Source organism: Devosia sp. ZB163 (assembly GCF_028613635.1).
In the GTDB taxonomy this organism is placed as follows: domain Bacteria; phylum Pseudomonadota; class Alphaproteobacteria; order Rhizobiales; family Devosiaceae; genus Devosia_A.
In genome coordinates this window covers 282,347-393,748 of record NZ_JAQRMY010000004.1, presented here as the reverse complement: position 1 = coordinate 393,748, position 111,402 = coordinate 282,347, and the positions used below count along the sequence as shown (strand labels likewise).

The 111,402-nt window shown below is 65.7% G+C and carries 115 protein-coding genes and 1 pseudogene (1 of these 116 running past the window's edge); 38 read left to right on the top strand and 78 right to left on the bottom strand.

The window, feature by feature from the left end; all coding sequences use genetic code 11:
- Positions 1-662: the 5' portion of a phosphotransferase gene (locus PRN20_RS20140; protein WP_273959682.1), read on the bottom strand. 91 nt of this gene lie to the left of the window's left edge; 662 of the gene's 753 nt are visible here — the first part of the coding sequence; the start codon lies at positions 660-662; the stop codon falls past the left edge of the window.
- A 244-nt stretch (positions 663-906) separates the two neighbouring features.
- On the opposite strand from PRN20_RS20140, the gene PRN20_RS20135 reads away from it, so the two are divergent.
- Positions 907-1,737, top strand: a complete 831-nt coding sequence (locus PRN20_RS20135; protein WP_273959427.1) for a sugar phosphate isomerase/epimerase family protein — start codon at positions 907-909, stop codon at positions 1,735-1,737.
- Entirely contained in the window at positions 1,734-2,492 is a 759-nt protein-coding gene (locus tag PRN20_RS20130) for an NAD-dependent epimerase/dehydratase family protein (protein ID WP_273959426.1), read from the top strand. Before PRN20_RS20135 ends, PRN20_RS20130 begins: the two co-directional genes overlap by 4 nt.
- An 87-nt stretch (positions 2,493-2,579) precedes the next feature.
- On the opposite strand, the gene PRN20_RS20125 is transcribed toward PRN20_RS20130, so the two are convergent.
- On the bottom strand, positions 2,580-3,635 hold the full coding sequence (locus PRN20_RS20125; RefSeq protein ID WP_273959425.1) for a hypothetical protein: 1,056 nt from the start codon (positions 3,633-3,635) through the stop codon (positions 2,580-2,582).
- A gap of 163 nt (positions 3,636-3,798) precedes the next feature.
- On the opposite strand from PRN20_RS20125, the gene PRN20_RS20120 reads away from it, so the two are divergent.
- Complete coding sequence (locus tag PRN20_RS20120) at positions 3,799-4,749, top strand: alpha/beta fold hydrolase (RefSeq protein WP_273959424.1); 951 nt, start codon at positions 3,799-3,801, stop codon at positions 4,747-4,749.
- On the opposite strand, the gene PRN20_RS22820 is transcribed toward PRN20_RS20120, so the two are convergent.
- From PRN20_RS22820 to PRN20_RS20070, 11 genes and pseudogenes are all read right to left on the bottom strand, one after another.
- Positions 4,746-5,177, bottom strand: coding sequence for a phosphotransferase (locus PRN20_RS22820; protein ID WP_337956269.1), 432 nt, complete (start codon positions 5,175-5,177; stop codon positions 4,746-4,748). The two genes, PRN20_RS20120 and PRN20_RS22820, sit on opposite strands and share 4 nt — an antisense overlap.
- 79 nt (positions 5,178-5,256) lie before the next feature.
- Positions 5,257-5,547, bottom strand: a pseudogene (locus PRN20_RS22910) (phosphotransferase); the annotation flags it as partial.
- Positions 5,548-5,720: 173 nt separating this feature from the next.
- On the bottom strand, positions 5,721-7,358 hold the full coding sequence (pgi, locus tag PRN20_RS20110; protein WP_273959423.1) for a glucose-6-phosphate isomerase: 1,638 nt from the start codon (positions 7,356-7,358) through the stop codon (positions 5,721-5,723).
- A 21-nt stretch (positions 7,359-7,379) separates the two neighbouring features.
- Entirely contained in the window at positions 7,380-8,507 is a 1,128-nt protein-coding gene (tgt, locus tag PRN20_RS20105; RefSeq protein ID WP_273959422.1) for a tRNA guanosine(34) transglycosylase Tgt, read from the bottom strand.
- A gap of 47 nt (positions 8,508-8,554) precedes the next feature.
- Positions 8,555-8,845 (bottom strand): GYD domain-containing protein, encoded by a 291-nt coding sequence (locus tag PRN20_RS20100; RefSeq protein ID WP_273959421.1) that lies wholly within the window; start codon positions 8,843-8,845, stop codon positions 8,555-8,557.
- A gap of 94 nt (positions 8,846-8,939) precedes the next feature.
- Positions 8,940-9,995: a tRNA preQ1(34) S-adenosylmethionine ribosyltransferase-isomerase QueA gene (gene queA / locus PRN20_RS20095; protein ID WP_273959420.1), complete on the bottom strand. Its 1,056-nt coding sequence runs from the start codon at positions 9,993-9,995 to the stop codon at positions 8,940-8,942.
- On the bottom strand, positions 9,995-10,393 hold the full coding sequence (locus tag PRN20_RS20090) for a hypothetical protein (protein ID WP_273959419.1): 399 nt from the start codon (positions 10,391-10,393) through the stop codon (positions 9,995-9,997). The genes queA and PRN20_RS20090 overlap by 1 nt, the downstream gene beginning before the upstream one ends.
- A complete protein-coding gene (locus PRN20_RS20085; protein ID WP_273959418.1) occupies positions 10,390-10,866 on the bottom strand; it encodes a peptidylprolyl isomerase in 477 nt (158 codons plus the stop codon). The genes PRN20_RS20090 and PRN20_RS20085 overlap by 4 nt, the downstream gene beginning before the upstream one ends.
- 12 nt (positions 10,867-10,878) lie before the next feature.
- On the bottom strand, positions 10,879-11,442 hold the full coding sequence (locus PRN20_RS20080) for a peptidylprolyl isomerase (RefSeq protein WP_273959417.1): 564 nt from the start codon (positions 11,440-11,442) through the stop codon (positions 10,879-10,881).
- The gene (coaD, locus tag PRN20_RS20075; RefSeq protein WP_273959416.1) at positions 11,439-11,933 is read right to left on the bottom strand and encodes a pantetheine-phosphate adenylyltransferase; all 495 of its coding nucleotides are present in this window, start codon (positions 11,931-11,933) and stop codon (positions 11,439-11,441) included. Before coaD ends, PRN20_RS20080 begins: the two co-directional genes overlap by 4 nt.
- Before the next feature lie 75 nt (positions 11,934-12,008).
- Positions 12,009-12,656: a glutathione S-transferase family protein gene (locus PRN20_RS20070; RefSeq protein ID WP_273959415.1), complete on the bottom strand. Its 648-nt coding sequence runs from the start codon at positions 12,654-12,656 to the stop codon at positions 12,009-12,011.
- A 134-nt stretch (positions 12,657-12,790) separates the two neighbouring features.
- Between PRN20_RS20070 and PRN20_RS20065 the strand changes: the two genes are divergently transcribed.
- On the top strand, positions 12,791-13,471 hold the full coding sequence (locus PRN20_RS20065; protein WP_273959414.1) for a hypothetical protein: 681 nt from the start codon (positions 12,791-12,793) through the stop codon (positions 13,469-13,471).
- Between the two features lie 47 nt (positions 13,472-13,518).
- Positions 13,519-14,904: a methylenetetrahydrofolate--tRNA-(uracil(54)-C(5))-methyltransferase (FADH(2)-oxidizing) TrmFO gene (trmFO, locus tag PRN20_RS20060; RefSeq protein WP_273959413.1), complete on the top strand. Its 1,386-nt coding sequence runs from the start codon at positions 13,519-13,521 to the stop codon at positions 14,902-14,904.
- On the opposite strand, the gene PRN20_RS20055 is transcribed toward trmFO, so the two are convergent.
- From PRN20_RS20055 to yajC, 5 genes are all read right to left on the bottom strand, one after another.
- The gene (locus tag PRN20_RS20055; protein WP_273959412.1) at positions 14,888-16,630 is read right to left on the bottom strand and encodes a DUF4153 domain-containing protein; all 1,743 of its coding nucleotides are present in this window, start codon (positions 16,628-16,630) and stop codon (positions 14,888-14,890) included. The genes trmFO and PRN20_RS20055 overlap by 17 nt on opposite strands.
- Positions 16,631-16,640: 10 nt before the next feature.
- The gene (locus tag PRN20_RS20050) at positions 16,641-17,477 is read right to left on the bottom strand and encodes a phytoene/squalene synthase family protein (RefSeq protein ID WP_273959411.1); all 837 of its coding nucleotides are present in this window, start codon (positions 17,475-17,477) and stop codon (positions 16,641-16,643) included.
- Positions 17,474-17,863 carry an Mth938-like domain-containing protein gene (locus tag PRN20_RS20045; protein WP_273959410.1) on the bottom strand — a complete coding sequence of 130 codons (390 nt, stop codon included), beginning with the start codon at positions 17,861-17,863 and terminating at the stop codon, positions 17,474-17,476. Before PRN20_RS20045 ends, PRN20_RS20050 begins: the two co-directional genes overlap by 4 nt.
- A 3-nt stretch (positions 17,864-17,866) precedes the next feature.
- Positions 17,867-20,428 (bottom strand): protein translocase subunit SecD, encoded by a 2,562-nt coding sequence (gene secD / locus PRN20_RS20040; protein ID WP_273959409.1) that lies wholly within the window; start codon positions 20,426-20,428, stop codon positions 17,867-17,869.
- Positions 20,429-20,566: 138 nt separating this feature from the next.
- Entirely contained in the window at positions 20,567-20,917 is a 351-nt protein-coding gene (gene yajC / locus PRN20_RS20035; RefSeq protein WP_273959408.1) for a preprotein translocase subunit YajC, read from the bottom strand.
- 184 nt (positions 20,918-21,101) lie between these two features.
- Here yajC and PRN20_RS20030 point away from each other — a divergent pair, with 184 nt between their 5' ends.
- Positions 21,102-22,001, top strand: coding sequence for an ATP-binding protein (locus PRN20_RS20030; protein ID WP_273959407.1), 900 nt, complete (start codon positions 21,102-21,104; stop codon positions 21,999-22,001).
- 71 nt (positions 22,002-22,072) lie between these two features.
- Positions 22,073-23,005 carry a hypothetical protein gene (locus PRN20_RS20025; protein WP_273959406.1) on the top strand — a complete coding sequence of 311 codons (933 nt, stop codon included), beginning with the start codon at positions 22,073-22,075 and terminating at the stop codon, positions 23,003-23,005.
- Positions 23,006-23,071: 66 nt separating this feature from the next.
- Here the strand turns inward: PRN20_RS20025 and PRN20_RS20020 are convergent, their stop codons facing one another.
- From PRN20_RS20020 to cls, 4 genes are all read right to left on the bottom strand, one after another.
- Positions 23,072-23,836: a M23 family metallopeptidase gene (locus PRN20_RS20020; RefSeq protein ID WP_273959405.1), complete on the bottom strand. Its 765-nt coding sequence runs from the start codon at positions 23,834-23,836 to the stop codon at positions 23,072-23,074.
- Positions 23,837-24,399: 563 nt separating this feature from the next.
- The gene (locus PRN20_RS20015) at positions 24,400-25,266 is read right to left on the bottom strand and encodes a 50S ribosomal protein L11 methyltransferase (RefSeq protein ID WP_273959404.1); all 867 of its coding nucleotides are present in this window, start codon (positions 25,264-25,266) and stop codon (positions 24,400-24,402) included.
- A 73-nt stretch (positions 25,267-25,339) separates the two neighbouring features.
- Positions 25,340-26,053: an endonuclease/exonuclease/phosphatase family protein gene (locus tag PRN20_RS20010; RefSeq protein WP_273959403.1), complete on the bottom strand. Its 714-nt coding sequence runs from the start codon at positions 26,051-26,053 to the stop codon at positions 25,340-25,342.
- Between the two features lie 6 nt (positions 26,054-26,059).
- On the bottom strand, positions 26,060-27,514 hold the full coding sequence (cls, locus tag PRN20_RS20005) for a cardiolipin synthase (protein ID WP_273959402.1): 1,455 nt from the start codon (positions 27,512-27,514) through the stop codon (positions 26,060-26,062).
- A 175-nt stretch (positions 27,515-27,689) separates the two neighbouring features.
- On the opposite strand from cls, the gene PRN20_RS20000 reads away from it, so the two are divergent.
- The gene (locus PRN20_RS20000; protein WP_273959401.1) at positions 27,690-28,619 is read left to right on the top strand and encodes a DMT family transporter; all 930 of its coding nucleotides are present in this window, start codon (positions 27,690-27,692) and stop codon (positions 28,617-28,619) included.
- A 4-nt stretch (positions 28,620-28,623) separates the two neighbouring features.
- On the opposite strand, the gene PRN20_RS19995 is transcribed toward PRN20_RS20000, so the two are convergent.
- A complete protein-coding gene (locus PRN20_RS19995) occupies positions 28,624-29,388 on the bottom strand; it encodes a hypothetical protein (RefSeq protein WP_273959400.1) in 765 nt (254 codons plus the stop codon).
- A gap of 2 nt (positions 29,389-29,390) precedes the next feature.
- Positions 29,391-31,796 carry an ATP-dependent helicase gene (locus tag PRN20_RS19990; protein WP_273959399.1) on the bottom strand — a complete coding sequence of 802 codons (2,406 nt, stop codon included), beginning with the start codon at positions 31,794-31,796 and terminating at the stop codon, positions 29,391-29,393.
- A gap of 175 nt (positions 31,797-31,971) precedes the next feature.
- Between PRN20_RS19990 and serS the strand changes: the two genes are divergently transcribed.
- A complete protein-coding gene (serS, locus tag PRN20_RS19985) occupies positions 31,972-33,297 on the top strand; it encodes a serine--tRNA ligase (RefSeq protein ID WP_273959398.1) in 1,326 nt (441 codons plus the stop codon).
- Positions 33,294-34,058, top strand: coding sequence for a 5'/3'-nucleotidase SurE (gene surE, locus PRN20_RS19980; protein ID WP_273959397.1), 765 nt, complete (start codon positions 33,294-33,296; stop codon positions 34,056-34,058). Before serS ends, surE begins: the two co-directional genes overlap by 4 nt.
- An 86-nt stretch (positions 34,059-34,144) precedes the next feature.
- Here surE and PRN20_RS19975 read toward each other — a convergent pair whose 3' ends face one another.
- Positions 34,145-34,279 (bottom strand): hypothetical protein, encoded by a 135-nt coding sequence (locus PRN20_RS19975; protein WP_273959396.1) that lies wholly within the window; start codon positions 34,277-34,279, stop codon positions 34,145-34,147.
- A gap of 310 nt (positions 34,280-34,589) precedes the next feature.
- On the opposite strand from PRN20_RS19975, the gene PRN20_RS19970 reads away from it, so the two are divergent.
- Positions 34,590-36,419 carry an aminopeptidase P family protein gene (locus tag PRN20_RS19970; RefSeq protein ID WP_273959395.1) on the top strand — a complete coding sequence of 610 codons (1,830 nt, stop codon included), beginning with the start codon at positions 34,590-34,592 and terminating at the stop codon, positions 36,417-36,419.
- Here PRN20_RS19970 and PRN20_RS19965 read toward each other — a convergent pair.
- From PRN20_RS19965 to PRN20_RS19920, 10 genes are all read right to left on the bottom strand, one after another.
- Positions 36,416-36,907, bottom strand: coding sequence for a hypothetical protein (locus PRN20_RS19965; protein WP_273959394.1), 492 nt, complete (start codon positions 36,905-36,907; stop codon positions 36,416-36,418). The genes PRN20_RS19970 and PRN20_RS19965 overlap by 4 nt on opposite strands.
- 96 nt (positions 36,908-37,003) lie before the next feature.
- On the bottom strand, positions 37,004-37,840 hold the full coding sequence (tatC, locus tag PRN20_RS19960; RefSeq protein ID WP_273959393.1) for a twin-arginine translocase subunit TatC: 837 nt from the start codon (positions 37,838-37,840) through the stop codon (positions 37,004-37,006).
- 2 nt (positions 37,841-37,842) lie between these two features.
- On the bottom strand, positions 37,843-38,574 hold the full coding sequence (tatB, locus tag PRN20_RS19955; RefSeq protein ID WP_273959392.1) for a Sec-independent protein translocase protein TatB: 732 nt from the start codon (positions 38,572-38,574) through the stop codon (positions 37,843-37,845).
- A 32-nt stretch (positions 38,575-38,606) separates the two neighbouring features.
- A complete protein-coding gene (gene tatA, locus PRN20_RS19950; RefSeq protein ID WP_273959391.1) occupies positions 38,607-38,825 on the bottom strand; it encodes a twin-arginine translocase TatA/TatE family subunit in 219 nt (72 codons plus the stop codon).
- Positions 38,826-38,882: 57 nt separating this feature from the next.
- Positions 38,883-39,983, bottom strand: coding sequence for an ABC transporter ATP-binding protein (locus PRN20_RS19945; RefSeq protein ID WP_273959390.1), 1,101 nt, complete (start codon positions 39,981-39,983; stop codon positions 38,883-38,885).
- Positions 39,980-40,654, bottom strand: a complete 675-nt coding sequence (gene scpB, locus PRN20_RS19940; protein WP_273959389.1) for an SMC-Scp complex subunit ScpB — start codon at positions 40,652-40,654, stop codon at positions 39,980-39,982. Before scpB ends, PRN20_RS19945 begins: the two co-directional genes overlap by 4 nt.
- Positions 40,651-41,448: a segregation and condensation protein A gene (locus tag PRN20_RS19935; RefSeq protein ID WP_273959388.1), complete on the bottom strand. Its 798-nt coding sequence runs from the start codon at positions 41,446-41,448 to the stop codon at positions 40,651-40,653. Before PRN20_RS19935 ends, scpB begins: the two co-directional genes overlap by 4 nt.
- Positions 41,449-41,523: 75 nt before the next feature.
- Positions 41,524-43,929 carry an SPOR domain-containing protein gene (locus PRN20_RS19930; RefSeq protein WP_273959387.1) on the bottom strand — a complete coding sequence of 802 codons (2,406 nt, stop codon included), beginning with the start codon at positions 43,927-43,929 and terminating at the stop codon, positions 41,524-41,526.
- Between the two features lie 110 nt (positions 43,930-44,039).
- Positions 44,040-45,785, bottom strand: a complete 1,746-nt coding sequence (gene argS / locus PRN20_RS19925) for an arginine--tRNA ligase (protein ID WP_273959386.1) — start codon at positions 45,783-45,785, stop codon at positions 44,040-44,042.
- 31 nt (positions 45,786-45,816) lie between these two features.
- Positions 45,817-47,043, bottom strand: a complete 1,227-nt coding sequence (locus tag PRN20_RS19920) for a deoxyguanosinetriphosphate triphosphohydrolase (protein ID WP_273959681.1) — start codon at positions 47,041-47,043, stop codon at positions 45,817-45,819.
- Between the two features lie 45 nt (positions 47,044-47,088).
- Between PRN20_RS19920 and PRN20_RS19915 the strand changes: the two genes are divergently transcribed.
- The 3 genes from PRN20_RS19915 (at position 47,089) to xth (ending at position 49,441) form a co-directional block, all read left to right on the top strand.
- Positions 47,089-47,442, top strand: coding sequence for a HesB/IscA family protein (locus tag PRN20_RS19915; protein WP_273959385.1), 354 nt, complete (start codon positions 47,089-47,091; stop codon positions 47,440-47,442).
- A gap of 70 nt (positions 47,443-47,512) precedes the next feature.
- Positions 47,513-48,634: a serine hydrolase domain-containing protein gene (locus PRN20_RS19910; protein ID WP_273959384.1), complete on the top strand. Its 1,122-nt coding sequence runs from the start codon at positions 47,513-47,515 to the stop codon at positions 48,632-48,634.
- Between the two features lie 27 nt (positions 48,635-48,661).
- Positions 48,662-49,441 (top strand): exodeoxyribonuclease III, encoded by a 780-nt coding sequence (gene xth / locus PRN20_RS19905; protein WP_273959383.1) that lies wholly within the window; start codon positions 48,662-48,664, stop codon positions 49,439-49,441.
- Positions 49,442-49,447: 6 nt separating this feature from the next.
- Here the strand turns inward: xth and PRN20_RS19900 are convergent, their stop codons facing one another.
- The 4 genes from PRN20_RS19900 to hemB all read right to left on the bottom strand — a co-directional run bounded on the left by PRN20_RS19900 (position 49,448) and on the right by hemB (position 52,117).
- Positions 49,448-49,642: a hypothetical protein gene (locus PRN20_RS19900; protein WP_273959382.1), complete on the bottom strand. Its 195-nt coding sequence runs from the start codon at positions 49,640-49,642 to the stop codon at positions 49,448-49,450.
- A 70-nt stretch (positions 49,643-49,712) separates the two neighbouring features.
- Positions 49,713-50,441 (bottom strand): arginyltransferase, encoded by a 729-nt coding sequence (locus tag PRN20_RS19895; RefSeq protein WP_273959381.1) that lies wholly within the window; start codon positions 50,439-50,441, stop codon positions 49,713-49,715.
- A gap of 75 nt (positions 50,442-50,516) precedes the next feature.
- Complete coding sequence (locus PRN20_RS19890) at positions 50,517-51,008, bottom strand: RDD family protein (RefSeq protein ID WP_273959380.1); 492 nt, start codon at positions 51,006-51,008, stop codon at positions 50,517-50,519.
- Positions 51,009-51,106: 98 nt separating this feature from the next.
- Positions 51,107-52,117 (bottom strand): porphobilinogen synthase, encoded by a 1,011-nt coding sequence (gene hemB, locus PRN20_RS19885; protein ID WP_273959379.1) that lies wholly within the window; start codon positions 52,115-52,117, stop codon positions 51,107-51,109.
- A gap of 98 nt (positions 52,118-52,215) precedes the next feature.
- Here hemB and PRN20_RS19880 point away from each other — a divergent pair, with 98 nt between their 5' ends.
- The 4 genes from PRN20_RS19880 (at position 52,216) to PRN20_RS19865 (ending at position 55,049) form a co-directional block, all read left to right on the top strand.
- On the top strand, positions 52,216-52,599 hold the full coding sequence (locus PRN20_RS19880) for a hypothetical protein (protein ID WP_273959378.1): 384 nt from the start codon (positions 52,216-52,218) through the stop codon (positions 52,597-52,599).
- Positions 52,600-52,790: 191 nt separating this feature from the next.
- A complete protein-coding gene (gene ldtR / locus PRN20_RS19875; RefSeq protein WP_273959377.1) occupies positions 52,791-53,300 on the top strand; it encodes a transcriptional regulator LdtR in 510 nt (169 codons plus the stop codon).
- 251 nt (positions 53,301-53,551) lie between these two features.
- Positions 53,552-54,814, top strand: a complete 1,263-nt coding sequence (locus tag PRN20_RS19870; RefSeq protein WP_273959376.1) for a L,D-transpeptidase family protein — start codon at positions 53,552-53,554, stop codon at positions 54,812-54,814.
- Between the two features lie 4 nt (positions 54,815-54,818).
- Complete coding sequence (locus PRN20_RS19865; RefSeq protein ID WP_273959375.1) at positions 54,819-55,049, top strand: DUF6898 family protein; 231 nt, start codon at positions 54,819-54,821, stop codon at positions 55,047-55,049.
- An 11-nt stretch (positions 55,050-55,060) separates the two neighbouring features.
- On the opposite strand, the gene PRN20_RS19860 is transcribed toward PRN20_RS19865, so the two are convergent.
- The 9 genes from PRN20_RS19860 to rpoZ all read right to left on the bottom strand — a co-directional run bounded on the left by PRN20_RS19860 (position 55,061) and on the right by rpoZ (position 62,513).
- Positions 55,061-55,525, bottom strand: a complete 465-nt coding sequence (locus PRN20_RS19860; protein ID WP_273959374.1) for an SRPBCC family protein — start codon at positions 55,523-55,525, stop codon at positions 55,061-55,063.
- A 17-nt stretch (positions 55,526-55,542) separates the two neighbouring features.
- Entirely contained in the window at positions 55,543-56,253 is a 711-nt protein-coding gene (gene recO / locus PRN20_RS19855) for a DNA repair protein RecO (protein ID WP_273959373.1), read from the bottom strand.
- A 30-nt stretch (positions 56,254-56,283) separates the two neighbouring features.
- Positions 56,284-57,234, bottom strand: a complete 951-nt coding sequence (gene era / locus PRN20_RS19850; protein ID WP_273959372.1) for a GTPase Era — start codon at positions 57,232-57,234, stop codon at positions 56,284-56,286.
- Positions 57,231-57,935 (bottom strand): ribonuclease III, encoded by a 705-nt coding sequence (rnc, locus tag PRN20_RS19845; protein WP_273959371.1) that lies wholly within the window; start codon positions 57,933-57,935, stop codon positions 57,231-57,233. The genes era and rnc overlap by 4 nt, the downstream gene beginning before the upstream one ends.
- Complete coding sequence (lepB, locus tag PRN20_RS19840) at positions 57,935-58,687, bottom strand: signal peptidase I (protein ID WP_273959370.1); 753 nt, start codon at positions 58,685-58,687, stop codon at positions 57,935-57,937. Before lepB ends, rnc begins: the two co-directional genes overlap by 1 nt.
- A gap of 42 nt (positions 58,688-58,729) precedes the next feature.
- On the bottom strand, positions 58,730-59,149 hold the full coding sequence (gene acpS, locus PRN20_RS19835) for a holo-ACP synthase (RefSeq protein ID WP_273959369.1): 420 nt from the start codon (positions 59,147-59,149) through the stop codon (positions 58,730-58,732).
- Positions 59,146-59,730, bottom strand: coding sequence for an orotate phosphoribosyltransferase (gene pyrE / locus PRN20_RS19830; RefSeq protein ID WP_273959368.1), 585 nt, complete (start codon positions 59,728-59,730; stop codon positions 59,146-59,148). Before pyrE ends, acpS begins: the two co-directional genes overlap by 4 nt.
- Positions 59,727-62,000, bottom strand: a complete 2,274-nt coding sequence (locus tag PRN20_RS19825) for a RelA/SpoT family protein (RefSeq protein ID WP_273959367.1) — start codon at positions 61,998-62,000, stop codon at positions 59,727-59,729. Before PRN20_RS19825 ends, pyrE begins: the two co-directional genes overlap by 4 nt.
- A 144-nt stretch (positions 62,001-62,144) precedes the next feature.
- The gene (gene rpoZ, locus PRN20_RS19820) at positions 62,145-62,513 is read right to left on the bottom strand and encodes a DNA-directed RNA polymerase subunit omega (RefSeq protein ID WP_273959366.1); all 369 of its coding nucleotides are present in this window, start codon (positions 62,511-62,513) and stop codon (positions 62,145-62,147) included.
- 347 nt (positions 62,514-62,860) lie between these two features.
- Between rpoZ and PRN20_RS19815 the strand changes: the two genes are divergently transcribed.
- On the top strand, positions 62,861-63,466 hold the full coding sequence (locus PRN20_RS19815; RefSeq protein ID WP_273959365.1) for a LabA-like NYN domain-containing protein: 606 nt from the start codon (positions 62,861-62,863) through the stop codon (positions 63,464-63,466).
- Positions 63,467-63,490: 24 nt separating this feature from the next.
- Positions 63,491-64,126: a uracil-DNA glycosylase gene (locus PRN20_RS19810; protein WP_273959364.1), complete on the top strand. Its 636-nt coding sequence runs from the start codon at positions 63,491-63,493 to the stop codon at positions 64,124-64,126.
- Between the two features lie 6 nt (positions 64,127-64,132).
- Here PRN20_RS19810 and msrA read toward each other — a convergent pair whose 3' ends face one another.
- The gene (msrA, locus tag PRN20_RS19805) at positions 64,133-64,780 is read right to left on the bottom strand and encodes a peptide-methionine (S)-S-oxide reductase MsrA (RefSeq protein WP_273959363.1); all 648 of its coding nucleotides are present in this window, start codon (positions 64,778-64,780) and stop codon (positions 64,133-64,135) included.
- 154 nt (positions 64,781-64,934) lie between these two features.
- On the opposite strand from msrA, the gene PRN20_RS19800 reads away from it, so the two are divergent.
- Positions 64,935-66,041, top strand: a complete 1,107-nt coding sequence (locus PRN20_RS19800) for a pyridoxal phosphate-dependent aminotransferase (RefSeq protein ID WP_273959362.1) — start codon at positions 64,935-64,937, stop codon at positions 66,039-66,041.
- 2 nt (positions 66,042-66,043) lie between these two features.
- Here PRN20_RS19800 and PRN20_RS19795 read toward each other — a convergent pair whose 3' ends face one another.
- Positions 66,044-66,493, bottom strand: coding sequence for an Lrp/AsnC family transcriptional regulator (locus tag PRN20_RS19795; RefSeq protein ID WP_273959361.1), 450 nt, complete (start codon positions 66,491-66,493; stop codon positions 66,044-66,046).
- A 109-nt stretch (positions 66,494-66,602) separates the two neighbouring features.
- Here PRN20_RS19795 and rocF point away from each other — a divergent pair, with 109 nt between their 5' ends.
- The gene (gene rocF / locus PRN20_RS19790; protein WP_273959360.1) at positions 66,603-67,553 is read left to right on the top strand and encodes an arginase; all 951 of its coding nucleotides are present in this window, start codon (positions 66,603-66,605) and stop codon (positions 67,551-67,553) included.
- A 9-nt stretch (positions 67,554-67,562) separates the two neighbouring features.
- The gene (locus tag PRN20_RS19785; RefSeq protein ID WP_273959359.1) at positions 67,563-68,615 is read left to right on the top strand and encodes an ornithine cyclodeaminase; all 1,053 of its coding nucleotides are present in this window, start codon (positions 67,563-67,565) and stop codon (positions 68,613-68,615) included.
- Here the strand turns inward: PRN20_RS19785 and PRN20_RS19780 are convergent.
- From PRN20_RS19780 to PRN20_RS19730, 11 genes are all read right to left on the bottom strand, one after another.
- The gene (locus tag PRN20_RS19780; RefSeq protein WP_273959358.1) at positions 68,612-69,556 is read right to left on the bottom strand and encodes an endonuclease/exonuclease/phosphatase family protein; all 945 of its coding nucleotides are present in this window, start codon (positions 69,554-69,556) and stop codon (positions 68,612-68,614) included. The genes PRN20_RS19785 and PRN20_RS19780 overlap by 4 nt on opposite strands.
- Positions 69,557-69,625: 69 nt before the next feature.
- Positions 69,626-70,651, bottom strand: a complete 1,026-nt coding sequence (locus tag PRN20_RS19775; RefSeq protein WP_273959357.1) for a glycosyltransferase family 61 protein — start codon at positions 70,649-70,651, stop codon at positions 69,626-69,628.
- 253 nt (positions 70,652-70,904) lie between these two features.
- Positions 70,905-71,432, bottom strand: a complete 528-nt coding sequence (locus tag PRN20_RS19770; protein ID WP_273959356.1) for an ankyrin repeat domain-containing protein — start codon at positions 71,430-71,432, stop codon at positions 70,905-70,907.
- 18 nt (positions 71,433-71,450) lie between these two features.
- Complete coding sequence (locus PRN20_RS19765) at positions 71,451-71,900, bottom strand: GNAT family N-acetyltransferase (protein ID WP_273959355.1); 450 nt, start codon at positions 71,898-71,900, stop codon at positions 71,451-71,453.
- Positions 71,901-71,965: 65 nt separating this feature from the next.
- Positions 71,966-73,537, bottom strand: coding sequence for a 2-isopropylmalate synthase (locus PRN20_RS19760; RefSeq protein WP_273959354.1), 1,572 nt, complete (start codon positions 73,535-73,537; stop codon positions 71,966-71,968).
- Positions 73,538-73,656: 119 nt separating this feature from the next.
- Positions 73,657-73,782, bottom strand: a complete 126-nt coding sequence (locus PRN20_RS19755) for a hypothetical protein (protein ID WP_273959353.1) — start codon at positions 73,780-73,782, stop codon at positions 73,657-73,659.
- A 73-nt stretch (positions 73,783-73,855) separates the two neighbouring features.
- Positions 73,856-74,215 (bottom strand): VOC family protein, encoded by a 360-nt coding sequence (locus tag PRN20_RS19750; RefSeq protein ID WP_273959352.1) that lies wholly within the window; start codon positions 74,213-74,215, stop codon positions 73,856-73,858.
- A 1-nt stretch (position 74,216) separates the two neighbouring features.
- Positions 74,217-74,642 (bottom strand): hypothetical protein, encoded by a 426-nt coding sequence (locus PRN20_RS19745; RefSeq protein WP_273959351.1) that lies wholly within the window; start codon positions 74,640-74,642, stop codon positions 74,217-74,219.
- Positions 74,643-74,696: 54 nt separating this feature from the next.
- The gene (locus PRN20_RS19740) at positions 74,697-75,584 is read right to left on the bottom strand and encodes a PhzF family phenazine biosynthesis protein (RefSeq protein WP_273959350.1); all 888 of its coding nucleotides are present in this window, start codon (positions 75,582-75,584) and stop codon (positions 74,697-74,699) included.
- A 70-nt stretch (positions 75,585-75,654) separates the two neighbouring features.
- Positions 75,655-76,158, bottom strand: coding sequence for a heme-degrading domain-containing protein (locus PRN20_RS19735; protein ID WP_273959349.1), 504 nt, complete (start codon positions 76,156-76,158; stop codon positions 75,655-75,657).
- A 52-nt stretch (positions 76,159-76,210) separates the two neighbouring features.
- The gene (locus tag PRN20_RS19730) at positions 76,211-76,684 is read right to left on the bottom strand and encodes a GFA family protein (RefSeq protein WP_273959348.1); all 474 of its coding nucleotides are present in this window, start codon (positions 76,682-76,684) and stop codon (positions 76,211-76,213) included.
- An 86-nt stretch (positions 76,685-76,770) separates the two neighbouring features.
- Here PRN20_RS19730 and PRN20_RS19725 point away from each other — a divergent pair, with 86 nt between their 5' ends.
- Both PRN20_RS19725 and PRN20_RS19720 read left to right on the top strand, forming a co-directional pair.
- Entirely contained in the window at positions 76,771-76,920 is a 150-nt protein-coding gene (locus tag PRN20_RS19725) for a DUF1127 domain-containing protein (protein WP_273959347.1), read from the top strand.
- A gap of 77 nt (positions 76,921-76,997) precedes the next feature.
- Positions 76,998-77,162 (top strand): DUF1127 domain-containing protein, encoded by a 165-nt coding sequence (locus PRN20_RS19720; RefSeq protein WP_273959346.1) that lies wholly within the window; start codon positions 76,998-77,000, stop codon positions 77,160-77,162.
- Between the two features lie 295 nt (positions 77,163-77,457).
- Here the strand turns inward: PRN20_RS19720 and PRN20_RS19715 are convergent, their stop codons facing one another.
- Positions 77,458-78,267 carry an MBL fold metallo-hydrolase gene (locus PRN20_RS19715; RefSeq protein WP_273959345.1) on the bottom strand — a complete coding sequence of 270 codons (810 nt, stop codon included), beginning with the start codon at positions 78,265-78,267 and terminating at the stop codon, positions 77,458-77,460.
- A gap of 93 nt (positions 78,268-78,360) precedes the next feature.
- Between PRN20_RS19715 and PRN20_RS19710 the strand changes: the two genes are divergently transcribed.
- Both PRN20_RS19710 and PRN20_RS19705 read left to right on the top strand, forming a co-directional pair.
- Complete coding sequence (locus PRN20_RS19710) at positions 78,361-78,954, top strand: TetR/AcrR family transcriptional regulator (RefSeq protein WP_273959344.1); 594 nt, start codon at positions 78,361-78,363, stop codon at positions 78,952-78,954.
- A gap of 119 nt (positions 78,955-79,073) precedes the next feature.
- Positions 79,074-79,556 carry a DUF1003 domain-containing protein gene (locus PRN20_RS19705; protein WP_273959343.1) on the top strand — a complete coding sequence of 161 codons (483 nt, stop codon included), beginning with the start codon at positions 79,074-79,076 and terminating at the stop codon, positions 79,554-79,556.
- 144 nt (positions 79,557-79,700) lie between these two features.
- On the opposite strand, the gene ilvC is transcribed toward PRN20_RS19705, so the two are convergent.
- Both ilvC and PRN20_RS19695 read right to left on the bottom strand, forming a co-directional pair.
- Complete coding sequence (gene ilvC / locus PRN20_RS19700) at positions 79,701-80,720, bottom strand: ketol-acid reductoisomerase (RefSeq protein WP_273959342.1); 1,020 nt, start codon at positions 80,718-80,720, stop codon at positions 79,701-79,703.
- 170 nt (positions 80,721-80,890) lie between these two features.
- On the bottom strand, positions 80,891-81,529 hold the full coding sequence (locus tag PRN20_RS19695) for a TetR/AcrR family transcriptional regulator C-terminal domain-containing protein (protein WP_273959341.1): 639 nt from the start codon (positions 81,527-81,529) through the stop codon (positions 80,891-80,893).
- A 197-nt stretch (positions 81,530-81,726) separates the two neighbouring features.
- On the opposite strand from PRN20_RS19695, the gene PRN20_RS19690 reads away from it, so the two are divergent.
- Both PRN20_RS19690 and PRN20_RS19685 read left to right on the top strand, forming a co-directional pair.
- A complete protein-coding gene (locus PRN20_RS19690; protein WP_273959340.1) occupies positions 81,727-82,332 on the top strand; it encodes a BA14K family protein in 606 nt (201 codons plus the stop codon).
- A 259-nt stretch (positions 82,333-82,591) separates the two neighbouring features.
- Complete coding sequence (locus PRN20_RS19685; RefSeq protein ID WP_273959339.1) at positions 82,592-83,587, top strand: aldo/keto reductase; 996 nt, start codon at positions 82,592-82,594, stop codon at positions 83,585-83,587.
- Positions 83,588-83,730: 143 nt separating this feature from the next.
- On the opposite strand, the gene PRN20_RS19680 is transcribed toward PRN20_RS19685, so the two are convergent.
- From PRN20_RS19680 to PRN20_RS19660, 5 genes are all read right to left on the bottom strand, one after another.
- The gene (locus tag PRN20_RS19680; protein WP_273959338.1) at positions 83,731-84,330 is read right to left on the bottom strand and encodes an HdeD family acid-resistance protein; all 600 of its coding nucleotides are present in this window, start codon (positions 84,328-84,330) and stop codon (positions 83,731-83,733) included.
- A gap of 132 nt (positions 84,331-84,462) precedes the next feature.
- The gene (gene hpt / locus PRN20_RS19675) at positions 84,463-85,002 is read right to left on the bottom strand and encodes a hypoxanthine phosphoribosyltransferase (protein WP_337956267.1); all 540 of its coding nucleotides are present in this window, start codon (positions 85,000-85,002) and stop codon (positions 84,463-84,465) included.
- Positions 85,003-85,004: 2 nt separating this feature from the next.
- On the bottom strand, positions 85,005-85,880 hold the full coding sequence (locus tag PRN20_RS19670) for a carbohydrate ABC transporter permease (protein WP_337956266.1): 876 nt from the start codon (positions 85,878-85,880) through the stop codon (positions 85,005-85,007).
- The gene (locus PRN20_RS19665) at positions 85,877-86,839 is read right to left on the bottom strand and encodes an acetylxylan esterase (protein ID WP_273959337.1); all 963 of its coding nucleotides are present in this window, start codon (positions 86,837-86,839) and stop codon (positions 85,877-85,879) included. Before PRN20_RS19665 ends, PRN20_RS19670 begins: the two co-directional genes overlap by 4 nt.
- Before the next feature lie 60 nt (positions 86,840-86,899).
- The gene (locus PRN20_RS19660; protein WP_273959336.1) at positions 86,900-87,934 is read right to left on the bottom strand and encodes a LacI family DNA-binding transcriptional regulator; all 1,035 of its coding nucleotides are present in this window, start codon (positions 87,932-87,934) and stop codon (positions 86,900-86,902) included.
- Between the two features lie 223 nt (positions 87,935-88,157).
- Between PRN20_RS19660 and PRN20_RS19655 the strand changes: the two genes are divergently transcribed.
- From PRN20_RS19655 to PRN20_RS19640, 4 genes are all read left to right on the top strand, one after another.
- Positions 88,158-90,518: a family 78 glycoside hydrolase catalytic domain gene (locus tag PRN20_RS19655; protein ID WP_443112596.1), complete on the top strand. Its 2,361-nt coding sequence runs from the start codon at positions 88,158-88,160 to the stop codon at positions 90,516-90,518.
- 63 nt (positions 90,519-90,581) lie between these two features.
- Positions 90,582-91,877 carry an ABC transporter substrate-binding protein gene (locus tag PRN20_RS19650; RefSeq protein WP_443112595.1) on the top strand — a complete coding sequence of 432 codons (1,296 nt, stop codon included), beginning with the start codon at positions 90,582-90,584 and terminating at the stop codon, positions 91,875-91,877.
- 62 nt (positions 91,878-91,939) lie between these two features.
- Entirely contained in the window at positions 91,940-92,857 is a 918-nt protein-coding gene (locus PRN20_RS19645; RefSeq protein WP_273959335.1) for a carbohydrate ABC transporter permease, read from the top strand.
- Positions 92,854-93,684: a carbohydrate ABC transporter permease gene (locus PRN20_RS19640; RefSeq protein WP_273959334.1), complete on the top strand. Its 831-nt coding sequence runs from the start codon at positions 92,854-92,856 to the stop codon at positions 93,682-93,684. The genes PRN20_RS19645 and PRN20_RS19640 overlap by 4 nt, the downstream gene beginning before the upstream one ends.
- Before the next feature lie 144 nt (positions 93,685-93,828).
- Here PRN20_RS19640 and PRN20_RS19635 read toward each other — a convergent pair whose 3' ends face one another.
- Positions 93,829-94,287 carry a VOC family protein gene (locus tag PRN20_RS19635; protein WP_273959333.1) on the bottom strand — a complete coding sequence of 153 codons (459 nt, stop codon included), beginning with the start codon at positions 94,285-94,287 and terminating at the stop codon, positions 93,829-93,831.
- A gap of 136 nt (positions 94,288-94,423) precedes the next feature.
- On the opposite strand from PRN20_RS19635, the gene PRN20_RS19630 reads away from it, so the two are divergent.
- The 4 genes from PRN20_RS19630 to PRN20_RS19615 all read left to right on the top strand — a co-directional run bounded on the left by PRN20_RS19630 (position 94,424) and on the right by PRN20_RS19615 (position 98,635).
- A complete protein-coding gene (locus tag PRN20_RS19630) occupies positions 94,424-95,842 on the top strand; it encodes an MFS transporter (RefSeq protein WP_273959332.1) in 1,419 nt (472 codons plus the stop codon).
- Between the two features lie 214 nt (positions 95,843-96,056).
- Positions 96,057-96,653, top strand: coding sequence for a hypothetical protein (locus PRN20_RS19625; protein WP_273959331.1), 597 nt, complete (start codon positions 96,057-96,059; stop codon positions 96,651-96,653).
- A 316-nt stretch (positions 96,654-96,969) separates the two neighbouring features.
- The gene (locus PRN20_RS19620) at positions 96,970-98,094 is read left to right on the top strand and encodes an NADH:flavin oxidoreductase/NADH oxidase (RefSeq protein ID WP_273959330.1); all 1,125 of its coding nucleotides are present in this window, start codon (positions 96,970-96,972) and stop codon (positions 98,092-98,094) included.
- Positions 98,095-98,206: 112 nt separating this feature from the next.
- Complete coding sequence (locus PRN20_RS19615; RefSeq protein WP_273959329.1) at positions 98,207-98,635, top strand: hypothetical protein; 429 nt, start codon at positions 98,207-98,209, stop codon at positions 98,633-98,635.
- A 65-nt stretch (positions 98,636-98,700) separates the two neighbouring features.
- On the opposite strand, the gene PRN20_RS19610 is transcribed toward PRN20_RS19615, so the two are convergent.
- Positions 98,701-99,909, bottom strand: coding sequence for a multidrug effflux MFS transporter (locus PRN20_RS19610; protein WP_273959328.1), 1,209 nt, complete (start codon positions 99,907-99,909; stop codon positions 98,701-98,703).
- A 240-nt stretch (positions 99,910-100,149) separates the two neighbouring features.
- Here PRN20_RS19610 and PRN20_RS19605 point away from each other — a divergent pair, with 240 nt between their 5' ends.
- A complete protein-coding gene (locus PRN20_RS19605; protein ID WP_273959327.1) occupies positions 100,150-100,812 on the top strand; it encodes a TetR/AcrR family transcriptional regulator in 663 nt (220 codons plus the stop codon).
- Here PRN20_RS19605 and PRN20_RS19600 read toward each other — a convergent pair.
- The 7 genes from PRN20_RS19600 to recN all read right to left on the bottom strand — a co-directional run bounded on the left by PRN20_RS19600 (position 100,809) and on the right by recN (position 111,333).
- The gene (locus PRN20_RS19600) at positions 100,809-102,461 is read right to left on the bottom strand and encodes an SDR family oxidoreductase (RefSeq protein WP_273959326.1); all 1,653 of its coding nucleotides are present in this window, start codon (positions 102,459-102,461) and stop codon (positions 100,809-100,811) included. The two genes, PRN20_RS19605 and PRN20_RS19600, sit on opposite strands and share 4 nt — an antisense overlap.
- A 93-nt stretch (positions 102,462-102,554) precedes the next feature.
- Positions 102,555-104,471 (bottom strand): potassium transporter Kup, encoded by a 1,917-nt coding sequence (locus PRN20_RS19595; RefSeq protein ID WP_273959325.1) that lies wholly within the window; start codon positions 104,469-104,471, stop codon positions 102,555-102,557.
- 214 nt (positions 104,472-104,685) lie between these two features.
- Complete coding sequence (locus PRN20_RS19590; RefSeq protein WP_273959324.1) at positions 104,686-105,291, bottom strand: NADPH-dependent FMN reductase; 606 nt, start codon at positions 105,289-105,291, stop codon at positions 104,686-104,688.
- 248 nt (positions 105,292-105,539) lie between these two features.
- The gene (locus PRN20_RS19585) at positions 105,540-105,836 is read right to left on the bottom strand and encodes a hypothetical protein (protein WP_273959323.1); all 297 of its coding nucleotides are present in this window, start codon (positions 105,834-105,836) and stop codon (positions 105,540-105,542) included.
- 335 nt (positions 105,837-106,171) lie between these two features.
- Positions 106,172-107,425, bottom strand: a complete 1,254-nt coding sequence (locus tag PRN20_RS19580; RefSeq protein WP_273959322.1) for a hypothetical protein — start codon at positions 107,423-107,425, stop codon at positions 106,172-106,174.
- Between the two features lie 24 nt (positions 107,426-107,449).
- Entirely contained in the window at positions 107,450-109,666 is a 2,217-nt protein-coding gene (ligA, locus tag PRN20_RS19575; RefSeq protein WP_273959321.1) for an NAD-dependent DNA ligase LigA, read from the bottom strand.
- Positions 109,663-111,333, bottom strand: a complete 1,671-nt coding sequence (gene recN / locus PRN20_RS19570) for a DNA repair protein RecN (protein WP_273959320.1) — start codon at positions 111,331-111,333, stop codon at positions 109,663-109,665. Before recN ends, ligA begins: the two co-directional genes overlap by 4 nt.
- Positions 111,334-111,402 lie beyond the last annotated feature (69 nt).

Genomic DNA, 111,402 nt, shown 5'->3' with positions numbered 1-111,402 from the left:
GAGGATGCCTGCGCGGCAATATCGTAGGCCTCGCCGACCAGATCGGCGCCGTTGTGAGGCAGCACCAGGTCGAGGTCCGGCACGTCGACATGCGCCTCGTCCCAGTCGATCAGGGCAACCCGCCCCGCGGTAATGCGGACATTGCCCGGGTTGTTGGGGTTGCCGTGGACGACGCATCTCTCGCGCCCGACCAGCCGCGCCCACGCCGCCCGGCATCGGGCCACGGCCTCAGGCGGCATCGCGGCGAGGTCGATCCTCGTCCCGGTCTCGGCATCGAGCAGATCGGTCGACGATCTCCAGCCAGGCCGCTGCGGCCAGCCCCGCGTCAGCCGATGCAGTTCGCGAAGCGTCTCCGCCACCCGACGCCAGTCGGCCTTCGTCCTTGGCGGTCCGCCCTCCATGTACGTGATCACCATCAGGCCGTCCGCAAACAGCCGGCCATCCGTCGTCGGGATCGGCACCGGCACGGTCAGCCCCTCCCGGTCGAGATGCTGGAGCAGCTCAGCCTCCCACGCGAGGTCAGCGTCACTCCTCTTGCCGAGCCGCCCAACCGCCAGCTTCCCGCCGACGCGCACACTCCACACATCGTTGGAACTCCCGCCGGCGAGCGGTTCGATGCGAACCGCGTCCGCCCCCCACAGCCCTAGCGCTTCCCATCCCACTGGCACACCCTCGCCTGACCCACTGGTGCTTGAGTAAGCCAAGCGCAAGCCCGGAACAACGCGGATCAGCCCGACGGCATTGGCGAGGGTCGACCGCACCCCGTGGATGGGCCCTCAGCGGAATGGCCAACTTGACACTTTCGCCCCCCACTCGATGTATGCCCGCGTCTTGAGGAGGACTACGATGCGGCTTGGAATGAGCGGGTGCTTCTTGCCCGCGAACATGAATGATATCGACGGCCCCATGTGCCAGCGTGTGCGTGATGCGGGGTTCAGCGGCATCTTCACGCGCTTTCGCGACAACGATCCACTGACCACCCCGCGCGAGGATGCACAGCGGCTGAAATCGCTGCTCGCCGACCAGGGCGTGCTGCTGTTCCAGACGACCGGCTACTGGCAGAACCTAGTGACCTCCGATGAGACGGCGCGAACCCAGTCGGTGCGCGTGCTCCAGGCCGCGCTGCGGCTGGCCGGCTGGATGGGCGCCCGTGGCATCGACACCGGCCCCGGCTCGATGAATCCGGCCGGCCCCTGGTTCCCGCATCCCGACAACTGGACGGCTGCTGCCGAGACCCAGCTCATCCGCTCCCTCAGGGAGTGCGCCAAGGCGGCCGAAGATGCGGGTGTGTTCCTGAGCCTGGAAGCCCACCAGCTGGTGACCCCGCGGACGCCCGAGATCGCAGCCCGCATCCTCGATGCGGTCAATTCCCCCTGGGTCCGCTGCGACTACGATTCCGCCAACTGGATCACCCTGGAGACCGTCTTCGACACCACGTCCGCGCTGAACGCGCATTTCGATCTGCTGGGCAAGCACATCTGCAGCGCCCATGCCAAGGACATCTGGATCGAAAACCGCCTTGCCCTGCACCTCCAGGACGGCTGCCCCGGCAAGGGGCTGATGGACTTCAAGACGCTCTTCGCCCGCCTCGAGGCGCTCGATCCGGACTATCCGATGATCGCCGAAGGCAACTCCAGCGAGGAACTTCCCGCGGTGGGCGAGTTGTTCCACCGGACGGCGGCGGAGCTGGGGATACGCATCCTCGACGCCGGCGAGCGCCCGGAGGGCACGCGATGAAGGTGCTTCTCGTCGGTGGCGCCGGCCATGTCGGCCAGCTGATCACGCCCTATCTCAAGCAGAGGCACACCCTGAGGGTACTCGACCTGTCGGCGCCCGCCGACGCTGATGTCGAGTTCATCGCGGGTTCGGTGCTCGATCCCGAAGCGATCCGGCGGGCGCTCGATGGCGTCGATGCCTTCGTCTGGCTGGCCATGCGCAGCGGCCAGGGCGGCATGGTCACAGACCAGGATGTCGAGAGCATCCTCAACAACTATGAGCTCAACACCAAGGCGCTGCACCTGTTCCTGTTTCTCGCCCAGGAAGCAGGCGTGAAGCGCGGTGTCTACACCAGCTCGATGAGCGTCCACTACCGGGCTCGCCCCAGCTATCCGGGCGAGGACGAGGTGCCCCTCGATTCCCCCTCGGTCTACGGCCTGACCAAGGGGCTCGGCGAGGAGATCTGCGCCTATTTTGCCCGCTGGTTCGACATGGACATCATCGGGCTGCGGATCAGCGGCCCCAGACGCCGTGCCGACTATCTCGAGCAGCGGCGCGATCCGAAACGTGCGGGAGACGGCAGCTTTGTCTTCCCGCTCGACGAGGAAGACATGGCCAACGCCTATCTCGGCGCCATTGACGCGCCCCCGCAGGCCGGCGGACGGTTTGAAGCGGTGTTCATCGTCGGCGACGAGACCGAACGGGAGCACAACCTCTCGAAGGCCGCACGCCTGATCGGCTGGCGACCGCAAGCGCACCAGCTACTCGAAAGCTAGCTTCGCCGGCAGCGCGCCGCCCCTGGGCTACGAGGTCAAACCGGTCGTCCGCTCCGCGCCGGAGCGGACGACCCAWGGCACCCGGTGTCACCTGACCTTGAGCAGGATGATGACGAGGAACCAGAGGCTGGCCAGGTGAATCAGCAGGAAGCGGAGCAGCACCTGCGCATTCGACCAGTTCAGGTTCTTGCGGGCATGATCGTGAAACGGAAAGCGTATCCCGCTCAGGATACGCAACCCGAACACCCGGATCAGGGCCACCTTCGCCAGCCCCGTCGCCCCGTTGAACAACATGAGCGGCGCCACGAAGAAGATCATCGCGGGGTTGCCCGACACGACGATGCAAATGCCGACGAAGAGCCCGATCGGCCGCGATCCGGCATCGCCCATCAGCGCCGCGCTGGGCGGTGCATTGTGCCAGAGGTAGCCCACGATTACGCCGCCGAAGATGGCCGCGACGACGGCCCAGGACCCGGCATCTTCGCGGAACGGTATGAGCAGGTACTTGGCATTGGGTGCATCACCCACGACCATGTAGAGGATGAACCCGAGCGCGCAGATCGTCACAGCCGACAGGGAGCCTGAGACTCCATCCACCCCGTCATTGCAGTTCACCGCGTTGATGCAGAGCCAGACCACGGGCGCGTAGATCAGCAGCCCGAGCCAGAACGGGATATCGAACACGGTTGGCGTGAAGGGCAGCCAGAGCTTGGTGTCCTGCCCCCAGAGCAGGACCACGCAGACGAAGAGCGCCACCAGCAAGTCCGTGAGGCCAAGGGTGAGTTCGCTGAGCCCCCCGGTCCGGTCGTCCACATAGCCCACGCAGGACGCGATCATGATCGCACCGATGCAGAAGTAGATCTTGGGATCGACCGGAGCGAACAGCGCCACGATGGCCACGAATATCAGGACCATGATGATCCCCACGCCAACCGGCTTGCCCACGCTGTCGGCCGCGGCCACGGCGTGGGCACGTCCCCTGTCCCGCGGCAGGCGGTCCCAGAGCATGGGCAGCAGTTTCCACGTCGCAAACGCGGAAACGAGCGAGCCGACGGTCGCGAGGACGACGAAGGAGGACAACAGCCGGGCGGGACCCCAGAATGGGGTCAGCAGGTCGGCGACATAGGTGAGCATATGAGGCATTCCGATGCATCGATGCAGCGAGCCGTAGCTGTACTGTTGTCGAAATCAAAGCCCCGACGGGTCGCGCGGCGACGCGCAGGAGCGACCTTTCGTACTCCGCCCGCGAGCTGTGCTACTGATTGAGCGGAGTTCCCCGCTCGATGTGACGGAGGCATTCACGGTTGTGGCAGCTCGGCTTACGGCGCTGGCCTCTCCAGCGATCGCGCTCATCTCGCTCGTTGTTCCCGCTCAGGCGGCCGACTTTTCTGGTCTCGTCGACATCGGTGGTGGCCGGAAGCTGTATCTCGAATGCAGCGGCATCGGAGCGCCGACCGTCGTGCTCATTTCCGGCAAGGGCAACGGTGCCGCTGACTGGAGTGAGATCCTCGATCCCACGGCCCCGGAACACAATGCAGACTACGACGCTGTCGCCTGGGGAGAGGGCAAACTGCTGAAGAGCGACTCGGCGGTGTTCCCGATGGTGTCCCGGTTCACCCGCGTGTGTGCCTACGACCGCCCCGACGTGCGGCTCGACGGCCCCGATCGGTCCAGTTCCGTCGCGCAGCCGCACCCGGTCGATCAGGCTGCCGACGATCTCCACCGGCTGCTGGCGGCTGCGGGCGAACCCGGACCCTATGTGCTCGTGCCTCATTCCTACGGAGGATTGATCGCAACGCTCTTTGCCCGCACCTGGCCGGATCAGGTAGCAGGCCTGGTCATGGTCGATGCCGCGACGCCGCTGATCCGCGACGTCGCCAGCGCGGAGGCGGTGGCAAAATGGGACGCCGCCAATCGGAAGTCCGATCCAGCTGCTCCGGAGGCGGTCATGCTCATCGACGCCTACGCCCGGATCGACGCTGCGCCCCCGCTGGGCAAACTGCCTGCCGTGGTGCTCTCGTCTGACAAGCCGTGGCAGCCGCCGTCTGCTCCCAAGCCCCCCAATCCTGCGGGAGGGGTCACGTTCGCCGACTGGCAAGCCTCGGAGAAGCTGCTCGCCACCTCCCTCAAGGCGAAGTTCGTGCCTTCGACGAACAGCGGCCACAACATCTACGCCTACTCGCCCCGGATCGTCGTCGACGCCATCCGCGAGGTGGTCGACGCCGTGCGGAAAGGCGGGACAAGCCTCGCGCCCTAAGGGCGCGCGTACGCCCCTGCTTCCGCCATCGCCTCGAGGTCAGCCATCAGGTCGGTCCGCTCGCCCTCGAGGATCACCCCGACATGCCGCAGCCACATCCACATCGTGACCCGGTGCACCAGGGTGTAGATCCACAGGGCCGCTTCAGGGTCGGGATGATCGATGGCCCCGTACCCGGCGCGGATGTGCGGCGTAGAGCCCGGCGCATCGTGTTCCGAACAGAACAGCGCCTTGGCGAGGTCGCAGATCGAGTCCGACGCCCGTGCATTGCCGAAGTCGAGCAGCCCCGTGAGCCGCAGCCGGCCATTCGCGTCGCGCTCCGCCAGCACGTTGTGGGGCTGGAAATCGTCGTGGGCGAAGACGGCGCCACGGCTCTCGGCGATCACGTCGGCATGGGCGGCAAAGATCGCCTCGAGCCGCTGCGCCAACGCCGTAGTGCCTGAACTGGCCGATGCCGTGGGCGAAGCGACGCGCGAGATATTCGCTATTGGTCGGCACCGGATCGTGAAGGCCGTCCGCATCGAAGGCGCCGTAGCCGGGCACCGGCACGGTGTGCAGCTTGCGCAGCATCTCACCCATCTGCCGGTAGAGGTCGCCGACGTCGGGCGCGTCCTTGAAGGTCATCACCTGCCTGCCGGGCAGATAGTTCGCGATGGTGTAGCGGAACGGCATCCGGGCGCGGGTTTCGTCCGAGGCGAGGAAGCGAGTCATCGGCACATCGAGGTCGCGTAGCAACTGCGACGCATATGTCTCTTTGCCGGTCGCATACGGCAGCGCGTCGTTGAATACCTTGAGCACGACCGGCTGGCCGTTCACGCGGTCGATGCGGAACGAGCGTGCGCCGCCACCAGGGAGTTCGGTGATCGCCGCGGGAACACCAAGGCCGAAATCGGCAAACGTGGCCGCGAGCCGATCGGGATCGATCGCGACCGGCGCTGCTTTGTTCACCCCTTGCTCTTCCACCGCCTCGGTCACTGCTTGAGTTTGAGGTACGCGTCCACCAGCCCCTTGGTGGAGCTGTCGTGGGCCGTTGCCTTCTCCGTCCCCTGCACCTTCGGCAGCAGCGCCTTGGCCAGTTGCTTGCCCAGCTCCACGCCCCACTGGTCGTACGAGTTCACGCCCCAGATCGTGCCCTGCACGAACACCTTGTGCTCGTAGAGCGCGACGAGGCTGCCGAGCCGCTCCGGCGTCAGCTTGGGATACATCAGCGTGTTCGACGGTCGGTTGCCCGGGAACACCTTGTGCGGCGTCAGCGCCTTGATCTTCGCCTTGTCGAGGCCCTGCGCGGTCAGCTCCGCCACCACCTCGTCCTTGGTCTTGCCTAGCATTAGCGCTTCGGACTGCGCCAGGACGTTCGCCACCAGCTTGTCGTGGTGCGGCGGTAGCTGCTCATGCGGCTGCGCGGCGATCAGGAAGTCCACCGGGATCACGTCGGTGCCCTGGTGGATCAGCTGGTAGAACGCATGCTGCCCGTTGGTGCCCGGCTCGCCCCAGATGATCGGGCCGGTATTGTAGTCGACAGGCTTGCCGTTGATGTCCACCGACTTGCCGTTGCTCTCCATGTCCTGCTGCTGCAGGTAGGCCGCGAACCGGCTGAGCCGCTGGTCGTAGGGAAGCACGGCATGGGTCGAGAAACCCCAGGCGTTGCGGTACCAGACCCCGATCAGGCCCATGATGACCGGCAGGTTCCTCTCGAGCTTGGTCTTGAGGAAGTGCTGGTCCATCTCATAGGCGCCGCGCAGGAACGCCTCGAAATTGTCGAACCCGACGGTGATCGCGACCGGCAGCCCGATTGCCGACCACACTGAGTAGCGGCCGCCGACCCAGTCCCAGAAACCGAAGATGCGGTCCGACTTGATGCCGAAGTCGGCACAGGCCTTGAGATTGGTCGAGAGCGCCGCGAAGTGATCGGCCACCGCCGCCTCGCCCAGCGCACCGGCGATCCAGGCGCGCGCCGTCGCCGCGTTGGTCATCGTCTCGTCGGTAGTGAAGGTCTTCGACGCGACGATGAAAAGCGTGCGCTTGGGGTCGAGCCCCTTCAGCGTGTCATGGATGTGAGCGCCGTCGACGTTCGAGACGTAGTGGGCGCGCAGGTCGGGCCGCGTGTAGGGTTCGAGCGCCAGCGTCACCATCGCCGGGCCAAGGTCCGAGCCGCCGATGCCAATGTTGACGATGTCGGTGAACTTCTCGCCGGTCGCGCCCTTGATCGAGCCGTCGCGCACCTGCTCGGAGAAGCCCTTCATCGCCGCGAGGACACCCCGCACCTCGGGCATCACGTCCTTGCCGTCCACCTTCACCGGCTTGTCGCCCATGTAGCGCAGCGCCATGTGCTGCACCGCGCGATCCTCGGTGACGTTGATGTGCTCGCCCTTCCACATCGCATCGCGCCGCTCCTCGACGCCGGCGGCGCGCGCGAGCTCGAACAGGGCGTCCATCGCCTTCTGGTCGATGCGGTTCTTGGAATAGTCGAGCAGCAGGTCGCCTGCCTTGACGGAGAAGTCTTTGAAGCGCCCCGGATCGGCCGCGAACAGCGCGCGCATGGTCGTCTCGTCGAGGCGCTTGCGATGCTTCATCAGCGGGTTGAGGAGGGATTTGCGGCTCGATGCCATGACGCTGTTCTCCTGCAGGCTCTAGCGCGCGGGGATATCGCCCGCAGCCCATGTCGCCCGGGTTTGTGCCGCATAATCGGCGAACGCACCAGCCTCGATCGCCTGCCGGGCACCTATGCAAAGCTGCTGGTAGTAGTGGAGGTTGATCTGGCTGAGCACCATGGCCCCCAGGATTTCCTCGGTCCTGACCAGGTGGTGCAGGTAGGCGCGGCTGAAGCGGCGGCAGTTGGGGTTCGGCGACTGCTCGTCGAGCGGCCGCGGATCGTCCTTGTGCCGGGCGTTCTTCAGGTTGATGACACCGAAGCGCGAGTACGCATGCCCATGCCGGCCCGCCCTGGTCGGATGCACACAGTCAAACATGTCGACGCCGCGCTCGATGCCCCCGAGGATGTCATCGGGCTTGCCCACCCCCATCAGGTAGCGTGGCTTGTCCGCCGGCAGCTCCGGCGTGATGTCGCCCAGCACGCGGAACATCGTTTCCTGCGGCTCGCCCACCGCGAGGCCGCCGATCGAATAGCCATTGAAGCCGATGGACTTGAGCCCGGCGGCCGACTTGGCGCGCAGCTCGGCGTCGTCGCCGCCCTGCACGATGCCGAACAGCGCCCGATGCGGCTGGTGCCCGAACGCATCCTTGCTCCGCTGCGCCCAGCGCAGCGACAGCTCCATGGCACGCAGCATCTCCTTGGGCGTCGACGGCAGCGGAATGCACTCGTCGAGCTGCATGATGATGTCGCTGTCGAGCAGCGTCTGGATCTCGATCGAGCGCTCAGGCGTCAGCTCGTAAGCCGACCCGTCAATGTGCGACCGAAATTTGACGCCTTGTTCGGTAATCTTCCGGAGTTTCGCCAGCGACATGACCTGAAATCCACCCGAGTCCGTGAGGATCGGGCGCTGCCAGTCCATGAAATCGTGCAAGCCCCCAAGCGCCGCAACGCGCTCCGCGCCCGGCCGCAGCATGAGGTGATAGGTATTGCCCAGCAGGATGTCGGCGCCCGTCTCGCGCACCTGCTCGGGGTACATCGCCTTGACGGTGCCGACGGTGCCCACCGGCATGAAAGCCGGCGTCTGCACGTCGCCGCGGGAGGTATCGATCCGCCCGCGGCGCGCCATGCCGTCGGTGGCCAGGAGGGTGAAGGAGAAATCGGTCATGCCGGGCTATTAGCGGGCCGATCGGTTCCTGTCACCCCGCCCGGGTATCAGAGAGCACCGATGATCTTGCGGTACTCGGCCTCGGGGAATGCCTTGAGCGTCGTGCCGCGCACCGCGCCGCCGGACGCCAGTCTCAGGTTGAAGGTCGCGGCCGCCTCGTCGCTGGGGGCATCGAGCATGCCGACCAGGTCATAGGCGCCGAAAGTCAGGTGGATGGATTCCAGCGTGCAGCCGAGGCTTCGCGCCACCTCCTTGGCGGCATCATAGCGGTTCGCGGATTCCTTGATCGCCTTTATCCCCTGCTCGGTCCAGTTGAGCAGCAGTATGTACTTCGACATCAGACGCTCCTACCGGTTCAGCGAAGGCATTTCCTTCGCGACCCGATATTATTCCTTTTCGGAAGGCCCGGAAACGGGAGCGCCGGTTTAGCGGTTAGTCTGCCCGGAACAGCAGGCTGGAGTCGCCGTACGAATAGAACCGGTAACCGTTGGCGATCGCATGCGCATAGGCCGCGCGCATCGTGTCGAGCCCGGCGAAGGCGCTGACCAGCATGAACAGGGTCGAGCGCGGCAGGTGGAAGTTCGTCATCAGGATGTCCACCGCATTGAAGCGGTAGCCCGGCGTGATGAAGATGTCGGTGTCGCCGACGAAGGGCTGTAGCGTGCCTGTGGCACGTGCCGCCGTCTCGAGCAGCCTGAGGCTCGTGGTCCCCACGGCCACCACCCTGCCCCCCTTGGCCTTCGCGGCGAGGATACGCTCCACGACTGCCGCGGGGATGTCGCCCCACTCCGCATGCATGACGTGGTCGTCGGTATCGTCGACCTTCACCGGCAGGAACGTCCCAGCCCCCACATGCAGCGTCACGCGCTCGACGGTGACGCCATGGTCGGCCAGCCTCTGCAGCAGGCGTTCGGTAAAATGGAGCCCTGCAGTCGGCGCGGCCACTGCACCGTCGCGAGCCGCATAAACCGTCTGGTAGTCCGATTTGTCGCGTTCTTCGGTATGGCGCTTGGCCTCGATATAGGGCGGCAGCGGCATGGCGCCGTGCGCCTTGATCGCCTCGTCCAGCTCGGCCCCACCAAGATCGAAAGCCAGCGTCACCTCGCCGGTCTCGCCTTTGCCGGCTACCGTCGCGAGGATCGAGCCATTGTCGCCCAGCTCCAGCCGGTCGAGCACATGCAGGCGTTTCGCTGGCCGGGCGAACGCCCGCCAGGTGTTGGCGTCGACCCGCTTGTGCAGGTTGAAGCTGACCGAGGCACGGTTGTCGCCGCGGATACGGGTACCTGTGAGTTCAGCCGGCAGCACGCGGGTGTCGTTCACCACGAGCACGTCGCCGGCGCGCAGCACCCGCAACAGATCGGTTACGCGAGCATCCTCCAGCGCCTCGCCGGCCCGCACGATGAGCATGCGAGCAGAATCCCGCGGCTCGGCGGGGTGGAGCGCGATGCACTCTGGCGGAAGTTCGAAATCGAAATCGTCGACGCGCATCAGGGGCCGGAACAGCTCACCGTCCAGGCACCATGGCCCGGGATACGCAGGGTACCGCCATGGACGGCCGCCTCGGCCTCGGACGCCTTGAACAGGCGCAACTCGGCAACCCGGGTGGTGACGGCAGGGTCGACCGCGTCGATGCGGAGGGTCTCGGCATCCTCGAATGCCTGGCCGACGACCACGGGATCACCCGGTCCATAGGCCGGGTCGGTGGCCCACACCTTGTCGCCGACGGTGATGGTCATGCCGGCAACCCAAATGACGTCGGTCATGCCGACGAGAATATCGAAACTGGCGCCGCCATCCGGCGACGCGCAGTTGATCCACTCCGTCGAGAAGGCCGGAGTGGCGAGGCCGCAAAGGCCGACGATGGCGATTGCGGCCTGGCGGATCATTCGGCGATGTCGGCCGCGACCTTGACCGAAACCATCGAGTCCGGGTCACGCACGGGCTCGCCGCGCTTGATCTGGTCGACGTTTTCCATGCCCTCGATCACCTTGCCCCACACCGTGTACTGACGGTCGAGGAACCGGGCGTCACCAAAGCAGATGAAGAACTGCGAGTTGGCGCTGTCCGGGTTCTGGGCACGGGCCATCGACGCGGTGCCGCGGACGTGCGGCTCGGCGCTGAACTCCTGCTTGAGGTTCGGGTACTTCGAGGAACCCGTGCCGGTGCCGGTCGGATCGCCGGTCTGGGCCATGAAGCCGTCGATCACGCGGTGAAAGACGATGCCGTCATAGAAGCCTTCGCGCGCGAGCTTCTTGATGTGGGCAACGTGGTTCGGAGCGAGGTCCGGCCGCATGGCGATGACCACCTTGCCCTTGGTGGTTTCGATGACGAGGGTATTCTCGGGATCGTCGTAAGCCATTGCTTGGGCTCCTTATTTGTATTCGATCTTGGCAGAAATGATCTTGTCGGGGTTCGCCGGAGGCTCACCGCGCGTGATCTTGTCGACCACTTCCATGCCGGACACGACACGGCCGAGCACCGTGTACTGCCCGTTCAGGAACGTGCAATCGGCAAAGCAGATGAAGAACTGCGAGTTGAACGTGTTTGGATCGTTCGTACGCGCCGCGCCGACGGCGCCACGGGTGAACGACTCGGCGTTGAACTCGGCGACGACGTCCGGCTTGTCCGAACCGCCCGTGCCGGTACCGGTCGGGTCACCCGACTGGGCCATGAAGCCCTCGATCACCCGGTGAAAGACGATGCCGTCGTAGAACTTCTCGTTGGTGAGCTCGATGATGCGCTCGACATGCTTGGGCGCGACGCCCGGCAGCAGTTCGATATCGACCGGGCCGTCCTTGAGCTCGAGGATCCAGTGGGGGGTGCCCGACTGGGCATGCGCCGCCGACGGAGCGACGACTGAGATGGCGAGGAAGCCGGCAACCACGGCTGCGATGAGGCCGAGGATAACGCCGGCGCGCTTTACAGGATCGGTCATTTTGTTTTCTTGAGTGCCTCGATTACCTGGGGCGGAACGAACTTCGAGATATCGCCGCCGAGCTGCGCGATCTGACGTACTAGCGTGGCCGAGATGTGGCGGACGGGCGGGGAGGACGGCAGGAACACCGTCTGCAGGTCCGGCGCCATCTGGGCGTTCATGCCCACCATCTGCATCTCGTAATTGTAGTCTGTGGTGTCGCGAAGTCCGCGGATAATAAGCCGCGCACCGTTCTCGCGCGCCGCATTTACCGCCAGGCCGTCGAAATCCACCACCCGGAAATCGGTGTCGGTCCGCCGGCCAACCGGTTCGAGCACCGCCTTGAGCAGTGCGACGCGATCGATGTGGCTGAAGAGCGGGTTCTTGGAGTGGTGCGTCCCAACGGCGATCACCAGCTCATCCACGATCTTGCAGGCGCGTTCGATGACATCGAGGTGCCCGTTGGTCAGCGGATCGAACGAGCCGGGATAGAAGCCCACGAGTCTCGCCATGCGGAAGCGCCCTCCCCCGTTGTCGTTGGCGCGGTTTGTGTCACGCCACGGGCACTTAGGCAAGCCGAAGCGGCGCTAGAACGCGAGCCGCCCGACCAGTTCGTCGTAAGGGACATTCACCGCCTTGCAGAAGGCCGCACGCTCGTTCAGCCGCTCGTGCCAGGCCTCGACGTGAGGCAAACTCGGGCGGTCGATTTCCATGGTCGACCAGCGGTAGAGCGAAACGCCGGCCACGATGTCGGCATAGGTGAAGTCGTGGCCACCGAGGTAGCGGGACTGCCCCAGCCTGTCCTCGAGCAGTTGGAAACACCGCACCGTCGCATCGTGGGCGCGGGCGATCGCCACGGCGTCCTGCTCCGCTTCGGGGGTGCGGACCTTTGCCCAGAACAGTCCGATCCAGGCCGGCTGGAAGGTCGTCGCCGTCCAGTCCGTCCACTGGTCGGCCGCCGCCCGGTCGCGCGCCTGCTGCGGGAACAGCAGCCCGCTGCCATACTCGGCGCCGAGGTAGCGCACCACCGCATGGCTCTCCCACACGACGAGATCGCCGTCGCGTAGTGTCGGCACCAGTCCGTTGGGGTTGAGGGCGCGGTACTCCGGTGCATCATTGCCACCGTGCCGGCCGCCGAGTGGCACGTGCCCGTATGGCAGCTCGAGCTCTTCGAGCGCCCACACGGCCTTCTGCACATTGCACGAGCTGAGCCGTCCCCAGAGCGTGATGGTCATGGTGGCGGCCTCCTGTGCTTCGCGCCATTGCTATCGATAGCAGTGGCCATACGCAACGGAGCCTGCCCGCCTTGTGGAGTTCCATCGCGCCGCGACAATGATAGTCTCCGCCCCATTCTGTGAGGGGTCACGCCATGTCCGAGCTGCCATCGCACTTCATCTCGCGCCCTGCCATGCCCGGTGCCGGAGCGGTCGCAGCATTCGATGAGTTGTTCGATCGCGCCGTGTCCGACGGCCCCAACGCCCTCATCGACTACGATCTGCCCTGGCCGCGCTGGCAGTTCGTCAGCCACGTGGTCGACTCGCGCCGGCTCATTGCCCACGGCTCGCAGAACGCCACGATCGAGCGGTTCGAACCCCGTCAGGCGCAAGACGCCCACCCCTTCGGCAACCGCAAGGCCGTGTACGGTGCTTCCGACGGGCTGTGGGCGATGTACTACGCCATCCTCGACCGGGCGACGCACCCCATGCTGCTGCTCAACTCCGCCCTCCGCGTCGAGCTGGCCGGCGATGTTCTCAGCGATCCCTGGTACTTCTTCTCGATCAGCCAACCCGCGCTCGATGCCCGCGCATTCCGACCGGGCACGCTCTACTTCCTTCCCGGCGACGGCTTCGAGCCGATGCCGCCGCTGTCGGTTGCCGGCCAGCAGGTGCATATCCCGCAATGGGCGAGCCTCGAGGCTGTAGCGCCGCTCGCCCGCATCTCCGTCGCCCCCGAGGATTTCCCGCTGCTGGACCGGATCCGCGGACATGACGATGCCACCGTCCTTGCGCGCGCCAAGGCCGATCCCGACGGGTTCCCCTGGCTCGACTGACTGACCGCGGCATTGCCGGGGCGGCGCTGACTTGCTATCTGGCGCCCATGTCGAAACAACCCATTCACGTCATCGGCGCCGGGCTCGCCGGGTCCGAAGCCGCATGGCAGGCCGCCGAGGCCGGCGCCAAGGTCATCCTCCACGAGATGCGCCCGGTCATTAAGACCGACGCGCATCAGACCGAGGGCTTCGCCGAGCTCGTCTGCTCCAACAGCTTCCGCTCCGACGATCACCAGCACAACGCCGTCGGGCTGCTGCATGAAGAGATGCGCCGCTGCAACTCGCTGATCATGCGCGCCGCCGATGCGCACAAGCTGCCGGCCGGTGGCGCGCTGGCGGTCGATCGCGACGCATTCTCGGATGCGGTGACCGCCGCCATCCACAACCATCCCAACATCTCGATCGAGCGCGGCGAGATTGCCGGCCTGCCGCCCGAGGAATGGGACAATGTCATTGTCGCCACCGGGCCGCTGACCTCCCCTGCCCTCGCGGAGGCTATCCAGAAGCTCACCGGCGAGGACGCGCTCGCATTTTTCGACGCCATCGCGCCGATCATCCATGGCGACAGTATCGACCGGGATATCGTCTGGGCCCAGTCGCGCTACGACAAGGTCGGCCCCATGGGCAACGGGCAGGATTACCTGAACTGCCCGATGGACGAGAAGCAGTACAACGCCTTCGTCGACGCGCTGATCGCCGCCCCCCTGCACGAGTTCAAGGAGTGGGAGAAGGTCCCCTACTTCGACGGCTGCCTGCCCATCGAGATCATGGCCGAGCGCGGTCGCGACACCCTGCGCTGGGGCCCGATGAAGCCGGTTGGCCTCACCAACCCGCGCAACCCCACCGTCAAGTGCCACGCCATCGTCCAGCTCCGGCAGGACAACGCGCTGGGCACGCTCTGGAACATGGTCGGCTTCCAGACCAAGGTGCGCTACGGCGTCCAGACCGAGATCTTCCGCATGATCCCGGGCCTCGAGAACGCCCAGTTCGCACGTCTCGGCGGACTGCATCGCAACACCTTCCTCAACTCGCCCAAGGTGCTGGGCGCCGACCTCAAGCTCAGGGCCATGCCCCGCCTGCGCTTTGCCGGCCAGGTCACCGGTGTCGAAGGCTATGTCGAAAGCGCCGCGGTCGGCCTCATGGCCGGCCGCCTCGCCGCTGCCGATGCGCGGGGCGAGACGCTCTCCATCCCGCCCGGGACCACGGCCATGGGCGCCCTGATCAACCACATCACCGGCGGCCACCTTGAAGCCGAAGCCTATTCCGGCGCCCGCAGCTTCCAGCCGATGAACGTCAACTTCGGCCTCTTCCCCCCGGTCTCGATCACCAAGCCCGAAGGCCATGTCGGCCGCTGGAAATCGACCGAGAAGACGATCGCCAAGAAAGAGGCGATCACCTCCCGGGCGCTCGACGACATCATGGCGTGGGCATAGGGCTCGAGGCGAACAGCGTTCCGTAGAGGTAGGTCAGCTTCGGCTGGCCACCCTCGCTCAGGTCGGCCGTCAGCGCGTCGATGGCGTAGCGGTACTTCCGCTCGCCGATGACGAAGTCGATCCACGGCTCGACCAGGTTGCCATTGGATTGCCGGGCCAGCCAGGCGGTCAGGTCGACCTCGGGCGCGGGCTGGTTGAACACCCGGAAGCTGTTGCCCTCGATCTGGAAGATCAGCCCCGCCACGGTCCCGTCGTTGGGCGGATAGAGCGCCAGCGCCCCCAGCAATACCGGCGTGGCGCTCACGTCGATCTGCTGCGTAGCACTGTCGCGCTGCGCGCTGATGCCGGTCACCGGCACGCTGTAGGCGGGGTGCGTGTAGCCCAGCTCCTCCAGCACCGATGCCGACATGACAGCGCCAAACTTCAGGCCATAGCGCGGTAGAAGTTCAGCAAGTTTGGTCTCGCCGCCCGGCGCATATTGCAGGTAGTCGAGGATCGACGCTGCCATGGCCACCTGTTCCGGCGTCCAGTCGGGCGGAAAGCTGGCGCCGCCCTTGCCCGGCTGACTCAACAAGGCATCGAGGCGCATCGCCTGCTGCACGACCGGCAGGTTGGCATAGTTCCAGGGCCCCGCCGACAGCAGCAGCAGGATGCCGCCCGCCAGCGCCGGGATCAGCCGGATGTCGCCACGCCCGATCAGGTATGCGCCGGCCAACAGGCTTGCCCAAACCCCACCGGCGAGCAGCAGCACCCGTTCATGGGTGAGTCCATAGGCATCTACCCGAACGCTCACGGCGACAAAGAACAGCGCCAGCGGAATGACTGTCAGCCAGAACCACCAGCGACGGAACAGACGCACGAGCGCCCGCTGGCGCATGAATGCGGGGTGCAGCAGCAGCCACGTGGCAGCGCCGATGGTGACAAAGCCCAGCACCATCCAGCCGATCATGCCCTCCGGCAGGCGCTGGGTGACGACGATCTGAGCCGTGTAGGCGAGCAGGATCAATCCATAGACGAGCAGCAGCGGCACGAGGATGAACTGCCCCAGGAAACCCGCTGCCCTGGAGGTGAAATCCGGCTGCACCAGCCCCTCGGACGGATAGTCCGACACCTGCGGCAGGGTCGAGAGCCAGTAGACCGGCGTCAGGAACAGCCCGGCAAAGGGCAATATCCAGTTGTAGAACACCAGCCCGGTCTCGAAGCCGAACAGGATCGCCAGCGACCGCTCGATTGCCGCCATGCCCAAGGCCACCAGCAGGAAGGCAGCAGCCCCGATGACCGCCGAGGCGACGGCCTGGTGGTTGATCCACCAGAACCGGTCCTCCAGCCCCTCGCGTTCGGCGCCGTGCCCCACGCGCGTGAACGGCGATACCGACAGCCAAAGGATCGCGACCACCGGTAGCAACCATGGTGCGAGCCAGGCGATGTCCGTACCGAGAAACGCAGCGACCACGAGAACCGGTGCGACATAGGCGAACAGCAGCACGGCCAGGCGGCTGTCTGGTCGGCTTTCGCTGAAGAACACCCCGGCAACGGCCACGACAGCACCCGTCGCAAGGCCAAGCAACGCACGCCCCCAGAGCTCATCCCGAGCCCAGGCATAGCCGTTGGAGTAGGCGATGAAGACGACCGTGGCGGTCGCCGCGAGCGTTATGGCGAAGGGAAACCGCGCAAAGGTCGAGACGAAATCCGGCGCCTGCTTCTGCAACCAGCCCCGGATGTCCATCGTTCCCTCGTCAGTTGCGCCAGGCCCACCAGCCCATCATCGCGATTCTGCGCCAGTCGGAAAGGTCCGGCGGCTGGATGAAGGGAGAACTGACCGAAGTAGCAAGATCGGCCTGTCGTCCCAGAATGGCGATGGGAGCGAAAGCCGGCCGCAACGGCTTGGGCAGTTCCGCGATTGCGGCGCCGGCCTTGTTCAGGTGCTCTACGGCCAGGTCCTGCAGTTGGCCCAGCGCAGCCATCAGCCCCTCGCTCTCCTTGCCTGCGAAAATCTCGGACTCCGTGACGCCGTTGGCGACGAAGATGCTGAGCGGCAGGAAGAGCCGTCCGGTCGAGGCATTGTAGCCGAACGAGCGCAGATGCCCGACCAGCGCATGCGCCACGCCCAGGTGCCCGGCAGCATCGCCCGTCTCCACCTCGGCTCCGCCATTCAACACCATCGCGGCGAGCTGGTAGAGAACCGACACGGTCTCGCCGGCATAGCCCTCGAAGCTCGGCACGTCCGGCATCGGATCGTGATAGAGATCGAAGCGCCGCGTAGCGACCAGCCGGAGCAGCGGGCCGGCCGGCAACTGATACTTCTCGAGCGTATCGAGCAATGCCGCCGCAAGCGGGTTCTGCCGCACGTTGCCGTGCCCCTCGCCCTTCAGCGCATCTGCCCACCATTGCAGCCGAATCTCGCCAGCGGCGGGCTCGCGGGCCCGGTCGCGAATGGAGGCGACGTCCGCCGCGAACGCGTAGATCGACTGCGCCGCCGCCCTCTCGGGCTCCTTCAGCAACAGCGAAGCATAGTAGCGGTCGCGATCGGCGTCGCGGAGGAAGCTCCCGACGTAGTCGACTTCACCGCTCATCGAGCGTTCTCGACGGCGAGGAGCGCGGCGCCTACCGCACGATCCTCAGCCAGCAGCACGTTGTAGGTCCGCACCGCCCCGCCGGTCGCGATCGCCTCGACGATCACGCCTTGCTGCTTCAGCGCGGCGCGCACCGCCGGATCGAGCCTCGCGATATCGCCGCCCAGTCCAATGAGCAGCACGTCCAGTTGCTCGGCCACCTCGAAGACCCGCGCCAGGCTGTCGATCGTCACCTGTTCGGGCAGCGTCACGTCCCATGCCTGCATGCCGCTCGGCAGGCAGAGAAGCGAACCGCGATGGCTGAGTCCCGCGAAGCGGAACCCGCCATTGCCATAGGCGTCGATGGGCACCTGCTGGGGGTAGAACCCCGCCCCCGGCTCAGCCATGGATCAGACCGCCGCGCCGTCGGCGCGCTTCTCGGCCTTGGCCTTCTTTTCCTTGGCCTCCTCGGCCTCGCTGCGCGGCTTGAGCCCGAAGTAGATCAGGATCGGGCCGCCGATGAAGACCGACGAGTACATGCCGAAGATCGAGCCGAAGGTCATCGCGATGGTGAAGCCGCGGATCGACTCTCCACCGAAGAAAACCAGCGGGAACAGCGCCAGCAAGACGGTGAACTGCGTCAGCGACGTGCGGACGATGGTCTGGTTGATCGAGAGATTGATGATCTCCGGCACCGACATCTTCTTGTATTTTCGTAAGTTCTCTCGAACGCGGTCGGAGATCACCACGGTCTCGTTCAGCGACAGGCCGACCAGTGTCAGCACCGCCGCAATCGAACTGAGGTTGAACTCCAGTCCCGTTATCGAGAAGAGCCCCACCGTCATGATCACGTCGTGCAGCGTCGTGGTGACGGCCGCGAGGCCGAACTGCCACTCGAAGCGGAACCACACGTAGATCAGGATCGCGGCCAGCGTCACCAGCACGGCTATGGTGCCGTGAATCGCCAGTTCCCCCGACACCGTGCCACTCACCGCCTCGGTGCGCCGCACTTCATAGTCTTCGGCGGCCAGCGCCTTGGTGACGTTCTGCACCGCGACCTGCTGCTCGGCGTCGCCGCCCGGCTGCAGCTGGATGCGGACCAGCAGATCCTCCGGCGTGCCAAAGCTCTGCACCTGGACTTCGCCGAGGTTCAGCGGCTCGAGCAGCTCGCGGACACGGGCCGGATCGGCATCACCGTCGGCCGTATGCTGCACTTCGATGGCGGAGCCGCCGACGAAGTCGATGCCGAGGTTGAAGCCCTTGGTGAAGGCGGTGCCGATGGCGAGCACAGTGAGGACGATCGAGACGATGATCGCTGTCCGCGACATCTTCATGAAGTCGATCCGCGTGCCATCCGGGATGAACCGGAAATGCTGGATGCGGAGCGTCTTGGGACGCCGCCAGCGGTACCACAGCGAGATGAACAGGCGGGTCACCGTATAGGCGGTGAACAACGAGGTCAGGATGCCCAGCGCCAGCGTCACGGCGAAGCCCTGGATCGGGCCCGAGCCGAGGAAGTAGAGCACGATGGCCGCAATCAGCTGCGTCAGGTGCGAGTCGATGATCGTGCCCCACGCGCGGTGGAAGCCCGCATCGAGCGAGGCAAGGATGGATTTGCCGGCCCGCTGCTCCTCTCGCATTCGCTCGTAGATCAGCACGTTGGCGTCCACGGCCACGCCGATCGTCAGCACGATACCGGCGATGCCGGGCAGCGTCAGTGTCGCGCCAATGGCCGACAGTGAGCCGAGGATCAGGATGACGTTGAGGATCAGAGCTACGTTGGCGAAGACGCCGAACATGCCGTAGGCGATCACCATGAAGGCGATAACCAGCACCGAGGCGACAGCGCCCGCGGTAATGCCGGCCCGGATCGAGTCAGCACCGAGGCTCGGGCCAACGGAGCGTTCTTCCACCACGTCCAGCGTCGCCGGCAGCGCGCCGGCGCGTAGCAGCACGGCGAGGTCGTTCGCACTCTGGGGTGTGAAGCTGCCGCTGATCTGGCCCGAGCCGCCGGTAATCGGCTGCTGGATGACCGGCGCGGTGATTACCTGGTCGTCGAGCACGATGGCGAAGCGCTTGCCGACATTGCGTGAGGTGATGTCGCCGAAGGTGATGGCGCCGCGCGTGTCGAACTGGAAGCTGACAACGGACTGGCCGGTCTGCTGATCGAACGCCGGCTGCGCGTTGGTCAGCGATTCACCGCCCAGTTCAACGGTCTCGCTGATCAGCTCGCGTCGGCCATCGGCACTGTCGAGGATCATGTAGCCCGGCGGGATGCCCTGGGCTTCGGCCTGCTCCGCCGACATCGACGGGTGGACGAGGTGGAAAGTGAGGCGCGCCGTACGTGAGATCAGGTCCTTGAGGCGGGTCGAGTCCTCGAAGCCCGGCACCTGGACCAGCACGCGGTCCTGGCCCTGCCGCTGGATCGTCGGCTCCGTCGTGCCCACTTCATCAACGCGGTTGCGGATGACTTCCATCGACTGCGCGACCAGCGCGGACATGCGCGCGGTAATACCGTCCGGCGTCAGCGCCACGACGATCTTGCCGTCGGGCGTCTCCGAGAAGGCAAGCTCAGGAACGCCGCCCACGCCGAACGTCGACGAGATATTGTTCTGCAGCTTCTGGACCGCCGTCATGGCGGCGGCCTTCTGGCTCGGATCGGTCAGCTCGACCGTGATCGACTGCGGACCAGTCGTGATCAAGTTGCCGATGCCGTTCTGGCTCGCCAGCGTCGTTCGCACGTCCCGTCGCAGCGACTTGATGCGCTCGGTGATGATCGACTCGCGGTTGACCTGAAGCAACAGGTGCGAGCCGCCCTGCAGGTCGAGGCCGAGCACGACCGTCGATTTGGGCAGGAAGCCGGGATAGCTGTTCTCGAGGAAATCCTTGGGCAGGAAACTCGGGATGGTGAACAGGATGCCGAGCACCGCAACGATGACAATGATGGCTGTGCGGAAGGGCGAGAACTGCATGGCGGACTTCGGATCCTCTGGGGTGCCGGTGGAAAAGCGCGCTGCCCACTAGGCATGCGGAGCCCCTTGAGGCTCCGCGTCTATGTCAGAAATGCGTTCAGCCGGCCCACGATCAGGTGAACCGGCTGTAGCGTGGCCTCAAGAAGCCTTGTTGTCGTTGACCGGGGTCGACTTCGACCGCACGTCGGCGACGCCGCCACGAGTGATCTTGACGCGAGTGCCCTGCGCGATCTCGACCTCGAGGTCCTCGCCGTCGACCGCCTTGGTCACCTTGCCGACCAGGCCGCCCGTGGTGACCACGGTGTCGCCGCGCGAAATGGCCGAAAGCATGGCCTGGTGCGTCTTCATGCGCTTCTGCTGCGGGCGGAAGATCAGCAGCCAGAAGATCACGACCAGCAGCAGGATCGGGGCGAACTGGATCAGAAGATCCCCGGCACCCATCGAGGGGGCGGCACCTGCGGCTTGCGCAAAGGCGGGGGTCACGAACATTGATGGGCTCCTTGGTCAGTTGCTGTCGGCACGTCGGATGGCCGCTCTGGCCCATATAGGGCGGGTTTCCGGCGATGGGCAGTCCAACCCGGGGAAAATCCGCCGGAATATAGTTGCGGCCCACAAGGATTGCAAAGCCAATCCGGCTGCGCCAAAAGGAGGCGTACCCGGGAGTACTGTACTGATGACCGACGACAATTCCGCCGCTATCGCCGCGGCCCTCACGCGCATCGCCGAGACGCTCGAGGCGCTGAAGCCGGCGGCGGGCCAGTCCGGCCCGGTTCTGACCGATGCGGACGCCTATCACTGGGACGCGACCTCGGGCCAGCTCATGCCGGTTCCCAAGGTGTCCCGGGTGCCGCTCGACATGCTCAGGGGCATCGACGACGTGCGCGAGATTCTGCTGCAGAACTCCCTGCAGTTCGCCCGTGGCTATGCCGCTAACAACGCCCTGCTCTGGGGCGCGCGTGGCATGGGCAAGAGTTCGCTGGTCAAGGCGGTGCACGCCCACATCAACGCGCTGGGAGAGTCCGGGATTGCCTCCGGCGACCCTGCCATCAAGCGGCTGGTCCTCATCGAAATCGCGCGCGAGGACATCGAGGCCCTGCCCCGGCTCATGCGCCTCGTCTCGAAGGAAGAAGGCGCGCGCTTCATCGTCTTCTGCGACGACCTGAGCTTCGACAAGGACGAGACCAGCTACAAGTCCCTGAAGACCATCCTCGACGGCGGCCTCGAAGGCCGCCCGGAGAACGTGCTCTTCTACGCCACCTCGAACCGCCGCCACCTGATGCCGCGCGACATGGTCGAGAACGAGCGTTCCACTGCGATCACGCCCGGCGAGGCCGTCGACGAGAAGGTGTCGCTCTCCGACCGCTTCGGCCTTTGGTTGGGCTTCCACAACTGCGACCAGCCGACTTACCTTGCCATGATCCGCGGCTACTGCGACGAGTACGGCCTCACCATCGACGACGAGACGTTGCGCGCCCGCGCAGTCGAGTGGTCGATGACCCGCGGAGCGCGCTCCGGTCGCGTCGCAATCCAGTTTGTCAGAGCCCTTGCCGGAGAGCAGGGCAAAGCCATCTAACGAAACATCCTCAAGGGGGGAGAATGCCAAGTTCGCATAACCTGCGATGGTCGCACGGAGAGGCGACCATCGTGACCACGTCTGCCATGTTGACGGACGCCACGTTCCGGCTGCCGAACGGCCCGTTCAAGCCGTTCGCCCGCGCGCCCTGGGTCGGCACGGTCGATGACCCGTCGATCGTCGGCCACCTGCGGGTGCTGGCCGGTGACTTCGTCGGCCTGCCGTTCGGCACCGGCGGGCGCCAGGCGCCCAACCTGCCCGAATGGTCTGCCCTCATGACCCAGTCGCCCAAGGGCACCATTCACGGCCCGGTGGCACACGAAGAATGGACGATCGTCTCCGGTGACGACCGGACAGTGACCCTGGCGCTGGACTACGAGCCTCACTCCGCCGTCCGTCGCGTCGAACGCACCATCACGGCCCGCGAAGGCGGCCCTGCCCTCGACTTCAGCATGCGCATCTTCGCCCGCCACAAGGCGACGATGTCGGCGGGCCTCCACCCGAACTTCCGGCTACCCGATAACCCCGGCCGGCTGGAGCTGAAGCTCGATTTCCAGTTCGGCCTGACGCACCCCGGCCAGACGGCTGTCGGCGACTCGCAGGAGTTCTCGAGCCTGTCGTCCGTACCCAGGAACGGCGAGCGTGTGGACATGTCCCACATCCCGCTGTCGCCGCGCACCGACAAGAACGTCCTGCTCTGCGGCGCCACCGGCCCGCTGACCGGCACATATCTCGACGAGGGCGCAGGCTTCGAACTCGACTGGGACCGCGATCTGCTGCCGTCACTGATGATCTGGCATACCGACGGCGGCATCGGCGGCGAGCCCTGGAACAACCAGTTCCGCGCCGTGGGCCTCGAGCCCCTGGCCTCGGCCTTCGACCTGCACACCGACGTGTCGTCCGGCCCCAATCCGATCAACAAGCGCGGTATCCGCACCTCGATCGACATCGACCCGGCCCAGCCGCTCGAAGTGAAGCACTCGATCCGCGCGTTCGTGGCTTAGGCAGCATGCCCAAAACGAAAGGGCCCCGGCATTGCCGGGGCCCTTTTCATTTCTGATGTCGTCGGATCAGCTGGCGAGCAGCGGGATCGGATCGACCGGCGTCGCGCCCTTGCGCAGCTCGAAGTGGAGCTGGGACTTCGCCACGCCACCCGTCTTGCCGGCCGTGCCGACATTGTCGCCGCGGTTCACCACCGTGCCCTTGGCGACGTTCATGTCCTTGAGGTGGGCATAGGCCGATACGTAGCCATTGGGGTGACGGATCAGGATCAGGTTGCCGTAGCCTTCGACGCCGGAGCCGGCATAGATCACCTGGCCATTCTCGGCGGCGCGCACGGCGGTACCCTCGGGCGCCTCGATGTTGATGCCCGTGCCCTTGGAATTGGCGAAATCGGTGATCACGCGGCCCGAAACCGGCCAGCGGAACTTGTCGCAGCCCGACAGGACCGGCTCGGTCGTGGGCTGCTCGAGCGGCTTGGCCACTGCGGCCTGCGCCGGAGCGTCGGAAGCCGGAGCAAGCGGTTTGACCGTCGCGGCCGGAGTGGTAGCGGTCTGGCCGAGCGAGGCGACCTGCGCAGGCTTCGCCACCGGTTCGGCGGCGGGCGCAACGAGCGCTCCGGGCTGGCTGGCGCCGCCCGACTTCGGCCCCATCGCAGCGAGCTGCGAGGCCTTGCCCGGGATCACGATCTTCTGGCCCACGAAAATCTTGTCCGGCGACGAGAACCCGTTGGCCTGGATGATGCCCTGCGCGGTGACGTTGTAGCGGCGCGCGATCGTATAGAGGCTCTCGCCGCTTTCGATCACGTGGACATAGGCGTCCGACGGAACGGACACGAGGGTACTGGATGGAGCCGGAGCGGACGCAACTAGTGTGGGGGCCGGAACCGGGCTCAGGGGCTGGGCAGCGGGCATCATCGAATTGCTTCCGTTGGCTGACGAGGTGAGCACAGGCAAGTCTTCAGTCGATACTGAGCCCAGCGGCTGCGTGCTGGCGGTCATGGCATTGGAACCAATGACCGTGGCACCAACGGCGCCATTGCCACCACCTATGTCTGCTGGCGGAACAAAGCGGCTCTCGGCGAGCCGGCTGGGCATCGACTGGGACGAGGCCATCGGCGCCGCGGCGTTGACCGAGCCGGTCGTCGTCCGATCAAAGCCGAAACCTCCCAGCGAGCTACACCCCGAAAGCGCTGTGGCCCCTACGAGAAGGCCCACAATCGCGGCGGTTTTGAACGCCCTTCCGATCACGCGATTACTCATCAGTCCACTCTACGCAGGTACTCAATGGACTGGAGATTAGGGCGTTAAGGTAAAGAGTGATTTAAGTGCGACGCATTTTGCATCGCAAATTCGTGAGCAGATTCAGGGCTTGGTAGGGTTAAGCGCGCGAAGGCCGCCTAGGTGCGCTCGAGCACCAGCGTCGCCCATTCCTTCTTCTCGATCCGATGGCGCAGCACGATACCCTGCAGTGCATAGGCCGAGACGACACGCGCGGCCTGCGTCAGCAGGATGCCGGAAAGGATGATGGTCGCGCCGCGCTGGGTGATCCTGCGCATGCCCGGCGCCAGCGACACCAGGGGGCCGGCGAGGATGTTGGCGGCGACAAGGTCGTACGGAGCGCCGGCGGAAATCTGTCGGTGGTCGAGCCCGGTGGCCTCGAGGGGGATGACCAAGCGCCCTACTCCGTTCTCCCTCGCATTGTCGGCGGTCGTGGTCACGGCGATCGGGTCGATGTCGGTCGCCAGCACCGGCAGGTGCGTCCGCTTGGCGAGCGCGATGGCGAGGACGCCGGTGCCCGTGCCGACATCGAGCATCGAAGTATAGCGCCGCCGCTTCAGGGCGCGGTCGATCGCCTCGAGGCAGCCAGTGGTGGTTTCGTGGTGGCCGGTGCCGAAGGCCTGCGCGGCGTCGATCCTGATGGCGGTGACGCCGGCCGGGGGCGCATCATCGTGGCTGCCATAGATATAGAAGCCGCCCGCCACCACCGGCTGCAGCCCCTCGAGCGACTTCGCCACCCAGTTGACGGACGGATCGATCGCCTCGACCGCGAAGCTGACATCGCCGCCCAGCGTCTCGCGCGCGATGGCGTTGAAGGCCTCGATATCGGGTTCGCTGTCGCAGGTCGCCTCGAACACCCACTCGCCCGTTTCGGCATCCTCGTGTGCGGAAGCAGTGATGGCGATGTCCTCGCGCGCCATGACGGCGTCGACCAGGGCGTAAGCCTGCTCCTTGGTGAGGGGGGTGGAGAGTTGCGAAAGCGTCATGGGCAGAAAATCCTGTTCGCCCGCTGTTTCGGGGCCTCGACCGGCGAAGTCAATGCCCGCCAGCCAGCGATCGTTAAGCGGCGGCTTCCGACCGCAGCAGCGAAAGCGTGGCCCAGACTGGCAGGTGGTCCGAGCCGGTCCGGGCGAGCGCCGAGTGATGCACGCCATTTGCCTCCACCCGAAAGTCACGGCTGACGATAATCCGGTCGAGCTCGAGCATGGGCCGGCGCGAGTGGAAGCTCGGGCCGGGCGTAATCACGTCGTGGTGCTTGGCGAAGGCGGCGAGGCTCTTGCCGTTCTTGGCCCACTGGTTGAGGTCGCCCATGATGACCGTAGGCATCTTGCCCTCGAGCTGCTCGAGACGGGCGACTATGGCCTCGGCCTGCTTGGTCCGCGAGTTGCCGAGCAGCCCCAGGTGCATGCCCACGACGCGTACCGCCGCATCCCCGATGAGCACGTCCGCCATAACGGCACCACGCGGCTCGAAAGCCGGCAGTTCGATCCGTTGCTCGTTCGCGACCCGGATGCCCTTCTTCACCAGCAGCACATTGCCGTGCCAGCCCAGGCTCTGCTCGCGAATGCCGAAGCGCACCGGCATGTAGTGCGTGAAATCCACCAGAAGGTCCGGCGACAGCGTCGTCGCCCGCTGCCCGAAGCGACGGTCGACTTCCTGCAGCGCCACGACGTCGGCGTCGAGCTCGGCAAGGATCTGCATGATCCGCTCGGGCTGGCGCTTTCGATCCGTGCCTATGCTCTTGCGGATGTTGTATGAGGCGAATTTGATCATCGGACCCTAGAGGATGGGAGAGAAAAGGCGCGCGGCCTGCGAGATGAAGCGGGGAATGGGGTTGCGCCCCAGCACCTCTTCCTTGGTCACCTTGCGGCAACTGGCGAAGTCGGCCACCAGCATCGCTTCCACGGCGTCGACCACAGCCTTGTTCGGCATCCAGACGGTCATCTCGAAGTTGATCGCAAAGGAGCGGTTGTCGAAGTTCACGCTGCCGACGCTGGCGATCCTGTCGTCCATCAGCAGCACCTTTTGATGCAGGAAGCCCTTTTCGTAACGGTAGATGGCGACATCGTGTTCCACCATCGAATCCGCGTGCGCATTGCTGGCGAGCCAGACCAGCATATGGTCCGGCTTGGCCGGCAGCATCACGCGCACGTCCACGCCGCGCAGCACCGCCGCGAACAGCGCCGTCCGCGTATCGGTGTCCGGCACGAAGTACGGGCTGACGATCCACAGCCGCTCCCGGGCCTGCCCGATGATGTCGGTGAAGGCGATCGCATTGGCTTCGAGCTTGTCGGCCGGCCCGGTCGCCATGACCAGCGCCGATACGTCGCCCACTCCCGCGGTGCCGGCGAGCGGAACGTCCAGCGCCTCGCCGGTAGCCCACAGCCAGTCTTCCTGGAAGATCAGCGACAGTGACGAGGCGGCCGGCCCCTCGATGCGCAGCTGCGTGTCACGCCAGTGGCCGAACCGCTTGTCCTGCCCGAGATACTCGATGCCGACATTGGCGCCGCCGGTCCACGCCACCTCGCCATCCACCACCACGTTCTTGCGGTGGTTGCGGTAGTTGATCCGCATGGGCCCGAACACCCGCAGCAACTGGTGGCGGTGGTTGAACCCGTAGATCTGGATGCCTTCGGCCCAGAGCCGGTCCTTGAACTCCTTCGACAGCCCCCCGCTGCCGACGTCGTCATAGAGCACGTAGACCGAAACCCCGGCGCGCGACCGCTCCATCAGCGCGGCCGCGAGGCGCTGGCCCAGCTCGTCGGCGCGGATGATGTAGAACTGCACGAAGACATAGCGCTTGGCCTCGGCGATGCCTTCGAGGATGGAATCGAACGTCGCCTCCCCGTCGATCAGCAGCTCGGCCTTGTTCCCGGCGAGGAACGGCATGCCGGCGGCGCGGCGCTGCACGGGCCATGCCGCCCCCATGTCGCGGTCGATGACCTGCAGGTCCTCGCTGCGGATCAGGCGCGACTGGCGCACCTGCATGCGGGTCTTGGCGTAGCTGTCAAAGTGCTTCCAGCCGAAGATCAGGTAGAAGATCGTGGTCGGGAAAGGCAGGAAGGCCAGCGACACGAGCCAGGCGATCGAGCCCTGGGATGTGCGGGACACGCTGATCTCGCGAACGGCACAGATGACCGCCAGCACATAGAATCCGGCCAGGATCATCGCGATGATCGGGATGCTCTCGACGACACCCTCGACCACGTCGGTCATATCGACAACTTCCGTCATCGTCCCTCCGGCGGTTCGCCTAAGACTAATAGCCGATGCACGGAAGCTGGCTAGTACCTGCACCAAGGCACTGAACAGTTGCGCCGGTCAGCAAACGCCGCGACAGTAGCACTCAAGCCCTTATCGCCTGCTTTCCCGCCTCTGGAAGATTTTGCCCGTGTCGCCGCAACCGCCAATGCTCCGTCAGAACGCCATGACGGGGATTGCGTTCAAGCTGAGTTCGGTCTGCGTGTTTCTGGGCATGTCCAGCCTGCTCAAGGCCTCCGAAGGCGTGCCGGCTGGCCAGTTGGTGTTCTTCCGCTCGTTCTTCGCCGTCCTGCCGATCATCGTCTATCTGATCTGGAAGGGCGAACTCGGCGTCGGCATCAAGACCAGGCACCCGCTGAGCCACCTGATGCGCGGCCTCGTCGGCACCGGCGGCATGATGACCGGCTTCTTCGCCCTGACCCAGTTGCCGCTCGCCGAGGCCATCACCATCAGCTACGCGACGCCGCTGCTGATCGTGGTGTTCAGCGCCGTCTTCTACCATGAGCAGGTCCGGCTCTATCGCTGGAGCGCGGTGCTGGTCGGCCTCGTCGGCGTCATTGTCATCATCTGGCCCCGCCTCACCGTCTTCTCGGGCGGCATCGCGGACATGAGCGGGGCGACTCTTGGCGCCATCTCGGCGCTGGTCGCGGCCGGCTTTGCCGCCACCGCCATGGTGCTCGTGCGCAAGCTCGTCGAAACCGAGCGCTCGGCCACCATCGTCCTCTACTTCTCGGTGACGTCGGCGGCTCTTGGCCTCGCAACGATCCCGTTCGGCTGGGTCATGCCGACGCCCGAGCAGTTCGCCCTGCTCATCGGCGCCGGCATCTTCGGCGGCATCGGCCAGATCCTGCTCACCGAATCCTACCGCCACGCCGACATGTCGGTGGTCGCGCCGTTCGAATACGCCTCGCTGATCCTCTCCATCGCCATCGGCTACGTGATCTTCCAGGATGTCCCGAGCGTGCAGATGCTGATCGGCGGCACCATCGTCGTCGGCTCCGGCCTCTTCATCATCTACCGCGAGCACCAGCTGGGACTGGAGCGGAAGAAGGCGAGCGAAGTCAGCCCGCCGCAGTGATGTTCTAGCCATGCATCCTAAAGTCAGCGGCGATACGATCTGACCGTTCTTTTAGGTGCTCGAATAGTTTGCGTTGCCTAAGAGCTATCGCCGCCGTCGCCATGGCCACGAGACTTCGATGAAGGTAGTTGCGGAAATCCACAAAACTGTCGTCAAGAAAGGGCGTTCCGTGCATCCCCTGAATGAGAAACCGTCCCGACGTAGCATCAAATGTATCCATGGCGTGTGCACCGGCAGAGTGGATGAAACCTGAGTATGCCCCCTCTACGAACGCAAGAACGTCAAGGATCCTCTGGGTGTTGTCGTCAGGATCAGAAAATGTGCGCACGTTGTACGCGCGAATCTTCGCTCTCGGAACGCGGTCACGAGCTAACCGCGAGACCACGGGATCTGCTCCATCGAACTCTTCTTGGAAGAACTCCTTCAGATACCTATCGTGGATCGGTTCACGTTTTCCGCCAATGAGCGGCCCGGACAAGAACGATATGTCAGAATCGAGTTGATCGAGAATACGCTGGATGGCTCCGGCCTCCTGCGAAAAGCCGCCGACAAGCAGATGCCACGTTGCCTGTACACCAGTTACCAAGCGGGCCAGCTTGACAACTATTGCCTGCTGAAGGCTTCGCTCCAAGTATCGAAAGGTTCGCTGACGCCGCAGGGTCGTCGCCCTAGGCGCGGGCACGGTAGCTTCTAGGATAGGAAAGCCAAACAGTAGCTCGGTCCGAACTTGTTCATACATGGCGCGGGAAGTCTCGAGTTCCCGCGTCATCGCTAAGCCTTCTGCACGAAGCTTTCGAGCACCTTCTTCGGACCGGCTTTCTCGAACTCGATCGAGAGCTTGTTGCCCTCGATATTGTTGACCGTGCCGTAGCCGAACTTCAGGTGGAACACCCGCTCGCCGACCGCATACTTCGAACCGCGCCCATCATCCACCGAGCGGGCGACGAGGTCGCCGTCGATCGTCACCGGCCCGTGCGACTTGCGGGTCGAAGCCTGTGCCCGCGCCCGCTGCCACCCCGGCGTCTCGTAGATCGAGTCGAACGGATCGCGCGTGTCGAAGCGGCCACCGCCGGTGCGTCCACCGTACCCATAGCCGCCATAGGACGAGCCCGTATCCTTCACCTCGACCGCCGAGGCTGGCAGCTCGTCGAGGAACCGCGACGGGATGGCCGACTGCCAGAGCCCATGGGTAAGCCTGTTCTGCGCCACCGAAACCCTGAGGCGCTTCCGTGCCCGGGTGAGCCCCACATAGGCGAGCCGCCGCTCCTCCTCGAGCCCGGCGCGGCCAAGTTCATCGAGCGTCCGCTGGCTCGGGAACAGGCCCTCCTCCCAGCCGGGGAGGAACACGGTGTCGAACTCGAGCCCCTTGGCCGAGTGAAGCGTCATGATCGAGACCGCGTCGTCGGCCTCGCCGGTATCGCGGTCCATGACCAGCGAGACGTGCTCGAGGAAGCCGCCGAGCGAGTCGAACTCCTCCATGGAGTTGACCAGTTCCTTGAGGTTCTCGAGCCGCCCCTCGGCCTCGGCCGACTTGTCGTTCTGCCACATCTCCGTGTAGCCCGACTCGTCCAGCACCTGCCGGGCCAGCTCGGCATGCGAGGCGTGCCGCCGCACGATACCCGGAGCGATCTCCTCATCTGGGTCGCCATCCTCGAGCGGAAGCGCCCTTGCCCGCTGCGCCCAGTCATCGAACTGATCCATGAGCTGGCGAAGCGTCGTTCGCTGCTTGGGCTTCAGCTCCTCGGTCTGGATGAGCATGCGCACCGTGCCGGTCAGCGACGCCCCCTGGTGCCGCGCTGCGTCGTAGAGAATCTTGAGCGTCGAATCGCCCAGCCCGCGCTTGGGCACATTGACGATGCGCTCGAAGGCGAGGTCGTCGCTGGGGTTCCACACCAGCCGCAGGTAGGCCAGCGCGTCACGGATTTCCTTGCGCTCATAGAAGCGCGGGCCGCCGATAACCCGATAGTTGAGCCCCAGCGTGATGAAACGCTCTTCGAAGGCGCGCATCTGGTGCGAAGCGCGCACGAGGATCGCCATCGAGTTCAACGCATCGCCCTGCCGCTGGCGCTGCTCGATCTCCTCGCCAACCTGCCGCGCTTCCTCGTCGCTGTCCCAGACCGAGGTCACGGCGACAAGCTCGCCCGGCTCACCGACATCCGTCTGGAGCGTCTTGCCCAGCCGGCTCTCGTTGTTGGCAATAAGGTGCGAGGCGGCCTTCAGGATGTTGGAAGTCGAGCGGTAGTTGCGCTCGAGCCGGATCACCTTGGCGCCCGGGAAGTCCTTCTCGAAGCGCAGGATGTTGTCCACCTCGGCGCCGCGCCAGCCATAGATCGATTGGTCGTCGTCACCCACGACGCAGAGATTCGCCTCCGACGCAGGCTTCCCCTGCGCGAGCAGCCGCAGCCAGAGGTACTGAGCCGTGTTGCTGTCCTGGTACTCGTCCACCAGCATGTACTTGAACTTGCGGTGGTACTCCGCCAGCACGTCCGGATGCTCCTTGAACACCTTGATGTTCAACAGCAGCAGATCGCCGAAATCGGTCGCGTTGAGCGTCGCCAGCCGCGCCTGATAGTCGCGGTAGAGGTTCGGCAGTCGCCCATTGGCGAAACCGGAGAGCTCCGCCATCGGCACGTCGTCCGGCAGCCAGCCGCGGTTCTTCCAGTTGTCGAGCATCCCGGCGAACACCCGGGCGGGCCAGCGCTTCTCGTCGATGTTCTCGGCTTCGAGCAACTGCTTGATCAGCCGGATCTGGTCGTCGGTATCGAGAATGGTGAAATCGGAGCGCAGGTTCACCAGTTCGGCGTGCCGGCGCAGGATGCGCGCGCCGATCGAGTGGAACGTGCCGAGCCACGGCATGCCTTCGACGGCCGCGCCGGCGATGGCGCCGATGCGCTCCTTCATCTCCCGCGCCGCCTTGTTGGTGAAGGTCACCGACAGGATTTCGGACGGCCACGCGAGGCGCGAGGTAAGGATATGCGCGATACGCGTCGTCAGCACGCGCGTCTTGCCCGTACCGGCGCCGGCGAGCACCAGCAGCGGCCCCTCCGTGGTCATCACGGCCTCGCGCTGCTCCTCGTTGAGCCCTCTCAGATAGTCGGGCGCACCCGATCCCCGGCCGAACTGGCTGGTGATCGAGCCTGCCTTGGGGCGGTCGAGGCGTTGCGGTTCAGCTGGCATGCGGGATTGACGAATCCTGTTTCGTTCTCATTGGCGAATATAGGCAGTGGCAGCCCGGATGTATATGCGCGGGCACGCGAAGTGACCGGAAGAGCGACGATCCGGCACTCTCGCCCCTTGATCCCGCCCCCCAATCCGGTAAACGAGATCGCTCCCCGCGACCCGCAGGTTTTCCATGCTCGACATCAACTGGATCAAAGCCAACCCCGCCGCATTCGATGCTGCGCTCAAGGAGCGCAAGAATGTGCCGTTCACGGCCTCCCAGCTCATCGAGATGGACGAGTCCCGCCGCACCGCCATTGCCGCCGTCGAGGAGGCACAGGCCAAGCGCAACGCGCTGTCCAAGCAGATCGGCCAGGCCAAGGCCCAGAAGGACGAGGCCAGGGCCCAGGCGCTGATGGATGAAGTCGCCCAGCTCAAGGACGCCATCCAGGCCGGCGAAGCCACCCGCAAGGAAGCCGAGGACAAGCTCCGCGGCGCGCTGGCCATCATCCCGAACATCCCGCTCGATGAGGTCCCTCGCGGCGCCGACGAGAGCGACAATGTCGAGTATTTCGGCCGCAACGGCTCGCCCGAGACGGCGGCGAAGAATCGCCCGGCCCGGCCGACCTTTTCCTTCAAGCCGAAGGAGCACTTCGAAACCGGCGAGGCCCTCGGCCAGATGGATTTCGAGGTCGCCGCCAAGATCTCCGGCAGCCGCTTCGTCGTGCTGAAGAGCCACCTCGCCCGCCTCGAGCGCGCCATCGGCCAGTTCATGCTCGACCTGCATGTCGACGCGCACGGCTACACGGAGGTTGAGCCGCCCTACCTCGTGAAGGACGATGCCCTCTACGGCACCAACCAGCTGCCCAAGTTCGAGGAAGACCTCTTCTTCGTGCCGCACGGCGAGGGTCGCCTCGCGCTGATCCCCACCGCCGAGGTTCCGCTGACCAACTTCGTGCGCGACAGCATCCTCTCCGAGGACGAACTGCCGCTCCGTCTCACCGCCCTCACCCCCTGCTTCCGCTCGGAAGCCGGTTCGGCCGGCCGCGATACGCGCGGCATGCTGCGCCAGCACCAGTTCAACAAGGTCGAGATGGTGGCCATCACCACCCCCGAGGCCTCGGGCGAAGAGCACGAGAAGATGCTCTCGGATGCCGAGGACGTGCTCAAGCAGTTGGGCCTCCACTACCGGGTGATGATGCTTTCGACCGGCGACATGGGCTTTGGCGCGCAGAAGACCTACGATCTCGAGGCCTGGCTGCCGGGCCAGGACACCTATCGCGAGATCAGCTCGGTCTCCGTCTGCGGCGATTTCCAGGCCCGCCGGATGGACGCCCGCTACCGCGACAAGGACGGCAAGATCCGTCACGTCCATACGCTGAACGGCTCGGGTGTTGCCGTCGGCCGCGCCCTGATCGCGGTGATGGAGAATTACCAGCAGGAAGACGGCTCCGTCCTCGTCCCCGACGCGCTGCAGTCCTACATGAAGGGTCTCAAGTCGATCGGCGCCCGCTCATGAGAATCCTCATCACCAATGACGACGGCGTGGACGCGCCCGGCATCGAGGTGATGCGCGCCATAGCGGCCGAACTCAGCGACGATGTGTGGGTGGTCGCCCCCGACGGCAACCAGTCGGGCGCCGCCCACCGCTTCACCTTCGGGCGCGAACTGGGTCTCGATCAGCGCAGCGAGCGGGTCTTTTCCGTCGTCGGCGGCTCGCCCGCCGACTGCGTCGTCGCCGGCATGACCTATGTCTGCAAGGACATCAAGCCGGACCTCGTGCTCTCCGGCGTCAACAACGGCCAGAACCTGGGCGATATCCTCAACTGTTCCGGGACCGTCGCCGGAGCCCGCGAGGGCGCCCTCCACGGCGCGCTCGGCATCGGCATCAGCCAGGGCGTCGACTACGAGCGCACCAACGAGGTGAACTGGACCAACGCGGCGACCTACAGCGCCCGCGTCGTCCGCCAGCTCCTCGCTCAGGTGCGGTCGCGCGGCGACGCCTACTTCAACGTCAACCTGCCCTTCTGCGCCCCCGAGGACGTCAGCGGCATCCGCGTCGTCCCCTTCCAGCGCTTCTCGCGCTCGCCGATGGCCTACTATCCCAGCGACAACGCCGGGAAGTTCTTCATCGCCATCCCCGAGACGCCGACGCCGCTCGATCCCGAGAACGACTTCGGCCTGCTGATGCATGAGAACGCAATCACCGTGACGCCGCTCATGCTCCAGCACACCCACCACGAGCTGGCCGGCCGCCTCGACGGCATGCTGGACCTCTAGCCATAAAAACCAAAATCCCCGGACGATGCCGGGGATTCGCTTCGGTCTTGATACTGGGACTAATCCCGCGCGTGACGCGCTGTGGCTTAGCTCGGGCGCTTGGTAAGCGCGCCGAGCAACAGGTGTTCGCGGGCGCGCGCAACGCTGCGGGTCGCCTCGCGGCCCCGCGCATCGATCACGCCGGCTAGCGCCTTGCGGAAGTCGTTCTTGCTCTCGGGCATCTCATTCTCCCGGTGTGGAATCTCGTGCGGCTCTTCTGCCGACGATGTGTATGTAGTGCGGGCGAGCCCCGCCGGTAAGTCGTTGTTGCGAAAGGCAGCCATGCCATTGGCGCAGGGCCACTTAACAGCCGGTGAATCGCGTCAGTCCCGACGCTGGCTCTCCAGCTCGGTTCGCGCCTTCAGATATTCGGTGATGTAGCGCTGCGCCTGGCGGCTGCGCACCGGCCGCTCTGAACGCGGAATGAACGCTCGCAATGGCCAACGGGCCTTGTTAGGGTCCGCGCCACCTACCTTCCCACGGCATTTCATTATGAACGACAACGCCTTCGCCCCCGCCGTTTACCAGACGTTCGATATCCGCACCGATCCCAGGACGGTGGCTCCGCGCGTCAAGGCGCTGCGGACGGCGATGAAGGAGGCCGGGGTCGACGCGTTCCTCGTTCCCCGCACCGACGCGCATCGCGGGGAATCGGTTCCGGCCAGCGAGGCGAGGCTCAGCTATGTGACAAGCTTCACCGGTTCGGCCGGCCTCGCCATCATCGGCAGCCGCAAGGCCGCGCTGTTCGTCGATGGCCGCTACACGCTGCAGGCCCCGGCGGAGACCGACACCACGGTCATCGAAGTGCTCGAGGCGGCACAGGGTGGCATGTCGCCCCGGATCGCCGAGTTCGTACCCAAGGGCGGCAAGGTCGGCTTCGACCCTTGGCTGCACACGCCCAGCGAAATCGCCGACCTCGAGAAAAAGCTCGCCGGCAAGGCCACGCTGGTCCCGGTCGCCAATCTTGTCGACACGACCTGGACCGATCGCCCTGCCCCGCCTGTCGCCCCGATCGAGTTCCTCGGCCACAACCGCGCGGGCAGGAACGCGCCGGACAAGCTCGCCGAGATCCGGGCCACCATGGCCGAGGACGACGCCGACGCGCTGGTGCTGACGGTACCGGAATCGATCAACTGGCTCTTCAACCTGCGCGGCCGCGACGTCCCGCACGTGCCCGTCGTCCTCTGCTATGCGCTCGTGCCGAAATCCGGCATGCCGACCCTGTTCTTCAACAAGGACAAGATCACGCCCGAGCTCAGGCAGGGCCTCGAAGGCCTCGCCAAGGTCGCGGACGTTGCGACGATGGTCGCGTCCCTGCGCAAGCTGGGCGCCGGCGACAAGCGCGTGATGGTCGATCCCGGGACGGTCCCCGTCGCCGTGGCCAATGCCATCAAGGGCGTCAGCGAAGCCAGGCTCATCGAGAAGCGCGATCCAGTCCTGCTGCCCAAGGCCAGGAAGAACGATGCCGAGCTCGGCGGCATGCGCGAGGCGCACCGGCTCGACGGCGCCGCCATGGCGAAGTTCCTCCACTGGTTCGACACCGAGGCCCCCAAGGGCAAGCTCGACGAGATCACCATCGCCACCGCGCTCGAAAGCTTCCGGCGCGAGGATTCGAGCCTCGTCGACATCAGCTTCGACACGATTTCCGGCGCCGGCCCAAACGGCGCCGTGATCCACTACCGCGTCGACGCCCGCACCAACCGCGGGCTGAAGCCCGGCGAGCTGATGCTGGTCGACTCCGGCGCCCAGTACCTCTCCGGCACCACCGACATCACCCGCACCCTCTTCACCGGCAAGGCGACCGCAGAGCAGAAGGACCGCTTCACCCGTGTGCTGCGCGGCATGATGGCGGTGTCGATGGTCCGCTTCCCCAGGGGAACGACCGGCGCACAGATCGACGTCCTGGCACGCCAGTTCCTGTGGGCCGACGGCATCAACTACAACCACGGCACCGGGCACGGCGTCGGCGCGTTTCTCTCCGTGCACGAGGGCCCCATCGGCATCTCGCCGCGCTATCCGACCCCGTTCGAGCCCGGCATGATCACCTCGAACGAACCGGGCTACTACAAGGAAGGCGCCTACGGCATCCGCATCGAGAACCTGCTCAACGTGATCGAGAGCGAGGTTGGCGAGGGCAAGTTCCTCGAGTTCGAGACGCTGACGCTGACCCCGATCGACCTGAGACTCATCGACGTCAGGCAGCTGAGCGAGCCGGAGCGCGAGTGGCTCAACGCCTACCACAAGCGGGTGTTCAAGGAGATCGGCCCGCTCGTGAAGGGCGAGGTGAAGGCGTGGCTCAAGGACGCCACGCGCGAGATTTAGATCAGCGCGAACGGATCGTACTGAAGCAGCCAGGACAGCAACCAGTTCTGGCTGCCGCCGAGCGATGCGACATCGTCCACCTTCCAGCCGTCGGCTTCCTTGACCATCGACACGCTGATCAGGCTCAGGTGGTCGAAGTTGTGGAACCTGACCGTTGCTACCGCGCGGTCGCCGCTCACCACCGGCTCGTTGATCACCAGATCGAACAGCAGCGTGTGGTTCGCCTCGATGAACGGGTCAAAGGCGAGCACGTCCGCTGCGTTCGACGCGGCATCCGCCCCGGCCTCCTCGCTCGCATGGCGCTCGACACTCGCCGAGTACAGGCCCTTGAGCCGCTCGGAGTAGAAGTGCTGAAGCCCGCCATCGTGGTTCTGACCACTGGTGTAGGGCTGATAGATGGCTTCGACCAGCGCCTTGGGCGTGTCGTACGCCGCCGCGCCGCCCGTGAAGCCGACAACGAGTAGAAGAGTAGAGACTATGCGCCGCATGACCGCCCCGTCGTGCCCGGTTTCGAACGGACTCCGGCTAGCAACGAGTCGCGGCGCCTTCAGGGCTGCGCCGTGCCACAATCATGGCAGGCTGGCTCAGGTGGGGGTGGTGGTCGTGTCCGTGCCTTCGCCCTCGGCGGCGGCGAGGGTCTTGGCGCGACGCTTCTCGATCCACATGACCGACCAGATCGAGAGCTCGTAGAGCAGGTACATCGGCAGCGCCAATCCGATCTGCGAGATCGGGTCGGGCGGCGTGATGAACGCGGCAAACACCAGGATGGCGACGATGGCGTAGCGGCGGCCCTTCTTGAGCGTACCGCTCGAGATGAGATCGATCTGCGCCAGGAGCGTCAGGATCACCGGCAGCTGGAAGCAGAGGCCGAACGCAATGATCAGCGTCATGGCGAGGCCAAGGTACTCGCTGACCTTGACCAGCATGCTGATCTCGCCCGTCTCCATCGAATGGAAGAACCGCATGGCGAGCGGGAGCACGGCAAAGTAGACCATGGCCGCGCCGAGCAGGAAGAAGATCGGCGTTGCGATCAGGTACGGGATGAAGGCCTTGCGTTCCTTCTTGTAGAGCCCCGGAGCGACAAAGCCGTAGATCTCGACCGCAAGATACGGGAAGCCGAGGAAGATCGCGCCGAAGAAGGCGAGGCTCAGCTGCGTGAAGAAGAATTCCTGCGGCGCGGTGTAGATCAGCTCCACCGGCTGGGGAGCCACCGCCTCGCGATAAGGCTGGACGAGGATGTCGAAGATCGGACCTGCAACGAAGAAACAGGCGATCAGCAGGCCGACGATCACCAGAAGCGATCGGATCAGCCGCTTCCTGAGTTCGATCAGGTGATCGAGCAGTGGGGCTTCGCTGCCCGCAAGCTCATCGGGGGCCTCGGTCTCAGGCTTGGGCGGTTCGAGTTTGGTCTGCTCGGCCATCGTCACGTGGTCTTCTTGGCAACGGCCGGCTTCTCGGCGGCGGGCTTCTTGGCGGCAGGTTTCTTGACCGCAGCGGGCTTCTTGGCCGGAGGCTTCGCCGCGGGCGCCGGATCAGCAACGGCAGCCTGCTTGGGCGCCGCCTTCTTCGCGGCCGGCTTCTTGGCTGGCGCGATAGCTTCGACCGGCGCCGGAGATTCGATCGGCTTCTTCGCCCTTGTCGGTTTCTTGGCGGCCGGAATGTCGGCCGTCGCAACGGTGCTCTCGCTCGGCGCCTTGATCCGTGCGGGGCGGGCAGCCTTGACCGGGGCCTTAGCGGCAGCAGGTGTACTCGCGGCCACCGGGGTCGCAGCACCCGTCGTCGTGGCAGCGGCAGCGGCCGGCGCGGTCATCCCGGCGGCGGCCTTGATCTCGTCGACCACGCTCTCGACCTTGGGATCGGCCGGCTTGATCGCACCGGAAGGCTGAACCTGCCCGGTGGACGTTGTCGTGTTGAACTCCTTGCGGATCGCATCCGCAGTCGCCTTCAGCGGCTGCGTCACGGAGTTCCTGAGATTGGTGATCTCGTTGAGCCCGGTCGTCTTGTTGAGCTCACGCTGGAAGTCCTGCCCCATCCGCCGGATGGTTCCGGCGAACTGCCCGATGCGGCGCATTACCGCCGGCAGTTCCTTGGGACCGATGACGATAAGCGCCACGATCCCAATCAACAGCATTTCCAGCCAGCCGACGCCGAGCATGTGGTGGGCTCCCGAGAGCGGCCGTCAGACGATCAGGCGTCCTTGGCCTTTTCGGTTTCGCGGGTCGGCTCGGCACTGGCCTGGGCATCGATCTGCGGGGTGGGCTTGGTTTCCTCGTCGCGCATGCCCTTCTGGAAGGACTTGATGCCCGAGGCGACTTCGCCCATGAGGCCCGCGATCTTGCCGCGTCCAAACAGCAGGATCACGACGATCGCTACAACAATGATGCCCCAAATGCCTGGCGCGTGCATACGTTGGTCTCCGATATTCGAACGCGTAGTCTACACCGTTAGCGCAGACAAATAGGTTTAATCCTTGGCGAACACAAGGACGTGTTCCGGGTTCAGGCTCAGGAAAACGTCGGAACCGACCTTGAGATTGCGATCTGACCGCCGCCGCAACTGAATAGGCCGGTCGAGCCCCGCGACGCTTACCTCGCACAGATCGATGCCGATGGCGTCCCGCTTCGCCAGAACTCGGCCGGGAACCCCGGGCCCCTCCGTCCTGACATCGAGGCTGCCGATCGGCCGGATCGCAACCGTCACAGCTGTGCCGTCGGCATAGGCCGGCGCCGGCAAGGCGCCCAGCGGTGTGTCGACGCTCCCGCCCACGACGCGGGCCTCGATCTCGCTCAGCGGCGAGAAGAAACGTGCGGCATTGAGATCGACCGGACGATTGTAGATGGCGGACGCCGTATCGATCTGCGCCAGTCTGCCGTGCCGCAGCAAGGCGATCCGGTCGCCGAGGAGCATCGCCTCTTCGGGGTCATGGGTCACGATGATCGTCGTGGCATGCGTCTCGCGCAGCACCGCCAGCGTCTCGTTGCGCACCGTCTCGCGCAGCCGCGCATCGAGGCTGGAGAACGGCTCGTCCAGCATCAGGATCCCCGGCCGCGGCGCGATCGAGCGGGCGAGCGCCAATCGCTGCTGCTGCCCACCCGAGAGCCGATGCGGGTAATCGTCCTCCCGGTCTTCAAGCCCGACCCGCTTGAGGGCCTGGCGCGCTTGCGTCAACGCAGCACCCCGGCCCAACCTGCGCAGCCCGAAGGTCACGTTCTGCAGCAGCGTCAGGTGTGGGAACAGTGCGAAATCCTGGAACATCAGTCCGATGCCGCGCCGGTCGGGCTTCACATGGACGCCCGGCCCCGACACCACCTCGTCATTGATGCTCACCGTACCCGCATCGATCCGCTGGATGCCGGCCGCGACGCGCAGGATCGTGGATTTGCCCGATCCGCTCTCGCCCAGCAGGCAGACGATCTCCCCCGGCACGAGGGCCAGCGAGAAGTCGCGCAGCACCGGCCGGCCGCCCAGCGTCACGTCGACATGGTCGAACTTCAGCGCTCCGGCAAACGCGACGCCAGCGGTGCCGCGCGGGCCCCAGTCCTCGAACTCTTCGGTATCGGTCATTCTACCGGGTCGCTTTCGCCCTGGTCGTCGGGATCGAGCGGATCCTCGTCATCACGCAAGGGGCCATCGAATGGCAACGGCACCTGGAAGGCCGGCGGCAGCCGGCTCGACAGCAGGCCCGAGCCCTTCAACTCCTCCAGCCCCGGCAGGTCGGTGATGCCCTCGAGCCCGAAATGATCGAGGAAGGCCTCGGTCGTGCCATAGGTCACCGGCCGCCCAGGCGTCCTCCGCCGCCCACGCATCCGGATCCAGCCGGTCTGCATCAGCACGTCGAACGTCCCGCCGCCGCTGGCGACACCGCGCACCTCCTCCACCTCGGCACGCGTCGCCGGCTGGTGGTAGGCAATGATGGCCAGCGTCTCGAGCGCGGCGCGGGAAAGCTGGCGGCTCTCCGTCTGCTCGCGCCGCAGCAGGAACGAGAGATCGTCGGCTGTCCGGAAGGCCCACTTGTCACCGCGGCGCACGAGGTTCACGCCCCGGCCGGCATACCTCGCGGCCAGCCTCTCGAGCAGAAGCGGCACGTCGGCCCCCTCCCCCAGGTATGGGGCGATCTCGGCCGGCGAAAGCGGCTCGGCCGACGCGAACATGATGGCTTCGAGGATGCGGAGATTGCGCTCTCCGACCTCGCCATGCTCGTCGATTTCCGATCCGGTGGCGGACGTGTCCGTCATGAAGGCTTCTTTCCGTCCTGCTGCCTGCGGCGCATGAACAGCGGGCCGAAGGTCAGGGTCTGGCGCAGTTCTATTTGCCCTTGCCGGGCCAATTCAAGGCTGGAGGCGAAGCTCGAGGCCGTCGCGGTCTTCCGCTGCGCCGGATCGCTCAGGAACTGGTCCAGATAGGCGTCCAGTGGCACCCAGTCCATGTTCTCGCCGATCAGCCGCGTCAGGATCTCGCGGGCCTCCTGCAGCGACCAGACCGTGCGCTCGAACAGGTGGTAGTCCTGCGGGACGCCGCGCTCCCGGCCATTCGCATACGCCTTCAGCAAATCGTAGAGCGACGCCTCCCACAGGTTCCGCCGCTCGATCATCACCGGCTCGGGCTGGCCGCGCGCGAAAACGTCGCGCGCAAGGCGCGGCCGGTTGACGAGCTGCATGGCCGCTTTCCGCATCGCTTCGAGCCGCTTCAGGCGGAACTGCAGCAGTGCCGCCATCATCTCGCCCGACGGCTCGTCGTCGCTTGGCGCCTGCGGCACCATCAGCCGGCTCTTGAGGTAGGCCAGCCAGGCCGCCATCACGAGATAGTCGGCGGCAACCTCGATGCGGCGATCGCGGATGGTCTGGATGAAGCCGAGATACTGCTCCGCCAGCGCGAGGACTGAGATCTTGCCCAGGTCCACCTTCTGGCGGCGGGCCAGGTCGAGCAGCAGGTCGAGCGGCCCCTCGTACCCGGCAACGTCGACATAGAGCACCTCGTCCTCGCGAGGTGCGTCGGGCGTTGCGAACCAATCTGCCGGTGTGTCGCTCATAACGCCGAAAATCCGCTCTTCACGAGCGGATTTGGTCCCCAATGGGTATGGGCGTCAAGGAAGTCGGGGCGTCGATCAACCGCCAATCGGCACGCAGTCGACACCATTCGCCTTCAGGCTTGCGCAGGTCTGGGTCGCTTCCGGGAAGGAATCGACCGGCAGCACGACGCGATACCAGGTGCCCTTGGCACCCAGGTCGACCGGACGGATCGCGAGGTTGCGCCCAGCCAGCAGCCCCGACAGGCGGTTCTGCGTCGCCCGCAGCGACGCCTGCGCGTCCGGCTCGGTCGGCTGCGAGCTCAACTGGACGTAAGGTCCGCTGCCGCCAACCGACGCAGTTGATACCGGCTGCTGCACAGCAACTGGCTGCTGAGGCTGCAGCAGCTCTGTCGTCTGCAACGGCTGCGGCTGCGCCGCGACGGCCGTCCGCTGGTTCGCGCCACCGCCCAGAACGGAACGGTCGGCGGGCCGGGCCACCGGGATCGGGGCAACAATGCTCGGGTTGATCGTCGCAGGCGCCGTGCCAGCAGCCGGAGCCTCGATCAGCGCCGAGACCTGGTTCGGGTCTGCAATAGCAGGTGAATTCACATCGACCGCGCCCGGCACGGCTGCCAGCAGTTCGGACGGCTGCACGTCGGATCCCGGCATGTCCGGAACGGCCGGACGATCCACCGGAAGCTCTTCATTGCCGGCGACCGCCTCGTCGCCCGAAACGATCGTGCCATCCGGCCGCACGGTCACGGTGCGGACCTTGCGGTTGGCGAGTTCGCTCTCGCTGGCCGCGCCGCCACCGTCCCCGACGGTCTGGGCAACGTCGGCGACACTGGTCGCTTCGCTATCGTCGCGGGAGACGAGCTGTTCGTTGCCGATGGCCGCAGCGCTGTTGCCGTCCAGTTCGTTGAAGACGACGGAGCCCTGGTTGCCGGTGGTGCTCGGCGCCGGCGGCGGCGCCTCCTTTACCGGCGCGGAATCGGCCTGCAGGACCGGGGCTTCGGTGTCGCCGGGCCGGCCCATGCCAAGGACCCAGTAGAGGCCGAAGCCGGCCGCAAGCAGCAGCGTGCCCGCCACCGCCATGCCGATATACGGCCGCAGGCCGTTGGCACTGCGCTCCGGCTTGGCCTTGATGCGCTTGTACGGGTTCTTTTCGGCCGCGATGCTGTCGATCCGTCCAACCTCGGCGCCGCTGGCGGCGGCAGCCGCGAGGATGGCGGCCTCGGCCGACGGAATCTGCGGCTCGGTATCCTTGAGCGACGCACGACGCGGCGGCAGACCTGCGGTCAGCGGCGGAACGATGGGCGCAGGCTGCGGCTCACGCGCGACAGGAGCGGGCGCCATGAGCTGTGCCGGTTCCGGCTGGTCGGAAGTCAGCTCGACACGCACGGCCTCGCCGATCAGGCTCTCGATCTCGTCCATCGGATCGCGATCGATAGGCGCCTGCGGCTTCTGGGCCGGCACCTTGCTGGTCGGCCCGAACACCGGCGCAACGCCGAAATGGTCTTCCGGCCGCACACCGGCGGCCTGGGCATTGATCGGACCAGCCGGACCGCGGAATACCCCGGAGTTCACCGGCGGCCGCGGCGCCGGCGCGGCGGCAGGCTGCGGGAAGCTGCGCGGTGTGGGCTGCGGCGCCGGTTCGGGCGCGTCATGGATCTCCGCCTCGGCCGAGTCGAGCTCGGCGGCAATCAGGTCGGCAATTGGGTCACCCGACGACGGTGCCGGGGCAGGAGCCGGACGCACGGGAGCCGGAGCAGGCACGCTCGCCTTGGGCGAAATCGCCACGGGCGGCTCGGTATCGAAGCCAAAATCGAAATCGAAATTGTCTGCGGCCGGAGAAGCCTTCGCAGCCTGGATCATCGGCGACACCGCCGGAGCCGACATGGGCCGCGGCGCAGACACCACGGGTTCGACCGGAGCCGGCGTGGGCTGGCTCCTGGTCGCCGCGAACTCGGCCTCGAGTTCCGCCATCGGATCGACGGCTCGGCCAGGAGCCTGGGCGGCGGCCTTCGGCAGCTCGATAACCGGAACAGGTGCCGGACGCGAAGCAACCGGACGCGGAATCTCGCGATCCTGCCAGTTGGCCATGGGCTCGGGCTTGAACGTCGACGTCGTCGGCATCGTGCCGAAATCGAACGATGCCGCGGGACGCGCAGGCGCAACGGACGGCGCCGTGACGACGGGCGCCGGTGCGGCGGCCGCCGGCTGGTCCATCCCCGGAATGCGCAGCACCCCGCTCGGGATCGGGGCCGGATTCGGAGCAGACCTCACGGCCTGCTGGGGCGCACTGACTACGGGCGCAGGCGCAGCAACCGGCGCATCCATGCCGGGAATGCGCACATGTGGAGGCGGCGCCGGGTTATCCTCGGGCAGCGTGACCAGCTTGGGCGCCGGACGGGCCTCGGGTTCGGCAGACCCTGCATTGCTTGCCATCAGCTTGGCGAGCTCGGCAATCAGGTCGTCGGATTTATCCTGGCCATCAGGCATGTGCTGTGGTCTCGCTGTCATCGTTAGCAGCGCCCTTCAACTCGTACTCTTCGGTGCCCGAGGCGACCCCCTGAAGCGAGCCGGCCACTCTACCAACCAATACGCCCGAATTATGAAAGCTCCTCCGGAGCCGAAACACCGAGCAGGTTCAAGCCGTTGACGAGCACCTGACGGACAGCCGCGACAAGGGCGAGTCGGGCCGCCGTCAGCTTTGAATCATCGGCGTTAACAAAGCGTAAGGCAACATCTTGATTGCCCTTCGCCCAGAAGCCGTGGAAGGCACTGGCGAGCTCGTAGAGATAGAACGCGACTCGGTGCGGTTCATGCGCGTCGGCCGCCGAAGCAACGATGCGCGGCCACTGCGCCAGCGCCTTGATCAGCTCGAGATCGGCCTCGCTCGAAAGCAGCGAAAGATCGGCCTTGGCGAGGGCAGCCGGCGTCACGTCGAGATCGGGCAGCTCGTCGGCGACCTTGCGGAACACCGAGTAAGTCCGGGCATGCGCGTACTGGACGTAGAACACCGGGTTGTCCCGGGTCTGCTCTTTCACCACGGCGAAGTCGAAATCCATCGCGGCATCGTTGCGCCGGTAGAGCAGCATGAAGCGGGTCGCGTCCGAGCCGACTTCCTCGACCACGTCCGAGAGCTGCACGAGGTCGCCCGAGCGCTTGCTCATCTTGAACGGCTCGCCGTTCTTGAGCAGCCGCACCAGCTGGCAGATGCGCACGTCGATGTCGGCCTCGCCGTGCGAGACGGCCTTCACCGCCGCCTGCAGGCGCTTAACGTAGCCCGAGTGGTCGGCGCCGAGCACATTGACCATGTGCTTGAAGCCGCGCAGGTATTTGTTGCGGTGGTACGCGATATCGGCGGCAAAGTAGGTGTAGGCGCCGTTCGACTTCACCAGCGGCCTATCGACGTCATCGCCGTAGTTGGTGGCCCGGAACAGCGTCTGCTCGCGGTCCTCCCAATCCTCCGGCGTCTTGCCCTTCGGGGGCTCGAGCCGGCCCTGGTAGACCATGTCCTGGCTGCGCAGCCAGTCGAGCGTGGTGTCGACCTCGCCGCCCTGCCCGTGCAGCTGGCGCTCCGAGAAGAACACGTCGTGGTGGATGTTGAGCTTGGCGAGATCGGCCCGGATCAGGTCCATCATCGCGGCCAGCACACGGTCCTTGGCGAGGGCGAGCGCCTCAGCCTCGGGCTTGTCGAGCAGCGTGCTGCCGAATTCGGCCTTCAGCGCCTGCCCCACCGGGACGAGGTAGTCGCCTGGATAGAAGCCCGACGGAATCTCGATGGTCTCGCCCAGCGCCTCGCGGTAGCGCAGCATGGTCGAGCGGGCCAGCGTATCGATCTGGCTGCCCGCATCGTTGATGTAGTACTCGCGCGTCACATCGTAGCCCGAGTAGGCCATGAGCGAGGCCAGCGCGTCGCCGAACACGGCGCCGCGCGTATGGCCGACATGCATCGGTCCGGTCGGGTTGGCCGAGACGTACTCGACATTCACCCGCTCGCCCTTGCCGACGTTGGACTTGCCGAATTCGGCGCCCTGGGCCGCGACGGACTTCAGCACATCGTGCCAGATCGGTGTCTCGAGCCGGAAATTGAGGAAGCCGGGGCCGGCAACCTCGACGGAAGCGACGTCCTTGTCCGCCTTGAAATGATCGGCGAGTGCCGACGCCACGTCCCGCGGGTTCTTGCCCAGCGGCTTGGCTACGACCATCGCAGCGTTGCTCGACAGGTCGCCGTGTGCGGCATCTCGCGGCGGCTCGACCACGATGCGCGACAGTGCTTCCTCGGTGATCGAGGGATAGAGCCCCTTGAGGGCGTCGGCGACGCGGGTGGCGAACAACGCGAAAACGTTCATTTCAGTGCCTTTTGGGAAGGGTCCGGTGCCCCTACCCCAAAGCCCCAGCCCCGTCAAACAGCCGCGAGTGCTGCTCGAGCGCATAGGGATCGGTCATCCCGGCCACAAAGTCGGCGACGAGGCGCGCCCGCGCCCCGCGATCGGGCGCATCGCGCGCCGCTTCGGCCCAGCGCCCGGGCATGTCCCCGGCGGCCATGTAGTGGTCGAACAGCATGGACACCACGCTCTGGCTGCGCCGGACCGGCTCCATCACCGGTTCGCTGCGATAGACATTGTCGAACAGGAAGCGCTTCAGCCCCCGCTCGGCCTCTGCGACGGGCGGGGAGTAGGCGATAAGCGTAAGCCCGGCGAACCGCACATCGTCAGCAGACTTCGGCCCCGCCTCGGCAATGCGCCTCTCGCTCTCCGCTATGACATCCTCGATCTGCGCCGTAATCAGCCGGCGCTGTACCTCATGCGCCTGCCGGCTGCGCTCGATATCGGGCCAGCGCTCGAGCACCTCGCGCACGAACGGGCCAACCAGCGGCACGTCGACGAGGTCGCCGATGCTGATGAGGCCCGCACGCAGCGCATCGTCGATATCGTGCGAGTTGTAGGCGATGTCGTCGGCGATCGCGGCCGCCTGCGCTTCGAGGCTCGCATGGCTCCACGGCATCAGGTCTGTGCTCGCCGGAATATCGTTGAGGCCCGCCGGCAAGGGGTGATCGTCCCGCAGCGCCCTGCCTTCGCGATCGACCAATGGGCCGTTGTGCTTGAGTATTCCCTCGAGCGCCTCCCAGCTGAGGTTCAGCCCGTCATGCTCGGCGTAGCGGCTCTCGAGCCGCGTCACCACCCGGATGGCCTGCATGTTGTGGTCGAACCCGCCCCACTCGGCGAGCTTCTCGTTCAACACGCGCTCGCCGGCGTGGCCGAAGGGCGTGTGGCCGAGATCGTGCGCCAGTGCCACTGCCTCCGCCAGGTTCTCGTCCAGCGCCAGGGCGCGGGCAATGGAGCGCGCCATCTGGCTGACTTCCAGCGTATGGGTCAGCCGGGTGCGGAAGTGCTGGCCCTCGTGGTGGAGGAACACCTGAGTCTTGTGCTGCAGCCGGCGGAAGGCGGTGGAGTGGATGATGCGGTCGCGATCGCGCTGGAATTCCGACCGGGTGGGGCTGGCGCCGGTGCCATGAAGGCGCCCGCGGCTCAGCGCCGGATCGGAGGCGTAGGCGGCGCGTTCACCCATTATGCGACCAAGACCCTTTTCATCGTCGACCGACGATATTAGATTTACCCAGGTCGCCGCATGAGCGCGGCGGAAAGGTATTGAATGTCCGAAGCTGCTCTAGCACCGAACAATGTCACTTTGACAGATCGCGCCGCCAAGCGGATCGGCCGCATCCTGGCCAAGCAAGGCGAGGGCACGGTCCTGCGCATCGCCGTTTCCGGCGGCGGCTGTTCGGGTTTCCAGTACGAGTACAATCTCGTCCAGGAGACGCCGACCGACGACGACCTGGTCCTGAGCAGGGACAACGCCACCGTGCTGATCGATTCCCTCAGCCTCGAGTTCATGGGCGGCGCCGAGATCGATTATGTCGACGACCTCATCGGCCAGAGCTTCCAGATCCGGAACCCGAACGCCGTGGCCGGCTGCGGTTGCGGCACCAGCTTCGCGGTTGCCTGAGCGCTGCCGACCGCACTTGCCTCACTGACCTCCCGCGGCTAGCGTCCGCGCCGGATTAGGGAGGCATGCTATGGACTTGGCCAAGCGAGTCGACGCCGTCGTCGACAGCGCAATCGCAAACGACAAGATCGTCGGATCGGTCACACTGGTGAAGGCTCACGGCGAGCTGGTCTACGCGCGCGCCGCGGGCTGGTTCGATCGCGAAGCCAAGGCTCCGATGCGCCGCGATGCCATCTTCCGCCTCGCCTCGGTGACCAAGCCGATCGTCGCCGCCACTGCCCTCGCCATGGTCGAACGCCGCCTCATCGGCCTCGACAATGCGGTAAGCGACCACCTCCCCTACTTCCGGCCGAAGCTGCAGGACGGAACCGAGGCCCGTATCCTCGTCCGGCACCTGCTCAGCCATACGTCAGGCCTCGGCTACGGGTACAAGAACCCGGCCATCACCACCGGCCTGCAGCAGACCGAACTCGATCACGAGGCCAACCTGACGCTCATCGCCCAGGAGCCGCTGCTGTTCGAGCCCGGCACGGGGTGGGAGTACGGCGTCAATATCGACGTGCTCGGCGCCATCATCGCGCAAATCCACGGCGGCACGCTGGGCGACGCGGCAGCGCACTACATCACCGGCCCGCTCGGCATGGTCGATACCGGCTATTCCGTCCGCGACCTCGGTCGGTTGGCGGTGCCCTATGCCGACGGCCCGCCAGGCCTGCGCCGCATGGGCGATCCGGATGTCCTCATCAACCCGCTCGGCGAGCGTACGAACTTCTCGCCGTCGCGCATCTTCAACACCCGCGCCTTCCAGTCCGGCGGCGCCGGCATGGTCGGCACGGCCGACGACCTGATGACCTTCTTCGAGACCATCCGGACCGGCGGCGGCGATGTCCTGCTCAACGAGACGGTGGAAGCGGCCGCCAGCAACCAGATCGGCGACCTGCCCCGCCGTCCGCAGGATGCCGGCCAGCGCTTCGGCTTCCTCTCGGCCATCGTCGACGATCCCGTCGCAGCCAACAGCCCCGTGGCCCGCGGCACCCTGCGCTGGGGCGGCGTCTATGGTCACGAATGGTCCGTGGATCCGGCAAGCGGCATCACCATCCTCTCCATGACCAACACCCCCTACGAGGGCTGCAGCGGGCAGTATCGCTACGATATCCGTGATGCGGTTTACGGTCGGACGGGAGGCCGGTAGGCTCCCGGCCCGAACAGGATTCTGCTCATGCGCATCGCGACCTGGAACATCAACGGCGTCAAAGCCCGGCACGGACTTCTTCTCAAATGGCTTGAGGAGGTCTCGCCGGACATTGTCTGCCTGCAGGAGATCAAGTCGGTCGACGAGGCGTTCCCACGCCTCGAGATCGAGGCGCTGGGCTACAATGTCGAGACCTTCGGCCAGAAGAGCTGGAACGGCGTCGCCATCCTTTCCAAGCACCGCTTCGACGAGGTCACGCGCGGCCTGCCCGGCGACGATGGCGATGAGCAGTCCCGCCTGATCGAAGGCGTGTTCTCGGTTGAAGGCGGCGCGATCCGCGTCTGCTGCATCTACCTGCCCAACGGCAATCCCGTCGACACGGACAAGTTCACCTACAAGCTCAGTTGGATGGACCGGCTAATTACCTTCGTCGAAGGCCGGCTGGCGCTCGAGGAGCCGTTCATCCTCCTCGGCGACTACAACATCATTCCGGCGGCAATCGACGCCAAGAACCCGGCGCAATGGGTCGGCGACGCCCTCTATCGCCCGGAAAGCGCCGAGCGCTGGCGCGCCCTCACCAACCTCGGAATGACCGATGCGCTCCGCGCCGTCACCGACGAGCCGCTCTACAGCTTCTGGGACTTCAAGACCTTCGGCTGGGAGCGAGACGACGGCATCCGCATCGATCACCTGCTGCTATCGCCGCAGGCCGCCGATCGGCTCGAGGACGTCACCATCCATCGCGAGGTGCGCGGCTGGGAAAAGCCCAGCGACCACGTTCCGGTGATCGGCGAGTTCGCGTTCTAGGCGGGCTTAGTTGGCGACCGCAGGCGTCGACACGCGGAGCTCGGCAACCTTGGTCGGCTCGGCTGCGGCCCTGCGATCCAGCATGCGGCTGACCGAGGCGGTCGCCACGCGAACCTGGCTGGAAATGTCGTCCACGAACCCCTGCACATCCTTGGGCAGGGTGACGACGACGATCAGGGCAAGGATGATTGGCAGGCGCATGGTACTCACCGGACGGGTCATTGGCCCGATGATTGCCACACTGCGCCTGAACTGATGCTGAACGGTCCGCCTACTCCAGGCGCCGCCACCCCAGCGGCCCGCGCTGGACTTCGAGCGGCCGGAACCGGCCCTTGTAGGCCATCTTCGGCGAATCTTTCACCCAGTAGCCGAGATAGACGTAGCTGAGGCCGGCGAGCTTCACCTGCTGGATGTGGTCGAGGATCAGCAGGTTCCCCAGCCCGCGCCGATCCAGCTCCGGATCATAGAAGCTGTAGACCATGGACAGCCCATCGGGCATCACGTCGGTCAGCGCCACCGCCACCAGCGGCCGGCCGGGGCGGGAAACCATGCGGTACTCCACCACCACGGTCTGCACCGGGGTGTCCTCGACCATGTACTCGTAGTCGACGAAGCTCATCTGCGTCATGCCGCCGCCGGCGTGGCGCGCATCCAGATACCGCTTGAACAGGCCGAACTGCTCGGCAGTGGCGCGCGGCTGGCAGACCTCGACCGCGATATCGGCATTGAGCTTCTGCACCCGGCGATAACGCGCCGTCGGCGTGAATTCCTGCGCGACGATGCGGACGGACTGGCAGGCCGAACAGCCGTCGCAGGCCGGCCGGTAGATGAGGTTCTGGCTGCGGCGGAAACCGTTGTCGCTGAGCAGGTGATGCAGCGAGGCCGCGCGACGGCCGGTCAGGTGGGTGAAGAGCTTCCGTTCCTGACGACCCGGCAGATACGGGCAGGGCATGGCTGCCGTAAGAAAAAGCTGGGTGTTCTCGGGCGTCTGATCGGTCATCGGCAGCCTTCGGGCGTCCGTTGCAGTCTAGCTGCGCACCCCCCGAGGAGCAATGGCCGACAAGGACTTACTCCACTAGGCAGAGCGTGCGCCGCCGGCGCGCCAGAACCGCTGCATCGGCGAGCGGCGCAGCATGAGCGTGCCGACCACGAGGTCGTGGATCATCTGCTGGCGCGGCGTGAAAAGCGCAAACAGGATCGTGAACGGCCAGCTGATCCAGATGGTCAGCCAGAACAGCAGCGGGTGAACGAGAATGGACCAGCCGTTGAGCGGCGTGCCGCGCACCGGCGTCAGCACGATGTCCATCGCCTGCATCCCCACCGTCGCGCGCATGGGCGAGCCCAGGGTCGCGGCATAGTAGCCGAGGATGGCGATCGGAATGATGATCGGCAGCGCCAGCAGCCCGAGCCCAAGCGTCACGACGCCGATCACGAGCCCGACCAGCAGCGCGGCAATGGTGATGCCGCCGATGATCACGCAGTCGATCAGCCAGGCGACGGCGCGGCGCGCCAGCACGCCCTCGAACAGCTCGGGAGCCACGGAAGGATCGGGGAGATGGTCGCTCATCGGATTGCCCTGGTTCATGCGGCAAAAGATGGGGACCATGAGGGCTGGTGCAAGTAGCTAAGCGAAGAAAGTGGTCCCATCCCTCTCCCGCCAGCGGCCTATCGGTTCAACACCCGCGCCGCCTCGAGCGCGAAGTAGGTCAGCACGCCGTCGCACCCTGCCCGCTTGAAGGCCATGAGGCTCTCCATCATCGCGGCCTCGCCGTTGATGGCACCAGCCGCCCCGGCGAGCTTCAGCATCGCGTACTCGCCCGACACCTGATAGGCGAAAACCGGCACGTCGAACTCGTCCCGCACCCGGCGCACGATGTCGAGATAGGGCATGCCCGGCTTAACCATCACCATGTCCGCACCCTCGGCGATGTCCTGATCGACCTCGCGCATGGCTTCGTCGCTGTTGGCGAAATCGAGCTGGTACGTGCGCTTGTCGCCGACGAGGCGGCTGCCCGAGCCCACCGCCTCGCGAAACGGGCCATAGAAGGCCGAAGCGAACTTGGCCGAATAGCTCATGATCGCCACCTGCTCGAAACCCTCGGCGTCCAGCGCCTGGCGGATCGCCGCAACACGCCCGTCCATCATGTCGGAAGGAGCGATGATGTCGGCCCCTGCCCGCGCCTGCATCAGCGCCGCCTTGACCATCACCTCGACGGTCTCGTCGTTGAGGATCTCGCCGTCACGGACCAGCCCGTCCTGGCCGTCGGACGAGTACTCGTCCAGCGCCACGTCCGTGATCAGCCCGATCTCGGGCACCTTCTCCTTGATTGCGCGCAGCGCCCGCGCCGTCAGGTTGTCCGGATTGAAGGCTTCGGAGCCGTTCTCGCTGCGCCGCTCGTCCTCGGTGTTGGGGAAAATCGCGAGCGCCGGAATGCCCTCGGCGGCAGCCGCGCGGGCCACATCGACGGCAAGGTCGACACTCACCCGCTCCACGCCCGGCATGGTCTTGATCTGGCTGCGGCTGTTCGTGCCCGCCTCGACGAAGATGGGGAGGATGAAGTCGTGGGGCGTGAGCACGGTCTCGCGCAGCATGTTGCGCATCCAGCCGGTGCGCCGCAGTCGCCGCTGCCGCCGCCCCTCGAGAAAGCTCATGTCATGCTTGGGCCAGTTGCTCATGGGGCGCTCCGTCGGTTCGCGCGGCTTGTAACAAACCGCATCGGCCCGCGCCAAGGCTCGCGCTTGTCGCACTGGATGATCCGGGTTATCCCAAGCCCATGGACTTCAAGAGCGAACTTGCCGGCCGCTATCTGCGCATCATCGCCATCATCGCGCTCCTGCTCGGGCTCGCCGACGCCGCGCGCCTGCTCGGCGTCTCGACCGGCACGCAAAGCCCCCTCACCCAGATGGGTCCCATCGGCTTCTCCTACCTCGCCGTCTTCTGCGTCGCCCGGCTGTTCGCCGCGGTCGGTCTGTGGATCCGTGCGAGTTGGGGTGCCGTGCTGCTCGTCGGCGCCACCTTCATCGAGCTCGCCCTCTATCTCGCAGGTGTCCGCGAGGTGCAGATGGATGCGTTCGGGTTCGCCCTCCGGCTGCTGCTGGTGGGCAGCATCGCCGTTCTGTTCGTCCTCAACATCCGCATGCGTCGCGCTCACGACTAGCCCGCCGTATACGAAACGTTCAGGTTACAATTTTCTGACCTGTGGTTACGTCTCGTAAAGCCAAATTCCTGAACTTTTTCCGTAAGATAGTTTTAAGTCTACGGCTTAAGGCCATCTTATTTGGAGCCCCATAGTTTGGGCGACATGAGACGCGAAGAAATCGCGCAGGACTACAGGACAGTGAGGCACAAATGGCAATCAAATCTAACGCCGCAGAGGCAATGGTTCCGGAAGAAGCCCAAGGGCTTAAGCCGCTCTATCTCGAAGCTGTAAGCCGTGTTGAACGGCTCCACCGCCGGCTGCTCGACCTGATCAAGGACGAGTTCGACCGGATGGGCTGGGATGACATCAATCCCGTCCAGGCCCTGCTGATGTTTAACATCGGCGATGCCGAGATGACCGCCGGCGAGCTGCGCTCGCGTGGCTACTATCTGGGCTCGAACGTCTCGTACAATCTCAAGAAGCTGGTCGAGACCGGCTACATCTTCCAGGAGCGCTCGCGTTCGGACCGCCGTTCAGTTCGCATCCGGCTCACCCCCAAGGGTGAGGAAGTGGCCGAGGTGATCGACGAACTCTACGACCGTCACCTGAAGTCGATCGAGAAGGTTGGCGGCCTGAACAACGAATCCTTCGAGGGCCTCAACAAGGCGCTCGGCCGTCTGGAACGCTTCTGGGTCGACCAGATCCTCTACAAGCTCTGATCCCGATGCCTCACACTGTGGCAGCTCTGCCACAGGGGATTACGCAAACGCCGGCTTTAAGCCGGCGTTTCTTATTTGCGCCCAAAATGGCGCTATTGCATCGACCGCAATTGCGGGTGGCTTCTCGGTCCTGCAGGCTTTTCCGGACAAGCGCGGCTTGGCAGTTCACAGCTGCTTGACCCACGTTGGTGCGATTTCGAGCCGATGCTATTAGAAGCGACCCCTGACCACGCGACTCCGGGTGTGACTCTATGCGGCTGACGAGACGTAACCTCTTGACCTCCATGGCGACCATGACGGCGGGGCTGGCCATGCCGGCGCTCGTCCGGGCGCAGGAGGACAACTTCTGGGACATGTTCAACAAGGATCGGCGGATCAACTCCGTTGATCTGGAGGGGAACACGGCCACGGCCAAGAGCCTCGTCGACACGATCGAGCCGATTCTCAGCTACGACACCGCCTACAACCTGCAGCTCGCCATCCAGAACTACGAGGCCTTCGTTGGCGCCAATGGCTCCTGGGAGCCGCCGTCGCGCGAGACCTTCGGCCTGAAGCTCGGTGTATCGCGCCGCGCCGCAGCGCTGCTCAAGCGCCGCCTCATGATCAATGGCGACATGCCGCTCGAAAAGCGCGTCAACGACGAGTTCGATGCCGGACTGGATGCCGCCGTTCGCCTGTTCCAGGCGCGCCACGGCCTCGTCATCAACGGCACGGTGGACGAGGCGACCTTCTACGCGCTCTCGGTCCCGGCCGACTACCGCCTCAACCAGCTCCGCCTCAATGCCCAGCGCGTCGAGTTCTGGGCCCAGGCGCTTTCGGACCGCTATGTCGTGGTCAACATCCCGGCGGCGGTCGTCGAGGCGGTCGAGGGTGCGCAGGTGGTGCAGCGCCACAATTCGGTGGTCGGCAAGGTCGACCGCGCCACACCGATCCTCAACTCCAAGATCTTCCAGGTGAAGTTCAATCCTTACTGGACGGTGCCCAAGAGCATCATCGAGAAGGACCTGATCAAGTACATGAACGAGGATCCGGAGTACCTCACCAAGTTCCGCATCCGTATCTTCGACGGCAAGGGCAATGAGATCCCGCCCGCCGCCATCAACTGGCAGACCACCGAGGCGGTGAAGTACACCTTCCGGCAGGACCCGGGTGGCGAGAACTCGATGGGCCACTGCAAGATCGACTTCTACAACAAGCACGACGTCTACATGCACGACACGCCGCAGAAGGCGCTGTTCGGCGAGAACGCCCGCTTCCACTCCTCCGGCTGCATGCGCTGCGAGAACATCGAGGAACTGGTGGCCTGGCTGCTGCGCGACAATGGCGGCTGGGATGTCCCGGGCGTGCTGTCGGCGTTCACGGGCGGCCTGCGCGAGGACGTCAAGCTCGACGTGCAGGTGCCGATCCACACCACCTACATCACGGCCTGGGCCAACCGGCAGGGCACCGTGAGCTTCCGCGACGACGTCTACCAGTTCGATGCCGCCGGCATCGTGAACTTCTCCGAGGGTTGAGGCCATGGCCGGGCGCGACGACAGTCAGTCCGGCCGCGTCTTCTTCGAATTTGCCCAGCTCGGACAGCAGATGCGGGTCGCCGCCATCGACGAGGCGACCGGCACGGAAGTCGTGGTCATCGCGCCGCTGACCGCAACGCCCCACCAGATGCAGCAGCTCGCGCTCGCCAAGCTCCGGCGCAGGCTCGGAACCGAGCCACCGCCGCGGCCGCCCGTCATCGGCAAGTTCGCCTGACAGCGGCCCGCTCAGGCCGCGTTGGTCGTCACATACCGGTCGAGGTTTTCCAGCGACGAGCGTAGCCCGACTGCGTGATCTTCCGCGCGGATACCCGGCGGCACGTCTTCGGCGAGAATGATCACCCGCGTTCCCTGCGGCATCGGCTCGAGATCCCACACCATCCGCATCGTGCCGGCAAAGTCGGGATCGTCGCTCCGAAACCGCACCAGCTGCACCACGCGTTCACCCGGCACGAGCTCGGCGAACTCGGCCTCGACGAGGTCGGAATTGTCCGTCGTCTTGCCGTGCCCGGCTTCGGGATAGCGCAGTTCCATGCGGAAGGCCCCGCCCGGTCTCGGATCGAACTCCAGGATCTCGCCCGTCATCCCCTCCGGCGGCAGCCACGTCCTCAGCGCCTCCGGATCGACCAGCGCCGCGTAGATGACGTCCCGCGGTGCCGCGATGATCCGGGATGCCGTATCGGAACGCCTCACGCCAATCTCCCTGCCCGCTAAGTCACGAGGTGAACGAATGTATCGCGGATCGCGGGCGGGTCCAGCTGTCGCGGCATCCAGACGTAGAGATCGAGGAAGTAGCCGGTCAGCCGAAACGCATCAGCGAGCTCGGCCTCGTCGGGATCACCGCCTCCGACGAGGAATGGCGGCAGGCGAAACAGACGGTCGAGGTACGGCTCGGCCGCACTCCGGCTGACCGCCCGCCCGGTCTTGGGCGAAACATGCGTTAGGTCCCTGGTCGTTCCCGTCGCGGCGCAGCTCGTCAGATCGAGCCCGAACCCCAGCTCTTCGAGCAGTTCCAGCTCATAGCGCGCCACCTCAGCCGCCAGCTGGTGCGGTGTTCCCCCGAAGTCGAGGATGCGGACGGCTCGCCCCAGCAGCCGGTCATGCGGATCGCGCTCGGGTAACAGATGCAGGTGCTCGCAGATCAGCTGGCTGGCATAGAGCCGCGTCCGGTCGGCGATCAGGGCCGCCGCCCTCGCCTCGAGCAGTTCAAGCTGGAAAGTGCCCAGGTGTTCCTCGAGCCGCGCGCTCCAGCCCACTTGAACGGTATTGCCCGCCTGCAGCGTGGCCGCCAGCTTCGTCGATCGACCGCCACGGATCAGCCCCAGGCAGCGCCCGCGACCAGCCACCATCACCTCGGCGATGACTCCGGTCTCGCCATGGCGGCGGACGCCGATGATCAGGCCTTCACCGGACCAGTGCATGGGTGGACCCGCTCAGCTCCGACGCGAACGTCACTTCTGGTGCGGGTACTCCAGCCCCATCTCGCGGTAGCGCTCCGGGTCGTCGCCCCACTTCTCGCGGACCTTGACGAAGAGGAACAGGTGCACCGGCACCTCGAAGATCTCCATCAGCTCGCGGCGCGACTCGGCGCCGATCGCCTTGATCGTCTGCCCGCCCGCACCCAGCACGATCTTCTTGTGCGTGTCGCGCGTCACGTAGACGACCTGGTCGATGCGGTACGAGCCATCCTTGTTGATGGTGAACTTCTCGGTCTCGACCGTGGCGTTGTAGGGGATCTCGTCGTGGATCCTCAGGAACAGCTTCTCGCGCGTCACCTCGGCTGCGGTGATCGCGAGCGTCAGGTCCGTGAGTTGATCCTCGGGGAAGTGCCATGGGCCAAGCGGAATCCGCTGCAGCGCCCAGTTCAGGAAATCCTGAACACCGCTGCCCTTTAGCGCCGAGATCATGAAGGTCTGCTCGAACTTCAGCCGCGCATTGAGGAGCTCGGCCAGCGCCAGCAGCTTCTCCGGCTTGATCAGGTCGACCTTGTTCAGCACCAGCGCTTTCGGATTTGGCACCTGTTCGAGGCCGGCGAGCAGCGCTTCCAGCTCCGGCGTCACGCCGCGCTCGGCATCGACGATCAGCGCCACGAAGTCGGCATCGCCCGCCCCGCTCCATGCGGCCTCCACCATGGCGCGGTCCAGCCGGCGCTTGGGCGCGAAGATGCCGGGCGTGTCGATGAAGACGATCTGCCCGTCGCCCTCGGTGACAACGCCGCGGATCTGCGCACGCGTCGTCTGCGCCTTGTGGGTGACGATCGACACCTTGGTGCCGACCAGCGAGTTGAGCAACGTCGACTTGCCGGCATTGGGCGCGCCAACCAGCGCGACGAAGCCGCAGCGCGTATTCTCGCCGGCCTGCGGCAGCTCAGAGGCGTCGGGGATCTCGTTCTTGTCGTTCATAGCGTCTCCCGCCAGACCTTCTCTCGGATGAGGAAGGCCTCGGCGGCCTTGTGCTCGGCCAGCTTCTTGCTCGGGCCGGTGGCGGTTACGGCCTCGAACGCGCCGAGCCGTACCGCGATGGTGAATTCCGGGGCATGGTCGGGGCCGGTTCGCTCGACCTCGGCATAGACAGGTGGCTCGAGCCCCCTGCCCTGTGCCCATTCCTGCAGCGTCGTCTTGGGGTCGGCACGCACGGTACCGGCCTGCCCGAGATGTTCGCCGAACAGCCGCTCGACCACCTCGTAGGCCTGTCCAAGCCCGCCGTCCATGAAGATAGCGCCGATCACCGCTTCGGCGACGTCGCCAAGGATCGCGTCCTTGTTGGCCCCGCCCGTCCGCGCCTCGCTCTCACCCAGGTTGAGCTCGGCGCCGATGTCGAGCTCCCGGGCGATGGCAGCGCAGGTTTCCTTGCGTACCAGGGTGTTCAGCGAACGGCTAAGCTCGCCCTCATTGGCCTTGGGCAGCCGGCGGTAGAGCATGTCGGCAACGACCAGCCCAAGCACCCGGTCGCCCAGGAACTCCAGCCGCTGGTAGGAACGCTCGATGCGCTTGCCGGGCGAAACCGCGCTGGAATGGGTCAGTGCGCGGTCAAGCAGGTCGGCATCGGCGAACCGATACCCCAGGCGGGCCTGAAGCTTTTCGTGCGCACGCCCCTTTGCCATCAGTTTACGGCTTGGAACATGCGGTCCCAGCGGACGTTCGCCGGCCACTCCCACAGCGCCCACGGCGGCAGGTTGTTCTTGATCGAGAAGAACCGCGCCTCGGCCTTGCCGATAAAATTGTCGAGCGGCACGTAGCCGACCTGGCTGAGCACCCGGCTGTCGGCCGAGCGGTCACGGTTGTCGCCCATCATGAAGTAGTGACCGGGCGGAACGACGTACTCGGCCGTATTGTCGAGCGGCTCGTCGTCCGAGATTTCCTGGATGGTGTGGGAGACGCCGTTGGGCAGGGTCTCGGTATAGACCGTCACCGGCACCGTCGTCATGTAGCTGTCGGTATCCTGCGCGGTACCGATCTGCTCGCGCTCGACCATCGTGCCGTTGATGTAGAGGCGCCCGTCCTTCATCTGGATACGGTCGCCCGGCAGGCCGATGACGCGCTTGATATAGTCTTCGTTGGTGATCTCGTTGCGGAACACCGCCACGTCGCCACGCTCGGGCGCACTGCCCAGGATGCGGCCGTTGAACGGAACCGGCAGCGGGAACGAGTACTTGCCGAAGCCCCAGGCCCACTTGTTGGCCACGAAATAGTCGCCGATCATCAGCGTCTGCTGCATGGAAGCCGTGGGGATCGAGAACGGCTGGTAGAGGAACGTGCGGAACAGGAGCGCGATGATCAGCGCCTCGATGATGACGATCACCGTCTCGAGCAGCTCGTTCTTCTTCTTGCCGGCCTTGGCTTCGGCTTTCGACATGGATTGGCTCATTTCTCGCCTCTGGCCCGCGGGGCCAAGTGGTTACGGGAGCGCCGCCGCCTGGTCAATCGGCAGCGCCTCGATGATGACGAAAGCCTGCGCCATGCCGCCGTCGTCGGTAATGGTCAGGTGGATATGTGGCTTCATACCCTGAGGGACAAGCCGCTCAAGAACGCGGGCAGCACCGTTGGTCAATTTCATCGTCGGCTTGCCCGACGGGAGGTTTACCACGCCCATGTCGCGCCAATAAACGCCGAAACTAAGGCCTGTGCCGAGCGCCTTCGAGCAGGCTTCCTTGGCTGCAAATCGCTTGGCATAGGAGGCCGCGCGCTGTGCCCGCCGATCCGATTTCTGCCGCTCGACCTCGGTGAAGATCCGGTGCGTGAACCGGTCGCCAAAGCGCTCCAGGGTCTTCTCGACGCGGCGGATGTCGCACAGGTCGTTGCCCAGGCCGATGATCATGTGAGCCCTCTCGAGCCGGGCTTCACCGCCGGGATCGCCGCCAGCTCCGGCGGCAGTGCATCGGCCGGATAGGCCGACACCTTGTACTGCACCAGCGAAACCAGCGGCACCCCGACATCCGCCTCGCCGCCCGAGCGGTCGATCAGGCAGGCTGCGGCAACGACGTTCGCCCCCGTCTTCCGAATCGCCTCGATGCATTCGCGGATCGAGACGCCGGTCGACACGATATCCTCGACCACGATCACCTTCTCGCCCGGCGCAAGCTCGAAGCCGCGCCTCAGCTCGAACACGCCGTTGACGCGCTCCGTGTAGATCGCCGGCACGCTCATGTGTCGCGCCGTCTCGTAGCCCGGGATGATCCCCCCCACGGCCGGCGACACGATCTGGCTGACATCGCCATAACCGGCCTCGCGGATCTTCGCCGCCAGCGCCCGGCACAGCTTCTCCGCCTTGGCGGGATGCATGAAGACCCGTGCCTTCTGCAGGAAGACCGGCGAACGCAGCCCGGAGGACAGGATGAAATGGCCTTCGAGCAGCGCTCCGCTTTCGCGGAACAGGTCCAGGACTTCTTCGGTGGTCACGCGGGTTCCTCTTGATTCTTCGGCGCGGTCCAGTCGATCCGGTCCAGCCCCAGCGCCTCTGCCACCGTAGCACGCTGCACGTCGGATACCCCGGCGGCGAGCTTCAGCGAATTCAGCACATCGGTCAGCTGCGCCAGGTCCCTTACCTCGATCTGGAAGATGAAGCGATGGAAGTCGGGCGATTCCATGCGCATGACCAGATTATGGATGTTGGCCTCGCACGCGGCAATCACCGCCGCGATCTGGGCAAGCGAGCCGGGCTTGTTCTGGGCGTGCATCGAGATCACGCACTGGTAGTCGCGATCCTCGCGCCCCACGATGTCCCAGCGGACATCGATCCAGGCCACGTCGCGATCGTACAGATCCGACAGCGCGTCCGAGTGGATCGGGTAGATGATGATCGGCTTGTTCGGCTCCATGATGCCGATCAGCCGGTCGCCCGGCACCACGCCCTCCGGCGACACCTCGACCTTGGTGTTGAAGTCGAGCTGCTTGAGCGCCGCCTTGGCGTTCGGTCCCGACCGCGGATTGCCCGGCACGCGGAAGCGGAACAGCTCGGTCGAGCGCAGCGCAAACCAGCCCTCGGCCTTGTCCGGCACCGGCAGGTCGATCCGCTTGCGCCGCCGCTTGATGCCCTTGACCTCCATCACCTGCGTATCGAGGTCTTCGCCGCTGATCTTGCCGTCGCCCAGCGCGATCAGCAGGTCGCGCCGGCCGGAATGGCCAAGCGCCTCGGCCAGTTGCTTGATCTCGCCGTCGTCGAGCAGCACGCCCTCGCGCTCGAGCAGCATCGAGAGCATGTGCTCGCCCATCGAAAATGCACGCTGCTGGCTCTGCTGGCGCACCGCGCGGCGGATGGCGGCGCGAGCCTTGCCGGTCGCCGCGATCGTCTCCCAGTTGCTCGGCGGCAGGTGGTTCTGGTCGCGGATGATCTCGACCTCATCGCCCGAGCGGAGCTGGGTGACCAGCGGAACAATCTGCCCGTTGATCTTGGCGCCTACGCAGGTGTCGCCGATGTCGGTGTGGAGCGCGTAGGCGAAGTCGATCGGCGTCGCGCCCCGCGGCAGCGCGATGAGCCGGCCGCGCGGGGTGAAGCAGAACACCTGGTCCTGGAACAGCTCGAGCTTGGTGTACTCGAGGAAATCCTCGGTCGTGTTGCCCACCGTCAGGTGCTCGATGGTCTGGCGCAGCCAGGCGAACGCCTTGGATTCGTTCTCGATCTTGTGGATGTCGGTCGCGCCCTCCTTGTAGAGCGCGTGCGCGGCGATGCCGAGTTCGGCAACCCGGTGCATCTCCTCGGTCCGGATCTGCAGCTCCGCCCGCTGCCGCCCCACGCCCACGATGGTGGTGTGGATCGAGCGGTAGTCGTTGTGCTTGGGAACCGAGATGTAGTCCTTGAAGCGCCCCGGCACGACCTTCCAGTTGGTGTGCACGATCCCGAGGGCCCGATAGCAGTCCGGGATGGTCGGAACGATCACGCGGAACCCGATCATGTCGGAGAGCTGCTCGAGCGCGATCTGCTTGCGCTCGATCTTGGTGAAGATCGACCACGGCGACTTCACCCGGGCCGAGACGCGGGCAACGATGCCCTCGTCCTTCAGTTTGTCGCCGAGCTCGGACTTGATCGTGCTGATGGTATCGGCGAACTCCGCCTTCATCTCGTCAAGACGGCTGGTGATCGCCTTGTAGTGTTCCGGCTGCAGGTGCTTGAAAGCCAGGTCCTCGAGCTCCTGGCGCATGCCCTGCATGCCCATGCGGCCGGCCAGCGGCGCATAGATGTCCATCGTCTCGGTGGCGATGCGCTTGCGCTTGTCCTCGCGCATGAAGTCGAGCGTGCGCATGTTGTGCAGCCGGTCGGCCAGCTTCACCAGCAGCACGCGGACGTCCGCCGAGATCGCGAGCAGCAGCTTGCGCAGGTTTTCGGCCTGCGCCTCCTCGCGCGTCACCAGCTGCAGCCGGTCGATCTTGGTCAGTCCGTCGACGATCGATCCGATCTCTGCGCCGAACAGCTGGTCGATCTCGGCGCGTGTTGCGTCGGTGTCCTCGATCGTGTCGTGAAGCAGCGCCACCGCGATCGAGGCGTCATCGAGCTTCAGGTCGGTGAGAATCGCCGCGACTTCGAGCGGATGGGCGAAGTACGGGTCGCCGGAGGCGCGCTTCTGCGTGCCATGCTTCTGCATGGCATAGACATAGGCCTTGTTGAGCAGCGCCTCGTCGGTGTGCGGGTTGTAGGCTTGGACCCGTTCGACGAGTTCGTACTGACGCATCATAGGGTTGCCGCACTCCTAGGCGGCGGCGACTCGGCGAATCTGTCGCGACGAAAACTAAAAAGCGCCGGGCGAAAACGCCCGACGCCTCAACTATATGCGAGTACCGCCGGCACGCAATTGCGCCGGGCGCGTACGATCGAGAAATCAGTCGTCGCGACGCTCTGGCGGAGCCAGGCTCTCGATACCGCGCAGCAGTTCGTCTTCGCTGATGGTGTCGAAGGTGTCGCTGTCCTCGTCCGCATTGGCGTCGAGCAGCGGGGCGGCGTGCTTTTCGGGCTCGTCGACCTCGACATACTTCTGCATCGAGTGGATCAGGTCCTCGCGCAGGTCCTCAGGGGAAATGGTGCCATCCCCGATCTCGCGCAGCGCAACGACGGGGTTCTTGTCGTTGTCGCGGTCGACGGTGATCGAAGCGCCGGCCGAAATCATGCGGGCGCGGTGAGCCGCCATCAGCACGAGGTCGAAACGGTTGTTCACCTTCTCAATGCAGTCTTCGACGGTGACGCGGGCCACGGACGTCTCCAGCTAATTGTGGGATCAAGGGGCCCTCATACACGACCCGCTCCCGGGGCACAAGTTTTTAGGCTGGTGCCGCACGAACGCGTGTTTGCCACAGAATTACAACTTTCGTCGGACGCGGGTTTTCTCCAACTCGGCCAATTGGTTGATGGATCTCCCATGAACTCGTCCCGCGGCCCCCGCAATTATTCGTGTTGCAAACGCCCGGGAATAAGCGCGTATTCCGAACTTAGCGGGCGCCCCAAGCCATTGTTCGGCTGCCCTGAGGCAATAGTGGTGCGCCATTGTGATTTTGTGCCGGGCAGCCTGAGAGGCCGGCCGACCCGGTCAGGAGAAGATGCATGTCCGTTGATCCGCGCGAGAAAGTCGTTCTCTTCATCGACGGCGCGAATCTTTACGCCACCAGCAAGGCCATCGGCATAGACATCGACTATCGCCGACTGCTCGCCGAGTTCCAGGCCAAGGCCTATCTGCTGCGCGCCTACTACTACACGGCCCTGGTCGAGGATCAGGAATACTCGTCCATTCGGCCGCTCATCGATTGGCTCGACTACAACGGCTTCACCGTCGTCACCAAGCCCGCCAAGGAATTCACCGACGCCGCCGGGCGCCGCAAGATCAAGGGCAACATGGACATCGAGCTCACGGTCGATGCCCTCGAGATGAGCGAGTTCTACGACCATCTCGTCCTGTTCTCGGGCGATGGCGACTTCACCGCCCTCGTCGCCGCGCTGCAGCGGCGCGGCAAGCGCGTGACCGTCGTCTCGACCCTCACCACCCCGACGCCGATGATCTCGGACGAGCTCCGTCGCCAGGCCGATTTCTTCATCGATGTCGCCGAGTTGGCCAAGACCGTCGGTCGCATCCCGCCGGTCGATCGTTCCCACAGTGCCGAGCGCGCCCAGGTTGACCGCCCGATGGCGACCGTGGACCCTAAGGGAAGTTGAGTCTCCTTACCCTGCCGGTACGCCTTGCCTGACACCAATCCCCCGCACGACTGCCCGCGCTGTCCGCGCCTCGTGGCTTTCCGCCACGACAACCAGCGTGCGTATCCCAACTTCTTCAACGCCCCCGTCCCCAACTGGGGTGAGCCCCACCCGGGCCTGATGATCGTCGGCCTCGCGCCCGGCCTCAAGGGCGCCAACCAGACCGGACGCCCCTTCACCGGCGATTATGCCGGTGACCTGCTCTACGCCACGCTCGGTAAGTTCGGCCTCGCCACCGGCCACTACGAGCAGCGCCCCGACGATGGGCTGGAACTGCGCAACGTGCTTATCGCCAACGCCGTTCGCTGCGTACCGCCGCAGAACAAGCCGACGCCGGAGGAGATCAGGACCTGCCGGCCGTTCCTCGTCACCAGCATCGAGGTCCATCGCCCGCGCGCCTTCCTGGCGCTCGGCCGCATCGCGCACGACTCGCTGCTCACCGCCCTGGGCGAAAAGCGCAGCGCTTTCCCGTTCGGCCACGGCGCGGAGCACCGCCTCACCGGCGGCGCCATCCTCTTCGACAGCTACCACTGCTCCCGCTACAACACGAACACGGGCGTCCTCACCACGCAGATGTTCGAGGATGTCGTCGGCCGGGCCGCGGCTGCGATCGCTGCCTGACCTTTCTCAGGCGTGCCCGTCAAGACCGCGGAACGCCTCCTTGCCCCAGATGGCTTCCACCTGCGCATTCTTCCCGCATCCCGCGCGATAGCGGGCATAGTGGACGTTGCTCGGCCAGCCGCTGAACGGATAAAGGTCGGCCTTCTCCCAGAAGTTCTGGTGGTAGTCCTCGGCCGGATAGAAGGTCGGCGCCATCGCGATCACCGTTGCCACCGGCTTGCCCAGCGCCTCGGCGGTGGCGGCCTTGCCGGCTTCGGCAAGCTTCATCTCGTCGTCATTGCCGACGTAGATCGCCGACGTGTAGCTCTCGCCGAAGTCGCAGAACTGCCCGCGCGTCTCGATCGGATCGATCAGGTGGAAGAACGTATCGACCAGCTTCTCGTAGCTCGTCACTGACGGATCGTACTCGACGCGGACCGCCTCGCGATGCCCCGTGGTCTCGGTCACCACCTGCTCGTAGGTCGGGTTCGGCACATGCCCGCCGATATAGCCCGAGGTCGTCGAGATAACGCCCGGCGCATGGTCGAAATCGCTCTCCACCGACCAGAAGCAGCCGCCTGCGAAGATCGCGACTGCCGTCTCTGCGCCCTGTGCACCTGTCATCGCCATGGCGCCAGCCATCGCTACAGCCAGCGCCAACCCCTTCTTCGCCATTTCCATCCACCCCTTGAAATTGCAGCATGAAGTTGGCCCTCGCCCGCGTCACACGCAACACAATCATATGTGCGAGGTGCCGCTGAAACTCCGGGCGGCGGACGGACGTACCGGCGGAGTTGCAGTGCGCCATGGTCGGGATATGGTCCGGCCCATGCGCCCCATTCTCACGCCGCTCGCCCAGTCCCTGCCATCGACCGTGCCGTTCACCGGTCCGGAGGCGCTCGAACGCCGGACCGGCGTCCGCTTTCGCGCCCGCGTCGGCGCCAACGAGAGCGGTTTCGGCCCCTCGCCCAGGGTGATCGAGACTATCGCCGCTGCAGCTGGTGATGTGTGGATGTACGGCGACCCCGAGGTCCACGACCTGCGCCAGGCCCTTGGCGCGCATCTCGGCATCCCCGCGGCCAATATCGCCATCGGCGAAGGCATCGATGGCCTCCATTGCCTGATTGCGCGGCTGATCACCGAACCGGGCGACGTTGCCGTGACCTCGCTCGGCGCCTATCCGACGTTCAACTACCACGTCGCCGGTTTCGGCGGCCGCGTCGTGGCGGTGCCCTATTCGCGCAACCACGAGGACCTTGCCGGGCTGGCCGATGCAGCCCGCCGCGAGCGCGCCAAGGTGATCTACCTCTCCAATCCGGACAACCCGATGGGCACGTGGTGGAGCGGCTCGGAGCTGGAGCGCTTCGTCGCCGATGTGCCGGAGGAAACCCTGATCCTCCTCGACGAGGCCTATTGCGAAACCGCTCCGGCCGGCACCCTGCCCCCGCTCGACATCGCGCGCCCCAACCTCATCCGCACCCGAACCTTTTCCAAGGCCTATGGCCTCGCCGGCATGCGCGTCGGCTACGCCATCGGCGAGGCGACGTTCATCCGGGCCTTCGACAAGGTGCGCAATCACTTCGGCGTCACGCGACTTGGCCAGGCCGCGGCCATCGCCGCCCTCGCCGACCAGGATTGGCTGAGCGACGTCGTCGCCAGGGTCGCCGCCGGGCGCGAACGGCTCTACGCCATCGCGCAGCGCAGCGGCCTCGCCTCGGTTCCCTCCGCCACCAACTTCGTCGCCGTCGATTGCGGCCGCGACGGCGACTACGCCATGCGTGTGCTGAAGGCGCTCGAAGCGCGCGGCGTCTTCGTCCGCAAGCCCATGGCCCCCGGCCTCGACCGTCACATCAGGATCACCATCGGCCGCCCCGAGGAGATGGACGTCGTGGCCGAGGAACTGCCGGCGGCACTTCGGCAGGCCGCCGAAGCCTAGCCTCAGCCGAGTTCCTTCCGCGCCGCGAGGAGAATGCTCGTCTCCGTGTTGGCGATGCCGTCGATCTGGCGGATCTTGCGCAACAGCTCATCGAACTCGCGCAGTGTCGCCGTCTCGATTTCGGCGACCACGTCCCAGCGCCCGTTGGTCGTGTAGAGCGTCCTGATCTCGGGAAAGCCGACCAGCCGACGGATCACCGCCTCCGAGTTCTTGCCGTCGATCTCGACCATCGTAATGGCGCGCACCGCATCGGCTCGGCCTGAGCTGCGCAGCATCACGGTGTACCCGGCGATGGCGCCCGTCTTCACCAGCCGCTCCATGCGCGCCGAGACGGTTGCACGCGATACGCCGAGCTCTGCCGCAAGCTTGGCCACCGGGAGCCGCCCATCTGTGCGCAGCAACGCGATCAGGCGATGATCGAGGTCATCGAGGCTGAATGTACTTTCTGCCATGCAGTCCTGCCGTTTTGCTCGATCCAGTGAGCAAACCTAACACTATTCGCTCTTTTCGCCAGCACGCATTGCTCCACACATTCAGGCACGCACTGAATCGAGGTTTCCAATGCTCCACGACGCCCGCGCCCGCCGCCCCTCTGCCGGTAACCGCATCGATCTGATCGGCCTGCCGACCGATGCCGGTGCATCCTGTCGCGGCGCCGTTCTGGGGCCCGATGGCCTGAGGGCCGCCGGCCTTGCGGAGCGTCTCGCGGGGCTAGGCTACGCCGTCGCCGACCTTGGCGATGTGAGCGTGGGCCGCAAGCTCGCCCCGGCCGCCGAGATCGATGCACTCGCCATCCGCGCCAGCGAGGAGGCCTATCGCAGCCTCGAGAACGGCGCCCGCCCGATTTTTCTCGGCGGCGACCATTCCATTTCCATGGGATCGGTGGCTGGCGTGGCGCGGCACTGCCGCGATACGGGCCGCCCGCTCTTCGTGCTGTGGTTCGACGCACATGGCGATTTCAACACCTGGGCGACCACCGAAACCGGCAACATCCACGGCATGTCGCTGGCCCGCCTCTGCGGCGAGCCCGGCTTCGCCAACGCGCCCGATTGGTTCGCCCCGCTCGATCCGGCCAATGTGATGATCCTCGGCGCTCGCGCCCTCGATTGCGAGGAGGCGCAGTTGATCGCCGCGCGCGGCGTTGAGGTCGTCGACATGGACGTGATCCGGGTGAGCGGTCTCGAGGCGCCGCTCCGCCGTTTCCTCGATCGCGTCGAGGCGGCGAACGGCCATCTGCACCTGTCGCTCGACGTCGACGCCATGGACCCTGCCCTTGCCCCCGGCGTCGGCACCACGGTCCCCGGCGGCCTTTCCCTGAGCGAGGGGCAGTTGGTGATGGACATGCTCAATCGCAGCGGCCGCGTCGGCTCGCTCGATCTCGTCGAGCTCAACCCGGTCCTCGATCGCCTGGGCATGAGCGCCGATCTGATGGTCGACCTGACCGCTCGCCTCCTCGGCGAGAGGTCAGTCGCCGCCCGAGCGACGGCGTCGGCCCAGCGCACGGCTGCATAGGAGCAGAGCATGACCCAGTTCATCGGCACCAGCGACCTGGGAGCTCTCGTCCGCCGGATCGGCATCGAGAACTTCCTCGTCGGCCTCGCGACCTACATCGAGGCCGACTTTCGCCACTGGGAGAGCTTCGAGAAGTCCGCCCGCCTGGCGAGCCACAGCCGCGACGGCGTCATCGAGCTGATGCCGGCGTCCGATGGGCAGCTCTACGCCATGAAATACGTCAACGGCCATCCAGGGAATACCCGCGAAGGCAAGCTGACCGTCACCGCATTTGGCGTCCTCGCCGACGTCCGTACCGGCTATCCGCTGCTCGTTTCCGAGATGACCTTGCTGACCGCGCTGCGCACAGCCGCAGTCTCCGCCCTCGCGGCCCGTACCCTCGCCGCCCAGCACCCACACACCCTTGCCTTGATCGGCACGGGCGCACAGGCCGAGTTCCAGGCCCTCGCCTTCAAGGCGCTGCTCCATATCCACGAGGTCCGCCTGTTCGACACCGATCCCGAAGCGCTGGACAAGGCCTGCCGCAACCTCGCCGGCAGCGGCCTTGCCGTCCGTCGCTGCGCCTCAGTGGCGGAGGCCGTCCGCGGCGCTGACATCGTCACTACCGCCACCGCCACCAAGGCCCGCGTCCACGTGCTCACTCCGGACCTCATCGAGCCCGGCATGCACCTCAACGCAATCGGCGGTGACTGCCCGGGCAAGACCGAGTTGCACCCCGACATCGTCGCCCGCGCCTCCGTCTTCGTCGAGTTCGAGCCCCAGACCCGCATCGAAGGCGAGATCCAGCAGATGCCGCCGGATTTCCCCGTGACCGAGCTGTGGCGCGTACTCGCCGGCACGGCGACCGGTCGGCGGTCGGCGTCCGAGGTGACCATCTTCGATTCCGTCGGCTTCGCGGTCGAGGACTTCTCTGCCCTGCGCTTCGTGCGCGATCTTGACCGCAGCGAGGGCCACGACATCGACCTCCTGCCCGAGCTAGATGACCCAAAGGATCTCTTCAGCCTCATGCTGCCCCCGATGCCCGTCCCGGCGATAGCACGCGAAGAGATGCTGTCCAGCTAGCTGCCGGTGGTGAGCGAGACCTCGGCCGTCAGCCCCCGGTGGTTGGAGCCCATGGCGTCCGCGAACGCCTCGATCCGATCGATCACCAGCGAGCCGCGCGTGAACAGGTTGTCGATCGGCACGCCCAGCGGCCCCGCCCGCACCGGCCAGGTCGCCGGATACATCGGCGGCGGCAGCAGTCCCGCCCGCTGCACCAGCCGGTCGATATTGTCCGACCATGCCGCAGCGTTGAAGTCGCCCGCGAGCAGCAGCGGCCCCTCCAGCCCCTCCATGGCCTTGGCCAGCCGATAGGTCTCCTCGAAAGGGAACTCATCGAAATACGGCTTCACCAGATGCGCCAGCACGAGGTTCACCCGCGTGCCGCCGATCTCAGTGGCTGCGGTGACGAGCCGGTCGGGCCAGACCGGACTCAGCGGGCTCAGCTTGATATCCTCGAGCGGCGTGCGGGAGAGGATCATCGTGCCGCATCGCGAGAAGTCCTCGCACCCGGCAACATAGGGATAGGACCCGAGCAGCCGATCCCGGTACGGCCGCAGCGGGGTGGCCTCCATCAGCATCACCACGTCCGCCCCTGAGGCCAAGATGTACTCAGCGACCCGAGCGCCATTCCGATTGTCGGTCATGAGGTTGAAGCTCATCACCTTGAACAGCGGGGTCGTGCCCTCTGCCGCCGCCTCGATGCGCGGCTGCTGCTGGTTGTAGATCACCAGCGCGCCCTGGCCGAGGCTCGCCCCGAGCGGCACGAGAAACAGCAGCGCCCGTCGCCAGGCCCGGCTCAACGCCAGCAGCACGATCAGGACGAACAGGCCGGCGGCAATGTGAAAGCGGAGCGACGCCAGCAGGGCCTGCCCGGGCTGCCAGATGCTGATGCTAGCGGCAGCAAGCGCAACGCAGGCCACCAGTGCCAGGGCCGTCAGTGCCCCCCGAATTTCGCGCAACACGTCCGTGCCCCATCGTTCGCCGCACCCTATCCGGCTGCTGCGCCACACGAAACCGGCTTGTTGATGCCTCTAGAGGCAGAAATGCGAACGGATAGCCCGTTCCACCTCGAGCGGCTCCACCCACCACGGCGCCCGAATGCCGCCCTGCTCGGTCTGCGGCTCGCCGAAAACATACCCGAGCGGCCCGTTAGCCTGGCTGATGAACACATCGACATGTGCAACCCACCCCCGGGAACTGACGATCAGGACCGGCGTCCCCGGCGAGGCGAACACCGCGCCATGCATCGCTGATCCACCCAGGCCGGCAATCATCCGGGCCCCGGAAACGAGCGCAGCCTGCGTCTCGATATCGTGCTCCTCCGGCCTCACGATCGAAAAGCCATACCGCTCGAACAGCGCCTCGATCTCGTCCTCATTGACGAGCCGGCGCCGCGTCTGCCCGCTCCGCGACAGGTAGAGCCGCTCGACCCTGGTCACGCCGCTGCCCGTCCCGAGTACGCGCAGGCGGTCAAACGCCTCACGCGCCACTGGCTGGATCCAGTTCGACAGATCCACCACCGGATCCGGCAGATAGGCCTTCGCACAGAAGACGGCCCCGCCGCTGTGCCGGAAGCGTTCCGGCTTCACGCCCAGCGCCGAAGCAAGCGTCAGAAGCGTCGGAGACAGGGGCAGCGAAGTAACGATGGGCACGTCGTCGGGCACATGGCTGAGCAACGCCAGCCTCGGCACCGCCTCGAGCAGGATGTGGCCGAACTGGTGGTAGCGGCAATCGACCACGAAGGCGGCCTCCATCGCCTCCCGGCCGAGCTTGCCTGGCGGCGGCTCGATCTCCAGCCCGTCCACATTGCCCCAGTACGGCGCTGTTTGCGGGAGAACTTCCCGCCTGGAGCGCGAAACGAGGAAATGCATGGGAAACGCCACGACGTCCCGCTCCACCACGACCCGCGCCGGCCGAAAGGTCACCCGCCCCGGCATCTCGTCCAGGAGCCGTGACCGAACCTCGCCATAGACGGTGGGCAGCCTCAGTAATTCCGAGACCTCGGAGCCTGCGCCCGTCGTATTGGCGACAGCCCATGGCGGCGACGAAATCCGCATCGATGGCGGATACTTCCGACCCGCAGCCCCGAACGCCTGCCACTTGAGCCAGCGCTTGCCTCGGCGCGTGACGCGTCGATATGACGAAAGCAGCCGCCCATAAGGCGGCTGCCTCCTGATCCGTTCATCCACGACCCGCCCCCGGGAAGTAATCTAACCTGCGGGAACTACAGACATGGCAGGCGGCATCGGGCAACAGGATTTGCTCTGCAGCCACCCGCCGGACCCGAGCCGCTCGTCTCCGCGCCTGCGATCATTCCCGGCGGCCGCTGCTGCCCAGCAGCTCGACTCCGGGGCCGAAACCAAGGGCGCGGGCATCCTCCAGTGCGGTGGAGAACTGATCGATCCGCGTCCGCAGATCCGGGTCGGCTCCGGCCTCCAGCAGGGCCTTGATCGCCAGCTCATCCCTTCGGCTGACCGCATAGTGGAGCGGCGTCCAGTCGTTGATGCCGCGCCTGTTCACATCGACCGCGCGCGCCAGCAGCACCGCAAGCACCTCACGGCGCCGCGGCAGATCAAGCGAAAGCGCGGCGTGCAGCGCCGGAAAGCCATCGTCCGCCGCGAAATTGACGTCGGCCCCCGCCTCGATCATCCATTCGACGAACGCCGGCTGACTCCAGTAGATGGCGTAGACCAGGGCGTGACCGCCCCCGAACGCCTCCGGCAGCTCGGCATCGAACCAGCGCGGGCTGCGAAGTATCGCCGCCAGCGCCGCCGCGTCGCCCGCAGCGAACGCCTCGTGGATCGCGACAGACTGGTCCTCGTTGCCGCTACCGATCACCGCATGCCTCCCACGCCACTAGAGCGGCTTGGTCATCTGCACGCAGTTGGCGGCGAAGGTGGCCAGTTCTTCCTCGTCCCAGACGAGTGGCGTCCAGCCAAGCTTCTCGTAGAAGCCCACTGCTTCCTTCGCGGCGTTGAGCCACAGCCGCGTCATCCCGCGCGCCCGCGCAAACTCTATCACGAGCCTCTCGAGCGCCGACCCATGCCCCCGGCGCTGCAGGTGCGGGACAATACCCACCAGCCGCACGATTCCGCCCTCTCCGCGCGGATCGAGCCTCGTGGTGCCGATCGGTTCGCCATCCAGCACGAGCAGGAACTTGAAATGCGCCGGGTCGGTATCGTGCGGATGGGCGCGATTGTAGACGAGGTTCGGGTGCCGTTCGGGGGTGAACAGCACCTGCAGGCGGATGCGATGCATCCCCTCCCAGTCCTCGGGGGTCGCCAGCTCACGCAGTTCGTAGGCCATTCGCTCCCCCCGGATATGAAAAGAGCCGCTCCGTGAAGCGGCTCCAATCTCTCTCTGCGGCGGGCTTAGCCTGCCGCGGCTTCGGTCGCCCCCTGCGCCGCCGCACCACGGTCGAGCAGCAGGCGGTTGTAGGCGTTGATATAGGCGCGCGCCGATGCCACCAGCGTGTCCGGCTCGGCAGCATTGCCCGAGACGATGCGCCCGTTCATCTCGAGACGGACATGCGCGCTCGCCTGCGCGTCGGTGCCCCCGGTGACACCGTCGATGGCGTAGAGCACCAGATGCGGATCCCTGCCCACGGCCTGCTTGATCGCATTGAAGATCGCGTCCACCGAGCCCGTGCCGTCGAAAGCGGCCGAAACCGGCGCCCCGTCGATCGAGAGCGTCAGCTCGCAGCGATGCACGCCGCCGGTCTTGGAAACGACCTGCATGTCGACCAGCTTGATGCGATCGTCGATCGAGCCCGCCTCGTCGTCGACCAGCGCGACGATGTCGGCGTCGTAGACGTGCTTCTTGCGGTCTGCGAGATCCTTGAAGCGCTGGAACGCTTCCTGGAAGGCATTGTCGCCCAGCTCGTAGCCCAGTTCCTTCAACTTGTCCTTGAACGCAGCGCGGCCCGAGTGCTTGCCCATCACCAGCGTGGTTTCCTTGATGCCCACGCTTTCGGGCGTCATGATCTCGTAGGTCTGCGCGTTCTTCAGCATGCCATCCTGGTGGATGCCGCTCTCGTGCGCGAAGGCGTTCTTGCCCACGATCGCCTTGTTGTACTGCACCGGGAAGTTCGCCGCCGCCGAAACGATCTTGCTGGCGCGGCTCAGATGCGTGGTCTCGATCCACGTCTCATAGGGCATGGCGTCGGCGCGGGTCCTGAGCGCCATCACGACCTCTTCCAGCGCCGCATTGCCGGCGCGCTCGCCCAACCCGTTGATCGTGCATTCCACCTGCCGCGCACCGCCGCGGACGGCGGCCAGCGAGTTGGCGACGGCCAGGCCCAGGTCGTTGTGGCAGTGAGCCGAGAAGATCACCTTGTCCGCGCCCGGTACGCGCTCGATGATCGAGCGGAACATGGCCTCGTGCTCGTCGGGCACGGCATAGCCGACCGTATCGGGCAGGTTGATCGTCGTGGCGCCGGCCTTGATGGCGAGTTCGACGCAGCGTGCCAGGTAGTCGATCGGCGTGCGGGTGGCGTCCATCGCGCTCCACTCGACATTGTCGATGAGGTTCCGCGCCTGCGCGACCGTGGCGCTGATGATCTCGAGCACCTGTTCCTCGGTCTTGCGCATCTGGTGCGCCAGGTGGATCGGCGAGGTGGAGACGAACGTGTGGATGCGGCCTTGCCTGGCGTGGCGCACCGCCTCCCCTGCCCGTGCGATGTCGGCGGGGATGGCGCGGGCGAGCCCGGCCACCACCGAGTTCTTCACGTGCTTGGCGACGGCCACGACGGCCTCGAAGTCGCCGTTCGACGCAATCGGGAAGCCGGCCTCGATGATGTCCACGCCCATCTCGTCCAGCGCCTCGGCGACCTGGAGCTTCTCCTCCAGCGTCATCGTCGCGCCGGGGCTCTGCTCGCCGTCGCGCAAGGTGGTGTCGAAGATGTAGACGCGGTCTTTATTGCTGTTCGCCGCTGCGTCAGTCATTTGGTTTTCCTATCAGGCGGCCGGGGTGTGAAGACACCATCGCGACCGGACAAATCGTTGTTCGGTTCTCGTTGCGCGCTATCCCCTGACCACCCGCTCGCTATCCGAGCTGTCGGTTATCAGGGGCTGATAAGAAGGAGAAGCAGGGCGGCCGGCAGCAGCAGCAAAGCAGCGGCAACGATCAGCCGGCTCTCACGAGCCTTCTGTTCGGCGACTGCAATGGCAATGGCGCGCTTGCGCTGCATGGCGAAAATCCGTTTGCGCCGCGGATAGTGCTGGAAATCGGCAATCTTGGCAAGGCGGTTCCGGCCAAAACCGTCAGCGCCGATACTGAACCTCGAGCAGCAGCCCCTCCGGCCCCTCGACGAAGAACTGGCCGATACCAGTCTCGGGTATGCCGGTCAGCTTGTATGGGTAACCCGCCGCCTCGATCCGTGCCTTGGCCTCCTCGAACTCGTACACGCCGAAGGCAACGTGGTTGATCAGCCCTGCCGGGTAGTCCTCGGCGCGCTCCACCACGGTCAGGTGGATGGCCGGCTCGCCCCCGACATAGACCCAATGCCCCGGAAAATCGAACGGCGGCCGGAAGCCTTCCTTGGCTTCCAGCACCGTTTCGAGGAACCTGACCATTCTGGGCCCGTCGACCACGTGGATGTTGATGTGGTCGAGCCTGGGCATGTCAGCCGAACGTGAGCACGGCCGAGAGAATGATCGCGAGGAAGGCGATACCGGTCAGCTGCCCGAACAGCTGGGACCGCTTGGCCGCCGCTGCATCGCCGGCCTTGGCCCGCTTGCGGTTCATGTCGTTGAGCCCGATGAACACGATCATCGCTGCAACGCCGAGCATCTTCACCCAGAACCAGTGATTGGGCACTGCCCAGTCCCACTTCAGCCACAGCGTCAGGATGCCGGTCAGCAGCAGCAGGCCGAACGCATACTTCCCGGTCTTGGCGAACCGTTCGACGATTTCCATCAGCAGCCCGCGCTGCTCGGGAGTCGCCGTCGCCAGCTTGGGCCCGACGACCGGCATCAGCACCAGGTTGGCGCCACCGGCGACGAATGCGACGATATGAACGAAAAGCGTAATGAGACCAATCGCGTACACGGCGGAGCCCTCCAGGTGCCTCGCCGTGACACTAAGGTCGCGGACGATTCCCCGCTAGTCCCCGATGGTCAGCGTCCCCTCGCCCACCAGCACGGCATGCCCGCCGATGCCGCCATGGGTGAGCTTCTCGCCATCCTTGCGCAGTTGCAGCGTGATGAGGCTCGGCCGCCCCATCTCGTGGCCCTGCCGCAGCCGGAACTCGTGCTGCCCGTTGTCGGCGAACTTCGCGATGAGCCCGATCAGGCAGGCGGCCGCCGAACCGGTGGCCGGGTCCTCGCCCAATCCCATGCCGGGAGCGAACATGCGCGCGGCGAAGTCGTTAGCGCGTTCCTCGGGCGTCTGGGTGAAGACATAGATCGAACCGCGACCTTCCGGATAAACCTCGTCCCAGCCGCGCCGCTCGAGCCGGATGCGCTTGAGCGCCGCGGCATCCTTCACCGGGATCAGGTAGAAGGGCACGCCCGCCGAATACAGCGCCGGCTCATAGTGCCCGCAGCCGATATCCTCGAGGTCGAGCCCCAGCGTTGTCGCGATCGCCGCCTTGCCGGGCGCCTTCCCGGCTTCCTCGGGAAGCCGCGGCAGCCCGAAGCGCGCCTGACCACGCTCCTTGTCGACGCCCTCGAGCACGCAGGTGATGACGCCGACCTTCTCTTCCAGCCGCACCGCGGTTGCACGGCTCTGCATGCCGAGCGCGATTGCGGCCCCCACCGTGGGATGCCCCGCGAACGGCAGCTCCACCTTCGGCGTGAAGATGCGGATCGCCGCCGCATGCCGCTCCGACTGCGGCTTCTGGATGAACACCGTCTCGGACAGGTTGAACTCGGCCGCTATGGCCTGCATCTGGTCGTCGAGCAGCCCGTCGGCCTTCAGCACAACCGCGAGGGGGTTCCCCTTGAGGCGCTCCGTGGTGAAGACGTCAAGCAGCAGGTAGTTGAGTTTCATGGAAAGCTCCGCGACAAGCGCCACAGCCCCTAGCAGATCACTGTAGCGGAAGTCTTACCGCGCCCGCAGTTCAGGGCGTTTCAGGCCCCAGCGCCAGTTCGGTCGGGTTGATCCCGAGGTGCTGGCAGATGGCCTTCACCACGAACGCATGGTCGTCGCGCTGCGGCAGCCCGGACGCCGTGATCGAACCCACCACGCCCACGCCCTTGATGCGGATCGGGAAAGCCCCGCCATGGATCGCATACTCGGTCGGATCGACATTGTGGTCGGGCGCCGGCGTGCGGTTGTCGCGCTTCAGCCGCAGGTGCGAGAGGTAGGACGAGCGGTCCCACCGGCGCACGCAGTTGCCCTTGCGCCGCAGCCAGTCCGGGTTATCGGCGCTCGTGCCCTTCATGGCGTAGTAGAACAGCGGCCGGTTGAAGAAGCGGATGTCGATGGCCACGGCCACGCCGGCATCCACCGCGATCTGCCGGATCGCATCGCCGATGGTGAGGGCCGTCGCCTCGTCGAAGGCGTCGAAGACGAGCCGCTGCTCCTGCTCGGTCACCTTGGCGATGTCGTCTGCTACGCTCATGATTTCTCCTCCGTTTGACGGCGCTTCTATCACGCGCGCCGGTCGATTCGCGTCACGCCGTCGCGGCCGACCAGGCATCGTAGAGCGGCTGCCGGTCGGGCGGCTGGCCCGTGAAGTTGACCTGCGCCGGATCGATCGCGACCCACGGCAAGGCGCTCTCCGTCCAGATGTTGCCGATGGGAACGGCCCAGCTCGGATCATCGAGCGTGCCCGGCTTCACCACCAGCATCTGCGGGCTCGCCAGCGGCTCGTTCCAGAGCTTGGTGCCGCACCGGGCGCAGCCGAACATCCGCACCGTCCGTCCGCTGTCGGCCGGCTTGTCGAAGTGGACGAGATCGCCGCTCAGGTGCTCGAGCCGGTCGCGCGCGATCGGCATCGACATCGTGTGCGTGCCGCCGCTCGCCTTCTGGCAGTCGGTGCAATGGCAGTTGTAGACCGCCAGCGGCGCCCCGGTGATGCGATAGCGCGCAGCGCCGCAGACGCACCCGCCTTCGACCGGAAATGCCGGCAACCCGATACGATCCATTCCGTCCTCCCCTGAACCTGTCGTTCAGAACCTGTTCAACCGCAATGCGGCATCCCCCGCCACCCAAATGGCAAGGAGCCAATCACATGTTCACCGAACAGCTGTTCTTCACCACTGCCCTGCGTATGCGCAACTCGCAGTTCGACCACATGGACGACCGCCTGCTGGCCGATATCGGTCTCACTCGCGCTGACCTGGCAAAGCAGAAGCGCTGGTTCCAGCGCAAGGGCAAATAACGAGCCGGTTCATTGCCGGTTCATCGGGGCGAACTAAAAGGCCGCCCCTGCCCTGATGGGCAACCCAGGAGAAGCAAATGTCCTACCTGACGACCCTGTTCCGCCGCGCGGAGCGTAAGCGGGTCCTCACCGATCTGATGAAGTTCGATGATCACCTGCTGCGCGATATCGGTCTCACGCGCACCGATCTCGCCATGATGCGCGCCAACCGCCATCCGTCGCCGTCTCGCGGCCATGAATGATCCCGCAGACGCCATGAAAACCTGAAGGGCTCCGAGCGACACCGCCGGAGCCCTTCTTGTTTTCAGGCGCTCAGTTCCCGCGCCCACTGCCCGATGAGGGCGTTTTCCCTCCGGTAAGGCTGGCTGCCCGCTGCCACCTCCTCGTCCGTCAGGAACTGCCTCGGCCCGCACCGGCCGCCACAGCGTGCAAAGGCAGGACACGCCGCTCCCCGGCATCCCGGCGCCGTAACAACCGGAACACTCACCAGCCCCGCATTGTCCCGCACGGCCCCGGGCAGGCTAAGGAGCTCGTCCATCACGCCACCGCCGGCTGCGCGAACAGCCCCTCGATGGTCTCGCGGTCAGGATGCTGGAACCGATCCTCCGAGAGCGAGCCAAGCATGTTGCCGAGCACCGTGCCGATCATCCGCCCCGAGGTCGCCGGCAGGTGGCCGGAGATGATCGTGCTGGGGTCGAGCCGCTGGATATCGTTCAGCAGACCGCCCAGCCGGCTCTTGTCCACCATGCCGAGCCACGGCGCGTCGATCCCGGCCCACATGGTCATGCCGTCGCGCAGCGTCGCCTCGGGAATGGCCTCGGTTTCCTCGTGCGGCGCGTCGAGCAGCGCCCCGAACGAGTCGACGCTGAACAGCACGCGCGTCCTGGTATCGAAGAAGCCCGTCGTCTCGGGCGCATCGTAGGTCGGCGGCTTCAGCAGCACCAGCTCGCGGTCGCCCAGATCGAGCCGCTGCCCATGATCCATCGGCACGAGCCGGCTCATGTCGAAGCTCTCGCGCAGCCCGAACTTGGCAGCTCCGAGGCTCGGTACGACGACCTTGGCGTTTGGCGCCAGCGCCATGACCTTGTCGAGGTTGCCGACGTGGTCGAGGTCCGTGTGGCTGATGTAGATCCACTTGAGATCCGCCGGATCGATGACGTTGCTCAGCGCCTCGAGGTACTGGTCCTCGAAGGCGACACCGTTGGTGTCGACCAGGATCGGGTCCCTGGCGTGGATGAAGTGCGAGTTCGCCGGCAGGATGCCGAGCGGCCCGATCGGGAAGAAGCCTGCGAAGGTGGTCACATCGGGCGCCACCTTCCTTGCGCCCACGAAAGTCGGGAAGTCCATTTTCCGTCTCCTATGGAACTTCGTTGCATTTCGGGATACATGTATGTGCAATCGAATATGAACCGCAGCTGAATGGCTGCACGAGAGTGTGCATTGAAATCAGCCAGAGCCTATACCAAGGGGAAGCGGGCGGAGCAGGAAGCCGGCACGCGCCAGCGCATCGTCGAGGCCGCGCTGGCGCTTCACGCCGAGGTCGGCCCGACCAGCACCACGATCAGCATGATTGCCGAACGCGCCGGCGTGCAGCGGCACACCGTCTACGCCCACCTGCCGGACGACCGGGCCGTGCTGATGGCCTGCTCGGGTCTGCACGCCGAGCGCATGCCCCTGCCCTCGCCCGACCTCTGGGCCGGGATCAACGATCCGGAAACCCGGCTCCGCACCGCGCTCACGGCACTTTACGCGTGGTTCACCCGCAACGAAGCAGTTACCGGTCATGTCCTGCGGGACGCCGAGCGGAACCCCGTGCTGCGCGAGGTATCCGAACTGCGCTTCGGCGTGCCGCTCGGCGCCATCCATGCCTCGCTCGCCGACGGGCTGACGGAACGGCAGCGGGCTGCGCTGACCCTCGCCTTGAGCTTCTACACCTGGCGCACGCTGCGCGACGCCGACCTCACGCCGGACGCGGTGGTGGAGCTGATGCTGCGGACGGTACTTTCGGCGACAACCTCACCCTCGCGGGCGTGAGTGCCCCCGCAGCATTCTCGCCCTGGACACCGCTTGATCCCCCGCGCCGCCCCGGCACTCGGAGCGTCGACGCGAAACTGCTACAACCATCGCACACGGAATGCCCGGAGAGGCACCAGATGAGCGACCCCAAGTCCAATCACGCTGCAACCGAGGCCGCCCGGCGCTTCACCCTGAGGCACGCCAAGCCGTCCACCCTGCCCCGCACCTACGGCGAGTATCTCGCCGATCGGATCGCTGCGATCGTCGGTTCATGGACATTCATCGTCGTGCAGACGGCACTGCTGGCGCTGTGGATCGTGCTGAACGTCGTTGCCTGGATCCAGCACTGGGACCCCTACCCGTTCATCCTGCTCAACCTGGTGCTGAGCTTCCAGGCCGCCTTCACCGCCCCCGTCCTGATGATGGCGCAGAACCGTCAGTCAGCCATCGACCGGCAGAAGGCGCAGCTCGACTACGACGTGAACCTGCGCGCCGAACTCGACATCGAGGAACTGCACCAGAAGATCGACCTCCTGCGCCAGGAGGACATCACACGGCTGGTCGGTCTGCTCGAACTGCTCACCCGGGAACGGCTCGACAAGGGTGACGCCCAGCCCTGAAACGACAAAGGGGCCCGAAGGCCCCTCTGCGCAGTCATCCTGCGAAGGATGGATGGATCAGTTCTTGGCCTTGTCGACCAGCGCGCCGGCCTTGATCACGGCGACGCGCAAGCGCGCATCAGGCAAGCGTGGAGCAAGGCCCGCTTAGTTCTTGGCTTTGTCCACGAGGGCGCCGGCCTTGATCCACGGCATCATGCCGCGCAGCTTCTCGCCGACTTCCTCGATCTGGTGCTCGTCGGCGAGGCGACGGGTCGCCTTGAAGCGCGAAGCCCCGCCCTTGTATTCCTGCATCCACTCGGAGGTGAACTTGCCCGACTGGATGTCGTGCAGCACGCGCTTCATCTCGGCCTTGGTCTCCGAGGTGATGATGCGCGGACCCGACACGTACTCGCCCCACTCGGCGGTGTTCGAGATCGAGTAGTTCATGTTGGCGATGCCGCCCTGGTAGATCAGGTCGACGATCAGCTTCACTTCGTGCAGGCACTCGAAATAGGCCATTTCCGGAGCGTAGCCGGCTTCCACCAGCGTCTCGAAACCGGCGCGGATGAGCTCGACGAGGCCGCCGCAGAGCACGACCTGCTCACCGAAGAGATCCGTCTCGCATTCCTCGCGGAAGTTGGTCTCGATGACGCCCGAACGGCCGCCGCCAACGCCCGAGGCATAGGCCAGCGCGATGTCATGGGCATTGCCCGACGCGTCCTGGTGGACGGCGATCAGGCACGGCACGCCGCCACCCTTCTGGTATTCGCCACGCACGGTGTGACCCGGGCCCTTCGGCGCGATCATGATCACGTCGACCGAGGCCTTGGGCTCGATCAGGTTGAAGTGCACGTTGAGGCCGTGGGCGAAGGCGATCGCGGCGCCGTCACGGATGTTGGGCTCGATGTCCTTCTTGTAGATATCGGCCTGCAGCTCGTCCGGGGTCAGCATCATGATGACGTCGGCCCACTTGGCGGCATCGGCGACGGACATGACCTTCAGGCCCTCGCCCTCGGCCTTCTTGGCCGACGGCGAACCGGGACGGAGCGCCACCACGATGTCCTTCACGCCGGAATCGCGGAGATTCAGCGTGTGCGCATGGCCCTGCGAGCCGTAGCCGACGATCGCGACCTTCTTGGATTTGATGATGTTGAGATCGGCATCCCGATCGTAATAGACGCGCATGGAAGTCTCCCTTGTGTGCGTTTTGGCCCTTCGGCCGATTTCCAACTGCTGGGCAGTCTCTCGGACCACCCCGTTACTCGGTTGCCACCCCTGCGAAAACAGGAATCCACGCCTCGATCGGCGAAACGGATGCCTGCTTGCGCAGGGATGGCTTGGGGAGGTGAAACTGGCTACTGCGCCTGCCCCACCCCGTAGATCTTCAGGAACTGCTCCGTCGCCCGTGCCGCATCGCGGGTGATCTCCGCGTCGCTCGGGTTGTAGGCCTCGCCCAGCAGCAGCCGGATCTGGGTGTCGCGCACCACCAGCCCGAAGAAGCTGCGATAGGCCTCTTCCGAGTTGTCGAAGCGCAGCAGCCGCGCCTCCCGTCCGGCCTCGAGCACGGGCTTCAGCCGCTTGCGGATGGCCAGCGGCCCATTCTCGAGCACGATCTGCCCGAGCCCGTGCTTCTCGGCCCCGGCATGGCCAATGGCGAGCCGGTTGAGCGTCACCGAGACCTGCCCCGCGATCGTGCCGAGCAGATCGTGCGCGAACTGCTCGATGCTCTGGCGCAGCGACTCCGCGTCGAGCCGCCAGCGATCGACATGCGGAGCCTTCACCTTGGCGGCCTGCCACTGCACGGTCGCAGTGAGCAGCCCGTCGCGGTCGCCGAACCACTTGTAGAGCGTTTCCTTGGAGCACGAGGCACGCCGCGCCACCGACGTCATCGTCAGCCGGTCGCCCTGCTCGACGAGCAGATCCAGCGCCGCCGTCAGCACCTGCTGCTGGCGCGGCGTGAACGTCTCCTCGCTATTGGCAACGACTGTAGCCACCGGTTTCCCCTCAGTTGCGACAAGGCGTACCGTAACGTACGGTTCGGCGCAAGAGGGAATGACGATCGAGTTGGATGTGACTGGCGCCGGTCAGCACCAACAACGTGATTCAAATCGAGCCGGAATCCGCCGGAACCTTCTCGCTGGTCTGGCGGTTTAGCGACTTGGCCTCACGCTACGCAATTGGGGGAAGAGAGATGAGAAATCTCGTCCTTGCAGCCGCTGCGGCCGTAATCGCCAGTTTCATCGCAGCACCCACCGCACCGATCGCCGCGCCCTTCGGTAGCGGCCTGAGTTACTCCGACGGAGCCGTGCTTCAGGACATCGCCTGGCGCGGCGGTGGCGGCAAGCGGCGGGGCGGCGGAGGCCACCACGGTGGCGGAGGTGGTCACCACGGCGGCGGAGGCTGGGGCGGCGGCCATGGAGGTGGCGGAGGTCACTGGGGCGGTGGCGGTGGTGGACATTGGGGCGGCGGCGGCGGTGGTGGCCATTGGGGTGGCGGAGGGGGCGGTGGAAACTGGGGTGGCGGAGGTGGCGGTCATCACGGCGGTGGCGGAGGTCACCACGGTGGCGGAAGCCATCATGGCGGCGGCGGTCACCATCACGGCCACGGGCACTTCAACGGACCGTTCACGAACTTCGGGTTCTTCGGCTTCGGGGACAATGACGATTATGACGACTACTACTTCTACAATTACGGCTACGGCCATGTGGCGCGGTGCGAGGCGGCCTATCAGTCGTACAACCCCAGAACCGACATGTACCTGGGCCGCGACGGCTACTGGCATCGCTGCCTGCTCTAGGGCCTGATCGGCTCAGCCCAAAAACGGCGCGCGCCGACACTCCCCCGGGGAAGGCCGGCGCAATCATTTGCGCATCCAGCCGGCCATAAGCGGTTCACGCGCGGCAGGGCTTTCGGACTTCTCACACGCCATCTGCGTCCGTCAGCAACGACGAAGAACCTTCATTTCCTGCCAGGTGGTCATGCCCATCCTATGGCTGGGTTGCTCGACTTGTCATCCAATGCTGGTATGGCAGCTGCTGACCAACTGGAGGATGAACATGAAGACGTCGCTGCCCACCCGCCCCTTCGGCAAGACCGGCATGGAAATCACCCGCCTCGGCATCGGCGCATGGGCCATGGGTGGCAACATGTGGGGCCCGCAGGACGACGCTGAGTCCGCCGCCGCCATCCGCCATGCCGTCGACCTCGGCATCAACTGGATCGATACCGCCGCAGCCTATGGCGTTGGCCACTCGGAAGAAGTGATCGGCCGGACCCTGAAGGAACTGCCCGCCGACCAGCGCCCGTTCGTCTTCACCAAGGGCGGCGTGATCCGCGACGACAACGGCCAGAATCCGCGCCGCCTCGCCGAGCGCAGGAGCCTGCGCAACGAGCTGGAAAACTCCCTCAGGCGCCTGCAGGTCGAAACGATCGACCTCTATCAGGTCCACTGGCCGGCCGACGACGTGCCGCTCGAGGACTACTGGGCGACGATGCTGGAGCTCAAGTCCGAGGGCAAGGTCAGGCACATCGGCCTCTCCAACCACAATGCCGAGCAGCTCGCACGTGCGGAGGCCTTGGGGCACGTCGAAACGCTGCAGCCGCCCTTCTCCATGATCAAGCGCGAAACCGCCGCCCAGATCCTCCCCTGGTGCGAGGCCCATGGCACCGGCGTCATCTGCTACAGCCCCATGCAGGCCGGCCTGCTCACCGGCACCTTCACCCGGGAGCGGGCGGCGACGCTTGCCGACAACGACTGGCGCAAGACCAGCCCCGAGTTCACCGGCGACAAGCTCGATCGCAACCTCGAACTCGCCGCCCGGCTGAAGCCCGTCGCCGAACGCCGTGGCACCTCGATATCCACCGTCGCGCTCGCCTGGGTCCTCGCCTGGCCCGGCCTCACCGCCGCCATCGTCGGGGCCCGTTCACCGCAACAGGTCGACGGCTGGATCGATGCTGCGACGTTCGAGCTTGACCAGGACGACCTCGACACCATCGCCAACGCCATCGCGGCCACCGGCGCGGGCGACGGCCCGAGCCATCCGCGGCACTAGGGACGCCCGGCGCCAGGATACCGCTCGCGCTGGATGGTGCGAGAGTCCCATCCGGCCAAGCCACTAGCTCGGGACGAAGTGCCGCCCCGAGCCCCAGGAGTCTCGATAGCCAGGGCCAGTCGGGTCCTCGGCTCTCGTCCGCTTCACGCCTTGCGCAGCTTGCGCAACCTGAACGCCAGCACGATGAGCAGGACACCGGACGCGATGGCATAGCCGCCGATAGCCCAGATCAGCGACAGCGCGCCGGTCGCGGGCTGCCAGATGACCAGGATACCGAACAGGATCGTCAGGACGCCGAACAGCGCGAGCAGCCACTCGCCCTCGATCTCCTTGCGCATCTGGATGGCGCCCCAGACCGTCAGCGCGCCGACGACGATCGCCCAGGCGCCGATGAAGATCAGCAGGACCAGAGCCACGGCCGCCGGCGAAATGAAGGCCGCGATACCGGCAAGAACGCTGATGACGCCACTCACCGCCAGCCACCACCGTGGCGTCATCTGGCCGACGCCGCGGCCTGAAATGGCGGCCCACAAGGAAAAGACCCCGTCGACCAGCATGTAGGCGCCCCACAATAATGCGAGGGTGAGGATCGTTATGCCTGGCCAGAAGAGTGCCAGCACACCGAAGATTATCGCGGCCACGCCGCGCAGCAGTACGAGCCACCAGTTGTCGCCCAGCATGCGCAGCAGCGGCCCGTCGAACGGCAGGTCCGACCTCGCTGTCGAGTTATTCGTATTGGCCATCTTCGCTCTCCATTGCGGAATACACGGGTCTCGGCAGCCCTAGACTACCAGAGTCGGTTGACGCGAAGAAACCCGGCGGTGAGCCAAATTGACTTGATTTCAGAAGACCTTGGTGCACTAACGCACCGAAAATCAGTCGGTAAAGCGAACCGCGCCAATATGGTCGAGGTTGCGGTTGCGCTGGGCGTAGTCGATCCCGTAACCGACGACGAACTTGTCGGGGATCTCAAAGCCGATCCAGCGGGCCTTCACGCTGGTCTCGCGCCGCGACGGCTTGTCGAGCAGTGCACAGACCTCGATGCGCTTGGGGTGGCGCGTCGCGAGGATTTCGAGCACGTGCTTGAGGGTATAGCCGGTGTCGACGATGTCCTCGACCAACAACACGTCGCGCCCCTCGATCTCGCCGCGCAGGTCCTTGAGGATGCGCACTTCGCGGCTGGACTCGGTGGAGTTGCCGTAGCTCGAGACCTCGAGGAAATCGACTTCCACCGGCAGGTCGAGTTCGCGCACCAGGTCGGCGATGAAGATGAACGAGCCGCGCAGCAGGCCGACCACCACCAGCTTGTCGGTGCCGGCGTAATGGGCCGAGATCTCCTTGGCGAGCGCTTCGACCCGGGCCGCAATGGCCTTGGCCGAGATCATCTCGTCGATCACGTAGTTGCGCGTCGTCATGCCTACTTCAGTGCCCCTTGGGTGAGTCCGCGGACAAAATACTTGCCGCCGATCAGATACACCAGCAGCGGCGGCACGATCGCCATCATCACCGTCGCGGCCGAACCGCCAGCCCTGACGCCCATGATCGCCACGGTGATCGGCTGCTGCGTGCCTGAGGTGAACACCATGCCATAGAGGTACTCGTTCCATATCTGGGTGAACTGCCAGATCACCGTCACCGCGGCGATTGGGCCCGAAAGCGGCAGCATCACCCGGATGAAGATCCGCCAGAACCCGGCGCCGTCCACCTGTGCCGCCTTGACGATCTCGTTGGGCACGCTGGCGTAGAAGTTGCGGAAGAACAGCGTCGCGAACGAGATGCCCATCACGGTGTGGATGAGCAACAGGCCGAGCACATTGTTCTGCAGCCCGAGCTGGCCGATGATCCAGGCCCAGGGCAGCAGCGCGATCTGGCTGGGCAGGAAGATGCCGAGGAAGATCATCACGAAGATGAACTCCGAGCCCGGGAACTTCCACTTGCTCAGCACATAGCCATTCATCGCCCCCAGGATCGTCGTGGCGATGGTCGCAGGGATGGTGATGATCAGCGAGTTGAGGAAGTTGGGCCCGAGCCCACGGCACATGCCGCTGACGCAGGCGTCGTTCCAGGCGCGCAGGTAGTTGTCGAACGAGAAGCTCTCCGGAATGGCGATGATGCCGTTGCGGAACACTTCCTCGCCGTCGCGGAACGAGTTGGCGAACACCAGCAGCGCCGGCAGCGCGTAGACCAGCGCGAACAGCGCAAGCACCGCGTAGATCAGGATACGCGACAGCGCCCACCGGCGACGAGCGCTGGCCCCGTCCCGGTCGGCGTAGTCGAGCGCCAGCGTGGTCACGGCAAGGTCTCGTCGAGCCAGGCGACCTGCGCCTTCTCCTGCCAGGTGCCGCCACCCTCGTGGTTGTTGAAGGAGTAGCTCTCGATGGTCTTGGGGCCGGCCCAAGCATTGAACGCGCCATAGACGGTGGAGGGCGGGCAGACATCGTCCATCAGCGCCACCGAGAACAGCGCCGCCGCCTTGGAGCGGGCCGAGAAATGCACGCCGTCGAAGTAGTTGATGGTGTTGTAGGCGGCCGCCGCCTTCTCCCGGTGCGTGGCGAGGAAGCGGACGATTTCGCCGTAGGGGTCGCGGCTGGTGAGACCCACTGCACGCGGGAAGTCGCAGAGGAACGGCACGTCCGGCATCGCGGCCCTAACCCGCGGCTCGAGGCCGGCGACCGCGATCGAGATGCCGCCGCCCTGGCTTCCGCCGACCACGGCGAGCTTGCTCGGATCGGTCTCGGTCCGGCCGAGCGCCGCCTCCACCGCCCGCACGCCATCGGTGTAGACGCGTCGGTAGTAATAGTCGCTGGGGTCGTTGATGCCGCGGGTCATGAAGCCGGGATGCGCCGGATGCGAGCCGGCCGGATCAGGCGTATCGCCGCGCGACCAGCTGCTGCCCTGCCCGCGGGTATCCATCACCAGCACGGCGCGGCCGGTTGCCGGCCACAGCAGGTGTTCCTGCGGCAGGCCGCGACCGCCGCCATAGCCGATGAACTTCACCACTGTGCCCCGCGGCGCCGCTCCGGCCGGCTTGATGTACCAGCCGCGCACCTTGTCCCCGCCGAAGCCGGAGAACGTCACGTCGAACACGTCGAACATCCTGAGCCCGGTCTCGACCGGCTCGAACTTCGCATCGAGCGGCTTGGCGCGGGACTGCTCGAGCGTTTCCGCCCAGAAGCTGTCGAAATCGGCGGGTGCGACGGCGCTCGAACGGTAGGTCTCGAGCTGGGACTGCGGGAGATCGAAGAATGGCATGGAGATTATCGGTCCTGATGATCGTCTATGATTGGCTGGAAACCGGGGCTTCGAACAGTTCTACGAACGGCGTGGACGGGAACTCCCCCGCGCTACGAGGCGCGGCGTGACGACGAAGTGCTCGCCCTGCGTCCTGCCGTCGATCCGTTCGACGAGGAGGCGGGCCGCCTGCAGGCCGAGCACCTGCCCGGACTGGTCGACGCTGGTGAGGCTGTTCTGAGCCATGTCGCAATAGGTCGTGTTGTCGTAGCCCACCACGCCGAGATCGTTCGGTATGGACAGCCCGAGATCGCGCGCGGCGCTGATCGCCTGCAGCGCCACACTGTCCGTCCAGCAGAACAGCGCTTCCGGCCGGTCGCGGCGCTCCAGCAGATGTCGGATGGTGGTCAGGACCTCGCGGGGAGACATAGGGCACGACACGGTATCGATATACTGGCTGAGGCCAGCCGCCATCATCGCCTTCCTGTACCCGATCTCGCGTCGGTGAACGATCACGGATTCATGGAGCGGCTGCGTAAGGCTGACCATCGTGATCCGCCTGTATCCCGACTCCACGAGATGGCGCACGACCAGCTCGGCGCCGTAGATGTCGTCGTCGTTGACCGTATCGAACTGCTGGGCAAGCGGGGAGTAGTAGCCCACGAGGGCCGTGGGTATGCGCCGGGTCACCTCATCGACCGCGTCGGGGGGCATCCGGGGACCGATCATGATCAACCCATCCATCTGCCGGTCGATCATCGACTCGATCAGCGAGATCTCGATCATGTGCGCGGATTGGCCGACGCCCATCAGCGGCTGATACTGGGTCCGCTCCAGCGCCTCGTTGATGCCGGCGAGAATGTCCGCGAAGAACGGGTTGCGCAGGTCCGGCAGCAGCACGCCCAGCGCGTAGGTGCGCCCGCGCATCGCCCGCGCCGCTGCATGCGGGCGATAGTTGAGCTTCTCCATCGACGCCTGGACCTTGGCGCGAAGGGCATCGCTGACGCCATAGGCGTCTCGGAGGACCTTGGACACGGCGGCGACGGAAACGCCTGCATCGGCGGCGACCGTCTTGATCGTGACCCGGCCCGTTCCGGACTTCGTGCTTGCCGCCATGTTCCCCCCAGCGCCCGGCACTTCTAGCAGAGCCACCGCGCATGACACAACTTGAGCGATTTTGGCGGTTTCTGGAGGATGCCGCCGTCATATGAGAAAATTTGGTTGTTCCTGCGCGAAGCATGCTTGAAACTGATCCGTAGAACGGTATACGTAGAACGTGACACAGCGAGCCGGCAAAACGGCCGGTGGGCGGGCAGCAAGCCCGATGGGAGGATCAGAAGTGAACGAAACGATGCTCGCCCGAGCAGGCACCGTCGTATCCAGCCAGGACGCGTGGATCGGCGAGATGATCCGCCCCAGCGTCGATCAGGGCGTCGGCACGCAGTCGTCCTTCCTGCGCAAGACCTTCAACCTCTCCTCCCGCGACGCGACCGGCACGCTGCGGATCAGCGCTCTCGGCCTCTATCGGGCGTTCATCAACGGCCAGCGCGTCGGCAACGACGTGCTCACCCCCGGCTGGACCAGCTACTGGGACCGCCTCAGCTTCCAGACTTACGACGTCAGCGCCCTGCTCAAGGACGGCGACAACACCATCGACATCTGGCTGGGCGACGGCTGGTACCGCTCGCGGATGATGTGGCCGCGCAACCAGCTCCTCAACACCTGGGGCGACAAGATCGGCGCCATCGCCGAGCTGCGCGGCGCCAATGGCGAGCTCATCCTCGCCACCGACGGCACCTGGCAGAGCGGCCTCGCGCCGGTCATGAAGTCCGGCATCTACTACGGCGAGAACTACGACGCCCGCGCCGAGAATGCGCCGGTGAGCGGTGGCGCCAGCGTACTCGGCGACTTCGACAAGTCGACCCTGCTGCCGGCCGAAACCGCCGGCGTGCACGAACTCCCCGCCCTGCCCGTGGTCAAATCCTTCGCCGATGCCCAGGGCCGCACCGTCTACGACTTCGGCCAGAACGCCGGCGGCTACGTCGCCTTCACCGTCGAGGGCGAGGCCGGTGCCAAGGTCACCGTCGAGCACGCCGAACTCACCAACCACCTCGGCGAGTTCGACCGCGAAAGCATGCGCTCGGCCGAGGCCCGCGTGGAATATGTGCTGAAGGGTGGCGCGCCCGAGAGCTACCGTCCGACCTTCACCTTCTTCGGCTTCCGCTTCGCCCGCGTCGCCATCGAGGGCAAGGCGACGATCAGCAAAATAGAGATGATCCCGATCAGCTCGGCGATCACCCGCACGGCGAACTTCAGCTCGGCCAATCCACTGGTCAACCGGCTGGTCGAGAACACCGTCTGGTCGCAGCGCTCCAACTTCATCGACGTGCCGACCGACTGCCCGCAGCGCGACGAGCGGCTGGGCTGGAGCGGCGACGCGCAGGTCTTCGCGCCCACCGCCTGCTACCTGCACGAGAGCCACGGCATGCTGACCAAGTATGTCCGCGACCTCATCGCCGACCAGCGCCCCGATGGCGCCATCCCGCATGTGGTGCCGGACCCGACACGCAACCACGAGGACGTGATCCCGGGCTTCTACGGCTCGACCGGCTGGGGCGACGCCATCGCCGTCATCCCCTGGACGCTCTACACCCACTACGGCGACCGCGCGATCCTCGAGGAAGCGCTGCCGGCCATGGTGAAGTGGAACGACTTCGTCTGGTCGATCAGCGATGGTCCGATCGTCCGCCCGCCGGCCGGCTGGGGTGAGCGCGGCTTCACCTTCGGTGACTGGCTGCAGCCGCAGGGCGATTTCGCCAAGCCCTACCCGACCATCGGCGACGACGCCGCGGCGACGATCTACCTCTACATCTCCTCGCACCTCGCCGCCAAAGCCGCCGAAGTCGTCGGCGACCAGGCACAGGCCAAGCGCCTCAACGACCGCGCCGCCGAAGTGAAGAAGGCCTTCCAGCGCGAGTTCATAACCGCTGCCGGCCGCATCGGCTACAACGACCAGACCTCCTATGCGCTGGGCTTCCTGTGGGACCTGATCCCGCCCGAGCACTACGAGGCAGCCAAGGGCTACTTCAAGGAGACGGTGGCCCGCGCCCATGGCCGCATCGGCACCGGCTTCATCGGCACCCCGGCGCTGCTGCCGGCACTGGTCAAGATCGGCGAGGCCGATCTCGCGGCCTCGGTCTTCCTCCAGGAAGGCCTGCCCGGCTGGCTGTTCCAGGTGAAGATGGGCGCCACCACGATCTGGGAGCGCTGGAACGCCCTCAACGAGGATGGCGTGGCGTTCGACCCGCAGATGAACAGCTACAACCACTACGCCTATGGCGCGGTGTGCCAGTGGCTGCTCGAAGGCGTCGCGGGCTTCCGCCCCGATCCGGCGCTGCCGGCGTTCAAGCACATCTTCTTCGAGCCCACCATCATCCCGGCGCTGTCGCCGGTCGCCGCCAACCATGACTCGGCCGCCGGCCGGATCGAGGCGGGCTGGAAGGTCGATGGCGGCAAGGTGACCTACGACATCACGGTGCCCGAAGGCGCGAGCGGCACGCTCGTCCTCGCCGCCGACTACACCGACGCCAGCGTCGACGGCATCGCCGTCAGCGAGCGCGGCACCGACGGAAAAGCGCGCAGCCTGCTCGCGCCCGGAAAGCACAAGGTGACGTTCCGGGTCAGCAAGCCCGGCAACTGAGGAACGGGCCGGAAGCGATCAGACGTAATTGCCGGCCTCGCCGGCCTTAAGGGAGGAAGAAGAATGGCATTATCGATGACGAGGCGAGCCCTGCTCGCCGCAACCGCATTGCTGTCGGTCGGGTTCGGCCCGGCCTTCGCACAGGACACAGTGACGCTTACCTATCTGGTGGACGACAACCCGACCAACGTTGCGACGTCCGAAGCCCTCAAGGCCGCATTCGAGGCCGAGAACCCGGGCATCAAGATCGAGATCGAAACCCGCCCAGGCGGCGGCGAAGGCGACAACATCATCAAGACCCGCCTCGCGACGGGCGAGATGACCGACGTCTTCCGCTACAACGCCGGCTCGCTGTTCCAGGCACTCAATGCGCCGCAGACGATGCTCGACCTCACCGACGAGCCGTTCCAGGCCAACATCATCGACTCGTTCAAGCCAGTGGTCACGGCCACTGACGGCCGCATCTACGGCGTGCCGGAAGAAGCCGCGATGGGCGGCGGTATCCTCTACAACAAGAAGATCTACGCCGAACTCGGGCTGACCGTGCCCAAGACCTGGGCCGAGTTCATGGCCAACAACGAGAAGATCAAGGCGGCCGGCAAGACCGCCGTGATCCAGACCTTCGGCGACACCTGGACGAGCCAGCTGTTCGTCCTCGGCGACTTCTTCAACGTCCAGGCAGCCGTGCCGACCTTTGCCGCCGACTATACCGCCGGCAAGGCGAAGTACGCCTCGACGCCCGCCGCAATGGCTGGCTTCCAGAAGGGCGAGGACGTGTTCAAGGCCGGCTTCCTCAACGAGGACTTCGGCTCGGCCCTCTTCGCCGACGGCGTGCGCATGGTGGCGACTGGCGAGGGTGCCCACTACCCGATGCTGACCTTCGCGATCGGAGGCATCGCTCAGGACTATGCAGAGAACCTGCCGGATGTCGGCTTCTTTGCCATCCCGGGTGACGACGCGGCCAAGAACGGCCTTACCGTCTGGATGCCGGCGGCCACCTACATCTCCAAGACCACTGCCCACCCGGAAGAGGCGAAGAAGTTCGTCGCCTTCATCGCCAGCACCAAGGGCTGCGACGCCCGCAGCAGCGCAAACGGGGCTACCGGACCTTACCTGATCAAGGGCTGCGAGCTTCCCGCTGACGTGCCGGCCGCGGTCGCCGACCTCCTGCCCTACTTCCAGCAGGATGGCCTGACCGCTCCGGCGCTCGAGTTCCTGTCGCCGATCAAGGGCCCTGCCCTCGAGCAGATCACCGTCGAAGTCGGCTCGGGTATCCGCTCCGCTGCAGACGCGGCCGCCCTCTACGACGAGGACGTGAAGAAGCAGGCCCAGCAGCTCGGCCTTCCCGGCTGGGATTGACCCTCGCATGACGCGCCGTGCCCGGTTACGATCGGGCACGGCTTCCCACCGGGAGACGGCAGATGAGTGATGCGATAACCGCTGGTGGAGTCACCGCGGGCCGGACAGTAGCGCGACGCGCCAGACGTGGCGCCTCTTATCCGAATTGGTTCTATCTGCCCGCTGCCATCGTTTTCGGGGTGCTTTTCCTGCTGCCGACCATCGCCTCGCTGTTCTTCAGCCTGACGCGGTGGACGCTCTTTGAGGCCAACTTCATCGGCCTCGCCAACTTCATCCAGTTCTTCCGCGAGCCGTTTCTGGTGCAGGGGCTGATCAACACGCTGATCTACGGCGTGGTGACGTCGGGCCTCAAGGTGATCATCGGGATGTTGCTCGCGCTGCTCCTGACCTCCGACATCATCGGGCGCGGGTACCTCCGCGCCGTGGTGTTCTTTCCCGTACTGGTCTCGACCGTCGGTGTCGGCATCGCCTTCGTTGCGCTGATGCATCCCACGCAGGGCATGATCAACGAAACGCTGGCAATGGTCGGCATCAAGGGTCCGGCCTGGCTCACGGACCCGCGCTTCGCGCTCTACTCGGTCGCACTGGTCGACGTCTGGAAGGGCGTGGGGCTTGCCACCGTCATCTACATGGCCGGCATCGTCTCGATCCCGCAGGACTATTTCGAGGCCGCGAGGATCGACGGCGCCACCGCGTGGCAGAACTTCTGGGCCATCACCTTGCCACTCCTGAAACCGGCAACCGTTACCGTGATCATCCTGTCGCTCATCGGCGGGCTGCGCTCGTTCGACCTGATCTGGGCGATGACGCGCGGCGGCCCGGGCTTCACCTCCGACGTCATCGCGTCGGTGATCTACAAACAGTACCAGGCCGGCTTCTACGGGCTCTCGACCGCAGGCAACGTCGTGCTGTTCGTCCTTGTGGCGCTGATCATCGTGCCGCTCTCGATGTTCCTGAATCGCAACGAGGTCGAACGATGAACAGCCTTCGACGCTATCTGGTCGGCGGGACGGCGATCTTCGTTTCGGTGTTCGTCTTCCTCGTTCCGTTTGCCTTCATCGTCCTTACGGCGGTCAAGGATCGGAAGTCCGCCGCCACCCGGTCGTTCGACTGGCCCACCTCATGGCATCTATGGGACAATCTGGTCCAGGTGATCCAGACCCGGGATTACATGCTGGTCACCGCCTTCGTGAACTCCACCATCCTCACGGTCGCCAGCGTGACGCTGCTGGTCGTGCTGGGGGCGATGGTCGGGTTCGTGCTGCAGCGAAATCCATCCTCGCGCTGGACGGGCCTCGTCAACTTCTTCGTCCTCGCCGGACTGATCATCCCCCCGGCAGTTGTCCCGACCATCTGGGTCATGCAGTCTTTCGGGCTGTTCAAGACGCTGCACGGCCTGATCCTGATCGAGGTCGCCTATGGCCTGAGCTTTTCGGTGCTGCTGTTCCGCGCCTTCGTGGCCACCATTCCCAAGGAGCTGGACGAAGCGGCGATCATCGACGGCGCGGGACCGCTGCGGCTGTTCTTCCAGGTGATCCTGCCGCTGCTGAAGCCGGTAGTCGTCACGGTCATCGTCGTCCAGTCGGTGGCCATCTTCAACGACTTCACCAACCCGCTCTACTACCTGCCCGGCAAGGACAACGTCACGGTGCAGCTGACGCTCTACAACTTCCAGAGCCAGTTCAGCACGTCCTACAACCTGCTCTTCATGAACATCCTGCTGATCACCATCCCGCCCCTGATCGTCTACCTGTTCTTCAACCGCCAGATCGTGGCCGGCATGACCGCAGGCGCGGTGAAGGGGTAAGAGCAGTCCAACTGCTCCGCCGCAAAGACGCACCGTCATCCCCGGGCTTGACCCGGGGACCCAACCGGATGCTCCACATACTCTGTTGCCGCGGCGACATCGCAAGGGTCCCCGGGTCAAGCCCGGGGATGACGGCGCACACCGCTAGAGGCTGCCAGAGGCCGTCTCTATCAGTTCGCCGCGCTTCCCCAGCACCTCGAGATAGTGCGGGTTGTACATGAACCCCAGCACGTTCCCGAACGGGTCGATCACGCTCGCGCCGACGAAGCCCGAACCCGGCTGGAACTCGCGCGGCGGGTGATGGAGCCTGGCTCCGATCGACACGGCATGGTCGATCATCCCCTGCACGTCGTCGACGTGCCAGTAGACGATCGCGCCGGCCCGGCCATCGGCGGGCACCACCTCGCCGCCGAGGTAGCCGGCATACTTGCCGTCGAGCAGCCCCAGCTCGTGCTGATAGTCGCCGATGCGGAACTCGGCATAGCCCGGGTTGTCGAAGTAGGGCTCGACGCCGAGCAGCCGGGCGAACCAGGCCTTGGCCGCCTCGTGGTCGTTGGACGTGTAGGCGACAGTGGTAAGGCCACGAAGCTGCGGGCGGGTCATTTGCGTCTCCTCATTTGATCGATGTGAGGAGGTTAGGCGACACCCCGACCCGATTTTGTCAGGATCATCCCAATCGCCCATAGGCGGCCGGCCCGTTTGCGGATACGGTACCATACTAGTCATTCGCATCCTCATCATGTCCTCACCGCTCAGCCCGCACGCCCGCAACGTCGCCCTCGTGGTGGCCGCTACCCTTTTCATGCAGTTCCTCGACGGCGTGATCATCGTCACCGCCCTGCCGCGCATGGCCGAGGACTTCGGTGTCGGCACGCTCGAAATGAGCCTGGGCGTCACGATCTACATGCTGGCGGTCGCCGTCTGCATCCCGGCCGCGGCCTGGCTCTCGGACCGCTTCGGCGCGCGGCGGGTGTTCGTGGTGGCGATCGCGCTGTTCACCCTCACCTCCATTGCCTGCGGCCTCGCCCAGGATCTTGGCCAGTTCGCCATTGCGCGCGCACTGCAGGGCGCGAGCAGTTCCGTGCTCTTCCCCGTCGGCCGCGTCATCGTGCTGCGGACCGCGAAGAAATCCGAGATCGTGGCCGCCATCGGCCTCACCATCTGGCCTGCCCTCTTTGCCCCGGTGATCGGCCCTGCCCTGGGCGGTTTCATCACCGAGTTCATCTCCTGGCACTGGAACTTCTGGATCAACATCCCGCTTGGCATCCTGGGCATCGCGCTGGTTCTCGCCATCGTGCCCAGGGACACCGAGTTCGCCGATCGCCCCTTCGACGCCCCCGGCTTCGTGCTCACCGCGATTGCGCTTGGCTGCCTGCTCTACGGCTTCGACGCCCTGGTGCAGGGAACGCTTGCCCTCTGGATCTCGCTGGCGCTGATCGTCGCCGGCTTCGTCGTGGGCGCCGGTGCGGTAACCTGGCTCTTGCGCATCGCGCATCCGCTCGTCGACCTGCGGACCCTCCGGATCACCTCGTTTGCCGCGACGGACGTCAAGGCCGGCGCCATCCTCCGCACCGCCATCAACGCCACGCCGTTCCTCCTGCCCCTCATGTTCCAGGTCGCCTACGGCATGGACGCGCTGTCGGCCGGCAGCCTCGTCGTCATCTATTTCTTCGGCAACCTCGCCATCAAGGCGGTGACCACGCCCACCCTGCGCCGCTTCGGCTTCCGCTCGATCCTCATCGTCAACGGCGTCCTCGCCGGCATCTCGGTCGCGCTCTGCGGCCTGCTGGGCCCCGATACGCCCTACGCCCTCACCGCGGCGATCCTCTTTGCCGCCGGCGCCACCCGCTCGATGCAGTTCACGGCCCTCGCGACGCTGGCCTTCGCCGATGTCGACGCCAGCCAGCGCAGCTCTGCTACGACGATCTCAAGCATGTCGCAGCAGCTCTCGATGGTGTTCGGCGTGGCCATCGCCGCCGGCTGCCTCAACCTCAGCCAGATGTGGCGCGGGGCCCCGGCCCTCGGTGTCATCGACTTCCAGGTCGCCTATCTGGTGATGGGTCTCATCGTCGTCGTTTGCGCCCTGCAGTTCCTGACCCTGCACCGGGACGTCGGCGCCGAAGTCTCGGGCCACCGACGCCCGCAGGCTGCCGAGTAGACAGGCTCAGCGGGCTGAATCAGCCCCCTCTTGCCAAAGTCCCGCCACAAACGAAACCGCCGACCTCGCCCCTCTCGGTAGGTTATTTCCAGCACTGACAAACACTTGATCCGCCGGTTAACTATCGGCAGAGCTGCGCACACGCCCGCCTACTTTGGGACACTGTCCGTTATCAAATTGATAACCTTAAGACTGTCCTAAGGGAGTTCCTAGCTTGCGTAGCGTATTTGCCTTGGCTTCGGCCGTTCTCTTCCTGGCGCTGAGCCTCGTCTCGGCCCAGGCCGCCCCCAGCGCCCAACGCTTCGGGTCGTTCGTCGTCTTCCCGTCTACCGACTACATCATGCTGGATGGCGACCTGAATGATCGCGCCGTATCAGACTTCCGCCGCGCCCTGAAGGCCCGGCCGAATGCCAAGCTGCTCGTGCTGCGCAGCGCCGGTGGTTATGTCGATGTGGGTCTCGATGTGGCCGCCATGGTCCGAAGCCGCGGCCTCAGCACTGCCGTGCCGAGCAACATGCACTGCTTCTCGGCCTGCACCTATATCTTCTTCGCTGGCCGCGACCATATCGTCACCGGCAAGCTTGGTGTCCACCGCGTGGGTGAAGCCGATGGCAGCGCCTCGGCCGGTGCCGATGCCTACTACCGTTCGGTGAAGGGCCAGATTCAGCGCTTCGTGCCCAAGAACGTCATCAAGTACATGGAGTCGACGCCCTCGACGTCCATGCACGTGTTCTCCCGCAAGGAGATCAACGCCCTGTCCATCAACAAGGGTGCCTCGGGGTCGTTCGCCCGCCAGTTCGCATCCATGTAACTGTCGGCGTCACGAGGTGGAATGCCGACGGCCATGATCTCCTGGCCGATGCGATCCACCTCGAGCTCGAGCGGGTTCGGGAACGGAACCGCAATATCGGCAGGCTCCACCGCCAAGGCAGAGCCTGCCGTCAGCCCCGCCGCAAGGATCGCTATGAGCATCCTGGTCATCATGCGGGGCAGGCTAGCCCGGCCCGGCCTAACCTCGCCTTAGGCCAAACGGGACAATACACATCAAGCTCACTCCATCGGCACTTGCCGATGAATGCAGTCCGGTGCATGTTGCGCCCTCTTCCAACTGCAGCAGCTTAATCCCCATGTCCCAGCTCTTTACGCCGTTCACCCTGCGCGGACTGACCATCCGGAACCGCACGGTGATCGCCCCCATGTGCCAGTACACGTCGCAGCACGGCTTCGCGAACGACTGGCATTTCGTGCATCTTGGACGTTTCGCCCTCGGCGGCTTCGGCCTCGTTATCCTCGAAGCCACGGGCGTCACGCCCGAAGCCCGCATCTCCTATGGCGACCTGGGCCTCTGGGACGACGAACACATCGCCCCCCTCGCCCACATCGTGCAGTTCCTCAAGGCCGAAGGCTCCGCCACCGGCATTCAGCTCGCCCACGCCGGACGCAAGGCCGCGACGCCGATCGCCTGGCGCCATGGCTTCGACGAGACCGAGGCAGAGAAGGCCGAGTACGCCTACGAGACCTGGATCCCGGAAGCCCCGAGCGCCGAACGCCACTCCGACAATCCCGCTTTCCAGATGCCCGTGGAGCTCGACAAGGCCGGCATTCACCGCCTCGTCCAGAGCTTCGCCGACGCAGCCCGCCGCGCCGATCAGGCCGGCTTCGACACGGTCGAGATCCACGGCGCCCACGGCTACCTGATCAACCAGTTCCTCTCCCCGCTCGCCAACCACCGCACCGACGAGTACGGCGGCAGCCGCGAGAACCGCATGCGCTTCGCGCTGGAGGTCACCGAGGCCGTCCGCGCTGCATGGCCGGAAGAGAAGCCGCTACTGATGCGCCTCTCTGTCACCGATGGCAGCCCGGGCGGCTGGAGCATCGATGACACCATCGCACTCTCGCTCGAGCTCAAGTCGCTGGGCGTGGACATGATCCACTGCTCTTCCGGTGGTTTCGACGGCTACAGCCTGAAGTCGGCGCCGCTCTATCAGGTCCAGCTCTCCAAGGCCGTTCGGGCCGCCGGCATTCCCACCATCGCCGTCGGCCTGATCGACGACCCGTATGATGCCGAGCGCATCCTGGAGTCCGGTGAAGCCGACCTCGTCGCCTTCGCTCGCACGGCTCTCGAAGACCCGAACTGGGCCATCCATGCGCGCCACATCCTCGAGGGCGGCGGCGACGCCTATCAGCTGTGGCCCAAGCAGGCCCGCAACCGCATCCGCGATCGCGATCGCGTGCTCGGCATCCGCCAGTAGCGCTCATCCCGCGTTCATCCGAAGCCACTAAGCATCGGGATGCCGCCACGGGCCTTGCAGCCCTCGGACGGCATCCCCACCTTCGGATGACGTTCAGGAGACCTCACCCCCGATGACCAGCAAAGCCGCCCTTTTCGCCTTGCTCGCAATGTGGGGCGTCGGCTCCACCCTGTGCCTTCCGGCCTTTGCCGAAGAAGCCGCCACCGAGAGCGCCTCCGAAAGCAAGACATCCAAGCCCGGTCTCGTCGACCGCGTATGGACCAAGACAGATGGCGACCTGCCGGGCGTGATGCGCATCTTCCTCTCTGACGGCACGCTGGTGCAGGACTCGTGCTGGGAGACCCATCGGCTTTCGAGCTGGGAACTCACCTCCGACACGGCGCTCAAGTGGAACGAGGACGGCATGGACATCGCCGCCGACATCGTCTCGCTGACCGACGGCGAACTCGTGCTGAGCCTCAAGCTCGGCAGCGACGCCGTCGAGGAAAAGTATGTGAGCGCCACCGTCCCCTTCGTCTGCCCCGACATACCCAAGAGCTGATCTGCCAAATGAAAAGGCGCGAGGTCTCCCTCGCGCCCTGGGCAGCCCGCATGGGTTAGGCCACCCTACTCCGCCGGCGCACCCACGACCGGCGTCGTGGTCGTCCGGATGGTCAGCTGCGTCAGCACCAGCGCGAGGATCGCGCAGGCCGCAAAACCCAGCACCATCGGGATCGCGGTGCCGTCATGGAAGGCGCCGACAATGCCCATCACCACTGCGCCGAGGACCATCTGCAGCGTGCCCATCAGGGCCGAGGCCGTGCCGGCGAACTCGCCATGCTCCTCCATCGCGAGGACGCCCGTGGTCGGCAGCACCAGCCCGAGGAAGCCGAACGCGACGAACATCAGGCCGCAGAGGATCCACATGCTGTCGATGCCCGCGAGAAAGATCGCGGCGAGCAGCGACATGGACGCGGCAAACCCGAACACTGCCCAGCGCACGACGCGCTGCAGGCCGAAGCGCTTCACCATGAAGCCGGTCGACTGCGACACCGCGAAGAACGAGATGGCGTTCACCGAGAAGGCAAGCGAGTACTCCGTCGGCGTCAGCCCGTAGTGCTCGATGAACACGAAGCTCGAGTTGCCGATGAAGGCCATGAAGCTCGACATGCCGAAGGCGCCGATGAAGGTGAGCCCGAGGAAGTTCCCGTCCCTGAGCAGCGAACCATAGCCGCGGATGGCGCCGCCAATGCTTGACTCGGTCCTCCGGTGCTTCGGCCGCGTCTCCTTGAGCGCGACGATCGAGAGGATCAGCCCGAGCACGCCCACGACAGCCATCACCCAGAACAGCAGCCGCCAGTCGCCGAAGGCGATGACAATGCTGCCCGAAAGCGGGGCAAGGATTGGCGAGATCGAGAACACCAGCATGATGAGGCTGAACAGCTGCGCCGCCTCGGCGCCGGTATACTCGTCACGCACTATGGCGCGCGGCAGCGACATGGCGGCGCAACCGCCGATACCCTGGATGAAGCGCGCCACGATCAGCCACTCCACCGAAGGCGCTAGTGCGCAGCCGATCGAGCCGCCGATGAATACGAGCGTGCCGATGTAGAGCGGCGGCTTGCGACCCACCATGTCGCTGATCGGCCCATAGATGAGCTGGCCGAGGGCAAACGCCGCCATGAAGGACATGAGGCTGAGTTGCACGGCGGCGGTCGTTGCGTTGAGTTGACCGCCGATGTCCGGCAGGGCCGGAAGGTACATGTCGATGGCGACGGGGCCGATCACCGACAGAAGGCCAAGTACGATGGCCATGCGGATGAGTTTTGCGTTCATAGCAGTAATTCCCAAGACTGCCGATTGACTGATGGGCAAGCGACCGCCCGGCGACGATCGCCGGACGAAAGTTCGGCCGCGCGCGTTTCACCCCCGCGCGTCGTTTGCCTCCCTGGACCGGCTTGCCCGGCTTAGCTGCCAATTAGAGATGACAACGTCGTCCACTAAATTGGACACTCGTGTCAAAGTCACTTTTGGACAGTCTTGTCCAATTCGTCAACCCCATTTATGTTGGTGCCCATGGAGACATTTCTCGATCTCGCCCGCGACCGCGTCCCGCCCAAGGGCAACTACAACAAGCGCTGCGCCATCATCGCCGCGGCGACGGCCGTGTTCGTGCGGGACGGCTATATGGGAGCAAGCATCGACGCCATCGCCGAGGAGGCAGGCGTTTCGCGGCAGACGATCTACAACCAGATCGGCGACAAGGAGAAACTGTTCGCCGAGGTGGTCCGCGGCATCAACGAGCAGAGCAGCGCGATGCTGGTCGAAACGCTCGCCACCTTCCCCGAGCACTGCGGCGATCTCGCCCGGGATCTCGTGGAATTCGCCATCCGGCTCACCCGCAACTGCCTCTGCGACGCCAACGCGCGGGCCCTGCGCAAGCTGATCGAGAACGAGGGGACGCGTTACCCCGAGCTGTTCGAGGCCTGGAAGGATTACGGTCCCGGCAAGAACTGGCCGGCCATCTCCGCGCGCTTCGCCCGCCTCGCCCGCGCGGGCGACATCGAGATCGACGACCCCGATCTGGCCGCACGCCAGTTCATGGCGCTGATCGGCGCCGACCTGCCCAACGGCCCCGGCGAACGCGCCAGCGAGGAGCAGTTGCAGAGCGCGGCCCGCAACGGCGTGCGGACGTTCCTCCGCGCCTATGGCAAGCGCGACGCAGCCATCGGCCTCTAGACCATCAGGTAGCCGCGGTAGGCGACAAGGCGTCCGAAGATCGGCGCGTCGATCTCGACCTCGAACCGATGGCGTCCGCCCTCATCCACCCGCTCCTCCCCCTTGATCCGGGGTAACAGGAACTTGGGCAGCGGCACGCCCCAGACACGACCCGATATCGCATGCATGTCGAGCCCGTCCTTGCGCGCAATGAGCCGCAGCCGGATCGCCACGGGCCCGAACCGCTCCTCGACCAGTCCGCCGTCCGCGAGGCTCATCACCGATCGCATCGCCCTGTCGGCGAAGAACCGCGTCCAGCGCTCGCTGCCATCGCGGCTTTCGATCACGACCCGAACGGGCACCCTGCCCGCCTCACGCGGCAGCCCCAGCCATCCGGCCATCAGACTCGCCGGGCCCCCTTCTGCCGGCGCCACCACCGCCTCTCCCTGCGCCACGATCGCCGGGCGCCCCCGATGCAGGCGCTGCGTTACCTCCGGCAGCCGATCGAACGCCTCGCCCATCGCGCGCCGGAACAGCGGCTTCTCGCCGCGAAAGGCCATCTGCTTGGTCTCGATCGCCAGGCCATCGAGCCAGGGCCGGATCTGCTCGAGGCTGACCATGCCCGCAGCCGGTCTCGCGCCCACGCGTGCGGCGCGCCCGTGGGTCAACGCCTCCACCAGCGCCGCAGCCGCCAGCACCGGAACATAGGGTCCGTCGCCGTTCGTCGCCTTCAGCCACCAGCGCACGACGCGGGCGTCACCGCGCGTATCCTGCCCCGCCACTTCGACCAGCATGCCGCCATCGGTCGTCCCGAACCCGTCGAGCAGGTTGGCGATCATCGTGCCCAGTCCGGTGAAGGACCGGGCAGAAGGCATGAGCTCCCATTTGACCGGCAGCGCCGCCAGCCCGATGAGCCGGTTGAGGATCGGCAGCTCCATGCCCGCATCGAACCCTGCACGGACACGCGGCGAGTAGCGCGCGGCGATCAGGTCGAGATCGGGCACGTCGGCCAGCATGGCGCGACGGCGCTTCAGCCCATCGATGTGCACCCAGCGCGCCGAACCCCAGCCCCGCCCATGCTCCCATCCGGCCTCGCGGAACACGCGCACGCGCTGCCCGACCCAGCTGAGAATGGCTTCGACCACCGAGCGCCCCTTGGGCGTCCTGTTTCCCGGCACGATGGCGACGTCGATGCTGTCGATGCTCAGCCAGGCCGAAGTGATGCTGTCGAGCACCGCGTGGGTGAGCCCCGGCGTCGAGCTCGCGCCCGAAATCACGGCAACGCCGACGGCACGGGCAGCGCTGTCGAAGCGGTTGATGCTCGCCACGAACTTCCGCGAGTCGGCGATGTCGATGTAGTGGCAGCGGGCCCCGATAGCCGCTTCGATCAGCTGCGTCCCGCTCGTCTGGAACGGCCCCGAGCAATCGACCACGACGTCGCAGTCGATCTCCCTCAGCCGCTCGACGCCGACCTGGTTGCGATCGAGATGGACGAACGAGAACTCGCCCTGCCCGTCGATCTGCCTCAGTTCGCGCTGCAGCGGCAGGACGCGCTGTTCGTTCCGCCCGGCAAGGCTAACCCGGTATGCCTGCCGCCGCGCCAGCAGCCGGGCCAGGCGGGAACCGAACACGCCGGCCGCCCCGACGATCAGGACGTGCGGACGACTCATCTGGCGGTCTCGCGAGCCGGCTCGCGGGTTCCCGCGGTCGCTATGTCGAATGGCTTCGGCAGTTCTCGCGTCCCCGGTCTACCCGAGGATGCACTAGATCACCACCTGCGTGCCGATTTCAACCACGCGCCCGGTCGGGATGTGGAAGTACTCGGTGGCGTCGGTCGCATTGCGTGCCAGGGCGATGAAGATGCGATCGAACCAGAGCGGCATCCCACCCTTCGGCGAAGGCTTGAGCGACCGCCGCGACAGGAAGAACGAGGTGCTCATGATGTCGAACTTCCAGCCCAGCTTGCGCGCCAGCGCGAGGGCCTTCGGGATGTTCGGCGTCTCGATGTACCCGAACGTGACGACCACCCGGTAGAACAGGTCATTGTAGGCATCGATCCTGATCTTGTCCTCGTCGGCGACGCGTGGCCTGTCCGACGTCATCACCGTCAGGATCACGTTGTGCTCGTGCAGCACCTTGTAGTGCTTGAGGCTGTGAAGCAGCGCCGTCGGTGCACCCTCGATGTCGGACGTGAGGAACACCGCCGTCCCCGGCACGGTCGTAGGCTTCTTCTTCGACAGGTTCTCGACCAGGAACTCGAGCGGGACTTCGTCGCGGCGGGTCTTCTCCGTCAGCCGGCGGCGGCCGACGATCCAGATGAACATCATCGACGCAACGACCGTAGCCACGACCGCCGGCACCCAGCCGCCCTGCGGGAACTTGGCCGCGTTGGCGAGGAAGAAGGCGAGGTCGATGATGAACAGCGGCACGATGATCGCCAGCGCCGCCACGAGGTTCCACTTCCACAGCCGCCACATCACGATGAACAGCAGCACCGCCGTGACCAGCATCTCGCCGGTCACCGCGATGCCGTAGGCGGCCGAGAGTGCGCTCGACGAACGGAACCCGATGACCAGCACGACGACGCAGATGAGCAGCAGGAAGTTGACCTGCGGCATGAAGATCTGCCCCGCAACCTCCTCGGACGTGTGCCGAACCTCGAGGCGAGGCAGGAGGTTGAGGTGCATGGCCTGCCGCACGAGCGAATAGGCGCCCGAAATCACCGCCTGGCTCGCGATCACCGTGGCGACCGTCGCCAGCCCGACCATCGGCAGCAGCGCCCAGTCCGGCTGCATCTGGAAGAACGGGTTCGTCACCGTCTTGGGATGGCTGAGCACGAACGCGCCCTGCCCGAAATAGTTGAGCAGCAGCGCCGGAAACACGAGGCAGAGCCACGCCACGATGATCGGCCGGCGCCCGAAATGGCCGAGGTCCACGTAAAGCGCCTCGGCGCCGGTCACGGCCAGGAACACCGCGCCCAGCACGACGACCGAGATATGGGAATGCGTGAACAGGAACTGGATGCCGTACAGCGGATTGAGCGCCAGCAGCACCTGCGGCGCATCGGCGATATGCAGCAGCCCCGTGAGCCCCAGGATGATGAACCACGCCGCCATCACCGGCCCGAACACCGTGGACACGCGCGCCGTACCCAGCCGCTGCACCATGAACAGTCCGACCAGGATCACCACCGTGATCGGCACCACCCACGGCGTCAGCCGCGGCTCGACGACCTCGAGGCCTTCGACCGCCGACAGCACCGATATTGCCGGCGTGATGATCGCGTCGCCGAGGAACAGCGCGCCGCCCACGATGCCGAGACCGAGGATCCACGCCGGACGCTTGGCGAAGGCATTCGACGCCAGCGTCATCAGCGACAGCGTGCCGCCCTCGCCCTTGTTGTCGGCGCGCAGCACGAACGTCACGTACTTGATGGTGACGACGATGGTCAGCGCCCAGATGATGAGCGAGAGCAGGCCCAGCACCTCACGCTCGGACGGATTGCCGCCCGTCGCATGCAGGGCCTCGCGGAAGGCGTACAGCGGACTGGTACCGATGTCGCCATACACGACACCAAGCGCGCCGATGAGGAGGACGGGCAGATTGGCGTTCGTCGCGTGGCCGGCCTGATCGGTCGCCCCAGCGCCGGCTGACAGGCCGGACGGAGTCGTCTGCGTCATATGCCCTTCGCTCACCCAGTTGGCGGGTGGGCGGGTCTCTACACCCGCCCATCGGCACACTCAACGGACAAATTCCGCCGAAGTTTCGCTTTTGGCCGTGGACAGTAAGGCCGATTGGGAGAGTTGCGCAAGCAAAGGGGCGGCGCCATGGGATGCGCCGCCCCAGCCAGGGTGCGAAAGGAGGAAGAACCCCGGCAAACTACCGGTGGGCTGCTTACGCTGCCTTGGTCGCAGCGGCGGCATCAGCAGTGCGCGCTGCCTTGGTGGCATTGGTCCACCACACCAGGTTGTCGAGCAGGTCGGGCACGAACATGTCGAACTTGCCCTTGGCATCGTCCCAGCTCTGCTGGCCCATCATGATCGGCATGAAGTCGGAGCCACCGATGTGGATGCCCTGGCGAACCGGGACAGCCTGCACCTCGACCATGATGTTGCGCAGGTGCTCGACGGCGCGGGCACCGCCGACCGAACCATAGGCCACGAACGCGGCGGCCTTCTTGATGAAGGGCGTGTAGGCCCAGTCGATGGCGTTCTTCAGCGCGCCGGGAACCGAGCGGTTATACTCGGCGGTAACGAAGATGTAGCCGTCGAACTCGTTGAGCTTGGCCTGCCACTTGGCAGCCGTCTCGTTCGGGGTCGGCATCCAGGCGTCGGACGCGGCCGCGTCGAACAGCGGAAGCGGATAGTCCGCGAGATCGACGATCTCGACATCGATATCGCCGCGGGCGGCGGCATGGTCGGCGATCCACTTGGCCGGCTTGTCGCCGAAACGGGTGGGACGGATCGAACCGACGATCACTGCAATCTTGGGTTTGGTCATCTGCTGCACTCCAGTAACAAAATGTGACTAGAGCCAAATAAGTGCCCTGCCCACCCAGCCGCAAGCAGGCACCGTTATGGATCGGGCGCACAGCCGCGACACCCAGTTACACCCATGTCCCTGCGGTTACCTGCGGGTAAGCAAAGGCAGCCCGGCGGTTTCGGGCGCAATCGCGACCCGCCCGCGGGGCTGTCCGTCACTATCGTCTGTTTGGGGAAATGGATCGTTCGCGATCAGCGAACAGCCGATCAGCGCAAACCGAAGGCGTAGGTCCACGCCAGGGCCTTCAGCCCGGAATCATCAAGCTCGGGATGCCGCGGCTGGAGCTGCTCGATGGCACGCTCGGTCAGGCTCTTCTTGGAGCGCTTCTCGAGTCCGTCGATCGGCTGCTGCAGTTCCTCGAGCAGGTCGAGGATGCGCCCCTTGAGCGCGGAACCCTCCGCCTCGCCGAACCGCTGGATGAGATGCGGAGTCTTGGCGCGCGGAAAGGGCGAACTGCCGAACCCGGTGTACAGCACCAGGGCCTCATTGATCGGATCGCTCATGACCTGCTCATACGCCAAAGCCACTAATCCCATATGCAACCCACTCCCTGTCTGGAAGTCCTGAGCATGCGGCATCCACTGTTGAAGCGGACTAAGCGTCATCGGCAGCACTTGAGCGGCTTTTTCCCCTGCACCGCAGGGTGACCGTTAACCCCTTCGGGAATGAGTGGCGATGCGCGACCCGAGCAGCAGGTCGTGCGATTTCCAGCGGCATCGAGCCAGCAGGCCGCAGGACGCCTGTCGCCCAAGGCGAAGGCAGAACTCCACCTCACCGCGCCAACCCGCGGCGCGATCTCACCGCAGTTGCAGCCCGATAGCTCGATCGCCCACCGGGCTCAGTTGAACCAGAAGGCGTAACCCCAGATGGCATCCCCGAACACCCGGTTGGCCGCCGCGAAGGACTCGGCGTTGGCGACCGGACCGTCCTTGAGGAACGGCAGCGCGTCATAGCCCGAGATCAGCAGCACGAGGTCGAAGCGCGTGGAGTTCTCGAAATAGGCCTTGAGGTCGAAGCCCTTCTGGAAGCGCCAGTGCGGCACGAGCAACTCTCCACGCAGGATCTGGTCGGCCGTGTCGAGTGTGGCCAGCCAGGCCTCGACCGTCTCGTCCGTGACCTGCGCATCGGGCACCAGCGGCGTCTGGCGCGGGCTCGGCACGAGCTCGCGATTGTCGTCCGTCTCGGCGAGGATCGCCTCCCAGTTCCGGCGCGACAACGCCGTCACGGCTTCGAGCCGCGACAGCACGCGCTTGAGGCGCGCAGGCTCGACCACGGGGAAGTTCAACGTGTGAACTGCCGCGATCAGGTCGGCAATGGCGTTGTCGGAATTGGGATCGAGCAACACGGTCGCTTCCGACCTGATGTAGTCCTGCATGGGCAGGCCGGCGCGCGGGAACAGCCGGTGGAATGCGACATCGACGAGTTCGTGGAAATCGTGAGCCAAGAGGAAGTCGGCCTGCGCGGCGACGACCTGGCTGTAGCCGGCAAGCCAGATGGCGTCCGCGCGATCAAACCCGATCGTGACATCGGGAACCGCATCCTGTGGCGCATTCTCGCTCGGCTGGCCGGCCGGCGGCACCGGCGCGCCGAACATCGAGGCCAGCACGCCGCCGATCGTTTCCGCCTCGTTGCTGCGGCCGTCGCCGTCGACATCGATCCGGATGCGCATGACATCGACCGGCACGACATAGTCGCCGAGCTCACCCGCGTCGAGCAGCGCTTCCTTGGCGGCGTCCATATCATTGACCAGCGCGGCAAGGAGCCCGCGGAATTTGGCGTAGTCCAGCGGTTCCGGGTTGGGATTTGGTGGCACCGGCACGATGACCGCCGGCCCCATCGGGCCCGTGTCAGGGGCGGCAAAGCCATGTCGGTAAAGCCCCTGCGCGAGATGCTCGACGCCCTGGACGAAGCGGATCAGGCCGATGCCGAACCGGCCCTCCATTTCATATCGCTCGTCGAACGGCTTGAGAGCCGCAAGACCCTCCGACAGCGAGCCGGCATAGAGGTGCTGCCGCGCGAGATCGCCGGCCTCACCGGCGATTGCGGGCAATGCTAGCGCGGCAAGACCTGCCGCAGCGATGGACCTGAGCATGACGTCTCCAAAGTCGCCCCCCGGCTATTTGGCAGCCAATTCAAGCCACTGATCTTCATCGAGCACAAGTATGCCCAGCGCCTGGGCGTCCTTGAGCTTTGACCCGGCCCCCGGCCCTGCAACCACGATGTCGGTATTCTTGCTGACCGACCCCGCCACCTTGGCCCCCAGCCGCTCCGCCATGGCCTTGGCCTCGCCGCGTGTCAGCTTCTCGAGCGAACCGGTGAAGACCACCGTCTTGCCGGCCACCTCGCTGTCGGCCGAGACCGTGACGACATAGTCCCGCGGCTTTACCTGCTCCAGCAGCCGGTCCAGCACTTCGACGTTGCGCTGGTTATCGAAGAAGTCGCGCAGCGCCTCCCAGACCGTGTCGCCGATGCCGTTCACCGACGGAAAGACCTCGTGCAGGGCACCGCCGACGCTCGCCGCCTCGATGCCCTTGGCCCGCAGGTTGTCCATGCTCGTAAAGGTCTTGGCGAGCACCGCTCCCGTCGTTTCGCCGATGTGCCGGATGCCCAGTGCGAAAATGAAGCGGTCGAGCTCCGGCTCGCGCCGCGCGTCGATGGCGGCAAAGAGCTTGTCCAGCCCCTGGAAGCTGCGCTCCTCGACCGAGCGCGAAGCCTTGCGCACCTTGCCCGCCGCCTCGTCACGTAGCCGGCTCTGTTCCTCGCGCCGCGCGGCGAACGCCGCCTGCACCTGGTCGCGCCGGTCGCGCAGGGTGAAGATATCGGCCGCCGTCTTCACGAGGCCGGAGTTGAACAGCACGTCGATGTTCTCGGCGCCGAGGCCCTCGATGTCCATCGCACCGCGGGACACGAAGTGCTTCAGCTGCTCGACCGCCTGGGCCGGGCAGATCAGTTCGCCCGTGCAGCGGCGGCGCGAATCTTCCTTGCCGGTCTTCTCGTTGAGCTCGCGGGTCGCGGGCGAGCCGCAGACCGGGCAGACATGCGGGAACTCGAAGGGCACGGCGTCGGCCGGGCGCTTCTCGAGCACGACGCGGACGATCTGCGGGATCACGTCGCCGGCGCGCTGGATCACCACCGTATCGCCGACCCGGATGTCGATCGGCTCATCCCCGCGGATCGGCAACCCGTTGCTGTCGATGCCGGCGATGTAGTCCTCGTTGTGGAGCGTCACGTTCTCGACGACGACACCGCCCACGCCGACGGGCGCAAGACGCGCCACCGGCGCCAGTGTGCCGGTCCTGCCGACCTGGATGTCGATGGCGCGCACCGTGGTGAATGCCTGCTCGGCCGGGAACTTGTGGGCAACGGCCCAGCGCGGCTCACCGCTCGAAAAGCCCCAGCGGCGCTGCAGTTCGAGGTCGTCGATCTTGTAGACGACGCCGTCGATGTCATAGCCGAGCGACGACCGCTGCTCCTCGATGACATGATAGTGCGCGATCAGTTCCTCGATCGAGCTCGCCCGGATCATCAGCGGGTTCACCTTGAAGCCCCACGCGCCGAACTTCTGCACCGCATCGAACTGCGCCGGCGCCGGATCGGCCGTCGTGTAGCCCCAGGCATAGGCAAAGAACTTGAGGTTGCGGCTGGCCGTGACCGACGGATCCTTCTGCCGCAGCGAGCCCGCCGCCGTATTGCGCGGGTTCACATACGCCTGCCCGCCGACAGCGGCCGAGCGCTCCTTGAGCGCCTCGAACTCGGCATAGGTCATGTAGACCTCGCCACGGATTTCGATGACCTCGGGCCAGCCGGAGCCCGCCAGTTTGTGCGGAATGTCGGCGATGGTCTTGAGGTTCTCGGTGATGTCCTCGCCCACTGCGCCGTCGCCACGGGTCGCGCCCTTGACCAGCACGCCATTCTCGTAGCGCAGCGAGGCCGAGAGCCCGTCGATCTTGGGTTCGGCCGTAAAGACGAGCTTCAGGTCCTTGTCGCGCTCGAAGAAGCGGCGCGCACGGTCGGCAAAATCCTGGACGTCCTCGTCGGTATAGGCCTTGGCGAGGCTCAGCATGGGCACCGCGTGCCGCACCTTGGCGAAGCCCTCGGCCGGTGGCGCGCCCACCTTGCCGCTGAGGCTGTCCGGCCCGCGCAGCTCCGGGAACGCCGTCTCCAGCATCTGGTAGCGCAGCTTCAGCGCATCGTAGTCCGCGTCGGTCATCTCCGGCGCGTCCTGCTGGTGGTACAGCAGGTCCGCCTTGGTCAGCACCTCGTGCAGTCGGTCGAGCTCGGCCTTGGCTTCGGGCTCCGAATAACTCTCGATCTCACGCGCCTCGCCGCTCACGATACCTCCGAAATCAGCTTGCCGGCTGCGGCACGCGCTTCATCGGTCACCGTGGCGCCGGCGAGCATGCGCGCAACCTCTTCCTGGCGCGCCTTGCCGTCGAGACGACGGACATGGGTGCGCACGAATGCCCCCTCCTCTATCGCCTGCTTCTCGATCAGCAAATGACTCTGTGCCCGCGCGGCAACCTGCGGGGCATGGGTGACGGTGAGCACCTGCACCTTGTCGGCAAGGCGATCGAGGCGACGCCCGATGGCATCGGCTACGGCCCCGCCCACGCCGGTGTCGATTTCGTCGAAGATCAGCACGGGCGCCGAGCCGCGATCGGCAAGAACGACCTTGAGCGCCAGCATGAAGCGGCTCAGTTCGCCACCCGATGCGACCTTGAGAATCGGCCCTGCCGGGGTGCCCGGGTTGGTCTGCACGTGGAAGGCGATCTGGTCATAGCCGGAGCCCGCGACGCGCTTCTCGTCCACCTGCCGGTCGACGATGAATTTCGCCGAGCCGAGCTTGAGATCGGGCAGTTCCTCTCCGACTGCCTTGGCAAGAGCCTCCGCCGCCGTCTCGCGCGCCTTGGTCAGGGCAGAAGCGGCAGCATGATAGGCGCCACGCGCCGAGGTGGCGGCGGCTTCGAGCCCCTTCAGCGATTCTTCCCCGCTCTGCAGCATGTCGAGGTCGTTCCGGTGCTTGGCGAGCACGTCGCCGAGACCGTCGACCGTGGTCTGATGTTTGCGGGCCGCAGCGCGCAGCGCAAAGAGCCGCTCCTCGACCTTCTCGAGATCGGCCGGGTCGAACGCCATGTCGCGCTTGAGGCCTTCGAGCGCATCGGAGGTCGCATCGAGCGAAACCAGCGCCGTATCGAGTGCCTCGACGATGGGTTGGAATACCGCTGCGCCGGCATCGGCCTTGCGCATGAGCCGCCGCATCAACCCCGCCAGCACGGGACCGGGAGCCATCGGACCGTTGAGAATCTCATCGGCATCGCGGACTTCCTCCGCGGCCTTTTCCAGCGTCATCAGCCGCTGGCGCCGCTCCGCCAGCACCTCCTCCTCGCCCGCTTCGAGATGCAGCTCGCCCAGTTCCTCGACCACATGGCGCGCATACTCCTCGCGCGCCTGCGCCTCCGCGATCACGGCGCGCTGCCCGGCAACGGCCGCCTCGGCCTCGACCAGCGCTTCGTGCGTGGCCCAGGTGGCGCTGACCAGCGTCTCATGCCCGCCAAAGGCATCGAGCGCCGCGCGGTGAGTCGCAACGTCGACAAGCGCCCGATCATCGTGCTGGCCGTGAATCTCGACGATCAGCCGTCCCACCGCCTGCAGGAGCCCGGCGGAAACCGGCTGGTCGTTGATGAAGGCCCGGGTACGCCCGTCCGAGAACTGCACGCGCCGCAAGATGACGTCCTCGTCGTCGGCTATGGCGTTCTCGCGCAGCGCCTCGCGCGCCGGGTGGTTGCGCGGCAGCTGCAGTACCGCAACCACCTGCCCGCTCTCGGCCCCTGCCCGCACCAGCGAGGCATCGCCGCGGCCACCGAGGGCCAGCGTCAGTGCGTCGAGCAGGATCGACTTGCCGGCGCCGGTTTCACCGGTGAGCGCAGTGAGCCCCTCGTCTAGGGCGAGGTCGAGCTGGTCGATAAGAACGATGTTGCGGACCGAAAGCGCGTTGAGCATTCGGGTTGGCCCCTCGGTGGTCGACGGCCCGGAGGGCCGAACAATCTCGCAGCCGGAAATCTACCACAC

Excerpts from the sequence above, each read along its gene's own strand:
- PRN20_RS20135 (WP_273959427.1), top strand. The coding sequence starts at position 907 with ATGTGCCAGCGTGTGCGTGATGCGGGGTTCAGCGGCATCTTCACGCGC.
- PRN20_RS20130 (WP_273959426.1), top strand. The coding sequence starts at position 1,734 with ATGAAGGTGCTTCTCGTCGGTGGCGCCGGCCATGTCGGCCAGCTGATC.
- PRN20_RS20125 (WP_273959425.1), bottom strand. The coding sequence starts at position 3,635 with ATGCCTCATATGCTCACCTATGTCGCCGACCTGCTGACCCCATTCTGG.
- pgi (WP_273959423.1), bottom strand. The coding sequence starts at position 7,358 with ATGGCATCGAGCCGCAAATCCCTCCTCAACCCGCTGATGAAGCATCGC.
- tgt (WP_273959422.1), bottom strand. The coding sequence starts at position 8,507 with ATGACCGATTTCTCCTTCACCCTCCTGGCCACCGACGGCATGGCGCGC.
- PRN20_RS20100 (WP_273959421.1), bottom strand. The coding sequence starts at position 8,845 with ATGTCGAAGTACATACTGCTGCTCAACTGGACCGAGCAGGGGATAAAG.
- queA (WP_273959420.1), bottom strand. The coding sequence starts at position 9,995 with ATGCGCGTCGACGATTTCGATTTCGAACTTCCGCCAGAGTGCATCGCG.
- PRN20_RS20090 (WP_273959419.1), bottom strand. The coding sequence starts at position 10,393 with ATGATCCGCCAGGCCGCAATCGCCATCGTCGGCCTTTGCGGCCTCGCC.
- PRN20_RS20085 (WP_273959418.1), bottom strand. The coding sequence starts at position 10,866 with ATGGCTTACGACGATCCCGAGAATACCCTCGTCATCGAAACCACCAAG.
- PRN20_RS20080 (WP_273959417.1), bottom strand. The coding sequence starts at position 11,442 with ATGACCGATCCTGTAAAGCGCGCCGGCGTTATCCTCGGCCTCATCGCA.
- coaD (WP_273959416.1), bottom strand. The coding sequence starts at position 11,933 with ATGGCGAGACTCGTGGGCTTCTATCCCGGCTCGTTCGATCCGCTGACC.
- PRN20_RS20070 (WP_273959415.1), bottom strand. The coding sequence starts at position 12,656 with ATGACCATCACGCTCTGGGGACGGCTCAGCTCGTGCAATGTGCAGAAG.
- PRN20_RS20065 (WP_273959414.1), top strand. The coding sequence starts at position 12,791 with ATGTCCGAGCTGCCATCGCACTTCATCTCGCGCCCTGCCATGCCCGGT.
- trmFO (WP_273959413.1), top strand. The coding sequence starts at position 13,519 with ATGTCGAAACAACCCATTCACGTCATCGGCGCCGGGCTCGCCGGGTCC.
- PRN20_RS20055 (WP_273959412.1), bottom strand. The coding sequence starts at position 16,630 with ATGGACATCCGGGGCTGGTTGCAGAAGCAGGCGCCGGATTTCGTCTCG.
- PRN20_RS20050 (WP_273959411.1), bottom strand. The coding sequence starts at position 17,477 with ATGAGCGGTGAAGTCGACTACGTCGGGAGCTTCCTCCGCGACGCCGAT.
- PRN20_RS20045 (WP_273959410.1), bottom strand. The coding sequence starts at position 17,863 with ATGGCTGAGCCGGGGGCGGGGTTCTACCCCCAGCAGGTGCCCATCGAC.
- secD (WP_273959409.1), bottom strand. The coding sequence starts at position 20,428 with ATGCAGTTCTCGCCCTTCCGCACAGCCATCATTGTCATCGTTGCGGTG.
- yajC (WP_273959408.1), bottom strand. The coding sequence starts at position 20,917 with ATGTTCGTGACCCCCGCCTTTGCGCAAGCCGCAGGTGCCGCCCCCTCG.
- PRN20_RS20030 (WP_273959407.1), top strand. The coding sequence starts at position 21,102 with ATGACCGACGACAATTCCGCCGCTATCGCCGCGGCCCTCACGCGCATC.
- PRN20_RS20015 (WP_273959404.1), bottom strand. The coding sequence starts at position 25,266 with ATGACGCTTTCGCAACTCTCCACCCCCCTCACCAAGGAGCAGGCTTAC.
- PRN20_RS20010 (WP_273959403.1), bottom strand. The coding sequence starts at position 26,053 with ATGATCAAATTCGCCTCATACAACATCCGCAAGAGCATAGGCACGGAT.
- cls (WP_273959402.1), bottom strand. The coding sequence starts at position 27,514 with ATGACGGAAGTTGTCGATATGACCGACGTGGTCGAGGGTGTCGTCGAG.
- PRN20_RS20000 (WP_273959401.1), top strand. The coding sequence starts at position 27,690 with ATGCTCCGTCAGAACGCCATGACGGGGATTGCGTTCAAGCTGAGTTCG.
- PRN20_RS19995 (WP_273959400.1), bottom strand. The coding sequence starts at position 29,388 with ATGACGCGGGAACTCGAGACTTCCCGCGCCATGTATGAACAAGTTCGG.
- PRN20_RS19990 (WP_273959399.1), bottom strand. The coding sequence starts at position 31,796 with ATGCCAGCTGAACCGCAACGCCTCGACCGCCCCAAGGCAGGCTCGATC.
- serS (WP_273959398.1), top strand. The coding sequence starts at position 31,972 with ATGCTCGACATCAACTGGATCAAAGCCAACCCCGCCGCATTCGATGCT.
- surE (WP_273959397.1), top strand. The coding sequence starts at position 33,294 with ATGAGAATCCTCATCACCAATGACGACGGCGTGGACGCGCCCGGCATC.
- PRN20_RS19975 (WP_273959396.1), bottom strand. The coding sequence starts at position 34,279 with ATGCCCGAGAGCAAGAACGACTTCCGCAAGGCGCTAGCCGGCGTGATC.
- PRN20_RS19970 (WP_273959395.1), top strand. The coding sequence starts at position 34,590 with ATGAACGACAACGCCTTCGCCCCCGCCGTTTACCAGACGTTCGATATC.
- PRN20_RS19965 (WP_273959394.1), bottom strand. The coding sequence starts at position 36,907 with ATGCGGCGCATAGTCTCTACTCTTCTACTCGTTGTCGGCTTCACGGGC.
- tatC (WP_273959393.1), bottom strand. The coding sequence starts at position 37,840 with ATGGCCGAGCAGACCAAACTCGAACCGCCCAAGCCTGAGACCGAGGCC.
- tatB (WP_273959392.1), bottom strand. The coding sequence starts at position 38,574 with ATGCTCGGCGTCGGCTGGCTGGAAATGCTGTTGATTGGGATCGTGGCG.
- tatA (WP_273959391.1), bottom strand. The coding sequence starts at position 38,825 with ATGCACGCGCCAGGCATTTGGGGCATCATTGTTGTAGCGATCGTCGTG.
- PRN20_RS19945 (WP_273959390.1), bottom strand. The coding sequence starts at position 39,983 with ATGACCGATACCGAAGAGTTCGAGGACTGGGGCCCGCGCGGCACCGCT.
- scpB (WP_273959389.1), bottom strand. The coding sequence starts at position 40,654 with ATGACGGACACGTCCGCCACCGGATCGGAAATCGACGAGCATGGCGAG.
- PRN20_RS19935 (WP_273959388.1), bottom strand. The coding sequence starts at position 41,448 with ATGAGCGACACACCGGCAGATTGGTTCGCAACGCCCGACGCACCTCGC.
- PRN20_RS19930 (WP_273959387.1), bottom strand. The coding sequence starts at position 43,929 with ATGCCTGATGGCCAGGATAAATCCGACGACCTGATTGCCGAGCTCGCC.
- argS (WP_273959386.1), bottom strand. The coding sequence starts at position 45,785 with ATGAACGTTTTCGCGTTGTTCGCCACCCGCGTCGCCGACGCCCTCAAG.
- PRN20_RS19915 (WP_273959385.1), top strand. The coding sequence starts at position 47,089 with ATGTCCGAAGCTGCTCTAGCACCGAACAATGTCACTTTGACAGATCGC.
- PRN20_RS19910 (WP_273959384.1), top strand. The coding sequence starts at position 47,513 with ATGGACTTGGCCAAGCGAGTCGACGCCGTCGTCGACAGCGCAATCGCA.
- xth (WP_273959383.1), top strand. The coding sequence starts at position 48,662 with ATGCGCATCGCGACCTGGAACATCAACGGCGTCAAAGCCCGGCACGGA.
- PRN20_RS19900 (WP_273959382.1), bottom strand. The coding sequence starts at position 49,642 with ATGCGCCTGCCAATCATCCTTGCCCTGATCGTCGTCGTCACCCTGCCC.
- PRN20_RS19895 (WP_273959381.1), bottom strand. The coding sequence starts at position 50,441 with ATGACCGATCAGACGCCCGAGAACACCCAGCTTTTTCTTACGGCAGCC.
- PRN20_RS19890 (WP_273959380.1), bottom strand. The coding sequence starts at position 51,008 with ATGAGCGACCATCTCCCCGATCCTTCCGTGGCTCCCGAGCTGTTCGAG.
- hemB (WP_273959379.1), bottom strand. The coding sequence starts at position 52,117 with ATGAGCAACTGGCCCAAGCATGACATGAGCTTTCTCGAGGGGCGGCGG.
- PRN20_RS19880 (WP_273959378.1), top strand. The coding sequence starts at position 52,216 with ATGGACTTCAAGAGCGAACTTGCCGGCCGCTATCTGCGCATCATCGCC.
- ldtR (WP_273959377.1), top strand. The coding sequence starts at position 52,791 with ATGGCAATCAAATCTAACGCCGCAGAGGCAATGGTTCCGGAAGAAGCC.
- PRN20_RS19870 (WP_273959376.1), top strand. The coding sequence starts at position 53,552 with ATGCGGCTGACGAGACGTAACCTCTTGACCTCCATGGCGACCATGACG.
- PRN20_RS19865 (WP_273959375.1), top strand. The coding sequence starts at position 54,819 with ATGGCCGGGCGCGACGACAGTCAGTCCGGCCGCGTCTTCTTCGAATTT.
- recO (WP_273959373.1), bottom strand. The coding sequence starts at position 56,253 with ATGCACTGGTCCGGTGAAGGCCTGATCATCGGCGTCCGCCGCCATGGC.
- era (WP_273959372.1), bottom strand. The coding sequence starts at position 57,234 with ATGAACGACAAGAACGAGATCCCCGACGCCTCTGAGCTGCCGCAGGCC.
- rnc (WP_273959371.1), bottom strand. The coding sequence starts at position 57,935 with ATGGCAAAGGGGCGTGCGCACGAAAAGCTTCAGGCCCGCCTGGGGTAT.
- lepB (WP_273959370.1), bottom strand. The coding sequence starts at position 58,687 with ATGTCGAAAGCCGAAGCCAAGGCCGGCAAGAAGAAGAACGAGCTGCTC.
- acpS (WP_273959369.1), bottom strand. The coding sequence starts at position 59,149 with ATGATCATCGGCCTGGGCAACGACCTGTGCGACATCCGCCGCGTCGAG.
- PRN20_RS19825 (WP_273959367.1), bottom strand. The coding sequence starts at position 62,000 with ATGATGCGTCAGTACGAACTCGTCGAACGGGTCCAAGCCTACAACCCG.
- PRN20_RS19815 (WP_273959365.1), top strand. The coding sequence starts at position 62,861 with ATGTCCGTTGATCCGCGCGAGAAAGTCGTTCTCTTCATCGACGGCGCG.
- msrA (WP_273959363.1), bottom strand. The coding sequence starts at position 64,780 with ATGGCGAAGAAGGGGTTGGCGCTGGCTGTAGCGATGGCTGGCGCCATG.
- PRN20_RS19800 (WP_273959362.1), top strand. The coding sequence starts at position 64,935 with ATGCGCCCCATTCTCACGCCGCTCGCCCAGTCCCTGCCATCGACCGTG.
- PRN20_RS19795 (WP_273959361.1), bottom strand. The coding sequence starts at position 66,493 with ATGGCAGAAAGTACATTCAGCCTCGATGACCTCGATCATCGCCTGATC.
- rocF (WP_273959360.1), top strand. The coding sequence starts at position 66,603 with ATGCTCCACGACGCCCGCGCCCGCCGCCCCTCTGCCGGTAACCGCATC.
- PRN20_RS19785 (WP_273959359.1), top strand. The coding sequence starts at position 67,563 with ATGACCCAGTTCATCGGCACCAGCGACCTGGGAGCTCTCGTCCGCCGG.
- PRN20_RS19775 (WP_273959357.1), bottom strand. The coding sequence starts at position 70,651 with ATGCGGATTTCGTCGCCGCCATGGGCTGTCGCCAATACGACGGGCGCA.
- PRN20_RS19765 (WP_273959355.1), bottom strand. The coding sequence starts at position 71,900 with ATGGCCTACGAACTGCGTGAGCTGGCGACCCCCGAGGACTGGGAGGGG.
- PRN20_RS19760 (WP_273959354.1), bottom strand. The coding sequence starts at position 73,537 with ATGACTGACGCAGCGGCGAACAGCAATAAAGACCGCGTCTACATCTTC.
- PRN20_RS19755 (WP_273959353.1), bottom strand. The coding sequence starts at position 73,782 with ATGCAGCGCAAGCGCGCCATTGCCATTGCAGTCGCCGAACAGAAGGCT.
- PRN20_RS19750 (WP_273959352.1), bottom strand. The coding sequence starts at position 74,215 with ATGCCCAGGCTCGACCACATCAACATCCACGTGGTCGACGGGCCCAGA.
- PRN20_RS19740 (WP_273959350.1), bottom strand. The coding sequence starts at position 75,584 with ATGAAACTCAACTACCTGCTGCTTGACGTCTTCACCACGGAGCGCCTC.
- PRN20_RS19735 (WP_273959349.1), bottom strand. The coding sequence starts at position 76,158 with ATGAGCGTAGCAGACGACATCGCCAAGGTGACCGAGCAGGAGCAGCGG.
- PRN20_RS19730 (WP_273959348.1), bottom strand. The coding sequence starts at position 76,684 with ATGGATCGTATCGGGTTGCCGGCATTTCCGGTCGAAGGCGGGTGCGTC.
- PRN20_RS19725 (WP_273959347.1), top strand. The coding sequence starts at position 76,771 with ATGTTCACCGAACAGCTGTTCTTCACCACTGCCCTGCGTATGCGCAAC.
- PRN20_RS19720 (WP_273959346.1), top strand. The coding sequence starts at position 76,998 with ATGTCCTACCTGACGACCCTGTTCCGCCGCGCGGAGCGTAAGCGGGTC.
- PRN20_RS19715 (WP_273959345.1), bottom strand. The coding sequence starts at position 78,267 with ATGGACTTCCCGACTTTCGTGGGCGCAAGGAAGGTGGCGCCCGATGTG.
- PRN20_RS19705 (WP_273959343.1), top strand. The coding sequence starts at position 79,074 with ATGAGCGACCCCAAGTCCAATCACGCTGCAACCGAGGCCGCCCGGCGC.
- ilvC (WP_273959342.1), bottom strand. The coding sequence starts at position 80,720 with ATGCGCGTCTATTACGATCGGGATGCCGATCTCAACATCATCAAATCC.
- PRN20_RS19690 (WP_273959340.1), top strand. The coding sequence starts at position 81,727 with ATGAGAAATCTCGTCCTTGCAGCCGCTGCGGCCGTAATCGCCAGTTTC.
- PRN20_RS19685 (WP_273959339.1), top strand. The coding sequence starts at position 82,592 with ATGAAGACGTCGCTGCCCACCCGCCCCTTCGGCAAGACCGGCATGGAA.
- PRN20_RS19680 (WP_273959338.1), bottom strand. The coding sequence starts at position 84,330 with ATGGCCAATACGAATAACTCGACAGCGAGGTCGGACCTGCCGTTCGAC.
- hpt (WP_337956267.1), bottom strand. The coding sequence starts at position 85,002 with ATGACGACGCGCAACTACGTGATCGACGAGATGATCTCGGCCAAGGCC.
- PRN20_RS19665 (WP_273959337.1), bottom strand. The coding sequence starts at position 86,839 with ATGCCATTCTTCGATCTCCCGCAGTCCCAGCTCGAGACCTACCGTTCG.
- PRN20_RS19660 (WP_273959336.1), bottom strand. The coding sequence starts at position 87,934 with ATGGCGGCAAGCACGAAGTCCGGAACGGGCCGGGTCACGATCAAGACG.
- PRN20_RS19650 (WP_443112595.1), top strand. The coding sequence starts at position 90,582 with ATGGCATTATCGATGACGAGGCGAGCCCTGCTCGCCGCAACCGCATTG.
- PRN20_RS19645 (WP_273959335.1), top strand. The coding sequence starts at position 91,940 with ATGAGTGATGCGATAACCGCTGGTGGAGTCACCGCGGGCCGGACAGTA.
- PRN20_RS19640 (WP_273959334.1), top strand. The coding sequence starts at position 92,854 with ATGAACAGCCTTCGACGCTATCTGGTCGGCGGGACGGCGATCTTCGTT.
- PRN20_RS19635 (WP_273959333.1), bottom strand. The coding sequence starts at position 94,287 with ATGACCCGCCCGCAGCTTCGTGGCCTTACCACTGTCGCCTACACGTCC.
- PRN20_RS19630 (WP_273959332.1), top strand. The coding sequence starts at position 94,424 with ATGTCCTCACCGCTCAGCCCGCACGCCCGCAACGTCGCCCTCGTGGTG.
- PRN20_RS19620 (WP_273959330.1), top strand. The coding sequence starts at position 96,970 with ATGTCCCAGCTCTTTACGCCGTTCACCCTGCGCGGACTGACCATCCGG.
- PRN20_RS19615 (WP_273959329.1), top strand. The coding sequence starts at position 98,207 with ATGACCAGCAAAGCCGCCCTTTTCGCCTTGCTCGCAATGTGGGGCGTC.
- PRN20_RS19610 (WP_273959328.1), bottom strand. The coding sequence starts at position 99,909 with ATGAACGCAAAACTCATCCGCATGGCCATCGTACTTGGCCTTCTGTCG.
- PRN20_RS19605 (WP_273959327.1), top strand. The coding sequence starts at position 100,150 with ATGGAGACATTTCTCGATCTCGCCCGCGACCGCGTCCCGCCCAAGGGC.
- PRN20_RS19600 (WP_273959326.1), bottom strand. The coding sequence starts at position 102,461 with ATGAGTCGTCCGCACGTCCTGATCGTCGGGGCGGCCGGCGTGTTCGGT.
- PRN20_RS19595 (WP_273959325.1), bottom strand. The coding sequence starts at position 104,471 with ATGACGCAGACGACTCCGTCCGGCCTGTCAGCCGGCGCTGGGGCGACC.
- PRN20_RS19590 (WP_273959324.1), bottom strand. The coding sequence starts at position 105,291 with ATGACCAAACCCAAGATTGCAGTGATCGTCGGTTCGATCCGTCCCACC.
- PRN20_RS19585 (WP_273959323.1), bottom strand. The coding sequence starts at position 105,836 with ATGAGCGATCCGATCAATGAGGCCCTGGTGCTGTACACCGGGTTCGGC.
- PRN20_RS19580 (WP_273959322.1), bottom strand. The coding sequence starts at position 107,425 with ATGCTCAGGTCCATCGCTGCGGCAGGTCTTGCCGCGCTAGCATTGCCC.
- recN (WP_273959320.1), bottom strand. The coding sequence starts at position 111,333 with ATGCTCAACGCGCTTTCGGTCCGCAACATCGTTCTTATCGACCAGCTC.